Genomic DNA, 112,817 nt, shown 5'->3' with positions numbered 1-112,817 from the left:
TCGCAGTGGGCTTCAGGCCGCCATGTCCGCCCGCACCTTGGCCCTGAACTCGTCGATGGAGACCAGCTTGCCGCCGCGCTCGACGTTCCAGAAGGTCCAGCCGTTGCAGGAGGGGAAGCCTTGGGTCAGCGCGCCGATCTTGTGGATCGAGCCGACAATGGCACCCAGCGCGAGCGTGCCATCGGCCCGCACCACTGCCTTGTGGCGGCGGCGCTCGTCCACCAGGGTCTCTCCGGCCTTCACATGGCCGGCCTCGATGATGGACAGGAACGGTACGCGCACTTCCGTGCGCTTCTCGGGCGCTGGGGCAATCGAGACGTCAGAGAGAGGCTCGACCGCATCGATGCGCTTGCGCGCCGCCTTGGCATAGGTGGAGTCGCGTTCGAGGCCGATGAAGTTGCGTCCGAGCATCTTGGCGACGGCACCCGTGGTGCCGGAGCCGAAGAAAGGATCGAGCACCACGTCGCCGGGATTGGACGAGGAGAGCAGGATGCGGGCGAGCAGCGATTCAGGTTTCTGCGTCGGGTGCACCTTGCGGCCCTGCGCGTCCTTCAAACGTTCGTCGCCCGTGCAGATCGGGATGAACCAGTCCGAGCGCATCTGCACGTCTTCATTGCCGGCTTTCAGCGCATCATAATGGAAGGTGTAGCCCTTCGAATCAGCGCTCTTCGAGGCCCAGATCATGGTCTCGTGCGCGTTGGTGAAGCGGCGGCCCTTGAAGTTCGGCATCGGGTTGGCCTTGCGCCATACGATGTCGTTCAGGATCCAGAAGTTCAGATCCTGCAGGGCCGAGCCCACGCGGAAGATGTTGTGATAGGAGCCGATGACCCAGAGCGTCGCGTTCTTCTTCATCACGCGGCGCACGGCCAAAAGCCATGCACGGGTGAACGCGTCGTAATCGGCAAAGCTCGCGAACTTGTCCCAGTCGTCATCGACCGCGTCGACGAGGCTCTGGTCAGGACGCGTGAGCGCCTGTTCGAGTTGGAGATTGTAGGGTGGATCCGCGAAGACCACGTCCACGCTCTCAGGGGGAAGCTTCTCGAGATTGGCGATGCAGTCGCCGAGAAGGATCTCATTGAGAGGAAGAGAAGGCGGCAGAACGGAGAGGGGCGTTTTACGCCCCGTCCGAGGTGCCGGCGCAGACCGCCCGGTACGCGAGACATGGATCCGGGAGGCGGCGCCGGCAGCCCCGGTACGCGAGGTACCCATGGGTGATCACCGGTTACGCAACTGACACTCAGGATCATGAGGGGATAGGGTAAAGAGGAGGTTTCCAAACGCGATAAAATCCAAATATTTTGGATCGGCAAATCTTGCCTACGCTTTGAAAATATTGAGCTTTTTAGTTAATCAGCGTTAATCTCGGTTACAGGTCCAGTAACCCTTGGCGCAGAGGCGAGAAACTCATGCGATGAAACGGGCAGGGGCCCTCGCTCGCAACCGCCGTGAGATGCGCCCTGGTGCTGTAGCCCGCGTTGCTGGCAAAACCATAGGCGGGATAAGCATTCCCAAGCCGCGCCATCATGCGATCGCGCACCACTTTCGCGACAATCGAGGCGGCGGCGATGGACGCGATGCTCGAATCACCCTTGATGACCGCTTCCGTTGAGCAGGGCAGAGCCGGGGGGTCGTTGCCGTCCACGAAGGCCATGTCCGGCGCGCAGGGAAGTGCGGCCAACGCCCGGCACATGGCCAGCAGCGAGGCCTGCCGGATGTTGATGGTGTCGATCTCCTGATGCGACACGGACGCGATGCCCACCTGTGACGTCGCCAGGATCTCGACAAACAGCGCCTCGCGCTTGGCTGCCGTGAGCGCCTTCGAATCGGCAAGGCCTTGCGGCACGTTGTCGAGATCGAGCACCACGGCCGCCGAGACCACCGGCCCAGCCAGCGGCCCGCGCCCGACCTCATCGAGACCGGCAATGCAGGTATAGCCTTCCGCGCGGGCGGAAAGCTCGCGGGCAAGGCCGAGGCCGGAGGATTTGGAGGGGCGAATCACGGTGGTCATGTGGGGGATCAAAGCGGGAAGCCGGCCGCTTTGTCATCCTGGGCGAGCGTTCACGAGAGTCGCAGGCTCTGCATGGTGGTAGCGCACCACGTTCGGGACGTGGGTGTTGCGGGTTCAGGTTTGGTGCCCTCGACCACTTTAGTCATCCCGTACGGCGCAGCCGATCCGGGATCGGGTGCGAGGCAATGCACGTGTTTCCCTCCCCCTTGTGGGGAAGGGGGCCGCACCATACTCGTCCAACGATCCCGGATCTGCGCTACGCTTCGTCCGGGGTGACGCTCAAAACGAGCAATCAAAACAGGCTCAACTGCCCCGCCTCCTTCGGCGGCACCTTGAAGAGGTCCGTGCGCAGGCGCAGGTTGCGCTTGTTGAGCCCGAGCCGCTCGCACGTGGTCTCGAAGCGGCGGCCGAGCATCCAGGCATAGGGGCTGACGCCCGATTGGCGGGTGCTCCAGTTGGCATCGTAATCCTTGCCGCCGCGGGCCTCCTGCAGCAGCGTGAAGACGTGGTTGAGCTTGTCCGGGTAATGATCGACGAGCCAGTCGCGCATCAGATCCTTCAGGTCGTGCGGCAGGCGCAGGAGCACGTAACCGGCCTCCTGCGCCCCGGCTTCCGTGCAGGCCTTCAGGATGGCTTCGATCTCGTGATCGTTGATGGCCGGAATGATCGGGGCGACCAGCACCGTCACGGGAATGCCGGCTTCAGTGAGCCGGCGGATCGTCTCGAGCCGCTTGGCGGGCGTGGCTGCGCGGGGCTCCATGCGGCGGGCGAGCTTCGGGTCGAGAGTGGTGACCGAAATCGCCACCTTGGCGAGCTGCCGCTCGGCCATGTGACCTAGGATGTCGATGTCGCGGGTGACGAGAGCCGACTTGGTGACGATGGCGACCGGATGGTTCATTCGGCTCAGCACCTCAAGGATCGAACGCGTGATGCGGAAGCGCCGCTCGACCGGCTGATAGGGATCGGTGTTGGAGCCGAGCGCGATGGGGGTCGGCTGGTACTTCGAACCCCGCAACTCCTTCTCCAGAAGCTCCGCCGCGTTAGGCTTTGCGAAAATCTTGGTCTCAAAGTCGAGGCCCGAGGACAGTCCCTGGTAGGCGTGGGTGGGCCTAGCAAAACAATAGGAGCAGCCGTGCTCGCAGCCACGATAGGGATTGATCGACTTCTCGAACAGGATGTCGGGCGAGTCGTTGCGGGTGATGATGGTGCGCGCCTTCTCGACGATCACCTCGGTGGGGAGGGTCGGAAGCTCCTCCTCGACCTCCCAGCCATCATCGAAGGCCTCGCGTTGCGCCGGCTCGTAGCGCCCTGACGGGTTGGCCGAGGCGCCGCGCCCGCGACGCCGATCCACCTCGACCCGATAGGTCGGATCGTCCATGCGCCGCCGGGCCGCCTCTGCCGCCTCCAGGGGCGTGCGCTTCACAGGCCTGGAACGGGCAGGATCATGGGCTTGATCCTTGGCGCGAGCGGTCATGGCAGCCTCGGGCGAATCTGTTGTCGGAAGCCGAAAGCTTAAGAACAAAGCAGGAACAAAATCAAGATGAGTTTTGCGGAAAAGCCCTGGCGACGGGCCGTTGGAGAGGGCTATAGTGTTCAGATGATTACCGTTCTTGTCCGCGTGAACCACGGGCCCGAGGCTCTGGCCGCCACCCTCAGTGCCCTTGTCCCGGCCGTAGCCGAAGGTCTGGTCGGCGATGCTGTCATCCTGGCGGACCGGCAGGACGACATGTTGATGAAGGTGGCAGATGCCGCCGGTGCGACGCTAGTGGTGGCTGCGCCCGGCTCCTGGATTACGGGGGCGCAGGCGGCGCGGCGCGACTGGCTGCTGTGCCTCGATGATGGCGATATTCCGCAGGAGGGCTGGATCCGGGTGCTCGACCGCTTCGTCTCGTTGTCCAAACCCGAACAAGGGCTTGCAAGGATGCGGCGTCGGCGGGCCGGCGTGGCGCGTGCTCTCACCAATCTGTTCGCGGATGTGAAGGTGCGCGCCGGCGATCTGGTTCACCGCCGGGTGCTGCTGAACGAAGTGAGGGCCCGCATGCCCGTGCGCCTCTCCGCCACCATCGAGCGCGATCCGGTCTTCGACTGAGCTCTCAATGAACGATTCTTCGCCTGCATCCGTCTTTTGTCAGGATTCCGAACTTGGCTACGAGCGCAGCCGAACGCGCTTCACTTCTGGCGAAGGGCTCATCCTCGATGAGACCTACCGGCTCGCGCATCTGCCGCTTCTGGCACCGGATCATCCGCGTGTGATCAGGACACGGGAAGGCTCCTCCTATGTGATGGGCCGGCATGATCGGGTGTTCTCGCTCGTGCTGCCGATCTCCGGGGACCTGCTGCATCGCTCACCGGCCTATGGCGCGTTGAACGAGGCGCTGAAAGCGTCGCCCTTCGCTCACAAGATCGCCTGGGATCTACTGGACCGGCGCAAGGACAAGCTGCACGCAACGATCTGCGGTTCGCTTGCAAGCGGAGAGCCACCGGTGATTGATCGAATGCAGCGGCAGCAACTGGCAGGTATCGGACCGATCCATGTCGAGCTGCGCGGATTGTTCTCTGGCAACGTGAACCGCGGAAGGCTCTATCTTCGCGCCTATCCTGAAAGCCGAAATGGCGAGAACGTCTTTCGGCACATTCAGCGCGCTCTGGGCTGCCGCGAGACCGATCTTTATGTTATCGGGCTCTATAATCTCACGGACGATCTTGACGCCGACGAGACGGCGGCGCTTGCGTCCCTCATTGATCGCTGGTGGGATCGCACGATCCTGCAGTTTACGGTCGATCAGCTCTGGCTCATGGGAGCATGCGATGACCTTGTCCTCGACTCTGCAATTATGGAGACCGTCTCGCTGACGTGAGGCAGGAGGCCTCCTTGTTCAGGCCTGCACCTTGCCCCGCTTCAGGTGCTCGTCGAGGCGCGGCATGATCTCGACGAAGTTGCATGGCCGGTAGCGGTAGTCGAGCTGCGTTGACAGAATTCCGTCCCAGGCATCCTTGCAGGCGCCGGGCGAGCCCGGCAGCACGAACACGAAGGTGGTGCCGATCACGCCGGCGGTGGCCCGCGACTGGATCGTCGAGGTGCCGATCTTGTCATAGGAGATGCGGTGGAAGACGGCGGAAAAGCCTTCCATTCGTTTGTCGAACAGGGGCTCGATGGCCTCCGGTGTCACGTCGCGGCCGGTGAAGCCTGTGCCGCCGGTAGTGATCACCACATCAACCGTAGGATCGGCGGTCCAGCCCTGCACCTTGCCGCGGATCGCCTCCACGTCGTCCATCACGATAGCCCGATCGGCGAGCTTGTGCCCTGCTTTCATGAGCCGCTCCGCCAGCGTGGCGCCGGATTTGTCCTCCTCCAGCGACCGGGTATCGGAGACGGTCAGCACGGCGATGCTGAGCGGGACGAAGGGGAGGGTATCGTCGATGCCGGGCATGGAGGATTCTCGTGTGATCGACGTGTTTGTAGCGTAGAGGCGTTTGTCCTGACACCTCTTTCGTCATCACCAGCCTTGTGCCGGTGATCCCGATCGGTTGGAACGCTGAGCCTCACATGATCGAGATGGCCGGAACGAGCCCGGCTATGACGAGGAAGATGTTCGCAAGACATTCCTGGATCGGCTTGCGCCGCCCGGGATGACGCTTTTCGATCGAGCTTAAAGTTGGCTTGCCCGGAAGGTGTCGCAGGACTGAATCGTCCCGCTCTTCAAGCCGGTTGTCAGCCAGCGCATGCGCTGTTCGGAGGAACCGTGGGTGAAGCTGTCAGGCACCACGCGGCCTTGGGACTGCTTCTGCAGCCGGTCATCGCCGATGGCCTCTGCCGCGCGGATGGCCTCCTGGATATCGCCCTGCTCGAGCGACTTCCAGCGCTGGTCGGAATGGTGCGCCCAGACGCCGGCGAGGCAATCGGCCATCAGCTCGACGCGCACGGAGAGCTGGTTGCCTTCTGACCGACTGACCTGCTGCTGGCGCTCCTGCACACGGGGGAGGATGCCGAGCTGGTTTTCCACGTGATGGCCGACCTCGTGGGCGAGCACATAGGCATAGGCGAAGTCGCCGCCGGCGCGGAAGCGCTGCTGCATCTCCTGGAAGAAGGAGAGATCGATGTAAACGGTCTGATCGAGCGGGCAGTAGAACGGCCCCATGGCCGATTGCGCGCCGCCGCAGCCGGAGCGGGTCTGGCCGGAGAACAGCACGAGCTTGGGAGCCTGATATTGGCGATTGGCCTGCTGGGGCAGGACCGTGTTCCACACGTCTTCCGTGTTGCCGAGGATGGCGGAGGCAAAGCGCCCGGCTTCGTCCTGCGGCGCACCCTGGCGGCCCTGCTGTTGCTGCTGGTAGCCGGAGCCGCCCGTCATCATTTCGGCGCCCCCGATCAGGATGCGGGGATCGATGCCCAGCGCCCAGCCGACTAGGCCGAGGATCACCATCGCGCCTATTCCGAGCCCTCCGCCGCCTGCCATGCCCATGCCGCGACGGTCTTCCACATTGGATGAGGTTCGAAAGTCTTGCCAGCGCATCGTTCACCTTCCAGCCGCAGTGCGAGTCACTGCAGAAGCTTAAGGCGTAAGCATATGAACCGGTTCCGAATGGAGGCTTATTCGCGCCCGTCCAGGGCCCGCCGCAGAGCCTGGAAATCGCGCCAGCCAAGACGCTTCTGCAGCGGCTGGCGCAGGAGATAGGCCGGGTGCAGGGTCGGCAGGGCTTTGACCTCGCGCCCGTCCTCGGTCTTGTAGGTGAACCAGCGGCCGCGGGTGCGCAGGATGCCGTCCTTGATGCCGAGGAGGTTCTGGGCCGCAGGCCCGCCGAGGCAGAGCAGGAATTCAGGTGACGCCAGCTCGATCTGCCGCGCGATGAACGGCTTGCAGATCGCGATTTCCTGGGGCGTCGGCGTGCGGTTGCCCGGTGGGCGCCAGGGCACGATGTTGGCGACGTAGACCTGGCTGCGGTCGAGCCCGATGGTGGCGAGCATCCGGTCGAGCAACTGGCCAGAGCGGCCCATGAAAGGCTTGCCGATCCGGTCCTCGTCGGCCCCGGGAGCCTCGCCCACCAGCATCACCCGACCTTCCGGGTTGCCGTCCGCGAATGCGAGGTTCTTGGCCGAGAACTTCAGGGCGCAGCCGTCGAAGCCTGCCAGGATTGCCTCGAGCTCCTCCAGCGACTGCGCGTGGCGCGCCTGCTCGCGGGCCATGCCGGCAACCTCCTCGGGCGCACTGGCGGCGGCCTTCGGGAGGGCGCGGGGAGGGGCTGGGGCAGGGCTGGCCTTCGGCGCAGGAGCCTTGGCTTGAGCGGGCTCAGGCTTCGGCTCGGCGAAACGGTTATGCGGCGTCTCGTCGAGCGCAAGATCGACCCCTGCCTCGACATGGAAGTCGAGCAGCGCCTGAAGAGCGTCGCGGTCGGAGGGGAGATCCTGCATGAACCGTATGTAAGCATTCCAGGGGCTGTGGACAACTCAGGTCCGTAAAGAACCCAATGGATCTTAAGTCCCTACGAAATCAGGTCGAAGAGGGTCGGGCTCGCGTCGCGTCTGGCGTCCTCGATGGCAAGCAGGCGGCGCTTGGTCGTGGCGCCGCCATTGGCCGAAAAGCCTCCCAGCTTGCCGTCCGCCGCGACGACCCGGTGGCAGGGCACGATGACGGCAAAGGGATTGCGCCCCAGGGATTGGCCGATGGCGCGGGCGTTGTTGATGCCGAGCCGGGCGGCAACCTCACCATAGGTCAGTACGCGTCCCGGTGGGATGCTCCGGGCAACTTCGTAGACGCGGCGGTCGAAATCCGGCACGCCTTCCAGGTCCAGCGGCACGGCGGACAGATCGCGCGCTTTACCCTGCAGCAGAGCCGTCACATCGGCGATGATACCCTGGATGTGAGGAGGGGGTGGAGTTTCGACGATCCCAGGAAAGCGCTTGGCGATACGGCCACGGGTTCTGGATACATCGTCTTCGGGAAGCTGGAAGCCGATCACACCACGCTCGTGCCATGCCAGCCCGCAGAGGCCGATGGCGGTCTCGAAAAGCGTGTAGAACGCCGCTTGGTTGGCCGGATGGTCCTGCATGCTTCTTTTGTAGACCTCCCGGCATTCCCGAACAACCGCTTGGTCGATCTGGTCCCATCTGCGTAGGGCGGACGCGATTATCGGGTTTCCGCATAACCTTATGCGGAAAGAGAACTTTCAGCCTTGTTCCAATGAAGCTAGGACAATGTCTTGATGAGAATGGCTTGAGAATTCGAGCAGATTGTTCATATGTGAACCATATGTCTCTGCAATCGTTGAAGCCGCAGCCCAGGAGGAAACCCTATGGCCGATCTGCCCGCCCGTGAATCGATGGAGTTCGATGTCGTCGTCGTGGGCGCCGGTCCTGCGGGTCTCGCCACCGCCATCAGGCTCAAGCAACAGGCGATGGAGCAGGGTGCGGACATCACCGTGGTCGTGGTGGAGAAGGGCTCCGAGGTCGGCGCGCACATCCTGTCCGGTGCGGTGATCGACCCCATCGGCCTCGACGGTCTCCTGCCGGACTGGCGCTCCGATCCCGACCGGCCGCTCAAGACGGAGGTCACGGCCGACGAGTTCATGTATCTGGGCCATGCCGGCGGCGTGACGCTGCCCAACGTGTTCATGCCCAAGCTCATGAACAACCACGGCAACTACATCGGCTCGCTCGGCAACGTCGCCCGCTATCTCGGCCGCAAGGCGGAGGAACTCGGCGTCGAGATCTATCCCGGCTTCCCGGCAGCGGAAGTGCTGATCGAGGACGGCAAGGTCGTGGGCGTGGCCACCGGCGACATGGGCATCAGCCGCAATGGCGAGCCCAATGCCAACTTCACCCGCGGCATGGAGTTGCGCGCCAAGTACACGATCTTCGGCGAGGGCGCCCGCGGCTCGCTCACCAAGCAGATGGTCGAGCGCTTCGGCCTGAATGCGGGCAAGGACCACCAGAAATACGGCATCGGCATCAAGGAGCTGTGGCAGGTCAAGCCCGAGCATTTCCGGCCGGGCCTCGTGCGCCACTCCATGGGCTGGCCGCTGCCGAACAATTCCGGCGGTGGCTCCTGGCTCTACCACTTCGACGACAATCTCGTGTCCGTCGGCTTCGTGGTGCACCTCAACTACAGGAACCCGACCCTGTCGCCGTTTGACGAGTTCCAGCGCTTCAAGACCCACCCGATGGTGCGCGACGTGTTCGAGGGTGGAAAACGCATCGGCTACGGCGCCCGCGCCATCATGGAGGGCGGCTGGCAATCGGTGCCGCGGCTGTCGTTCCCGGGCGGCTGCCTCGTGGGCGACTCGGCCGGCTTCGTGAACGTGCCGCGCATCAAGGGCAGCCACAACGCGATCCTGTCGGGCATGCTCTGCGCCGACCACGTGTTCGCGGCCCTGCAGGCGGGCCGGGCGCATGACGAGGTCGCGTCTTATGAGGAGTCCTGGCGCTCCTCGCCCATCGGCTACGATCTCAAGCGCGTGCGCAACGTGAAGCCGCTCTGGTCGAAATACGGCACGACAGCCGGCGTGGCCCTCGGCGGCCTGGATATGTGGCTGACCGAGATCTTCGGCTGGTCACCCTTCGGCACCATGAGCCACGGCAAGCCGGACCACGAGTGCCTGCTGCCGCTCAGCCAGGTGAAGCCGATCAAGTACGACAGGCCCGACGGGGTGCTCACCTTCGACAAGCTGTCCTCGGTGTTCCTGTCCAATACCAATCACGAGGAGGACCAGCCGGTCCATCTCAAGGTGAAGGACATGGGCCTGCAGAAGGGCTCCGAGCACGATGTCTATGGTGGGCCTTCGCAGCGCTACTGCCCGGCCGGGGTCTATGAGTGGGTCGAAGGCGAGGGGGGCGTGCGCTACCAGATCAACGCTCAGAACTGCGTCCACTGCAAAACCTGCGACATCAAGGACCCGAACCAGAACATCAACTGGGTCACGCCAGAGGGCGGCGGCGGGCCGAACTACGTCAATATGTGAGGTCAGACCACCCTCAAGCAGTCATCCCGGACGGCAAAGCCGATCCGGGATCGCAATCAGGAAAAGGCGCCATTCTCGTCCAGCGGTCCTGGGTTCTGCCCCGCAGCCCCGGGATGACGACCTTTGGCTTCGCCTTATCTTGCCCTCTCACGAGGCTTTTACGCCCCAGCGGCAATTGTCCCCTTGCGGCGCTCTGAGGGAGACGCCATTCTCCGGCCTGATTTGGCGCACATCTCCCTCTGATGAGATGTCGCGATGATTGGAGCCGCGCTTCGTGCCCACCTTGAAAAGTCTGAAGTTTCGCAAGGGCTTGCCTGCCCTGATCCTGATGGCCGCCACCATGCTGGCCTCTCCCGTTGCCGTGGCGAACGCCGCTGGAGACGAGATTTTGGAGCCGGCCCAGAGCCTTGAGGGCAACTTCCTCTCGGCCTACGTGGCGGGTTCCGCGCGGGACACGGAGGCTGCGACACTCTTCTTCCGCCAGGCCATCCAGGAGGATCCCCGCAACCAGGAGCTTCTGGAACGTGCCTTCGTGGCCTTCCTGGCCAATGGCTCCATGCCGGATGCGATCCGGGCGGCGGAGCGCCTCTCGGGGCAGGACGGGTCGAACAACCTCGCGCAGTTTGCGCTCAGCGTTCGCGCCATCAAGACCCAGAAATTTGCCGACGCCCGCGCCCGGCTCTCCAAGAGCATGCGCGGCCGACAGGCGGACCTCACGGCAACGCTTCTCTCCGCCTGGACCTTCGCCGGCTCCAAGGACGGCAAGCAGGCGCTTGCCACCGTCGACAAGCTCAAGAATGAGCGCGCCTTCGACCAGTTCCGCGAGTACCACGCCGCTCTCATCGCCGATGTCATCGGCAACGCGGCCGAGGCGGAGAAGCGCTTCAAGGCGGCTTATGAGGGTGAGCGCAACACCCTGCAGGTGGTCGATGCCTATGGCCGCTTCCTCGCCAAGCGCGGCCGCAAGGACGAGGCCCTGAAGGTCTATAAGGCCTTCGACGAGGCGGCTCCGCGCCACCCCATCGTGCGCACCGCCATGAAGACTCTGGAAGAGGGCAAGCCCCTCATGCCGCTCGTCAACAGCGCGCAGGACGGTGCGGCGGAGCTGCTCTACGGCCTCGGTGTCGTGGGCAATTCCCAGGGCGACGAGCTGACGGCCATCATCTATCTGCGGCTTGGCCTCGATCTCAAGCCCGATCACCCGCTGGCTCTCGTCACCCTCGGCGACGTCTACGAGCGCCTGAAGCAATACGACAACGCCAACGCGATCTTCGCCCGGATCCCGAAGGATTCGCCGATCCGCACGACCGCCGACATCTCCATCGGACACAACTACGAGCTGATGGGCCGTGGCGATGATGCCATCGCGCATCTCGACAAGCTCATGAAGGAGCATCCCGAGGACGTGGATGTGGTCATGGCGCTCGGCAACGTGCAGCGCTCGCGTAAAAAATTCGCAGAAGCCGCAGAAACTTATTCCAAGGCCATCGACCTCATCGGCCAGCCCGAGCGCGGCCACTGGATCCTGTTCTTCTACCGCGGCTCGTCCTATGAGCGTTCGAAGCAATGGGACAAGGGCGAGGCCGACCTGAAGAAGGCCCTGGAACTCGTCCCGGAGACCCTGAACGCCGCCCGGGCCCAGGTGATGAACTATCTCGCCTATTCCTGGGTCGACCAGAACATGAATATCGACGAAGCCTTCAAGATGCTCACGAAGGCGGTTGAACTCGCACCCCGCGACGGCATGATCATCGACTCGCTGGGCTGGGCCTATTACCGCATGGGCCGCTATGAGGATGCCGTGCGCGAGCTTGAGAAGGCCGTCGAGCTGAAGCCGGGCGATTCCACCATCAACGACCACCTGGGCGACGCCTATTGGAAGGTCGGCCGCAAGCTCGAGGCGAAGTTCCAGTGGGACCATGCCAAGAACTCGGATCCGGAGCATGAGGAACTGGTGAAGATCCTCAAGAAGATCGACAACGGCATGGAAGAGGAGCCTCAACCGGCTGCTGCGCAAAACGTGCCCGCGCCTCCGCCGGAGGCGCCGAAGCAGAACGGCGGGTAACGCGTTCTGAAATCATAACCCACAACGTCATGGCCGGGCTCGTCCAGGCCATTCTCGTTTTTGAACTCTGCGCTCTCCACTGTCATTCCGGGGCGGCTCATAGAGCCGAGCCCGGAATGACAGCTGGCATGATGGGCCTCTCTTCCCATTCGCGCCGCTCTCGGGCATGAGGCTTCCATGCCTCAACCGCTCGCCACCCGCGCCCCTGCCAAGATTAACCTGACGCTTCACGTGCTCAAGCGCCGGGATGATGGCTATCACGACCTGGAAAGCCTCGTGGCTTTCGCCGGCACGGGCGACGACCTGCGACTCGAGCCTGCCCGAACCCTGGCCCTGAAGGTCAGTGGCCCGACAGCCCCGCTCGCCGGAAGCGATGCCAGCAACCTCGTCATGAAGGCAGCCTGCCTGCTGGCGGAGCGCGTGGATGGCCTGAAGGTCGGCACCTTTCACCTGACGAAGCGGCTGCCAGTGGCGGCCGGGATCGGTGGAGGATCTTCGGATGCTGCGGCGGCCTTGCGGCTCCTGGCGCGCCTCAACGGCTTGCCGCTGTCGCATCCCTTATTGCGGGAGGCTGCCCGCCTCACCGGAGCCGATGTGCCGGTCTGCCTGGAGCCGAGGGCCCGCATGATGCGGGGAGCCGGGGAGGATCTGGGACCGGCGCTGAACCTGCCGCGCCTCTTTGCCGTGCTGGTCAACCCGCGGGTGCCGGTGGAAACGCCCACCGTGTTCAAGGCTCTAGGGCTGCAGCCGGGGCAGGGGTTGTCCGCCCCTGCACATCCCGCTCTTGAGGAATCGTCGCCGGGCGGACTCCTCGCTCTGCTCAAGGAAACCCGCAACGATCTTGAGCCGCCCGCGCTCAAGGTTCAACCGCTGATCGGCGTGGCGCTCGGCCTGATGCGTGAGACAGACGGCTGCCGCTTGGCCCGCATGTCGGGTTCCGGCGCGACGGTGTTCGGACTCTACGACGATTGCGAGGCGGCCGCTGAGGCGGCACAGGGTATCCGCCGCCAACGGCCGGAATGGTGGGTGAAGGCAACGAGCCTTCGGTGATCCTTCTCCTCCCCGTCATCCTCGGACTTGTTCCGGGGGCCTAGGTCTTCAACCCGGCTCAAGACGTGGATGGCCAGGACAAGCCCGGCCATGACGTGGAGAAGTTATCAGTGTTTGGCTTGGATGCTTACCAAGCCGGGATGATGGCGCCCTTGAAGCGCTCGTCCAGGAATTTCGCGACCTCGGGCGATTGGTAGGCTTCCACGAAGGTCTTGATTTCCGGACGCGTGTCGCCCTGACGGGCGGCAACGAAGTTGGCGTAAGGATTGCCCTCGCGCTTTTCCACCGCGATCGTATCCTTGCGGATGTCGAGGCCGCCGTTCAGGGCGTGGTCGGTGTTGATCACGGCTGCATCGAGATCGGGCAGGGCGCGTGGCAATTGCGCGGCATCGAGTTCCGAGAACTTCACACCCTTCGGGTTCTCTGCGATGTCGAGGAGGCTTGGCGACAGGCCCTTGCCTTCCTTGATCGTGATGAGGCCCTGAGCGGCCAAGAGGTTCAGCGCGCGGCCGCCATTGCTCGGATCGTTCGGAATGCCGATCTTGGCGCCCTTGGGAAGGTCGGCGACGGACTTCACCTTGGTCGAGTACAGGCCGATCGGCTGCACGAAGGTGAGGCCGACGGGCTCGATCTTGTAGCCGCGGGCGGCGATCTGTGCGTCGAGATAGGGCTTGTGCTGGAACGCGTTGGCATCGAGGTCCTTGCGCTCCAGCGCCTCGTTGACAAGAGCGTAATCGGAGAAGGGCACGAGCTCGACGTTCAGGCCCTTCGTGGCCGCAACTTTCTTCACGACCTGCGCCACCTCTTCCTCGGCGCCCGACATGACGCCGACCTTGATGCTCTTCTGCTGGGCCACGACGGGCAGGGCGGCCGTCAAGGAAGCGCCGAGCGCAACGGCGGCCAAAAGGGTGCGGCGGGTGAAAACGGACATGCTGGGTCTCTTTCAGGCAAAGGGCGTCGCGACTTCGACAGGAGGCCGGACGGGTTGTTCGAGCTGGGGCTTGGGACTTCAGGCCGTGATGCGCCGATCCATGCAGAACGGCGCAGGCCGTTGCGGACATCGGATGAGAAAGGGGTTCATGAGCATCATGACGCGTCGATCCTCGTGAACCACGAGGCGGGTTTCGCCCGTGGCGCTTTAGCGTTTGATCACGCGGCGCAAGCTGCTCGTCTCAAATCACCGCGGCCATGAAGCAACGGAGGCCGCTCCAGGACAGGAACGTTTTTAACCCGTTTGATTTTTTCGTCAACCGTTTCGTTCTGTAAAAAGAACAAGTCTGCTATGCTCAGTGAGCACGGGCGATACAGAAGTCGACCGTGTCGAGTAGCGCCTGCTTCATGGGGCTCGACGGGAACAGCGCCAGCGCATCGCGGGCCATGGCGCCATAATGGCGGGCGCGCTCCACCGTGTCCTCGAGAGCCCGGTGACGGCGCATGATGGCGATGGCCTGTTCGAGATCCGCATCCTCGATCTCGCCCTGCTCGAGCACGCGCTTCCAGAAGGCGCGCTCCTCGTCCGTCCCACGGCGGAAGGAAAGGACCACGGGAAGGGTGATCTTGCCCTCACGGAAATCGTCGCCGACGTTCTTGCCGAGCGTCGCGGCCTTGCCGCCGTAATCGAGGGCATCGTCCACGAGCTGGAAGGCGATACCGAGGTTCATGCCGTAGGAGCGGCAGGCAGCCTGTTCGGCCTTGGGGCGCCCGGCGATGACCGGCCCGACCTCACAGGCGGCGGCAAACAGCTCGGCCGTCTTACCGCGGATGACGGCAAGGTACTCGTCTTCCGTCGTTTCGGTGTTCTTGGCGGCGGCGAGCTGCATCACCTCGCCCTCGGCGATCACGGTTGCGGCGGCGGACAGGATGTCCAGCGCCCGGAGCGAGCCCACTTCGACCATCATGCGGAAGGCCTGGCCGAGCAGGAAATCGCCGACCAGCACGCTCGCCTCGTTGCCCCATTTGATTCGGGCCGCGATCTTGCCCCGGCGCATGTCGCTCTCATCCACCACATCGTCGTGAAGGAGGGTGGCGGTGTGCATGAACTCGACGGCCGCCGCGAGCTTCACATGCCCGTCGCCCTGGTAGCCGGAGAGGCCGGCGGTCGCGAGCGTCAGCATGGGGCGCAGGCGCTTGCCGCCGGACGAGATGAGGTGGTTCGCCACCTCGGGGATCATGGTGACCTCGGAGCCCGTGCGCGACAGGATCATCGCATTGACCCGTTCCATGTCGGAGGCCACAAGGGACACGAGCTTCTCGATGCTCGCATTCTTCTCGGGATGCTTGTCTTCGAACGGAACGACGACGCCCACTGTCACGACCCGGGTTGCCGGCGGGAAAAGCCGGTAGGAATATGAACTGGCATGGCACTTTCCATGCTGCAATGCAAACGCTTACCGCAGGGGAAAGGGTCTCAGGCCGATGGTCGAAATCGTCCGCACCAACGATGTCGTTCTGGTGGGCTTCCTACAATCCCTCTTGGAAAACGCCAATATCCCAGTTCTCGTCGCAGACTCGCATATGGGCGCTCTGGAGGTCATGAACATCCTATTCCCCCGACGAATCTTGGTGCCTGACGACCATGCAAATCAGGCTCGCCGCCTGATACGCGATGCAGGGCTTGGAGCCGAGCTGCGGGATGCCTGACATCACGCAGGATTTACTGCTTGGCGGGCGCGTGCGTCTGGCACAGATGGCCAAGGGTCACCGGGCCGGCACCGATGCTGTTCTGCTCGCCGCCTCGGCTCCCATAAAGCCCGGCGATGTAGTCGTGGATGTAGGCGCCGCCACCGGGGTGGTGGGGCTGATGGCAGCGGCCCGGGAGCCGGCAGGGCGCTTCGTCTTCGTGGAACAGGATCCCGGTCTCGCCGAGCTCTGCCGCCGGAACTGCCAGGACAACGATGTTCAGGGAGAGATCGTTGTCGCCGATGTGCTGGACAAGGACTCACGTCAGGCTGCCGGTCTCATGCCGGAGAGCGCAGACCTTGTCCTGACCAATCCACCCTTTCTGGAGGAAGGGCAGGCTCGCATCTCTCCCGACCGGGGGCGGGCGGCGGCTCATGCCCTACCGGTGGGCGGGCTGGAGGCCTGGCTGAAGGCCTGCACGGGGCTGCTCAAGCCCAAGGGGCGGCTGGTGCTGATTCATCGGGCCGACCGAGTGGCCGAGTGCCTCGCGCTTTCAGGGAGGTGGCTTGGAGGGATTGAGCTTCGCTTCGTGCATCCAGTTGCCGAGAAGCCCGCGATCCGCTTCCTGCTCTCCGGGATCAAGGGCAGCCGGGCTCCTCTGGCCATCCTGCCGCCTGTGATCCTGAATGGCCCCGAGGGGCGCTTCACGCCGGAGGCCGAGGCGCTGCACCGGGGCGAGTCGGCTCTTCTATGAAAAAGGGCGCCTTTCGGCGCCCTTTGCGGATTTACCAGCGGTAGCCGGGTCTGCGAACCGTGCGGCAGACTTCTACCGGACGACGCACCCAGCCGTAACTCGTCCGGACCTGTCGCCGCTCGACCCAGCAACGGCGAGCCGTACGAACCGGGCGATAGACCGGCGCAGGACGGTAACCCCGATAAGGGCGGTACGCGCGGTAGGGGGTCCCGACCTGAACGCTGATCACCGGACGCGGACGCACATAGCGGCGCTCGACCACGGGACGATAGCCATAGCCGTAGTCCCGATAGTAGGGCTGGGCCTCCACCGGTTGCGCCGAGACTGCGCCGAGCCCAAGGGTTGCAAGGCCAAGAAGGCCGAACATCAGCTTACGCATATTTTTCTCCTCACCTCTGCCCGGCACAGGGGCAGGGCTGTTCTTCATGATGAGATTTCTAGCCCATCTTAGCTGAACGGATGCCAACGAATTCCCTAACGGGATGTTCATCTTGGGAAGCCGGGCCGTGCACCCTACATAGACGCCATGGCTCAATCATCTCTCCTCTCCATGCTCTCCGCACGCCTGCAATTCCTCCTTCCGGCCAAATACCGCACCGCTTCCAGCCCCGTCGTGCCGGTGGTGCGCCTGTCTGGTCCCATCGGGGCCGTGATGCCCCTGCGAACCGGGCTCGCCATGTCGAGCGTGGCGCCCCTGCTGGAGCGGGCCTTCTCGGTACCGGGCGCGAAGGCCGTGGCCCTCGTGATCAACTCGCCGGGCGGCTCGGCGGCGCAATCCCACCTGATCTTCCGGCGCATCCGCAGCCTCTCGGAGGAGAAGAAGCTTCCCGTCATCGCCTTCGTGGAGGATGCAGCGGCCTCCGGCGGCTACATGATCGCCTGCGCGGCCGACGAGATCTATGCCGATCCGGCCTCCATCGTGGGCTCCATCGGGGTGGTCTCCGCGAGCTTCGGCTTCCATGAACTGATCGAGCGCCTCGGCATCGAGCGGCGGGTGCACACCGCCGGCAAGAGCAAGGCCATGCTCGACCCGTTCCGGCCCGAGAACCCGGACGACGTGATCCGCCTCAAGGGCCTCCAGGTGAAGATCCACGACGTCTTCGTCGATCTCGTGCGCTCCCGCCGGGGCGAAAAGCTCAACGATTCCTATGACGACCTCTTCTCCGGCGCCTTCTGGGTCGGGGCCGAGGCGGTCGATCTCGGCCTCGTCGACGGGCTCGGCGACATCCGCTCCATCATGCGCCAGCGCTTCGGCGACAAGGTGCGGTTCCGCATGATCGAGCCCGCCCGCCGGCCGCTGCTGGGGCGCCTGCTGGGCCGCCGCGCGGTCGGCGACATCAGCCTCATTGACCCGGGTGAGGTCGCCGGCGTGTTGGAGGAGAGGGCTGCATGGGCGCGACTGGGGCTGTAAATCCTCCGCCGTCATTCCGGGTTCCGCTACGCGGCCCCGGAATGACGGCGGATATGCCCCAACGCTTGACTTGAAGCGCCCATCATCCCAAGGGTTCGCCTGAATTTTTTGGATAAAACCGGACGCTGACATGACGAGCGAACCCGCGCATATGAACCCTGCGCGCTCTTTCCAGGGCCTGATCCTTACGCTCCAGCGCTACTGGGCCGAACAGGGCTGCGTGATCCTCCAGCCCTACGACATGGAAATGGGGGCCGGTACCTTCCACCCGGCCACAACCTTAAGGGCTCTTGGTCCCAAGTCGTGGCGCGCGGCCTATGTGCAGCCCTCCCGGCGTCCCAAGGATGGTCGCTATGGCGAGAACCCTAACCGGGCCCAGCACTATTACCAGTTCCAGGTCATCCTGAAGCCGAACCCGCCGAACCTGCAGGAGCTTTATCTCGGTTCGCTCAAGGCCATCGGCATCGACACGTCCCTTCACGATATCCGCTTCGTCGAAGACGATTGGGAGAGCCCGACGCTCGGTGCCTGGGGGCTGGGCTGGGAATGCTGGTGCGACGGCATGGAAGTGTCACAGTTCACCTACTTCCAGCAGGTGGCGGGCTTCGAGTGCTCGCCGGTGGCGGGCGAGTTGACCTACGGGCTCGAGCGCCTCGCCATGTATCTGCAGGGCGTCGAGTCCATGTACGACCTCAACTTCAACGGGCTCGATGGCGTCGAAAAGGTGACCTATGGCGACATCTTCCTGCAGGCCGAGCAGGAATATTCCCGCCACAACTTCGAGCATGCTGATACCGAGATGCTGTTCCGGCACTTCCGCGATGCGGAAGCCGCCTGCCGCAAGTATCTGGAAGCCGGTGAGCCGAAGCCTGATGCCAACGACCAGCGCCACCTGATGGCCCTGCCGGCCTATGACCAGTGCATCAAGGCCAGCCACATGTTCAACCTGCTCGACGCCCGCGGCGTGATCTCCGTCACCGAGCGCCAGAGCTACATCCTGCGCGTCCGAGAACTGGCGAAAGCCTGCGGCGCCGCATGGCTGAAGACCGAGGGCGGAGGCGTGGCGGCTTGACCGCTGCATCCTCCCATCTCCCTCTTCTCTGATCAAAAAGTTCTCCCATGCCCGATCTCCTCCTCGAACTCTTTTCCGAAGAAATTCCGGCCCGCATGCAGCGTCGTGCGGCGGAGGATCTGAAGAAGCTTGTCACCGATGCGCTCGTGGAGCGCGGCTTCCTCTATGAGGGCGCCAAGGCTTTTGCCACGCCGCGGCGGCTGGCGCTGCATGTGGCGGGTCTGCCCATGAAGGGGCAGGACGTGCGCGAGGAGCGCAAAGGTCCGCGCGTCGGCTCGCCCGATGCGGCTATTCAGGGCTTCCTGAAGGGGGCGGGGCTCGCTTCCATCGAGCAGGCGAAGATCGAGAGCGATCCGAAGAAGGGCGAATTCTACGTCGCCATCATCGAGAAGCCAGGCCGCTCGACGCCGGACGTGCTGGCGGAGATTCTGCCCGGCATCGTGAAAAACTTCCCCTGGCCGAAATCCATGCGCTGGGGCGCGGCTTCGCGCGAGCCCGGCTCGCTCCGCTGGGTGCGCCCGCTCCATTCCATCGTCTGCACCTTCGGCCCCGAGACCGAGGACCCGGAGGTGGTGCGCTTCGATGTGGACGGGATCGGCTCGGGCGACGTCACGAAAGGACATCGCTTCCTCGCGCCGGACGAGATCCGCGTGAAGCGCTTCGACGATTACGCGCCGGCGCTAGAGCGGGCCAAGGTCGTGATCGACACCGACCGCCGCAAGGACATGATCCTGCACGACGCCAAGGACCTCGCCTTCGCGCAGGGGCTTGAGCTTGTCGAGGATGAAGGCCTTTTGGAAGAGGTGGCTGGCCTCGTGGAATGGCCTGTGGTGCTGATGGGCTCCTTTGATGAGGCGTTCCTCGACATTCCCCCGGAGGTGATCCGCACCACGATCCGCGCCAACCAGAAATGCTTCGTGCTGCGCGATCCCGCGACCGGCAAGCTCGCTAACAAGTTCCTGCTCACCTCGAACCTCATCGCCAGCGATGGCGGCAAGACGATTGTGGGCGGCAACGAGCGCGTGGTGCGCGCGCGTCTCTCCGACGCCAACTTCTTCTGGAAGACCGACCAGCAGGTGAAGCTGGAAGACCGGCTGGAGAAGCTGAAATCAATCGTATTCCACGAGAAGCTCGGCACGCAGTACAAGCGCGTGGAGCGCATCGCGGCGCTCGCCAAGGAAGTCGCTCCCATCGTCGGCGCCGATCCTGAACTCGCGGAGCGCGCAGCCCGTCTCGCCAAGGCGGATCTCGTTACCGAGATGGTCGGCGAGTTTCCCGAGCTGCAGGGCCTCATGGGCCGCTACTACGCGACGCTGCAGGGCGAGCATGCGTCCGTCGCAGCCGCCATCGAGGAGCATTACAAGCCCCTCGGCCCCTCCGACCGCGTGCCGACCGATCCCGCGTCTGTAGCCGTGGCGCTCGCCGACAAGATCGACACCCTCGTGGGCTTCTGGGCCATCGACGAAAAGCCGACGGGATCAAAGGATCCTTATGCGCTCCGTCGCGCAGCGTTAGGCGTGATCAGACTGGTACTAGAAAACAATCTACGTATTGGTCTGCAGCAAGTTCTCGCTCAAGGAATGGCATCGGTCTCAGGCAAAGTGATGATGAATCGAATCATCCAAACTGCCGAAATGCGGCTCCAGTTCGAAGATGCACTGGAGGAGGCTGGTTCTGAAATCAGTAAAATCGCGGCAGTTGTTGAGCGATATTCAGAACTCAAGTCGACTGACGAGAAAGGTGCCATTCGGAACCAAGTGACTAACGAGTTGAGGACGAACCTTCAGGATCTCCTCTCCTTCTTCGCTGACCGCCTAAAGGTTTATCTCCGTGACCAAGGTGCGCGTCACGATCTCATCGATGCCGTGTTCGCCCTCGAAGGTCAGGACGATCTGCTCATGATCGTCCGCCGCGTGGACGCGCTCGGCAGCTTCCTCGACACGGAGGACGGTAGGAACCTGCTCGCCGGTTATCGCCGCGCGGCCAACATCCTGCGCATCGAGGAAAAGAAGGACGGGCGGGACTATAACGAGGCGCCCGATCTCCAGATCGTCAACGACCAGGGGCTGATCGAGGAGAAGGCGCTCGCCGTGGTGCTCCACCAAGCCCGCGAGGAGGCCGCCGCTGCAATCGAGGCGGAGGACTTTGAAGGTGCCATGCGCGCCCTGTCCCGCCTGCGCCAACCCGTGGACGCGTTCTTCGACAAGGTAACCGTCAATGCTGAGGATCCGGCGCTTCGGGCGAACCGCCTGCGGCTCCTCAACAGCATCCGCGAGGCGACCCGCACGGTGGCGGACTTCTCCCGGATCGAGGGGTAACTAGGGCCTGATAAACCGCGAGGGTTGCGCCACGCGCATGGGGCAGCCCTCACAGGTTAATTCAGGTTAAGGTGTTGCCTGAGGGGCACAGCCAAGGCCGGCCTCAGGCCCTAGGTAGGCGGCAACCGTTTCAATTCAGAAGACCGATGATGATGATTCGACGCCTCCTGATCGCCGCTCTCCTGAGCGCGCCCCTGGCTGCCTGCCAGACCGCCCAACAGCCTTTCGCCACGATGGATGACGACAACTGGTATGTCGGCTCGATTCCGGATCAGCCGCACAACATCCCGCTGGTCGACCGCCGCAAGATGGACGCGAAATACGCCCGCCAGACGGTGGAGTATAAGGGCTCCGAGAAGCCGGGCTCCATCGTGGTCGATATCGACGAGCGCATGCTCTATCTCGTCCAGCCCGAGGGCAAGGCGATCCGTTACGGCGTCGGCGTGGGCAAGCAGGGCTTCTCCTGGCGCGGCGTCGCCTCGGTGGGCCGCAAGGGCGTGTGGCCTGCCTGGTCGCCCACCAAGACCATGGTCGGCATCAAGCCGGACCTCCCGCGCCACATGGAAGCCGGCCTCGACAACCCGCTCGGCGCCCGCGCCCTCTACCTGCACCAGAACGGCGCCGACACCCTGTTCCGCATCCACGGCACCAACGAGCCCTGGTCCATCGGCGAGCAGGTCTCCTCCGGCTGCGTGCGCATGCTGAACGAAGACGTCGCCGATCTTTACGAGCGCGTGCCCGTCGGCACCACGGTCTACGTGAAGCGCAACGGACGGTACCGGGTCTGAACCTGAGCTCATGAGAGATTACGAAAGGCCGGGCATGTCCCGGCCTTTTTTGTTTGATCTCTTCATAATAGTCGGGAGGGGCAGTCCCCAAGGCTACCCTAAGGGCTACCCTTCTGAAATTTCCCGGAACCGTGGCTGTTCAGCTTGCGTTTGGGCTCCACATGTTTCAAGCCAACACCTGCGCGGCAGCAGGGCGTTTCTTAAGCCAAGGGATCGAGTGATGACGCAGTGGGTCTATACCTTCGGGGATGGCAAGGCCGAAGGCCAGGCTGGGATGAAGAACCTGCTGGGTGGCAAGGGCGCCAATCTGGCCGAAATGTCCAACCTCGGCCTGCCGGTGCCGCCGGGCTTCACCATCACGACGGAAGTCTGCACCTATTACTACGACCATGGCAGCAGTTATCCGCAGGAGCTGAAAGCTCAGGTCGAGAAGGCCCTGGATTATGTCGGCAAGCTCACGGGCCGCACCTTCGGCGATGCCGCGAACCCGCTCCTGGTCTCCGTCCGCTCCGGCGCCCGGGCCTCCATGCCCGGCATGATGGACACGGTGCTCAACCTCGGCCTCAACGACGTGACTGTCGAGGCCCTGGCCAAGGGTGCGGGCGACGAGCGCTTCGCCTACGACTCGTACCGCCGCTTCATCACCATGTATTCCAATGTGGTGCTGGACATCGAGCACCATCACTTCGAGGAGATCCTCGACGAGTACAAGGACCGCAAGGGCTACACGCTCGACACGGACATGACCGCCCAGGACTGGAAGGGCATTCTCCCGCGCTACAAGGCGCTGGTCGAGAAGGAACTCGGAAAGCCCTTCCCGCAGGAGCCGCAGGAGCAGCTCTGGGGCGCCATCGGGGCCGTGTTCGGCTCCTGGATGAACAACCGCGCCATCAAGTACCGCGAGCTGCATGCCATCCCGGCGAGCTGGGGCACGGCCGTGAACGTGCAGGCCATGGTGTTCGGCAACATGGGTGAGACCTCGGCCACCGGCGTCGCCTTCACCCGCAATCCCTCCACCGGCGAGAGCGAGCTCTATGGCGAGTTCCTCATCAATGCCCAAGGTGAGGACGTGGTGGCGGGCATCCGCACCCCGCAGGACATCACCGAGAAGGCACGCGTCGCATCGGGCTCCGACAAGCCGTCCATGGAACGCGCCATGCCGGACGCCTACAACGAGCTGGTGCGCATCTACGGCATTCTGGAAAAGCACTACCGTGACATGCAGGACATGGAATTTACGGTGGAGACCGGCAAGCTCTGGATGCTCCAGACCCGCAACGGCAAGCGCACGGCAAAAGCCGCGCTCCGCATCGCCGTGGAGCTGGCGAGCGAGGGCCTGATCACGCAGGAAGAAGCCGTCACTCGCGTGGAGCCGGCGGCTCTCGACCAACTGCTGCATCCCACCATCGACCCCAAGGCCGAGCGCAAGATCCTGGCCACGGGCCTGCCGGCCTCGCCGGGCGCAGCCTCAGGCACGATCGTGTTCAATTCGGACGATGCGGAAGCCGCCAAGAAGGCCGGCCACAAGGTCATCCTGGTGCGCGTCGAGACCTCGCCTGAAGACATCCACGGCATGCATGCGGCCGAGGGCATTCTGACTACCCGTGGCGGCATGACCTCGCACGCGGCGGTGGTCGCCCGCGGCATGGGCAAGCCCTGCGTGTCGGGCGCGGGCCAGATCCGCGTGGACTATGCCACCCAGACGCTGACGGTGGCGGGGCAGGCCTTGAAGAAGGGCGAGACCATCACCATCGACGGCTCCAACGGCCAGGTGCTGCTGGGCCAGGTGGAGATGCTGCAGCCGGAGCTGTCGGGCGAGTTCGCGACCCTGATGGGCTGGGCCGACAAGGTGCGCCGCATGAAGGTGCGTGCCAATGCGGAAACGCCGCTCGATGCCAAGACCGCGCGCTCGTTTGGGGCGGAAGGCATCGGCCTCTGCCGCACGGAGCACATGTTCTTCGAGGTCGACCGCATCGTTGCCGTGCGCGAGATGATCCTCTCCGACGACGAGGCGGGCCGTCGCGCGGCGCTCTCCAAGCTGCTGCCCATGCAGCGCAAGGACTTTGCCGAGCTGTTCTCGATCATGAGCGGACTGCCGGTCACGATCCGCCTGCTCGATCCGCCGCTGCACGAGTTCCTGCCGCATTCGGAAGAAGAGATGCAGGAAGTAGCGAAGTCCATGAACGCGCCCATCGACAAGCTCAGGCACCGGGCGCGCGAACTTCACGAGTTCAACCCGATGCTGGGCTTCCGCGGCTGCCGCCTTGCGGTGGCGTATCCCGAGATCGCCGAGATGCAGGCGCGCGCCATCTTCGAGGCGGCGGTGGAAGCCGGCAAAACGACCGGTCAGCCCGTGGTGCCCGAGATCATGGTGCCGCTCGTGATGACGAAGCCGGAGCTCGATCTGGTGAAGGAGCGCATCGTCGCCATGGCGGAAGCCGTGAAGCATGAGAGCGGCGTCGCCATCGAGTATCAGGTCGGCACAATGATCGAGCTGCCCCGCGCGGCCCTTCTGGCCGGCGAGATCGCGAAATCGGCGGAGTTCTTCTCCTTCGGGACCAACGATCTCACGCAGACCACGCTCGGTATCTCGCGCGATGACGCAGCCTCGTTCCTGGGGCCTTACACCCAGAAGGGCCTGCTGCCGGCCGACCCGTTCGTCACTATCGATCAGGAAGGCGTCGGCGAGCTGGTGAAGCTCGCCGTGGAGCGCGGAAAGAAGACGCGGGCCGACATCAAGCTCGGAATCTGCGGCGAGCATGGCGGCGATCCGGCATCGATCCATTTCTGCGAAGCGACGGGCCTCGACTACGTGTCCTGCTCGCCGTACCGGGTGCCGATCGCGCGGTTGGCCGCTGCGCAGGCGGCGCTCGGGGCTAAAGCTGCGAGTCAAGCGTGAAACTGATGGCACTGTCGCGCGGGCGCCTGCTCTACATCATCACGGTGCTGATCTCCGGCATCGTGATCGGCCTCATCGTGGCGCCGCGGCCGCACCTGCAGGAACTGGCCGTGCCGCCGGCTGCATGGCCTTTCGCCGTGTCGCTGCTGCTCGATCTCATCATCGGTCAGATGGCCGCGCAGGGCAGGGCGGAGCCGCTCACCATGGGCGACCGTTTCGTGGCTGTTCTCGGCGCAGGTCTGATCGTCACGGCAATGGTGGCGATGGCGCAATAACAACGCAGAGGAGGAGAAGAATGGCGCTTCACAAGGGCTCATGCCATTGCGGCAAGGTTGCGTACGAGGTCGAGACGGATCTCGCGCAGGTGATCGAGTGCAACTGCTCGATCTGCCGGCGCCACGGCTATCTTTTGACCTTCGTGCCGCGCAGCGCGCTGAACGTGATCCGCGGCGAGGAGGACCTTGCCACCTACACGTTCAACACGCACACGATCGAGCACCGCTTCTGCTCCACCTGCGGCACGTCGACCTTCGGCGAAGGCAAACAGCCGACCGGCGAAGCGACGGCCGCGATCAACGTGCGCTGCCTGGAGACGGTGGAGTTGTCGGACATCACGACCATCCCGTTCAACGGGCGGGATGCGAGGGGGTAGTTCACGCAGTCATCTCGGACGAAGCGCAGCGGAGATCCGGGATCGTCGGACGAGTGTGGCGCCGGAAGCTCAACACTGTCATCCCCGCGAAGGCGGGGATCCATAACCACGCCTCAGGAAAATGAGAACCGCGTCGCACCTCGTTCTGCATCGTCAGTGTTTATGGATCCCGGGCTCCGCTGCGCGGCCCCGGGATGACAGTGCCAGACTGGAGTAGACGATCCCGGATCGGCTGACGCCGTCCGGGATGACGAGTCCGGCGATTAGCATTTACGCCACGACTTCCGTCGACCGCCGAAGCCCCACATACTGGAACTCCGCATACATCAGCACCACGAGCGCTTGCCCGATCACGAAGGCATAGCCCGCGCTTGTCGGCGCAACCCAGCCGCTCACCAGAAGCAGAACGCTGTCGGCCACCCAGAGCGCATTGCCCAGCACCACCGCCCAGGCGACGGGCTTGCTGATCGTCTCGCGCACCCCGAGCCAGCCGATGAAGCCCGCATAGGGTAGGAGAACGAGGCCTGCGATGCGCAGGAGCGTCTCCGGCAGCCCGAGCACGCCGCTCAAAGGCCCGGCGCCGATCAGCATCAGGAGACCGAAGGCGGCGCTTGTGGCGGCATCGGCCACGAGTGCCTGGCGAAGAAGCGGGGAGGAGTGGATATTCATCATGGCTGTCTCCTGTGGTTCATCGGCTGAAGGCTCAACCGTGATGACAGGATCGTGGAAGCTGGGAACGCGGTCGATTACCTCCGAGGTCATGGAAGATGCATTCGTCTCGCGCTAAGGTCTGCTCATGAGAACCGCGAGCCAACCCGTGAACAGCCCCCCGCCTGTGGGCGATTATCTCCGTGAATGGCGCCAGCGCCGGCGCATGAGCCAGATGGACTTGGCGCTCGAAGCCGAGATCTCCACGCGGCACCTGAGCTTTCTCGAGACGGGCCGCTCGCAGCCGAGCCGCGAGATGGTGCTGCTGCTCGCCGAAAAGCTCGACATGCCCCTGCGGGAGCGCAACATCATGCTGGTCTCGGCGGGCTTTGCGCCGGTTTATTCGGAACGTTCCCTCGATGATCCGGCCCTAGCGAGCATGCGTCAGGCGGTCGATCTCGTCCTGAAAGGGCACGATCCCTATCCGGCGCTCGCGGTCGACCGGCACTGGTCGCTTGTCTCGGCCAACGATGCGCTCGTGTCGCTGATCGGCGATGTGGATCCGGCCCTGATGAAGCCGCCGGTGAACGTGCTGCGCCTGAGCGTTCATCCGGCGGGGCTCGCGCGCCGCATCGTGAACTTCACCGAATGGCGCAGCCATCTCGTGCACCGTCTGCACCAGCAGGTCGATGCGACCGGCGATGGAACGCTCGCCGCTCTGATCGAGGAGCTGCGCTCCTATCCGACGCCCGATGCGGCTGCGCGCGCTCCCAAGGCAAGCCACGATTACGCCGGCATCGTCGTGCCCCTGCAGCTCACCACGGAGGAGGGTGTGCTGACCCTCTTCAGTACCACGACGATCTTCGGCACGCCGGTGGACGTAACCCTGTCGGAGCTCGCCATCGAGGCCTTCTTCCCCGCCGATGCGGACACCGCGACCGCCTTGCGGCATCTGGCCGAGAAGCGTCAGGCTGCCGCAGTCGCTGCCCGATAGAGCAAACCCGCCTTAACCACCCATCAACCTTAACCCGCGATAACTTTAATCCATCGGAGCCCTCCTGCTGGATGCTTCGGATGTTCACGAGTTTTTTGCAGGGTGTTGCGCGTGCGTCTTCCGTATCGTCGATCTCGGGTGAAATGGATCTGCGCCACCACCGCCCCCTGGGCGCTGGCGACCGGCCTGCTGATCTCGTTCACGGCCTCGGCCAGCAACGATCTCCATTCCGGCGTGAGCTTCGCTCCGCGCAGCGCAACTGCCCGGCTTGTCGACACGGCCCTCGTGCCACCCACCGGCGCTTCCATTGCCGGCGGCAGGCTTGGGGTCGAAGGCGACATTCTCCGCTCCCTGCCGCGTTACGACCTGCCGAGTGAAATGGCCGATTCCGAGCCTCTTAAGGCCGACCGGAAGGCCGATGCGGACGCTGACCCAATCATCGACCGCTCGATGAAGGGCACTCCACTGGTCGCGCCGCACGCGACGCTCTCCCGGCGGGCCAAGCAACTGCGCTCGGTTCTCAATCAGGACGGCAGTGCCCGCCTGATCTACAGCCAGGACGAGAACCTCCTGCCGCCCACCGTTCTCATGGAGGGGCAGCTCGAGGAATTCGACATGGAACAGGCTTTCGAGCCCTGGCAGGCGCCGGAATACACCACAACCCAGCAGGCCACCTCGGTGCAGTCGCCGGCTGCCGCAGCGGCAGGCTCGACCGGCGCCTCCGCCAGCCCGACCACCCCGATGGTCAAGCGAGCCATCGCCCTGTCGTCGACCACGCCGGCGCCCATGGATGCCACCCCCATGGAGATCGCGGCCGCTCCCGTGTCGCTGCAATCGCCGCGCCTCGACCGGGGCGAGGTGACGATCCTGCCGAAGAGCGACGATCCCGACCGTCCCCGCTATGTGGACCTGATCGATCCGGACAACATGAACAAGGAGCAGCGCTGCCTGGCCGAGGCCGTCTATTTCGAGGCGCGCAGTGAGCCCTTGGCCGGGCAGGCGGCTGTCGCACAGGTGATTCTGAACCGGGTGAAGAGCGGGCTTTATCCCTCGTCCATCTGCGGCGTGGTCTACCAGAATCGCCACCGCCATCTCGCCTGCCAGTTCACCTTCGCCTGCGAGGGCAAGTCCCTGCGCATTCGCGATACCGAATCCTGGGATCGGGCGAAGCAGGTGGCGAGCGCCGTGCTCGAGGGCAGAACCTATCTGGCCGATGTGGGCGGCGCGACGCATTATCATGCCGACTACGTCCGTCCCTCCTGGTCGCGCCGCCTGAAGAAGATGGACGTGATCGGCCGGCACATCTTCTACAAGCTCAAGCCGGGGCAAACCTGAGAGAGTCGCCCGCCTGTGCGTTTCGGCACGAGAGAAAACGTAATAGAGTAGTAGAAGCTTGAGATGCGAGGTCTCGAGACGAGGGAACGATGGCGACGATCCGAAACGCTGTGCCGGGCGCCGGCTATGGGAATGTGTTTGTCGATCCCCTTGTCTGGGGCGGTGAGGCCTGGGACACGACCGGGGAGCCGATCAAGGTCTATTTCGGCCAGAGCGGCGACTTCGCGGCAGCCAGCGTCCGCCATGGGGAAAGCGAGGTCCTGACCAGCGCGGCTCAGGTGCAAGACTGGACCCTCGCGGAAATCGGCGTCTTCGACTATGCGGCCGCTGTCTACGGCAGCGTCTGCGGCCTCAGGTTCCAACTCGTCGACTCTGTGGGCGACGCCGATATCGTCTGGTGGAAGACAGCGCTTGGCGATAACGCGCTTGGCCTCCACGAATTACCGAACAGCGATCAGGTCTGGGGATATTTCGATCCCTCCACACCCTCCTGGAGCAACATGCATTTCGGGGGCGACGGCCTCAACACCGTGCTGCATGAGCTCGGGCATGGCTTTGGCCTGGCGCATCCGCACGACGGCGGGGATGGGGGCGGAACCATTTTTCCCGGCGTGACCGACGCTTCCTCGACCGGATCCTACGGGCTGAACCAGGGAATCTGGACGGTCATGTCGTACAACACGGGCTGGGATACGGCCGGCTACGACGTGACCTACGGCAATCAGGCAGGGCTCGGGGCCTTCGACATTGCGGCCCTGCAGGCCCTCTACGGAAAGAACATGGCGACGGGTGCGGGCAAGGACGTCTACACCCTGCCGACCTGGAACCTGTTCGCGGAGGAGCGGGGATGGTTATGCATCTGGGACGCGGGCGGGACTGACACGATCACAGCCGCGAATGCATCGGCCGGCGTGCAGATCGACCTGCGGGCCGCCACCTTGAGGGCCGGGGATCGCAACGCCGGAGGGTTCATCTCGCGAGAGACGGATGTGGCCGGTGGCTTCACGATCGCGAACGGCGTGGTGATTGAGAACGCCACGGGCGGGCGCTCCAACGACAAGCTCTACGGGAATGCCGCGGGCAACACCCTGAAGGGCAATGGCGGCAAGGACAGCCTGCAAGGCAATGGCGGAAGCGACATCCTCATGGGCGGGTCGGGACACGATACCCTGGCTGGAGGCTCAGGCAGCGATGCGTTCGTGTTCAATACGAAAGCCAGCAAAACCGGCAATCTGGATCGCATCTCCGACTTCAACGCCCGATACGACGCCATCCATCTGGAGAACTCCGTCTTCAAGAAGATCGGCAAGGCCGGGACGCTGAAGAGCAAATACTTTGAAATCGGCAACAAGGCTGGCGACCGGGACGACCACCTCATCTACAACAAGGCGAAGGGTGTCCTTTATTACGACGCCGACGGTTCGGGGCAGGGGCGGGCGATCGAGATCGCCATTCTCTCGAACAAGGCCAAGATGACGTCGGCCGATATCATCGTTATCTGAAGCTGGGCTGACAGCCATGGAGCCCAAATCCATCACAAAGCCTCATACCAAAGGCGACAAACTTTCAATTCTGCTGATGCAAGACTTGGGCTAGGGTGCCGTCCTTGTTTTGCGCCTTGAGGCCGTGACCATGCACGCATCGCCCGCCCGCTCCCGCGTCTCCCCGGAAATCATTGTCGTCTGCGGCTGCCTCATCGCCCTGATCACGTTCGGGCCCCGGGCCTCCTCGGGGCTGTTCCAGTTGCCGATGATCACGGAATACGGCTGGGGCCGCGACACCTTCGGCTTTGCCATCGCGATCCAGAACCTCCTTTGGGGCGTCGGGCAGCCTTTTGCGGGCGCGGTGGCGGACCGGTTCGGGGCATTCCGCGTGCTCTGCGTGGGCGCTCTGCTCTATGCGCTCGGCCTCGTGGTCATGGCCTATGCAACCACGCCCGGCGTCCTGCATATCGGCGCCGGCGTGCTCATCGGCTTCGGGCTCTCCGGCTGCTCGTTCAACCTGGTGCTCGGTGCCTTCGGCAAGATCCTGCCCGAGAAGTGGCGCCCCATGGCTTTCGGTGCCGGCACGGCGGCGGGCTCCTTCGGCCAGTTCCTGTTCCCGCCCATCGGCAACGTGCTGATCGAGTCCTTCGGCTGGCAGCAGGCGCTGCTGGTCTTCGCCGCCAGCGTGCTCATCGTGATGCCCCTGGCGCTCGCTCTCGCGACCCGGCCGACCGGCGATGCGGCACTGTCCGGAGCGGCTGCGGCTCCGAACCAGTCGATTGCCCAGGCTCTGTCAGAGGCCTTCAAGCATCGCTCCTATGTGCTGCTCGTGCTCGGTTTCTTCACCTGCGGCTTCCAGCTCGCCTTCATCACCGTGCACCTGCCGGCCTACCTCAAGGATGCCGGCCTCTCGGCGACCGTGGGCGGCTGGACGCTTGCCGTCATCGGCCTCGCCAATGCAGTTGGCTCGCTGGGTTCGGGCTGGCTCTCCACTCGCATGTCGAAGCGGTGGCTGCTGGCCTGGATCTATCTCGGCCGCTCGGTGGCCATTGCGGCCTTCATCCTGGTTCCGGCGACCCCCGTCACGTCGATCCTGTTCGGCATCTCCATCGGGCTGCTCTGGCTCTCCACCGTGCCGCCCACGTCATCCCTGGTGATGCTGATGTTCGGCACCCGCTATATGGCCATGCTCTACGGCTTCGCGTTCTTCTCGCACCAGGTCGGCGGCTTCCTCGGCGTGTGGCTCGGCGGCCTGCTCTACGAGATCAACGGCAATTACAACATGGTCTGGTGGCTCTCGGTCCTGCTCGGCCTCGCCTCGGCCTTGATCAACCTGCCGATCAAGGAGCAGCCGGTCGATCGCGCGCCGGCGCTGCAGCCGGCGGAGTAGGCTCGCCTCCTGCTAAGGGATGAAGCTTTCGCGCTTGTCCTCATCCTCCAGCGCGCCACAAATGGGTGCGGGGAGGAATCGGCATGAGCGCATTCAAAGCCGTCGTCATCGACAAGTCTGAGGCCGGCCAGAGCGTCGAGATCCGCGCGTTCAACGATGCAGATCTCATGGACGGCGATGTCACCGTCCGCGTGTCGCACTCAACGCTCAATTACAAGGACGGGCTGGCGCTGACCGGCAAGGCCCCGGTTGTGCGGCGCTTTCCGATGATCCCCGGCGTCGATCTCGCCGGCATCGTGGAAGCCTCCTCGAACCCAGACTTCAAGCCCGGTGATGCGGTCGTCCTCAACGGCTGGGGACTCGGTGAGACGCATCTCGGCGCCTATGCGGAAAAGGTGCGCGTGAAAGGCGACTGGCTCATCCCGCTGCCACAAGGTCTCACGGCGCAGCAGGCGATGGCGGTCGGCACGGCCGGCTACACGGCGATGCTCTGCCTGATGGCGCTTGAGCGGCACGGCCTGCGCCCAGAGCGCGGCCCCGCCATCGTCACCGGCGCTGTCGGCGGTGTGGGCTCGGTGGCCGTGGCGCTGCTGGCACAAGCCGGCTGGCATGTGATCGCCTCGACGGGGCGGCCCGAGGAGGCGGATTACCTGAAGGAGCTGGGAGCGAGCGAAATTCTCGACCGCACCGAACTCGCCAGCCCTGGAAAGCCCCTTGCCAAGGAGCGCTGGGCTGCGGGCGTCGACACGGTCGGCTCCACGACGCTGGCCAATGTCCTGTCCATGACGAAGTATGGCGGTGCCGTCGCGGCCTGCGGATTGGCGGGCGGCATGGACCTGCCCACAACCGTGGCACCCTTCATCCTGCGCAACGTGTCCCTGCTCGGCGTCGATTCGGTGATGGCTCCCAAGGCGCTGCGGCTCGAGGCCTGGAACCGGATCGCCCGCGAACTCGACCACGACAAGCTTGCCGCCATGACCTCGACGATCCGCCTCGATGGGGTGATGGAAGCGGGTAAAGAGATTGTGGCCGGGCGCATCAAAGGCCGGGTGGTGGTGGAGATCGGCTAGCCAATATTGGCGCGTCATGGCCGGACTTGTTCCGGCCATCCACGTCTTAGGAACCGCGACGCATCAAAGACGTGGATCCCCGGAACAAGTCCGGGGATGACGCGAGCAGAATGCTGGAAATCAACAGCTAGCCCGCTTCGCTGAGCAGAGTGGCTTTCGCCCCGCCGCCCTCGATCCGCTTCTTCTGCTTGGCAATTTCTGTGGCCATGAAGTCCATGAAGGCCCGCACGCGGGCGGACTGGCGCAGGTCCGGATGGGTGAGGAGCCACAGGCCCGCGGCGAAATCGGCGTTGGTGTCCGACAGCCGCACGAGATTGGGGCTTGCATCCGCAATGAAGCAGGGCAGGGGACCGATGCCAGTTCCGGCCTCTACCGCTTCCGAGAGGCCGAGCACCGTGTTGACCTTGTAGACGAGGTTCTCCGGCGCCACGTGTTCGCGCACGTATCGGGCGACCTTCAGCGTCGCCAGATTGTCCCCGAGCGCCACCCAGTGCCGGTTGAAGAGATCAGCCAGGGTCACGTCTTCGGGTCCCCGGACATCAGGGAAATCCACCTTCCGGCCGTAGATCGCCCAGGCAATGGTCGCCACGCGCCGTCCGACCAGCGTCTCGGGCGGATCGTCCGTGGCACGAATCGCCACGTCGGCATCGCGCTTCGAGAGGTTGAGTGCCTGGTTGGCGAGAACCACGTCGAGCCGCATCTCCGGACAGGCCGTGATGAAGCGGGCAAAGATCGGCGTCAGCAGATGTACGAGCAGCGTGTCGTTGGTGGTGACGCGCAGTTCTCCGGCAGGCGCGACGGCCTGGCCCGCGAGCTTGCGGGTGAACGCCGTGACGTTCTCCTCCATCTGCTCGGCCAGCGCCGTCATCTCCTCGCCGGCCGTGGTGAGCACGTAGCCGGTCCGGTGTCGCTCGAAGAGCTTGACCCCGAGGTTTTCCTCCATCTGGCCGAGCCGCCGGAAGACGGTAGAATGATTGACGCCCAGCTTCTCGGCCGCGCCGGCCAATCCATTGGCTTCGGCGATGATCTTCACGAGCCGGAAGTCGTCCCATTCGAGATGCTGCTGCTTGGACATTGTTTGCATTCACGCAAGAGAGGCCCTGCATCTCTAGCACTGGTTTTGCAGGGGAGAAAGATTATCCTCTTGGATGTCCAACACCCGCAGGGCAGTGCACATCCGGCTTCTCGTGACGAGAGGCTCTGGAAGGCTGGTCTGCGTTTCAATTCAACCAATTGGAGTTCACATGACCAAGGTTCTGGTTCTGTATTATTCGTCCTGGGGTCACATCGAGCAGATGGCCTATGCCGCCGCCGAGGGCGCCCGCGAGGCTGGTGCCGAGGTCGTGGTGAAGCGCGTGCCCGAACTCGTGCCTGAGGCCGTGGCTCAGGCGGCTCACTACAAGACTGACCAGAAGGCCCCCGTCGCCACGGTCGAGGAGTTGCCGGAATACGACGCCATCATCTTCGGCACGCCGACCCGCTACGGCACCATGACGGCGCAGATGAAGAACTTCCTAGACCAGACCGGCGGTCTCTGGGCGCAGGGCAAGCTCATCGGCAAGGTGGGCTCGGTCTTCACCTCCACGGCCACGCAGCACGGCGGCCAGGAAGCCACCATTCTCACCACGCTGCCGGTGCTCCTGCACCACGGCATGGTGGTCGTGGGCCTGCCTTATTCCTTCCAGGGTCAGATGGGCGTCGACCAGATCCGCGGCGGCTCGCCCTACGGCGCATCGACAGTAGCCGGCGGCGACGGCTCCCGTCAGCCGACCGAGATCGACCTCGACGGTGCCCGCTTCCAGGGCAAGCACGTGGCCCGGATCGCCGCGAAGCTGGCGGCGAAGTAAGAAAGCTGAATTGAGCGGAGCGGGTTTACCGCTCCGCCGCAGCGCGCTTCAGACGGTCGTTGATAGCCTCACCCAGGCCGGTCTCCGGGATCGGGCCCACGGCGATAGTCGCGGCTCCCGAAGCATCGAGCTGCCTCAGATAGGAAAACAGATGAGCGGCGGCCTCCACGAGGTCGCCGTTTTTGCTGAGGTTCAATGTGGTGCGGGCTGTCACCACACCCTCAAGGGGCTGCGCACCGAATAGCAGAACGGCTTCATCGGCCCCGACGCTCGCTGCATTCAGGCGCACCCGTGCACGGGGTGCGTAGTGTGATGCGAGCATGCCGGGCGCGAGCGGGTTCTTGCCACCTTCCTCTCCGCTTTCGAGCTTCATGCCGATCAGGGTTTCAATGGCGTCCCGCGGCACCCCGCCGGGGCGCAGCAGGCGGGGCGTGCCGCCGAGGCAAGCCACGATGGTCGACTCGACGCCCACCTGAGACGCTCCGCCGTCGAGCACCGCATCGATCCGACCGTCGAGATCGCCCAGCACATGGTCCGCGTCGGTCGGGCTCACGCGGCCCGAGCGGTTGGCGGAGGGTGCAGCGACCGGGCGGCCCGTTTTCTGCAGCAGCGCATGGGCGAGGGGATGGGCCGGCACGCGCAAACCCACACTGTCGAGACCGGCGCGGGCGAGGTCGGAGATGGTGCAGGTGGGGGCCACCGGCACGACAAGGGTCAGCGGGCCGGGCCAGAAGGCCTCTGCCAAGCGCCGGGCTGTCTCGTCGAATATGCCCTGCGTCTGGGCGGCCTCGAAGCTGCCGAGGTGCGAGATCAGCGGGTTGAAGCTCGGACGCTCCTTGGCGGCGTAGATGCCGGCAACGGCCTGCGCATCTGTGGCATCGGCCCCGAGGCCGTAGACCGTTTCCGTCGGGAAGGCCACGAGGCCGCCGCGCCGCAGGATCTCCGCCGCGCGGGCAAGACCTGGTTCATCAGACGTCAGACGCTCCGTTTGGCGCATTGACCCAAGATCGTTCACGTCTAAACTATTCCTTGCCCGTGGGGAAAATCCCCTTGCCGGGCGGGTTTAACGGCGCGAGAACACGCGTCAATATGAAAAGCCCATAGCCCCGAGAGGAAGAGCCCATGACTTACCGCGCGCCCGTCCCCGACATCGTCTTTACCATGCGGCATGTGGCGGGCCTCGACCGCGCCGTGGCGGACGGCGTCTATGGCGACCTCTCGACGGATCTGGCCGAGACCATCCTGGACGAGGCGGGCCGCTTCGCCAATGATGTCATCGCGCCCCTGAATCGAGAGGGCGACAAGCACGGCGTAGTCCTCAAGGACGGCGCCGTCACCACCGCTCCCGGCTGGAAGGCGGCCTATAAGGGTTGGACCGAGGCTGGATGGAACGCATTGCCCGGCCCGGTGGAATACGGTGGTCAAGGCCTGCCCACGCTTCTGAATTCCGCCTGCGTCGAGATGTGGAACGCCGCCTCCATGGCCTTTGGTATTGGCCCTGTGCTCACCATGGGGGCCATCGAGGCTCTGGTTCAGCATGGGACCGACGATCTTAAGGTCCGCTATCTCGAAAAGCTCGTCTCCGGCGAATGGACCGCCACCATGAACCTCACGGAGCCGCACGCGGGTTCGGATCTCGCGGCCCTGCGCTCGCGCGCCGAGCCGGTGGGGGACGGTACGTACAGGGTCACAGGCCAGAAGATTTTCATCACCTACGGCGAGCACGATCTTACCGACAACATCATCCATCTCGTGCTCGCGCGCCTGCCGGATGCACCCGCCGGCACCCGCGGCATCTCGCTGTTCCTCGTGCCGAAGTTCCTGCCCGATGGCACGCGCAACGACATGCGCTGCCACTCCATCGAGCACAAGCTCGGCATCCATGCCTCGCCTACCTGCACCATGATCTTCGGCGACAACGGCGGTGCCGTCGGCTGGCTCGTCGGCGAGGAGAATCGCGGCCTCGCCTGCATGTTCACGATGATGAACAACGCCCGTCTCGCGGTGGGCCTGCAGGGTGTGGCGATTGCGGAGCGCGCCTATCAGCAGGCGCTCGGCTATGCCAACGAGCGCAGGCAGGGGCGCGCCATCGGAGCGGTTGAGGGTATGAGCCCCATCGCCGTGCATCCGGACGTGCAGCGTAACCTGCTCACCATGAAGGCGCTCACCGCTGCGGCCCGAGCCATCTGCTACATGACCGCCGAGGCCATCGACCGCGCGCATCTCGAAGAAGATCCGGCACGACGGAAGAAGGCGCATGAGCGCGCGTCGCTGCTGACGCCTGTGGCCAAGGCCTTCTCGACGGATATCGGCGTAGAGGTCGCCTCCATCGGCGTGCAGGTCCACGGCGGCATGGGCTTCATCGAGGAGACAGGCGCGGCCCAGCATTTCCGCGATGCGCGCATCGCGCCGATCTATGAGGGCACCAACGGCATCCAGGCCATCGACCTCGTCACCCGCAAGCTGCCGCTCTCCGGCGGCGAGACGGTGCGGGCACAGATCGCCGCCATGCGGGGAACAGTGGCTCGCCTTCTCAAGGAGAGCACGCCCGCTTTCGGCGCCACCGCACCACGCCTGCGCGATGCCATCGAGAGCCTCGACCGAGCCACAAGTCATCTGCAGCAGTCGCTGTCCTCCAACGCGCAGGGCGAGGCGCTTGCCGGCGCAACGCCTTACTTGAGGCTCTTCGCCCTCGCGCAGGGCGGAGCGGCGCTTGCCGAGATGGCACTGGCGGCAAACGCGCTGGCCGCTGGCGGCGACACGGACCCCGCCCATGCCGGCCGCATCGCGCTCTGCCGCTTCTTTGCCGAGAACATCACCGTCGGTGCGAAGGGGCTTGAGGAAACGGTCATGAGCGGTGCAGGCTTCCTGCAGGACGCAACCCTGGCACTCGCGAGCTGATCCCATGAGCCTCAACGGAAAAACCCTCTTCATCACCGGCGCCTCGCGGGGCATCGGCCTCGCCATCGGGCTGCGCGCGGCGAAGGGCGGCGCGAACGTGGTCATCGCGGCCAAGACCGCCGAGCCGCATCCCAAGCTCCCCGGCACGATCTACTCGGCCGCGGAAGAAATCGAGGCGGCAGGCGGCAAGGCGCTGCCGCTCGTGGTCGACGTGCGCGACGAGGAGGCGGTGAAGGGTGCGATCGCAAAAACGGTCGAGACCTTCGGCGGCCTCGACATCGTGGTCAACAATGCGAGTGCCATCAGCCTCACGCCGACGCCGCAGACCGACATGAAGCGCTTCGATCTGATGCACCAGATCAACACGCGCGGCACCTACATGGTGTCGAAATATGCCATTCCGCACCTGGAGAAGGCCGAGAACCCGCACATCCTCATGCTCTCGCCGCCGCTGGACATGAGCGAGAAGTGGTTTGCGCCGCATCTGGCCTACAGCATGGCGAAATACGGCATGAGCCTCTGCGTGCTTGGGCTTGCGGGCGAATTGCGGGGGCGGGGCATTGCCGTCAACGCGCTCTGGCCGCGCACCACCATCGCCACGGCGGCGGTCAAGAACCTGCTCGGCGGCGAGGCTCTCGTGCAGGCCAGCCGCACGCCGGAGATCCTGGCCGATGCGGCCCACGCGATCTTCCAGAAGCCCTCGAAAAGCTTCTCAGGGAACTTCCTCATCGACGATGTCTTCCTGCACGGGGAGGGCGTGAAGGACTTCGAGAAGTACCGGGTCGACCCGACGCAGCCCCTCGCGCCCGACTTCTTCGTGCCGGATGACACGCCGCCCCTCTCGCAGTTGTCATGAAAATCAGGCTAGAACATACCCGGTAATGCGGAGACGGGTATGATTGTGATCCACAGGCCAGCGCAGGCAGCGGGACCCGCCGGGGAATCCCTCGACCGTTCCGTTCTGCGGGCGGGCGAGCCCATCCCGGCCGATGCCCTCTGGATCGACCTGATCGAGCCGACCCGTGAAGAGGATAAATTCGTCGAGGCACATCTCGGCATCGAGATCCCGACCCGGGACGAGATGGCTGGCATCGAGCCTTCCGAGATCCTCTATCACGAGAACGACGTCCGCTACATGACGGCCCGTGTCATCACCCACTCCGAAACGGACAACCCGAAGCTCATCGACATCTCGTTCATCCTGACCGAACGGGCGCTCGTGACCGTCCGTTACGGCGAGCCTCGCTCCTTCAGCATGTTCATGACCCGTGCGTTGAAGCCCGGCGGCTGCAGGCACCAGCCGGAGGCCGTGCTCGACGGCCTGGTCGAGACCATCATCGACCGGGCGGCCGAGATCCTCGGTACGGTGGGAACACGCGTCGACCGCCTGTCGCAGGCGATCTTCGAGAACGAGCGGCGTGGCGCCAAGCGCGCCGCGTCCTATCGGGCCGCCTTAAGGTCTATCGGTCGCAAGGGCGATATCATCTCCAAGGTGCGCGAGAGCATGGCCTCCGTGGAGCGGCTGCTGCTGTTCCTCTCGGCCAGCATGCAACGGCCGCAGAAGACCCGCGGCTATCAGGGAGAATGGCGGACGGCCCTGCGGGATGTGCAATCCATCGAGGAATACGCCGCGTTCCTGTCCAACAAGCTCCAGTTTCTCCTCGACGCGACGCTCGGCCTCGTCAGCATCGAGCAGAACGACATCATCAAGATCTTCTCAGTCATGTCGGTGATCTTCCTGCCGCCGACGCTCGTGTCGTCGCTCTACGGCATGAACTTCAAGTTCATGCCCGAGCTGGAATGGCAGCACGGCTATCTCTGGGCCATCACCCTGATGATCCTCGCCGCTGTGCTGCCCTATCTGTTCTTTCGCTGGAAACGTTGGTTATGAACGTGCCGCTGTCATTCCGGGGCTGCGGAGCGGAGCCCGGAATCCATAAACACGACGTTTCAAGCAGTGCGAGTAGCGTTAGACCTCATTCTGCACGGTCAGCGGTTATGGATTCCGGGCTCGCCTTCGGCGCCCCGGAATGACAGAGAGAAGTGAGTAAAGGGAGAGAACGCCATGTGCGGACGCTATGCGATCACGCTCTCACCTGAAACCTACCGGGAACTCTACGGCTATTCGGAGCAGCCGAATTTTCCTCCGCGCTACAACGTGGCCCCCACCCAGCCCGTGCCCATCGTGCTGGAGGATCGGGGCGAGCGGCATTTCATGCTGGTGCGCTGGGGATTCCTGCCGTCCTGGGTGAAGGACCCGAAGGACTTTCCGCTGGTCATCAACGCCCGCGGCGAAACGCTGGAAACGAAGCCGACCTTCAGGAATGCCTTGAAGCGCCGACGCTGCATCTTTCTCGCCGATGGCTTCTATGAATGGCGGCGGGAGGGGAAAGAGAAGACGCCGTTCCTGATCCGCCCGCGCGACCGCAGGCCGATGCCGCTCGCAGGCCTATGGGAAACCTACAGCAGCCCTGACGGCGGCGAGATCGACACCGCTGCCATCGTCACCACGGATGCCAACGGCACGCTGTCGGCCGTGCATGACCGTATGCCGGTGATCCTGTCGCCCAACGACATCGGAGCCTGGCTCGACGTGCGCGACGAACGCGCCGACGTAATGCGCCTCGTGCGGCCCTGCCCGGATGAATGGCTCGACATGGTGCCGGTCTCAAGTCGCGTGAACAAGGTGGAGAATGACGATCCGGGTCTGCTGGAGCCTCTGGCGCATCCGGAACCTGCGCCAGTGGTCGAGAAGAAGCCCAAGGCCAAGAAGCCGCTCTCGAGTGACGAGGACGAGCAGGGGAGCTTGTTCTGACTTTCAGTGCGGTCATCCCGGACGGCGCAGCCGATCCGGGATCGTTTTACAAGTAGTGCACCAACTGACCCTCTCCCCCCTTGTGGGGGAGAGTTGGAGAGGGGGGTGCAACGCTAGACCGGAACCAGCATGGCGCCAGCACCCCCCTCCCGGCTGCTGCCGCGGCCACCCTCCCCCCACAAGGAGGGAGGGAATACCCGCGCCATTCTTGTCATACGATCCCGGATCTTCGCTGACGCTTCGTCCGGGATGACGCTGTTCGTCTTACCGCCGCTTCTTCACCACGTCCCGGCGCAGGATGCCAACGACTTCCAGGTGCGGCGAGTGCTTGAACTGGTCGACGGGGATCACGCGCTCCAGGCGATAGCCGCTATCCATCAGGATAGCCGCATCGCGGGCGAAGGTGGCGGGGTCGCAGGAAACGCTCACCACGAGCGGCACTTTCGACACGGCAATCTGCTTCACCTGCGCCTCCGCGCCCGCGCGGGGCGGATCGAGGACCACGGCATCGAAGGCGTTCAGTTCCGGCGTGAGCAGCGGACGGCGGAAGAGATCGCGCGCTTCGGTCGAGATCCGGCGAAGACCGGGTGTGGCGCGAAACGCCTTGTCGAGCGCTGCCATCGAACCCTTGTCGAACTCGACCGCATGCACTTCCGCCTTCTCTGCAAGCCGCAGCGAGAAGGGCCCGGATCCGGCGAAGAGATCGGCTACGCGCTTGGCCTTCGCGCAGGCTTCCGTCACCAGACCTGCGAGCACCTCCTCGCCGAGCCGCGTCGCCTGCAGGAACGAGCCCGGCGGAGGGACCACAGAGGCGCGGCCCATGAGGATCGCCGGGGGGCGGCGCTCCACAACCACATCGCCATGGATCGACAGGCGCGAGAGATCAAGCCGGCTTGCGAGATCGATGAGGCTCAGGCGCTCGGCATCCTTCATGGGACCGTGGCCGCGCACGTCCACGTCGAAGCCGGTCTGTGTCTGGGTGATCTGGATGTCGAGGGGCTTGCGCGGTCCTTTCAGGTGCTCGCCGATGGCGCGGGCGATACCCGGTGCCTGTTCCTTCAGACCGGGCTCCGCGATGGGGCAGAACGCGATCTCAACGATCTGATGGCTGCGCGGAGCCATGTAGCCCACATGCATGGCGCGGTCGGGAAAGCGCACGTGCAACGTGACGCGGCGCCGGCCCTCGCCATGGGCGTCGATGAGATGTTCGATGGGCGCCTCGATCCGCGCCTGGCTTAAGGTGTGGGCGAGGATCTCCTGCTTCCAGGCCTGATAGAAGCCGTGCTGCATGTGCTGCGTGGCGCAGCCGCCGCAGGCATCGAAATAGGGGCAGAACGGCGTCTCGCGCTCGGGCGACGGCACATCGACGCTCACAAGCCGCGCATGCGATCCGTCGCGCTCGATCGTGACGGTCTCGCCCGGCAGCACCTTCGGCACGAAGATTGAATCGGAAGCGCTCTCGGCGATGCCGTCGGCTTTCGCGCCGAGGCGCCTGATGATGACCTGTTCAGCCAATGCGGGCTCCCAACAAAAATTCCCGGTTTCCATCCCCACCTTCGATGGGGGAGGGGATGAGCCCCATGACCTCGAAGCCGAGCGAGGTCACGAATGCTCTCATATCCTCGCACACGGCGCGATGCACGGCTCCATCGCGGACGATTCCCTTTTTCACGTGATCGCGCCCGGCTTCGAATTGCGGTTTCACGAGAACGGCCAGTTCGGCTTGAGGTTTCAGCAGGGCGACGGCGGCCGGCAATACGAGCTTGAGCGAAATGAAGCTCACATCCGAGACGAGAAGATCAGCCTTCTGCGAGATCAGATCCGCATTGAGCGAGCGGGCGTCCGTTCCTTCCAGATTGGTCACGTGCGTGTGGCCGGCAATCGTGGGATGCAGCTGGCCGTGGCCTACATCCACCGCATACACATGCGCTGCGCCTCGGTTGAGCAGCACCTCCGTGAAGCCGCCCGTAGAGGCGCCGATGTCAAGGCAGATCTTGTCCTTCGGGTCGATCTGGAACACGTCGAGCGCGGCCGCAAGCTTCACGCCGCCACGGGACACGTAAGGGTGCGGCTGCTCGGCCGTGATCACAGCCTCCTCGGCCACCATGTCGGACGCCTTGCGGATGACGGCGCCGTTCACGGTCACGAGGCCGGCGGAGATCGCCTCCTGGGCCCGGGCACGGCTTGCGAAGAAGCCGCGCTCGATCAAAGCCACATCGACACGCTTGCGGGTCATCAAAGTCTCACATCCATCTGCGTTCACGATCTCTTCATGGGCAGGAACCAGGCCCGGCCCTAGAACATCTCTCGTTCACAAGTCTCTCACAGCCACCGGAGATCCCATGATCAGCCGTCGCCATCTCCTGACAGGGGCCACCCTGCTTGCCGCCAGCGCTGTCATTCCCCGCGCCTGGGCGCAAGCCCCATCGGGTCCTTTCAAGCTCGACCCCTTGCCCTATGCGCCGTCCAAGAACGAGCCGCATATCGATGCGCAGACCATGGAGCTCCACCATGGCAAGCACCATGCAGCCTATGTGACCAACCTCAATACGGCGCTGTCCCAGAATGCCGAGGCGGCCAAGATGCCGCTCCACGAGATGCTGGCGAAGCTCGGCGAGCTGCCGGAATCGATCCGCACGGCCGTGCGCAACAACGGCGGCGGCCACGCCAATCACACCATGTTCTGGCAGATCATGGGCGGCCAGGGCGGCGAACCCTCGGGCGAGCTCAAGAGCGCCATCGACCGGGATCTCGGTGGGCTGGCGAAGTTCCAGGAGGACTTCAATGCCGCCGGAACGCGGCAGTTCGGATCCGGCTGGGTATTCGTGACCGTTGCCCGCGACGGCAAACTCACCATTACGAGCAAGCCCAACCAGGACACGCCCCTCATGGACGGGCAGCGGGTCCTGATGGGCAACGACGTGTGGGAGCACGCCTATTACCTCAAATACCAGAACCGGCGTCCGGACTACCTGAAGGCATGGTGGAACGTGCTCGACTGGAACCGGATCGGCGAGCGCTATGCTGCCGCAAAGGCCGGGACACTGACGATTTAGTCAGGACCGCCACTCTTGTCGTCATCACCGGCCTTGTGCCGGTGATCTCGATGGCTTGAGGTGCTGCGCCTTACCGTATCGGGATGGCCGGGACAAGCCCGGCCATGACGAGGTTGAACTTCAAGCCCGAACCTTCCGAGTCTCTTCCTGCCCCAGCGCCTCGAAGACCTTGGTCACGATGCCCGCCGCATCGAGGCCGGCCTTGGCATACATGCGATCCGGCTTGTCCTGGTCGATATAGACATCAGGCAGCACCATGGAGCGCACCTTCAGGGTGCCGCGATCCAGGGCTCCCTTGTCAGCCAAAAGCTGCAGCACATAGGAGCCGAAGCCGCCGATGGAGCCTTCCTCGACGGTGATGAGCACCTCATGGTCGCGGGCAAGGCGCAGGATCAGCTCCTCGTCGAGGGGCTTGGCGAAGCGGGCATCGGCCACGGTGGTGGAGAGGCCGCGCGCCTCCAGCTCCTCGGCGGCTTTCAGGGCCTCGCTTAGCCGGGTGCCGAGCGACAGGATGGCGATGCGGCTGCCATCCTTCACCACGCGGCCCTTGCCGATGGCGAGCGGCACGCCCTGCTCGGGCATGTCGACCCCGACGCCTTCGCCGCGCGGATAGCGGAACGCGATAGGGCCGGAATCGTGGGCCGCGGCGGTCGCCACCATATGAACGAGTTCCGCCTCGTCGGCCGCCGCCATCACCACCATGTTCGGCAGGCAGCCGAGATAGGCGACGTCGAAGGAGCCCGCATGGGTGGGGCCGTCCGCGCCCACCAGGCCCGCCCGATCGAGGGCAAAGCGCACAGGCAGGTTCTGGATCGCCACGTCATGCACCACCTGGTCATAGGCGCGCTGCAGGAAGGTGGAATAGATGGCGCAGAATGGCTTGTAGCCCTCCGTGGCCATGCCGGCCGCGAAGGTCACTGCATGCTGCTCGGCGATGCCCACGTCGAAGGTACGGGTGGGGAATTCCTTGCCGAAGAGGTCGACGCCCGTGCCGGACGGCATGGCGGCCGTGACGGCCACAATCCTGTCGTCCTTGCGAGCTTCCTTCGCCAGGCTCTCGCCGAAGACCTTGGTGTAGGCGGGTGCATTGGCCTTGGCCTTGGTCTGGGCGCCCGTCACCACGTCGAAGGTGACCACGCCGTGATACTTGTCGGCCGCTTCCTCCGCCGGCGCGTAGCCCTTGCCCTTCTTCGTCACCACATGGACGAGGATCGGGCCGGTCTCGGAATCGCGGACATTCTTCAGGATCGGCAGCAGATGATCGAGGTTGTGGCCGTCGATGGGGCCCACATAGTAGAAGCCCAGCTCCTCGAACATGGTGCCACCGGTCCAGAAGCCGCGGGCGAATTCCTCGGCGCGCTGCGCCTTTTCGTAGATGAATTTCGGCAGCTTCCTTGCCAGCTGCTTGGCGGTCTCGCGCAGACCCCGATAGGCGCCGCCGGAGACGAGGCGGGCGAGATAGGACGACATGGCGCCGGTGGGCGGCGCGATGGACATATCGTTGTCGTTGAGAATGACGATGAGGCGCGAATGCATGGCGCCGGCATTGTTCATGGCCTCATAGGCCATGCCGGCCGACATGGCGCCGTCGCCGATGACGGCAATGACGTTGTTCCTTTTACCTTCCAGGTCCCGCGCCACGGCCATGCCGAGACCTGCCGAGATCGACGTGGAGGAATGGGCCGCCCCGAAGGGGTCATACTCGCTCTCCTGGCGCTTGGTGAAGCCGGAGAGCCCGTCCACTTGGCGCAATGTGCGGATCCGGTCACGGCGGCCCGTGAGGATTTTGTGAGGATAGGCCTGGTGGCCCACGTCCCAGATCAGCCGGTCGCGGGGGGTGTCGAAAACGTGGTGCAGCGCGACCGTCAACTCGACGACCCCTAAGCCTGCCCCGAGGTGCCCGCCCGTGACGGAGACCGCGCTGATCGTTTCCGTCCGCAGCTCATCCGCCACCTGGCGGAGCTGGCTCTCGGGCAGCTGACGCAGATCGTCTGGGGTCTTGATGGTATCGAGCAGAGGTGTGGACAACGTTTTTCTCGCCAAGCTTCGACCGGAGGCCAGACAGAGGAGATAGGGGCTTAACTGAGGAGGGTCAAATCGGAAACCCCGTTCCATTTGTCTGAAGTATCGGGACATCTCTCGCCCAAGGCGGAGGCAACCTGTCGCACCAGCCCGACTAAGTCGCAGCGTAGCCTACGAACATTAGCCGACGAAACTCCTTTGCTCGTCGCATTTTATAAGCTTCCGTCAGATCACACTTAGTTGAAAACACGGAATCGAAGTGCTAGACGGCGAACATTCCCGAAATACTATTCCAGACCCTCATGGGGCAAAGTCTGCCGGTTCTGATGACGCTCGATACCTCCCGACTGACTTCCCCCACAGCCCTGGTCCGTAAGCACCTTGCCGACCACAGGCGGCTTCATGTGCTGAGTGCAGCGGCCTTCATCCTCTTTGTCGTCGCCATCTTCTTCGCCAGAGGCGGAAAGGCCCCAGGTCTGTCCGTCGCGCCCATCTTTGCCGGGGCTCTTCTCGCTTTTGCCAGCGGGGCAGCGGCTGACACGCTCCGGAAAAACCTGTGGCTCTGGCTCTCATTCGCTTTCCTAGTGGCATGGCAGATGGCGGGTGCCCTGTTCGGCGATATGCCACGATCGATCGACGACCCTTCCAAAATCGCATTGCTGGCCGCGTTCTTTCTTTTCGCCGTGCAGACGTCCCGGGTCTTGAACACCCGGCAGATCCTCTGGATTATTGCCGGCATCGGTGCAGCAAGCGCCTTCCTATCGATCGTTGTCCACGTTGTGAGAGCCCCGGATCTCATGGGCCGCATGATCCCCCTCGGGCGCGGCGGTAATCCCATCCCGGGTGCCGGAGCGCTCGCAAGCGCCCTGATCGCCACGATGGCGCTTTGGGTGGATGAGAAGAGCAGAAGTCGGAAGACCATGGCCATCCTCCTGATGCTGGCGGTGCCGCTTGTGGCCGGTCTCGTCTGGACTCAGAGCCGAGGGCCTCTCATTGCCCTCTGCCTGGCCCTGCCGCTTGCGTTGCTGCTCGAACGGCGCGGCATGCTCATCGTGCTCATGGGCTGCTTGGGGAGTTGGCTCGTCGTGACGGGTCTCGTCATCTTCGAGCCGAATATCAAGGCCGTAATCTGCGGCGACAACGTTGACTGGTGCCGGCCCTCAAACCGCAGCCAGGTATGGGAACTCGTTCGCGCTCAGATCGCGCTTCATCCCATTCTGGGCAGCGGACCGGAATTCCGGTTTCCCTATGAGTGGTTGAGCCATGCCCATAACGGCTTTTTCGGAATCGCCCTGTATTTCGGTCTCGGGGGACTTGTCGCATCCGCCTTCATGGTTGCAGGCTATGCCCGGTGCCTGACCCGCGCGACGGACGATACCTTGCGCTTCTTCGGCCTAGCGTCGCTCATCTTCTCCTTCGGCTATATGGGGGCCGACCTGCCGAATCCGTTCGCGTTCTTCAACACGCATTACCTGTTCATGTGGTTTCCCATCCTGCTCGTCCTGGCGCGTGATAGGGTCTCCTTCAACGTCAAGGCGACATCTGCGGCCCCTGTGCCCGGCGTTGCCCAGCGGATATAACGGATCGCGATGGCCCGACACCATTCCGCCCTTCATCGGACCTTCGATCTGAAGCCCATCGCCTTCCGCTTAATGAAGGGGCTTACGGGCTCCAGTCCGGCGTTGCGGAAGGCCGTGTCGTTCTTTCCCGATTTCGGCTGGCCGGATGATGCGAAGGTCAAGCTCCTCGAGGACAGCGTGCATCCCTTGCGCCTGATGCAGAGCCGGTATGATCGGCAGCGCGCCTTCGTCAGCCAGCACAATGTCGACGTGATGAAGCCGGACTGCCGTTTCAAGGACCAGGACTCCGCCCATCGGGTGGTTGCTCTGCTGTCCGGCATCCTGGTCCCTGGCCATACTCTGACTCCCGTGGATGCGGCTACAGGCCGGCAGCTTTCCTTCGACACGAATGCGGACAGCAACTGGAACTTCGCGCATCCGGCGCCTGCGGCCTTCCACACGCGCCGGGTGGGTGGGGTCGTTGCTGCGATTCCCCCTTACTCCCATTACGGCCATCTGCTCACCGATGTGCTGATGCCGCTGTGCCATGCGCTCGACCGGGGTGTCGTGGCCTCGGGGGAAACACTTACCATCGCCACGGCGCGCTCGGTCAATTCCCTGGTCATGAGCTTCATCGAGGGCCTGCGCCGTAAAGGCTTATCCATCGATCACGTGAGGCTCGCGCCCTGGGAGCGGATCCAGGCGGATTCCTACCTTTATGCGCGCACCCATTGCAGCAATGTCGAGAGGCTTTTCGCGACGCCCGAGGCAATCGGGTTCGCCCGCTCGGTCTTCGAGGCCGCATACCAGGATCGACAGCTCCCCGAGCCTGCGTCACGCACTTATCTGACCCGGGGCGACACTCGTCTGCGCCGGGTGGACGGAGAGGACGCCCTGATGGACGGGCTGCGCCAGCGCGGGTTTCAGATCGTCCAGGCGTCCTGGTCGAACCACCACGAGCAGATGCAGTGGTTCGGCGAAGCCCAGATCGTCATGGGGGTCCATGGGGCAGGCCTTGCCAACATTCTCTGGGCGCAGCGCCAGCCTCTGCTCATTGAGCTGATGGCGCAGAACGGGCGCAAGAGCACGGGCCTGCATTGGGCCGCTGAAGTCGGTGCCGACTACGAGCCCGTGATCGGCGGAACAGAGGGACAGAAGCAGGCCTTCGCCATCGATCCCGATGCCGTGCTCCAGGATGTCGACGCGGCCATCGAGCGGAGCCGCGCCGCCTGATCTTTCAGTGACTTAAAGCATCGTGCGGAAAAGTGGATTCGGTTTTCGCTGGCGCGGCCCGCTGGGTCCGGTCACACGATGCTCTCATCAAGAAGAAAGCATCGGAATGATCTCAAAAGTGCAAGTCCACTTTTGAGTCCAATGCTTTAGTTCTCGACGTCCAGCGGAGCCGTGCCCGAGGCGGCGCCGTCGGGGCCGATGGTGATCTTCTCGATCCTGGCCTCGGCCTTCTTCAGCAATTGCTCGCAATGCTTCTTCAGGGCCTCGCCACGCTCATAGATCGCAATCGAGTCCTCGAGAGGCACGTCGCCACGCTCGAGGCGCCGCACGATCTCCTCCAATTCGGCCAGGGCCTTCTCGAAGGGCAGGGTCTTGATGGAGGCGGTGTCGGTCATGCAACTGTCCGTCAGTTATCTTGCTTAGGCAATGTCACGATGGGATTGCGGCATTGCTGGGTCGATGGGCGAGGAGTCTCTGATAGACGAGACCGATGCCGATGAGAACAAGGCCGAGGCCGATAAATGACAGGGCGCGCATGACGCCCTCCAGATTGGCCAGGTCGACGATGAACACTTTCAGCACCGCCAGCACGAGATAAGCCGCCGAGGCGAGGCGTGCAAAGCGATTGTTGCGGGCCAGTCCCAGGCCGAGAAGCAAGATTCCCGTGACCAGCAGGGCGACTGAGTAGGCCCAATGCTCGCCCTGGGTGAAGCCGCGCCAGAGCGCCAGTTCAGGCCCCGTAAAGAGCCGCCGGATCCCCAGCCCGACATAGGCTGAGAAGAGCAGCAGGCTCAAGATTGCCGAAGAGAGGCTGTAGAATCGGGGGCGGGCCCGCCGCTCGACGAGGGCCAAGCCTGCAGCGAGCAGGGACGGCAGCAGATAGGCCGGGATCAAGGCATTGAACACCGGCCCGCCCAGAATGGCATCATCGGTCAGCATCGGATTCTCGACGAGGAGCAGCCCTCCGGCGCAGAGCGCCAGGGAGGCGAACTTGAAGATCAGGGAGCCCCAGCGATAGACCGGGTCTCCTCGCCTGAGATCCAGGCGTGTCAGGAGGATCGCGAAGACGAGGCTTTCCGTTGCAACAAGTCCAACCTCAAGGAGATCGGTCGAGAGTGCCAGCGGATCTCCCGCCCGGAGGGCGTGGCGGATTTCGAAGAACACCAGGAAGGCCGCGAAGACGATCCCCAGGCTCTCGGTCAGCTGAACGATCCTGTCGCGGCCGGAGCGCTCCAGCAGTCGGCTTGCGGCGAGAAAAGCCACGGCTGGAACGCCGTAGCCCCAGAGGAGCCAGTTGATCAGGATCGGTCCGGGATCGCCTTCCACGATGGTCGGGTTGGCGATCAGCCGGCCCAGAACGATCAACCCGATGCCGCCGACCGCATAGCGCAGGGCAGGCAGGGCCGTTCTCTCGGAAACCCAGGCTGTGCCTAAGGCCGTCAGGGCGAAGGCCACGGTCAGCATGCCTTTGTCGAGGGCAAAGGTCAGGCCGAGGGCAAGCGCCGCCAAGGCGGCCGAGGCAGCAGCCCCGAGGCCGAGCCGGATCGGAGCACCTTCCTGGCGGCTGAGCCAGCGGGTGGCGGCGATGAAAGCGAGGGCGAGGAGGCCGGCGATGAGGGCAAAGGACAGGCTCCGCTCCAGGGAGGCTACCCGCCAATAGGCTGCCACGAGTGCCAGAAGCGGACCGATTGTGGCGGCTCCGGTGTACCAGGCGGCTGCGGAAAGGCGTAGGTCCGGCGAGCGCGCCAGCCTGAGGAGGGACGCGCCAGTGATGGCCGCGGGAGCCAGGAGCGCGAGGCCGAGATAAACCTCGAGGGCGTGCGGCCTCACCGCGAAGAGATCGCCGCTCTGATAGAAGAGGTTCTCGGGTGTGCCGCCGAGATCGGCCCTGATGGGCCAGACCAGGAGAGCACCGATTGCGGTCAGGGCTGCCCAGGCGGCAGCCGGGGCCGCCGGCGCGAAGCGGATGCCTGTTCCCAGCAGGACGAGCACGATGGCGGCAACGAAGACCGCACGCCCGTCGCCAGCCGCAACCGTGCCCGACACCGCAACAGCGGCAACCGCGAAAGCCAGGAGCACGATACTGGCTGCCCGGTCGATGCCGCTTTCGGCATCAGAGATCGGGCGGTAGGGCAGAGCTACCAGGAAGAAGGCGGCCAAGCCGGCTTGGAGAACCAGATGCACCATGGCCGGCAGGGCATCCTGCGCGTCCAGGATGAAGATCAGGAACGTCCAGATCAGCACGCCGGTTGCGGCCGCAAGCGCAAGCCAGCGCCACAGGCGCAGGCGCGCGACCCCATAGGCTGGCAGCACCACGAAGGCGAGATAGATCACGAGCGCCCAGGGCTGCGGCTCGTCCGACGAGACGAGGAGTGGGCTGCCCATGGCGCCGAGCACACCGAGCGCGGCCAGGATGGGGCCGTGCAGGGTGGACGCGACCATGGTGAGAACCGCGATCAGGCCTAAGGTTACGAAGGCCGCGGCGGGACCGATCAGGTCGTAAAGGGCATAGGCTGCGTACGCGGCCGCAAAAGCCCCGCAGGTTCCCGCTGCCGTCAGGATGCTGGGCACGTTGGCGCTGGGAATACCGGGCAGGGCGACACTGCTTTCGCGACGGCGCAGCCATTCACCGGCCCCGATCAGGGCAAGGGCGAACAGACCGCCAAAGGCGATGCGGGTGGCCGGGCTCAATAGGTTCTGTTCGATGGAGTAGCGGACGAGAAAGATGCCCCCGAGGGCCAGCGCCACGCCGCCAACCCAGACGGCCCAGCGGGAGCCGAGTGCTTCCTCGAAATCCCGGCCGGGAGGAGCCGGCCGCGGCGTCGGCGGTTGGATGGCTGGAACCGATCTCGCTGGCCGCAGCGCTTCGGTTACCGGATCCAAGGGCAAATCCGGTGCAGGAGCCTCCTCAATGGGAGCTTCCGGCATGGGTGCCGGTGCCTGCTGCTCCGCCGGGGAGGCGGCCGGTCCGGACTGCGCCCGAACGAGTCGCAATTCGCCCTCCAGAGCCGCAACCCGTCCCTGCAGGAGCATCAGCTTGGTGCGGGCTGAAAGGCCGAGAACCAAGCCCGCGATGGCGCAGACCGGAATGCCGAGGGCCAGCAGGACGAGAAAGGGGATCTCCAAGGGATGGCCTCAGTGTTCGTGACAGGCTGATTGTCCGAAGCGGAATCGCCTAGTTGCCGTTAAGCTGTAACATGAAGGGCGTCCCCTCCATAGCGTCGGCTCCACGCCCGATCGACCGGATCGCATCGACCATCCGGCCCCGGCGGCCGAGAATGTCGTCGGCGAGCGCGATGAACCGGCCGTTCGGGGTGGCACTGGGGGCGGCTGCACGCAGGCTAAGGGCAATGGAGGCCTCGTCTCGCTCCGGCGCCAAGGCACAGGCCGCGATGTAGGCGCCGGCGGTCGAGCGGCTGATCCCGGCCCAGCAATGGAGCACGAGGGGGCTCTCCCGCCCCCAGGCCCGGACGAAGGCGAGCAGCTGCTCCATGTGTTCCGCGCCCGCCAGCACATGGCCTTCGAGCGGCGCCACGATATCGCTGACGCCGATGAATAGATGGCGATCCGCTGCAACGCCCGTGAGGCGCGGCACCTCGGCTCCGGCTCCCATGAGGCTCACCACGTGGCTGGCGCGGGTTTCGGCCACGGTGGCGTGCAGGCGGGAAAGGGGACAGACGTGAAGGGTCGGCATGGATCTGGTTCCGGGGAGGTGAGGAGCCTTATACGATTCGGATTGGCAGTATGAATTGAACTGCGGTGTCATTCCCGGCCGGAGCGTAGCGGAGGGGAAGGGAATCCACTCGCACACGCGGGGCGATGGATCCCCTTCCCGCACTTCGTGCGCCGGGGATGACACCCTCTCGTCATGGCCGGGCCTGTCCCGGCCATCCCGATCAGATGAGGCTGCGCGTCACTTCGCCAGCGCCGCTGTGACCTTCTGATGATAGCGCTCCTCGGCCTGATTCACGGGCCAGGGCTCCAGAAGGGCCAGCACCGTGCGGGGCAGGGGCTCGGGTCGTCCGAAGAACTTGATCGCCTCCTCGCGGGCAAAGCCGGCAAGGTGCGTCGCCTCCAGGAAGGCCGCCTGCCGGTCCGCCTGCTTGATGAAGCGCTTGAGCGCGGCCGCCGGCTGCGCTGGCAGGCCGAAATGCAGGTGGATCGCTGCGAGCAGGCCCGCCTCGATAGTCTTGTACGCATCGCCGATCACCGCCTTGAACGGCGAGATGATGTCGCCGATCACGTATTCGGGCGCATCGTGCAGCAGCACCGCAAGACGCCACTCGCGCGACATCTCCGGGCTGGTATGGGCGGCAATCGCCTCAACGAGCAGCGAATGCTGCGCTACGGAGAAGATGTGCCCGCCGATCGTCTGCCCGTTCCAGCGCGCCACGCGGGCGAGCCCATGGGCGATGTCGTCGAGCTCGACATCCAGCGGCGACGGATCGAGCAGGTTGAGGCGGCGGCCGGAAAGCATCCGCTGCCAGACACGCGGTTCCTTGGCCATCAGAGAGCCTTGACGAGCGCCGCGCACTCGGCATGGCGGTAGCAGCCGGTGAGGTGATCGTTCGTCATGCCCACCGCCTGCATGAAGGCATAGACGATGGTGGGCCCGACGAAGTTGAAGCCTTCCGCCTTCAGGGCCTTCGAGATCTTGCGCGAGACCTCGTTCTCGGTCGGCACGTCCTTGCGGGTTTTAAGGTTGGTCTGAACCGGCCGGCCGTCGACGAAATCCCAGAGAAATTTCGAGAAGCCGCCGCGCTCCTGGATGACAAGCCAGGCACGGGCGCCTGCAATCGTCGCCTCGATCTTGGCGCGGTTGCGCACGATGCCGGGATCGAGCATCAGCGCCTCCACCTGGGCCTGATCGAACCGGGCGATCACGGCCGGGTCGAAGCCGGCAAAAGCGCTACGGAAGTTCTCGCGCTTGCGCAGGATCGTGATCCACGACAGGCCCGCCTGAAATCCATCGAGAATCAGCTTCTCGAACAGCGCCCGGTCGTCGACCTCGGGCACGCCCCATTCGGTGTCGTGGTATTCCACGTAGAAGGGATCGGTGCCGGGCCACCAGCAGCGGGATTTGTTGTCGGGATGCAGGATCAGTCCGTCGCTCATGCAGCCTGTGTAGCGGGAGTGCGGGGAAACGGGAAGATCCACCCCGGACCAAACGCGTCAGGAGCGGAGCTGCTTCCGAAAATACACGACCCGCTCCGTCTCCTCGAAGCCCAGGGCCTTATGCATGCTCTGCGAAGCCTCGTTGTCGAGGAGAACGTCGGAGGCGAACTCACTGCACCCGAGGCTTCGAGCCCATCGCTCCACCGCCCGGCACAGCAGCCGGGCGAGGCCTTTGCCGCGATGTTCCGGCTGCACGTAGATGCCTTCGAGAAAGGCCACCGGAGAGGTGGCGCAGCCGTTCACGTAGTCGTGGCGCAATGCCGCTTCCGCAAAGCCCGCCGGCGTGCCGTCGGGCAAGCGCACGAGAAGCGCGATGGCTTCCTTCTGCTCCCAGAGCATGGCCTGCGCTTCGGCGCGATGCTCATCCTTCGGCCCCTCGGGCCACAGGGCATGCCTTAGAACGACCCATTCCTCGAGGGTCTGCAGCATGCAGGGCTCGACGCGCGGTTCAAGATTGTCGGCCACCGGGCAAGGCTCCCCGCGCATCGACCAGATCCGCCATGTGCCGCGAGGCATCGTCCTCGGCAAGGCGCAGCCCCTCGGCCACGCCCTGGCGGTCGGCCTCCGACCGGTTCTGGCTCACCTTCCACTTGCCCTCGATCCGGGTGATCTCGATCTCGATGCCGACGATCCCCTTGAGTTGCGCGGCCACGAAGGGTGCCGGCGCATCGCTCACGGTCCAGGGCTCCGGCCGGGTGGTTTCCTGAACATCGGTCATGGCCGTGATCTGCCGGAGAAGCCAATCGGGATCGTCGATCACCCGCAGGCGGCCATAGGCCTGCACGATGGCGTAATTCCAGGTCGGCACCACCTTGCCGTGTTCGCGCTTGGCCGCATACCAGGACGGGGTGATGTATGTCTCGGGCCCCTGGAAGACGACAAGGGCCTCCAGGTCCGGGCTGAAATCCTGCCATTGTCCGTTCGCTCGCGACAGATGCGCCTTGAGCGTTCCATGGGCCGAGGCGGCGGCATCGAGCACGAAGGGAATGGGATTGGCCACGAGCCCCGCGCCGCCTAGCGTCACCAGAAGCCCGAGCGGATGGGCCCTGATGAGGGCGTGCTGAACCTCGCGATTGTCCTCGCGGAAGTGGGGTGGCTGATACATGGCATTCCCGGGGCGATTTTGGCTGGATGCTAGCGGGAAGCCTTTGCCGGCACCAATCAAAATTGCCGATACCGTCCATCACTTATGGCGATGAGCCTTCATGCTCAGGAGCGGAGTGCCCGCAGCTTGTCGGCAAGCTCGGTCCAGCGATAGGGCTTGCTGATGAAGGAGACGCCCGGACCGAGTCCCTCCGAGGGCAGGGCCGACATGGGATAGCCCGATGCCAGCAGAACCTTGAGATCCGGCCGCATCTCCCGGGCCTTGCGGGAGAGTTCGACGCCGTTCATGCCGTTGGGCATGATCACGTCGCTGAACATCACATCGATCACCGCATCGGTCTCCAAGACGGCGAGCGCCTCCTTGGCATCCGTTGCGGTCAGAACGTCGTAGCCGAGGCTGTCGAAGATATCGCTCGCCACTTCGAGCACGGCGGGCTCGTCCTCGACGATCAGCACGGTGCCGGCGCTGTCCCGGGCCGGACGGATCGTCCCGTCCTCGTCCTCCACGGCGGCCTCGTTCCCATTCTCCTGGGCCGGCAGCAGCATGGTGACCTTGGTGCTTTGGCCCAGAATACTGTCGACCTTGATGTGCCCGCCCGATTGCGTGACGAAGCCATAGACCTGGCTCAAGCCTAGGCCCGTTCCCTTGCCGATCTCCTTCGTGGTGAAGAACGGCTCGAAGACGCGGTCGAGCACCTCGGGCGTCATGCCCGTGCCGGTATCCTCCACCGTGACCGAGACATAGGGGCCGGGCTGCAGCTCGGCAGCCGCGTGCTCGTTCGCGCCCACGGTCACGTTGCCGGTCGTGATCGTCAGCGATCCGCCGTCCGGCATCGCGTCCCGCGCATTGACGATGAGGTTGAGGAGAGCCGCCTCGAATTGCGGCGCATCGACCGAGATCGAGCGAACCTGTGGGGCTAGCGCAAGCTGCAGCTTCACCAGCTCGCCGCAGGCCCGGTGCAGGATTGCCTCGAAGCCCCCGATGAGGGTGTTCGGGTTGTGCAGGGCCGGCTGGAGGGGCTGGCGGCGGGAGAAGGCCAGCAGCTGCTGCGTCAGCTTCGCGCCGCGTTCGGCCGCACGCTGAGCCCCCTCGATCAGCCGCACGTCACGGGCATCGCGGGTGTTGCGTGTGAGAAGGTCCAGGTTGTTGACGATCACCGTCAGCAGATTGTTGAAATCGTGCGCCACGCCGCCCGTAAGCTGCCCGACGGCTTCCATCTTCTGCGACTGAAACAGGGCCGCCTGGGCCTGGGCCAGGGCTTCTTGCGCCTGCCGGCGCTCGGTGATGTCGCGGGTGATCTTGGCAAAGCCGATGGTCTCGCCCAGGTCATTCCGAATCCGGTCGATGACCACGCTCGCCCAAAACCTTGTGCCATCCTTGCGCAGGCGCCAGCCTTCCGCCTCGAACCTGCCCTCGCGGGCAGCTGTCTCCAGCGCGCGCCGGGGAAGCTCGTTTGCTTGATCTTCGCCCGTATAGAACTGGGAGAAGTGCCGCCCGAGGATCTCGTCCTGCGTGTAGCCCTTGATGCGTTGCGCGCCGGCGTTCCAGTTGGTCACGCGGCCCTGCGGGTCGAGCATGTAGATGGCGTAGTCGGTGACACCCTGGACCAGCAGGCGGAAGCGCTCCTCGCTCTCCTTCAGGGCCTCCTGCGTCCTCTTCCTCTCGGTGAGGTCGCGAGTGATCTTGGCAAAACCAAGCAGCTCACCGCGAGCGTCGCGGATCGGGTCAATGACCACATGGGCCCAGAACCTCGTTCCGTCCTTGCGCAGGCGCCAGCCCTCGGCCTCGAACTTGCCCTCGCGGGCGGCTGTCTCCAGCGCCCGCCGCGGCAACTCGGTGGCCTTGTCCTCGTCCGTGTAGAACCGTGAGAAGTGCTCGCCGAGGATCTCGTCCTGCGTGTAGCCCTTGAAGCGCTGGGCTCCGGCATTCCAGCTCGAGACGATGCCCGTGGGGTCGAGCATGTAGATGGCGTAATCCGTGACCGCATCGACCAGAAGCTGGAAGCGTCCTTCCTGGGACGTCGAACCGATTCCTTGCACTGCGTTCATCAGGATCCCCCAGCAGACCGGGACGGCTCTTGCTTCGGTCCGCTCGCAGGTCGATTGCTTGTAACGTTTTTGTGAGCGCTTCGTTCCGTTGGAAGCTTGGCTTTTTGACGGCTCAGGATGCACCCTCCTGCTCTCCCGGGAAAGCGAACCTGATCCAGGAGGGCTTTTCGAGGCGCACCGGAATGCCCCCGGCCCGGATCGTCTCACCAGTTTTGAGCGCATCGTCGGCCCGGTCGAGGCGGATCATCAGAAGCCCGCGCCCCTCGGCGCTGGTGCCGGTCTTGCCCAGAAGCTTCTCGCCAGCCGTCACCTCGACGCCGAGATCGGCCGCGAATCCGCCTTCGTAGACGCCTGGCACGATGCGGGTGCGGGCCGTGCCGCGATGCTGCATGCGGGAGACCACCTCCTGGCCCACATAGCAGCCCTTGTCGAAATCGACGCCGTTCAGCTGGTCCATCAGGGCCTCGTGCGGGAAGGCGTCGCCGAACAGGAAGTCACGCCCGCCCTCGGGCACGCCGAGCCGGATGCGGTGGGCGTGAAAGGCTTCCGCCGGATCCTTGGCGAACTCCGCCGCGTCCTCAGCCGCCACCATGGCGCGCCAGCCGAGGGCGGGCAGACGCGGATCCTCGACCACGAGCCCGGCCTCGTCATCCGGCTGCGGCGCATCCCAGCCGGCTACGATGCCGAGCGAATCGGACAGGTCCTCGACGGCCACCTTTGCCCGCAGCTTGTAGAAGCCGAGGCGCTTGGCGAGGTCGGGCGCGTAGACCTTCAGGACGTCGAGATAATAGGCCCCGCCGATCTCCTCCGGCGCCTGGAAGACCAGAAAGTCGAACAGGATCTTGCCCTGGGGTGTCAGCAGGGCACCGAAGCGCGCCGTGTGCGGTGACACACGGTCCAGGTCGCAGGTGATGAGGTTGTCGAGAAAAGTCTTGGCGTCCTCGCCCGAAACCCTTACCACGCCCCGGTCGGCCAGATGGACTGACGGCATGTGCCCCGCTCCAGTTGCTCTCTACGTTCAACGTGACATATGCCCCTTCCGCAGCGGCCTCAAGGGATGAGATTGCCATGCCCCAGACCTTCGACCTGATCCTCAAAGGCGGCATCGTCGTGAATCACGACGGGCGCGTGGAGCGCGACGTCGGCGTGCGCGGTGGGCGCATCGCCGCCATCGGCGACCTGTCGCGAGCCTCCGCCGCGCGGGAGATCGACTGCCGGGGGCTGCATATCCTGCCGGGCGTCATCGACACCCAGGTGCATTTCCGCGAGCCTGGGCTCGATCACAAGGAGGATCTTGAATCGGGCTCCCGCGCGGCCGTCATGGGCGGCGTCACGACGGTGTTCGAGATGCCCAACACTGACCCGCAGACCACGACCCCGGAGGCGCTCGCCGACAAGGTGCGCCGCGGCCATCACCGCATGCATTGCGACTTCGCCTTCTGGGTCGGCGGAACGCACGAGAATGCGGCCGATGTGACGGAGTTGGAGCGCCTGCCGGGCGCTGCCGGCATCAAGGTGTTCATGGGCTCGTCCACCGGTTCTCTGCTCGTCGAGGATGACGAGGGCATCGCCAATATCCTGCGCCGCACCCGCCGCCGCGCCGCCTTCCATTCCGAGGACGAGGCGATGCTGCGTGCGCGCAAGGATCTGCGCGTCGAAGACGATCCACGCTCGCATCCCGTGTGGCGCTCGGCCGAAGTGGCGCTCGCCTGCACGCAGCGCCTCGTGCGCATCGCTCAGCAAACCGGCGCGCGCATCCACGTGCTCCACATCACCACGGCGGAAGAGATGGCGCTCCTGAAGGAGCACAAGGCGCTCGTGTCGGTGGAGGTGACGCCGCACCACCTGACGCTGGTGGGGCCGGAGGATTACGAGCGGCTCGGCACCTACATCCAGATGAACCCGCCCGTGCGCGACGAACTCCATCGCGCAGCGCTCTGGCAGGGACTCGACGAGGGCATCGCCGACATCCTCGGCTCCGACCACGCGCCGCACACCCGCGAGGAAAAGAATAAGACCTATCCCAACACGCCCTCCGGCATGACCGGTGTGCAGACGCTTGTGCCGGTCATGCTCGACCACGTGAATGCAAGCCGCCTCACGCTCGAGCGCTTCGTCGACATGACGAGCGCCGGCCCCAAGCGCCTGTTCGGCATTGCCGGCAAGGGCCGCATCGCGGTGGGATACGACGCGGATTTCACCGTAGTCGACCTCAAGCGCACCGAGACCATCGCCAACGATTGGATCGCGTCAAAATCGCAGTGGACGCCCTACGACGGCAAGAAGGTCACCGGCTGGCCCGTCGGCACCGTGGTGCGCGGCAACGTGGTGATGTGGGACGGATCGCTGGAGACGCCGTCGCAGGGCGAAGTGGTGCGGTTCGAGGAGACGCAAGGCGGAGAATAATCCATGCCGATCAGGGCCATCATGGTGGATGTCGATGGTGTGCTGATTCGTGGGAGACCGGATGATGGCTGCCATTGGTCGACGTCGCTTGAGGCAGACCTCGGAATATCTGCCGACGATCTCCACCGAGAATTTTTCGCCGTGCATTGGGATGAGATCGTAATCGGTCGGGCTATGCTTACTGATCGACTGCGACCCGTTTTGCAGAAGGTTGCCCCGCATCTCGCTGCCGAACAGCTTATCGACTACTGGTTCTCAAGGGATACGCGCTTGGACGAGAATTTACTGGCCGCTCTCACGCAACTCCGTTCCTCTGGAGTTCAGATCCATCTTGCTACGAACCAAGAACACCTGAGAGCGAAGTATCTTTTAACTGAACTCACTTTGGCCGATCACATCGATAGCATTCAATATTCCGCTCAGATCGGCGCCAAAAAGCCTGAGCCGGATTTTTTCCGCGCTGTGGCTGCGCGGACTGGCTTTAGCCCAAGCGACATTCTTCTAATCGATGATACTGCTAAGAATGTGCAGGGCGCTAAGGCGATGGGCTGGAGCGCTGTGCTTTGGACGAATGAAAGGCCATTGCACGAGATTCTGAGTGACATGGGTTGATAAAACTATTTCGCTCGGAGGCTAACGGCGCATCGCGGATGCATCACCGCCCAGCGCGAGGCGCAGGCCAAGGCCGACCATGATGATGCCGGCGAAACGCTCCTGCCAAGCGATGAGGCCAGGCCGACGCGCGAGCCAGTCGCCAATCGTGCCGGTGCCCAGCGCGACGCCCCCGAGCACGAAGAAGCCTGAAATTTTCTGCACGGCTCCCAGGAACAGCAATTGCGCCGTCACGGGCCACGTGCTCGTCGGATCGACGAATTGCGGCAGGAACGCCAGCATGAACACCATCGCCTTCGGGTTGGTCAGATTGTTGATCATACCTTGGCGCAGGGCGGCCATGTCCGAGATCGGCTGCGCCGTTTTCCGCTTCAGTTCATGGGAGCCGAAGGATCCGATGAGGAGCTTGGCTCCGATCCAGACGAGGTAGGCTGCTCCTGCCCAGCGCAGAAGATCGAAGGCCCAGGGCGATGCCTGAATGATTGATGTGACGCCCAAGGCTAGGAGCGGAAGCTGGATGATACCGGCGACCAGCGTCATGCCGATGGCCGTGAGAACAGCCGTGCGGCGCCCCTGTCCGACTCCGCGACTCAGCAGGAGAACCATGTCAGGCCCGGGCGCCAGCTGAAGCGCGAGCACAGCCATATAGAATGTCAGAAAGGTCGGAAGATCCAGCATGCCAAAGCCTTCGGTAGACGCATGTCGATTGGCAGGCGAAAAGCGCTACTTCACCCACGCCATGTTCTGCAGCACGACACGATAACCATCCGGATCCTCGAACGTCACGCCCAGGTCATCCCAGTATGGATTGAATGATCGCACCGGAGAATGCCCGTTGTCGCGCATCCGCTGCACCGCTGCTTCCCATTCGCTGCGATCCGGCAGGTAGAAGACAAGCAGGTTGTCTTCCGTTGGAGCACGGCCGGCCGTGTGCCCGCGCAGGGATGTGAACTCCAGGTGCCACATGGCCTGCGGATGCCCTAGCATCCTGCCCTCGAAGCCGCCGGTTTCGTCGAACGAGGCGATGACCTGGAAACCGAGACCATCGCGGTAGAAGCGCACGACAGCTTCAAGATCATCCGTCGGCCGCGCGACCCGAAGCTTCAGGTTGTTCATGAGCGTATCCAGCTTTGATGCTTCAGCATGGGAACTCTACTTCACCCAATCCATGTTTTGCAGCACGACACGGTAGCCGTCTGGGTCCTCGAATGTCACGCCTTGCCGATCCCAATAGGGATTGAAGGATGACACTGGAGAATGTCCGTTGATCCGCATCCGTTCGACGGCTGCTTCCCATTCGGCGCGATCAGGCAGGTAGAAGACCAGCAAGTTGTCTTGCGCCGGCGCTCGCCCGGCTTGAAGATCTCGATAATAAGTGAAGGCGAGATGCCAAGGTGCCTGCGGATGGCCTAGGATCCTGCCGGAGAAAAAGTTCTGATCATCGAAAGCGGCGATCAGTTCGAAGCCCAGCCCATCACGATAGAAGGGTATGACTTCTTCAAGCCGGTTCGTGGGCCTGACCACGCGGAGCTTGACGCCCGTCATGCGCCGGCTTCCCGCCTCAATGCTTCAGCGATAGCGCCATCGAGAATGCACCGGTGCGGATCTTGTCCGGGAGCGTAGCGGCATATTCCGCAACGGCATCCTCGCCATAGGTGGCGACGAGCTCGGTGAAGGCTGCGAAGAGGGCGGCCTGGGCCATGCAATCGCCGTCGAGCCCGTCGAGCTCGGCCTCGGCGAAGGCTTCGGTCACATAGCTCAGGGCCGCCTGCTTGAGGGCGCTGAGGTCGTGCGATTCGTCGAGAAGGACGTCGTTATCGTTCATGATCCAGGCCCCTTCGAGGGGCAGCGCGCGAGTTCGGTTGAATCATTTCTAGACATCGCGCCGACCCGCCGCCAGCATCACCTTGCAAGGAGGTTAACGCGAGGGGCAACGGGCTGAAAAATGTGGATAAGAGGCGTTGCTGCAACGCCCCTGAAGGGAGGGGCATGTCTCCCGATCAGCCGCCGTACCGCCCGGTGATGCTGCGGGCGAGCTGCTCTCCCTCGGCCAGGAAACGCACCGAGGCTTCCTGTGCGGATGGCGTGCAGACCCGGTAGGTGAGGGCATAGGCCTGATAGCCCCTGTTGTAGGCGCCGGCGAGCCGCTCCTTGCGTCCAGGCGTCGAGCCTTCAGCCTCCAGCAGAACCTGCATCCGCCGGCTCCATTCGGAGGCATCGGGTGCGCTGCAGAGGGGGCGCAGCATGGCGAGCGACCCCATGATCTCGGCGAGCCGCAGCAACTCTTTCTCGTAAGGCGCGGGCGGCGGCTCGACCGCGGGCGCGGGTTCCGCCTGCTGCTGGGGCTGCTGTTGTTGCGGCTGGGGAGCCGGCCGCTGGGATTGCGGCTGCTGCCGCCTTGGCTGCTGAGGAACGGGCTGCTGGCGGTACTGCGGTTGTGGCCGATATTGCGGCTGCGGCCGGTATTGCGGCGGAACGCCCGGCTGCTGCCCCGGTTGCTGGCCTGGAGGAGGGCCGAACAGGCGCTCGAAGAACCCTTGAGCCGAAGCCGGGGCGGGCAAAGTCAGAAGCATCGCGGGAACAGCGAGGGTCAGACCCAGGCGTTTCACGCAACGTAATCCTCGCGCGCGATCCTGAAGACCTGCTCCAGAATTCCGGCCATTCCTGCCGTCAGCGGCAGATCGGCGATGTCCCGTTCCGTGACCCAACGGATTTCCTTTGCTTCCGGACCTGTCTGGGGTTCGCCCGAAGCCCAGCGGGCCGCATGGGCGGCGATGACGACATGATGCCTTATATGGCCTTTCTCGTCCCTTTCAATGAATTCGACCGGGGCGATCAGGCCGATAAGCTTGGCCTCAACCCCGACCTCCTCGCGAAGTTCCCGCAAGGCTGCCTCAGCCAGGGTCTCTCCTACCTCAACCATGCCACCGGGAAGCGAAAAAAGCCCCTCGCTCGGCGGTTTGCCCCTGGCGGCGAGCAGAATGCGCCCGTCGCGGATCACGGCCACGGAGGCGGCGAGAACGGGGCGGGCGGGATAGAAGCGGTCGCTGGTCATGAGGAAGGCTTGTCCCCGGCGGCAACATAGCGCGCCCGAGGCCGGATGAGGGTGGCCTGGCTGCGCTGCTCGATGGCGTGAGCGAGCCACCCGGCGGTGCGCCCGATGGCAAAGAGCGTAAACGCGGCACCCATGGGCAGTCCATAGGCCCGCTCCATCATGACGAGCGCCACGTCGATGCTGGGCGCGCCGCCGGAGGCGTTCGCGATCACCCGCAGGGTCGTTGCGTCGGAGGCGAGCAGCGGCACGTTCTCCAACAGCGCCTCGCCCCGGGGATCGCCCTCGGGATACAGGCGGTGGCGGAAAGCCGGGAGGGGCGCCGCTCCGGGAGAATCGAGAAATAGCCTGACCCGCTCGGTCATGCCGCCGTGATAGGGGCCGCTCAAGGCTGCGAGGCCCGCGATGACCGCATGGCGCAGGGAGGCGCCGGTCGAGGCCGTGACCCGCACCGCGAAGGCCGAGGAGCTGAGCTCATGGTCGGCGCACAGAACCAGAGCCCGGCGGATGGCCTCTGCGGCCTGTGCCGGGGCTTTCCAGGCCGAGGCCAGATGCCTGTGGATCGGCTCGCTGCCGGGGTTGGCTCCGCTCGCGACCGCAGCGGCCATGCGCAGGATTGCCGCCACCTCGGCCGCGCGGGTCTCTCGCCCGGCAGGCTCGGACAGGAGGCGGATGGCCTGTCCCACGAAAGCGTGCGGCCCAAATGCGGGGCCGGACAGGCCGGGCGGTATTCGGGAGGGACGGTTGAACGTTTCCCTGTCGAGGGCGCCGATCAGGAGGTGCGCAACGTCCTCGAGTGTTGCGGTCCGAGCCAGGGCGATGGCGTCCTGCCCGCGATAGAACAACCGTCCATCCCTGATCTGGGTGATGCCTGTCTCCAGCACCGGCAGGCCCCAGTCGAGAGCCGTGGCGGCCGCCACTGTCGGACGGCGAAACCGCGCCTTGCGTTCTGCCAGTGCCACAACATCGTCCATGGCATAGAGGCGCTGGCGCGGATCGTGCGGCGAAGCGTAGGAGCGGATCAGCCCGCGGCTCACATAGGCATAGAGGCTCGCCCGGCTGATGCCGAGGCGGGACGAAGCCTCTTCGGCCGAGGTGAGGTCGAGGGATGCAGCATCCATATATTGATATGTTGATTCAAGATTGACGCTTCCGCAAGCCCGGCGCGATGCTCCCTGCAACACGGGAGAACTTTCATGACGATCGGACTGGACGATGTGGTGGCGGCTGAAACCGGCTTGAGCCATGTGGACGGCGAGGCGGGCCGGCTGATCATTGCCGGGCATGACCTTGAGGAACTGGCCGGCCAGATGAGCTTCGAAGACGTGGTGGCGATGCTCTGGGACGGCCTCGTTCCTAACGCCGCTTCAAACCCCAAGGCCCTTCTGAGCGAGGCTCGGCAGAGGGCCTATGCCCATCTCGCGCCGCTCAGCCCCCGGCTTGCCGGCCTGACCCCGGTGGAGGGCATGCGGCTGCTGCTCGCGAGTCTGCCCGATGCGGAGAGGGATCATCCTGCCCTCGCCGTCGGAGCGGCGGGCGTTGCAGCCGCCATGGCGGTGCGGGGCGCCCAGGGACTCGCGCCGGTCGCGCCTGATTCATTGCTGGGGCACGCAGCAGACATACTGCGCATGATGCGCGATGCGCCTGTCTCTGACAGCGAGGCGAAGGGCCTCGACACCTATCTCGTGACGGTGATCGACCACGGCCTCAACGCCTCCACCTTCACGGCCCGTGTGGTCGCCTCGACCCAGGCCGGGATCCTGTCGTCCGTGGTGGCGGGGCTCTGCGCCTTGAAGGGCCCGCTGCATGGCGGAGCCCCCGGCCCGGTGCTCGACATGCTGGATGCCATCGGCAGCATCGAGAATGCGGACGCTTGGCTCGACGACGCGATGTCCCGGGGCGAGCGCCTCATGGGCTTCGGCCACCGCATCTATAAGGTGCGCGACCCACGGGCGGATGTGCTCATGGCCGCCGTCGGACGGCTGAAGGGCAAGAGCAATCGCATCGCCTTTGCCGAGGCCGTCGAAGCGACCGCCCTACGGGTGCTGGAGCGCCGCAAGCCCGGGCGCCGGCTCGACACCAATGTGGAGTTCTACACCGCCATCCTGCTCGATGCCTTAGGGATTCCCCGCGAAGGCTTCACGCCGCTTTTCGCCGCCGGCCGCTCGGCAGGCTGGGTGGCTCACGCCATCGAACAGACGCGCACCGGCCGCATCATCCGGCCGCAATCGCGCTATGTGGGGGCTTGGCCCGCTGAGGCGGCCTGATCGGCTCTATCGCGCCGGCTCCTCGGCCGTGCGCTCGATGGCGAAGAGCGTCAAAGCAGCACCACATCGATGCTGGGCGAGTTGCGTTCAACTAACGAGCATATGGCCAAGTTTTAAGCGGCCGTGCTAGATGCGTCACAACCTTGCTGCATGGTGAGGGCCAGCATGAGGACCAACGGGGGTGGTCCTAGTGCACATCTGTCGTTTTTGACAGCAAACCCAAATAACCCCGCTTGGGGCAACGCGATGTTCGAGTTACTCGCTCGATTCTTCCTTGGTGAGCCGCCACGCGAAAAAGGCGTGCAGGTCGATCTCATCTACGGCGACCCGGATCTCCAAGCCTTCTTCCTGCTGCTCGTGATATTCGGATCGCTGCTCCTGGCTCCGTTCGTCTCGTCCTTATGGCGGATGCGGAGACAAGGGGCGGCCTTCGTGTTGGCCTTCACGGTATTCTGTGCGGTGAGCTTTGCCGCAATAGGCATCTTCGCCAGTGGCTTTGCCGGTGGACGGTATCCACAACTCCAGTGGAGCGCGGGCCAGCAGCAAGCCCTGAAGTGATCCTGCCGACTGTCCCCACCTCACGCGGGAGGCGGTCCGACGAACTCGAGGCCGTAGCGGCCTGCAATCTCCACAATCTGCGGCATATCCCGCGACGGGTGCAGACCGAGCCTCTCGACCTCGATGAAGAAGCCGTCCCCATCGCCGGGGGTCAAGGTGATCAGCAACTGTCCCTCGCCGGGGCCAATGTTCTTGAAGGTGTGCGGAGCACCCTTGGGAATCAGGACTGTGTCACCGTCCGTCAGGTCCTGAGCCTCTCCCATGCACCAGAAGCGGAATTGCCCGGCGAGGACGCGGAACAGCTCCTGCTCCTTGTGATGCACATGCATCGGCGGACCAACCCCAGCCGGGACCTTTTCAATCCAGTGGGAAAAAGCGCCCATCACCTCATCGGATCGAACCAGGAAGGTGCGGGGCAGATCGAAGGCTTGATTGCTGCTGCCTTCACCAGCCCGCCGGACGAGTGCTCTGTTTCCCGAACCCTGATCCATCATCCCGCCTTGTGGTTTTCATGGCATCCGAAGCCGACGGGCGAAGCTAACACGCGAGCTTGGCGATTTCAGAGGGGAATTCCGGGCGATGGCAGGCCGGCGAGCCCGGAGATGGCCGTGGCGTCGCGGGAGGAGGTTATGCTGCCTTTGTGATCGCGAACTGCAGCACCTCAGCGGGTTCAGGATTCTTCAGGGCCTGCAGCACCTCAAGGACCCTCATGGGCGCCGGCGGCGGGATGAAGACCGCGTTTGCAGACGGCTTGTCCGCCGGATCCAGATCCGAGAGCAGAAGTGCGGGCCGATCGGGGTGATGCTCGTGATACTCGTCAGCCAAAATCCATCCACAGACGAGACCTGGGAGGCTTAACCTACTCACGAGCCAGTCGATCTCTTCGCCTAAGTGGCAAAGGATCAGCAAGGCCCGATCTCCTGCCGGTGCAGCGATGACATCAAAGCCACCCGCGCAAAGCAGTTGCGTCAGGAGTTCGCGGGTGAGCGCATCATCTTCGACAACAAGGACCGTGGCCTTGGAACGGGAAGCGGAGACCATTCTGGTTTCCTCCAGATGATGCCCGAGTCTCCGCCTGATCCGATTAACGGCGGCTTAATCGAGGGGACCTTTTCGAGGGATCATCCGGAAGGTGGTGATGCGGGAGTAGGTCATTCCGCGAACCTCATAAACCAATCAGGCCGTGAAGCATGGGGGTACCGGTACCATCCCTCTTATGGCGTATGCATCGGTAAACTCGTCTTACGCGTTTCCTGAACTAGGCAGCTTGACACAGCGGGGGAGGGCCCGACGTCCCAACCCCCCTATGTCAGTCACAGGAAAGGTATCAAATATGAAAAGCCTTGTTCTCGTCTTGGCGCTTGCAGCGACTCCCGCATTCGCACAGGCCGAGCGCGTTACGTTGCGTAGCCTTCACGTCATTTGCTCGACAGCGGACACGGCAAACCGCCTGAACGAGTTGCGCGGCAACAACGGCGCTTGGACAGAACAGGTCAAATCAGAAACCGCCCAGAAGCGCTGTACGATCCTGCCATCAGCTACGAATGTGTGGGTGGAGAGCCGCTCTGGGGCGCTAGCCTGTGCCAAAGGCGATGACATGCCCAGCTGCGGGTGGACCGTGCTCGACGCGACCTGATAGCTCCGCAGGCAGAGAAGGGCACTCCAGCAGCCTCCTTCCATTCCAGGACAGCGGAGGCCGGCACGGCCTGCCGTCGTGATGGGTCATAGCCGGCCGCGAAGACAGAGTAAGGCTTCCTATTGCGCCGGCTCGTCCGGCCACTGCGCCAGGCACGGATCGAGGACGATGAAGTCCGGGTTCGGGCGGCTGTAGCCGCCGGCCACCGTCACGAGGTCGCCGACCTTCATGTCGTTGGTCTGGTAGGTGACGCAGAGCACCTTGGGGTCGGGCTCCGTGCCGCACAGGCCGAGATAGGCCAGCGTTCCGTCGAAATGCACGTAGGCGAGGGGACCCGTGACGCTGAAATCCACGCGGGTCGCGCCGGTCTCGCGATCCTTGGTCAGCCCCCGGACCTCGTGGCAGCGCGCCTGATAAGCTGGCTGCATGTCCGGGTCGGCGAAGGGGCTTTTCTCATCGCTTTCCTGGCCGGACGCTGCCACGGAACCGAGCATCAGCAGCGCGGTTAAGAAGCACTGCGTTCGGTGCCGGCACAGCCGCAGGGGCATGGATCACCTTTAGACGTGCTGGCCGCCATTGATGTGCAGCTCCGCGCCGGTCACGTAGGAGCTCGCATCCGTGCAGAGGAAGTAGATGGCCTTGGCCACCTCGTCCGGCGTGCCGAGACGGCGCATCGGCAATTGCTCGACGATCTTGTCCGTGCCCGGCGACAGGATGGCAGTGTCGATCTCGCCCGGCGAGATGGCGTTCACGCGCACGCCCAGCGGCCCGAAATCGGCCGCCATCTCGCGGGTCAGCGAGGCGAGCGCCGCCTTGGACGTGGCATAGGCCGCGCCTGCGAAGGGATGGACGCGCGAGCCCGCGATGGAGGTCACGTTGACCACCGAGCCCTTGGCCTTGGTGAGTTCGTCCTGCAGGCCGCGGGCCAGCATGATCGAGGCGAAGAAGTTCACCTGGAACACCCTCAGCCAATCCTCGTAGCGGGTGTCGAGTGTTCCCATCCGCGAGCCGCCTTCGCCTTTCGGCGAAATGCCCGCATTGTTGACGAGCGCATGCAGGCAGCCGCCCTCGACGGCCAGCCGCTCCTTCACCTCGGCGATGGCGCGGCGCGTGTCCTGCGCATCCGCCAGATCGACCTGCAGGTGATCCTCCGGCCCCATCTCCCACGGGCAGTTCTCAGGGAAGCCGTGCCGCGAGCAGGTGATCACCCGCCACCCGGCCGCGGAGAAACGCTTGACCGTGGCATGCCCGATGCCGCGGCTCGCACCGGTGAGCAGCATGATGCGGCGGGGAGTGTTGGATGAGGAGGACATGGGGTTCTCTCATGAGAGGGGGCAGACCTCTATCTCAGTTCAGGAGCGCGGTCCATGGGATGGCCCGGCGTCACGGATATAGCCGCACCTTCCGCCAGCCGTCGCCGTCGCGGCTGAACACCACGCGGTCGTGCAGGCGGAACGGCTTGTCCTGCCAGAACTCGATGGAAACCGGCGCGATGCGGAAGCCCGTCCAGTGGGGCGGGCGCGGGATCTCGCCCACGGCGAATTTGGCGGTGTTCACGGCCACGGCCTTCTCGAGGGCGAAGCGGCTCTCCAGCGGACGCGACTGCTGGCTCGCCCAGGCGCCGATGCGGCTGTCGCGGGGACGGCTCTGGAAATAGGCGTCGGCCTCGGCATCGCTCACCAGCGTCACAGGGCCGCGGGCGCGCACCTGCCGGCGCAGGCTCTTCCAGTGCAGCACGAGGGCGGCCTTGCCCTGGCCGAGAAGCTCGCGGCCCTTGTTGGATTCCGTGTTGGTGTAGAACACGAAGCCCTTCTCGTCGAAGCCCTTCAGCAGCACCATGCGAACGTTCGGCAGCCCGGTCTCGTCCACGGTTGCGAGCGCCATGGCGTTGGGATCGTTCGGCTCCGAGGCTTCCGCCTCCGTCAGCCAGGCCTGGAAGAGGGCGAAGGGCTCGTCCGATTCCGTGAAGTCACCAGTTATTAACCCGCTCACTGTTTTATCTCGTTCTGTGACTTTTGGTTCTGGGGGACCCAACGCGTGACGTGGATCAATCCGCGCCGTTATAGATCAGATGGCTTCGCCAGCGAAGCGCTGAAAGTGCTCGCGGCCGTGCTCATCGCTCTGTCGACGAGCGCCTGTGGCATGTCCCTGGGATTGTCGGCCCTGGACGAGGACGGGCCGAAGTCGACGGGCGCCATCGGGCCTAAGAGCGACATCACCCTCTCGGCCGATCTGGACGAGGAGGATTGGCGGCGGGCCAAGGCTGCGCTGGCCGTCGCCCTCGATCCGCAGGGGCCCGGCACCTTGGTCTCCTGGGACAATCCGGCGACCAGCCGCAAGGGCACCTTCACTCCGGTCGGTGCGCCCTTCGTGAAGAACGACGAGATCTGCCGCAGCTTCTCGGCCCATCTGAGCGGCCCATCCACGTCAGCCCTGCAGGGCACGGCCTGCCGGCCCTCCGGCGGCGAATGGGTGCTGAAAGACATCAAACCGGTGAAGGGCACGGCCAAAGTCTAGCCACTCCCGGTTCAGGCGTTGCAAAGGGGCAACACTTTGCCCATATGACCGTCAAACCCGTTGAGCTAGCGCATCGTGCGGAAAAGTTATTTCGGTTTTCCGCGCCGAACGATGCGCCAGCTCATAATTAAGCATCGGATGGATCCCAAAAGTGCAAATCCACTTTTGGGTCCGATGCTCAAGCTCATATCCCGACGGTTCAGGATTCCACCATGCGCAACCCCTACGACGTTCTCGGCGTGTCCCGCTCTGCGAGCGAAGCGGACATCAAGAAGGCGTTCCGCAAGCTCGCCAAGTCCTACCACCCGGACAGCAACAAGGACGACCCCAAGGCCAAGGACAAGTTCGCCGAGGCGAATTCCGCCTATGAGATCCTCGGCGATGCCGCCAAGCGCGCCCAGTTCGACCGGGGCGAGATCGACGCCGAGGGCAAGCCGCGTTTTACTGGCTTCGAGGGCTTCGGCGGTGGCCGGGGCGGGGCCGGGGCGGAGGGTTTCTCCGGGTTCGGCGGCGGCAATCCCTTCGGCGGGCGGCGCAGCAGGAGCGGTTTCGGGGCCGATCCGGGCGAGGACTTCTTTTCCCAGATCTTCGAGAACGCCTTCCGCCAGGGAGGCGAGAGCCCGCGCCAGCAGGCCCGTGGCCGTCCCCGGCAGCAGAAGGGCGAGGACGTGGAGGCCACGCTCACGGTTACCCTTGAGGAGGTCGCCGCCGAGGCGAAGAAGCGGGTCAGGCTTCCCACCGGCCGCGATGTCGACGTGGTCATTCCCAAGGGCGTTGCCGACGGTCAGGTGATCCGCCTGCGCGGTTTGGGGCAGGGCGCTCCGGGGATCGATCCCGGCGATGCGCTGCTCACCATCGCGTTCGCGCCCCACGAGCGTTTCACGGTCGAAGGATCGGATCTGCGCCTGCGGCTCCCGGTCGAGATCGAGGAGGCCGTCCTCGGTGGGGCGGTGCGCGTGCCCACCCTGACCGGCTCGGTGGAGATGAAGATCCCGCCTCTCACCAATTCCGGCCGCACCTTCCGCCTGCGCGGCAAGGGCCTACCGGGCAAGACCGGCCATGGCGACCTTCTCGCGACCACGGAGATCAGGCTGCCCGAGATCGTGGACGAGGACCTGATGGACTACGCCCGCAGGCGCCTCTCGGCCAAAGCCAAGTAGAGGCAAAACGATCCTCATTCGCCGGGATCGTTGCAAGCGGTTCCAAGAGGGCTTCCCCGTGGACGACGGGTCGGCTAAAGAGGCCGTTCTTATTTGACCTATCCAGCGACGATCTAGGTGAATCATGGCGGAGACAAAGGCCACCGGCATTCTGGCCGGCAAGCGTGGCTTGGTGATGGGCGTGGCGAACAACCGCTCCATCGCCTGGGGCATCGCCCAAGCAGCTCGCCAGCACGGTGCTGAGCTCGCCTTCACCTATCAGGGCGATGCCTTGAAGAAGCGCGTCGAGCCCCTGGCCAAGGAACTCGACGCCCATGTGGTCGGCCATTGCGACGTGACGGACGGCGCCACCATCGATGCGGTGTTCGACGAGGTGAAGCGCCTCTGGGGCTCCATCGACTTCGTGATCCACTGCATCGCCTTCTCGGATAAGGACGAGCTGACGGGCCGCTATGTGGAAACCTCTGAGGGCAACTTCACCAAGTCCCTGCTGATCTCCTGCTATTCCTTCACGGCCATCGCCCAGCGGGCCGAAAAGCTGATGAACGAGGGCGGATCGCTGCTCACGCTCACCTATTACGGCGCCGAGAAGTGGATGCCGCACTACAACGTCATGGGCGTGGCGAAGGCCGCGCTCGAGGCCTCCGTGCGCTATCTGGCGGCCGATCTCGGCCCCAAGAACATCCGCGTCAACGCCATCTCGGCGGGCCCGATCAAGACGCTCGCCGCCTCCGGCATCGGCGACTTCCGCTATATCCTCAAGTGGAACGAGTACAACTCGCCGCTCCGCCGCACGGTCACCATCGAGGAAGTCGGCGAGACGGCCGCCTATCTCGTGTCCGACATGTCCCGCGGCATGACCGGCGAGATCCTGCACGTGGATGCGGGCTACCACGTGGTCGGCATGAAGAACCCGGAAGCCCCGGACCTCTCCCTCGACAAAGACTGACCTTCAGTAACGCGTAACCGGATTCTCCCGTGACCCCGTCCCGCCCCACGATCTACTTCATTCGCCATGGCGAGACGGACTGGAACCTCGAGGGCCGCCTCCAGGGGCAGAAGGACATTCCGCTCAACGATGTCGGCCGCGTCCAGGCCGACGAGGCGGGCCGCAAGCTCCAGGCCCTCGCGCCTCATGTGGAGGATCTCGCCTATATCGCGAGCCCCATGACCCGAACCCGGGAGACCATGGAGATCCTGCGGGGGACCCTGGGTCTCCACCCGGAATCCTACAAGCTCGACGAGCGCCTCGTGGAGCTGACCTTCGGCATCTGGGAAGGCATGACCTGGAAGGAAGTGCGCAAGGCGGAGCCGGCCCTGGCGGCTTTGCGCGAACAGGACAAATGGCACTACGCCCCGCCCGGCGGCGGCGAGAGCTACGCCATGCTGGTCGAGCGCATCCGCCCCGTCCTCGACGACATCACCCGCGACACGGTGGTGGTGGCCCATGGCGGTGTCGCCCGAGCCTTCCTCGCCATCGCCTGCGGGGTCAACGCCCGCCAGGCCGCCAGCATGGACATCTGGCAGGGCAAGATCCTCATGATCGAGGGGCGCAGCTACCGTTGGGTTTGAGGAACGCCGCCACCGACAACCTTCAACGCCCTCTCGCGTTGAAGGATATGCAATATATCTGCGACGCTCCCGGATCGACCGCTTGGTTTCGCATCGAGACAGAAGGCGAGGCTGCGCTCGAATCCGATGCCATGCACCATGCGGTCGAAAAGCATTTCCGCCAGGCATGGGAGGCGGCCGCGCGGAGCTATCGGTCTGCGTCGAGTTCCTTTGTCGAGACGAACATCGGGCTGAAAGACCACATCCAGCGCACCATGCCGCTGTTCCTGACCCTGCGCGACGCGGAGGGACAGGCGCTCGTCACGGCCATGCTGCCGCCGGGCGGGCAGCACGATCCAGCCTTCAGGATCATCATCGTCGGTCCGGAGAATGGCGACCCCTATCGTGACCATGGGGAGGCCATTGAGGCACTGGGCGAGCGCTTCGGCCTCACCCTCGACCGCGCTCATTGCTATCCCTACCGCTGAGTGCCCCTGACGGCTCCAGCCATCGCATTCCGCCCTGCACCGGCCATGGTGGTTGTCATCCCCGGCGCACGGAGTGCGGGAAGGGGATCCATTCACACACGCAGCGCCATAGATTCCCTTCCCCTTCGCTGCGCCCCGGTCGGGAATGACACCCTCCCGCATCATCACCGGCCTTGTGCCGGTGATCCCGATGCTGAGAAGCACGGAGCATTTCTGAGCGGCTTGGCTTGGATTGATCCCAGGATCTGATCCAGAGACGGCCGTGACCTGCCCACCGGCGATCGGCCCCGGCATCTTACGGTTGAGCCTCTTCCAAGAATATGCTCTTATACGTTACTATGTTTCAATAAGGGGGTTGTCATGTCTCGCCTCATGGCCTTCGCGGCCGGTCTAATCCTGTTCGCAGGTTCCGCATCGGCCGAAACTGTCGAGCGGACCGTCAAGGCCAACACGGTCACGGCCATCGGCGGCTTCCTCGGCTACGAGGTGGAGACCTGCTACCCGTCGATCATTCCCGACGTGAAGGTGCGTCAGCAGCCTGCCAACGGTACCATTCAGATCCGTCCGCACCAGCAGGCGCTCGGGAAGGAATCGCGTTGCCCCGGCACGAAGGTGCGCGGTCTGGCCTATGTCTACACGCCCAAGAAGGGCTTCAAAGGGACCGACGAGGTCGTTCTCGACATCCCCTGGAGCTGGAATGAATCCGCCCCCCAGACGCTCATGACCTATACCTACCGGATCCGCGTGGAATAAGGTCGGACATCGACGCCAGGAAGCTGTCCCATACCCGTGGAGGTGGTGGCTTCCTCCGACCACGCAGGAGATCGCCGTGAACCAGGGGATTGCTCACATCGCCCTTGTGGTCCGGGACTACGATGAGGCGATCGACTTCTATGTGAACAAGCTCCGGTTCGAACTGGTCGAGGACACATACCAGCCGGAGCAGGACAAGCGTTGGGTTGTTGTCAGGCCGCAGGGCCAGGAGAGCGCGTCGCTGCTGCTGGCACGCGCGTCCAACGCCCATCAGGAGAGCTTCGTCGGCAACCAAGCCGGCGGCCGTGTCTTCCTGTTCCTGCGAACGGACGATTTCTGGCGCGACCACGCCGCCATGGTCGAGGCCGGCATCGCCTTCGTCCGGGAACCGAAGCAGGCGGATTACGGCATCGTTGCCGTGTTCAAGGATCTCTACGGCAACCTGTGGGACCTCGTGCAGTTCACGGATGGTCGTCCGTGATCCCCGCTGCGTCATCCTCAGCCGCCGCAGGCGGGGGAGAAGCCCATTCGCTACGCTCCATCGGCAAATGAAACACTCCCTGTCATTCCGGGGCTGCGCAGCGGAGCCCGGAATCCATAAATATGACACCTCAGGAAAGGGCGAACAGCTATACGCCTCTTCTTGGACCGTTAGCGGTTATGGATTCCGGGCTCTCGCTACGCTCACCCCGGAATGACAGCGGGTGGCGAGTTTATGTTCCTATTTTGTTCTTGACAATCGTCCTAAGCTGAGCTATAAGGTTGCTTAGATCTGTTCCTGAGAGGGGCGCGCTCGCGAGGCGTCGCAGTGTGGGAGCAGGCACGGTCCCGCCGCAGGCCTCGCACCCCTGTGATCGCGGGTGGCCGATCCTGGCATGCCTCCAGGTCCGCTGAAACAAACCGTGCGTGACGAGCAGTCTGGCTCTGACCTTTCCACAACCATCGAGCCAGGCTGCCCCAAGCGCCACCCTCGATCATCGCACAGGCTCGCAGCTCACGCTGCGGGCCCACAGGTGCTGGCTCTTTGACACTCCACCACCCGCGTCATCCCGGACGGCATAGCCGATCCGGGATCGCAAGACGAATGAAGCGCTGTCATCCCGGGGCTGCCCAGCAGAGCCCGGGATCCATAACCGCCGCCGAGGCAGAACGAGGCGCGACACTGCTCGCTCTCTTCTGAAACGTCAGCGGTTCTGGATCCCCGCCTGCGCGGGGATGACAGCGTTGAGGATCCGGCACCCGATCCTTGATCGGCTCCACGCTCCATCTCGGATGACCGGCGGCTCTGGCTGGACGTGACACTTGCATGCTTTGGTTTTATGACGCCTTGAACCCTGAAGAAGCGCCATGTCCCACAACACCTTCGGTCACCTGTTCCGCGTTACCACCTTCGGCGAGAGCCATGGGCCGGCCCTCGGCTGCGTGGTTGATGGCTGTCCGCCCATGATCCCGCTGGAGGCCGCCGAGATCCAGGCGGAGCTCGACCGGCGCCGGCCGGGCCAGTCGCGCTTCACCACCCAGCGCCAGGAGCCGGATCAGGTGAAGATCCTCTCGGGCGTGTTCACGGACGAGCGCACGGGCCGGCAGGTGACCACCGGCACGCCGATCGCGCTCATGATCGAGAACGTGGATCAGCGCTCCAAGGATTACTCCGAGATCAAGAACTCCTATCGCCCGGGGCATGCCGATTTCACCTATGACGTGAAATACGGCATCCGGGACTATCGCGGCGGCGGCCGTTCCTCGGCCCGTGAGACGGCCGCCCGCGTGGCCGCCGGGGCCGTGGCCCGCAAGGTGCTCGCCGGCATCACGATTCGCGGCGCCCTCGTGCAGATGGGGCCGCACGCCATCGACAGGGGCAACTGGGATTGGGACGAGGTTGCCCGCAACCCGTTCTTCTGCCCCGACGCCAAGGCCGCTGCCTTCTACGAGGAATACCTCGACGGCCTGCGCAAGGCTGGCTCCTCCATTGGGGCCGTCATCGAGATCGTGGCCGAGGGCGTGCCGCCGGGGCTCGGTGCTCCGATCTACGGCAAGCTCGATTCCGACCTCGCCTCCGCGCTCATGTCGATCAATGCGGTCAAGGGCGTGGAGATCGGCGACGGCTTCGCGGCAGCGGCTCTGCGCGGCGAGGAGAATGCCGATGAGATGCGTCCCGGCAACGGAGGCGTGCCCACTTTCCTGTCGAACCACGCCGGCGGCGTGCTCGGAGGCATCTCCACGGGCCAGCCGGTGGTCTGCCGCTTCGCCGTGAAGCCCACCTCCTCGATCCTGACGCCCCGCGCCAGCGTCACCCGTTCCGGCGCCGAGGCCGAGGTGATGACCAAGGGCCGCCACGACCCCTGCGTCGGCATCCGGGCCGTGCCGGTGGGCGAGGCCATGGTCGCCTGCGTGCTCGCCGACCACGTGCTTCGCCATAGAGGGCAGGTGGGGCAGAACGCGGCTTGGCCGTTCGAGGTTTGACAACCATATAGGTCAATCTCACCCTGCAGTTTTGCATGAGCAGGTATGCGGATTTTAGTTTTACTAAAATCCTGCGTTCGGCTAAGCCATCACCATGAAACTGGCTGAGTGGCTCTCCCGCAATGGCGTCTCACGCGTGGAATTCGCGCGGAGGATCGGCGTCACCCCCGGCGCCATTACCCAGATGTGCAATTCCGAACAGGCTTGGCTCTCGCGGGACACGGCGGATTTGATCGCCCGTGAAACCCGTGGCGCCGTCACGCCCAACGACTTCCTGCCCCCGGCCGCCAAGGAGGCCCTGATGCCCAATTCCGTCACCGATGCCATCGAGGCCTTCGCCCGCGGCGAGATCGTTATCGTCACGGACGACGACGACCGCGAGAACGAGGGCGATCTGATCGTCGCCGCCTCCCTCTGCACGCCGGAGAAGATGGCCTTCATCATCCGCAATACCTGCGGCATCGTCTGCGCGCCGCTCACTGCCGCGGAAGCCCGCCGCCTGCGGCTCGACCCGATGGTCGCCTCGAACGATGCGCCGCTCGGCACGGCCTTTACAGTCACTGTCGACGTGAAGCACGGGCTCACCACCGGCATCTCGGCCGAGCAGCGTTCGAACACGGTACGGGCGCTCGCCAACAACAACATGGGCGCGACCGACTTCGTGCGGCCCGGCCACGTCTTTCCGCTGATCGCCAAGGACGGCGGCGTGCTCATGCGCTCAGGCCATACGGAAGCCGCGGTCGACCTGTGCAAGCTCGCCGATCTGCCGCCGGTGGGCGTGATCTGCGAGCTGGCCAACGACGACGGCACGGTGATGAAGGGCCGGCAGATCGACGCCTTTGCCGAGACCCACAACCTCAAGCGCATCTCGGTCGCCGATCTCATCGCCTATCGCCAGGCGCGGGAAAAGCTCGTCGAGCGCATCGCCACCTTCCCGGTGGAGACGCAATGGGGCTCGTTCACCGGCTATGCCTATTCGACGCCCTTCGACAGCGTGCAGCACATCGCACTCGTGCATGGGCGCATCGGCGACGGCACCAACATTCCCGTGCGCCTGCACCGGGCCAATGCGCTCACCGACGTGTTCGAAGGCGGCAAGGCGGTGAACGCTTCCCTGCAGCGTTTCGTGAAGGAGGGCAGGGGCGTCCTCGTCTATCTGCGAGACGGCACGGCCGGCGTTCCGACCACGTCCTTCGCGGAAACCGAGGAGACGGAATCGGAGGCCATGCGCTCAAGCCAGTGGCGCGAGATCGGCCTCGGCGCGCAAATCCTGCGGGATCTCGGCGTCGCATCCATCCGCAACCTTGCCACTTCGAGCCGCTCCTATGTGGGCCTCTCCGGCTTCGGCATCGAGCTTCTGGGTCAGGAGCCGATCGAAGGGTGAGGCGAGCCCCTCCACTGTCATTCCGGGGCGAGAGTAGCGAGAGCCCGGAAACCATAAACACGACGTTTTCAGGAAACGGCGATAAGCGTCGCGCTCTATTCTACAACATTAGCGGTTATGGATTCCGGGCTCGACCTACGGTCGCCCCGGAATGACAGCGAGCAATCTTCGAGATCAGGCGCCCACCTCACGCCCCATCAACGCATCGATGTGAAACGCCGTCGATTTCGCCAAGCCCTCAAGGTCGTAGCCGCCTTCGAGCACCGAGACGATCCGCTGGCCGCAATGGCGGTCGGCGAGATCCATCAGCTTCTGGGTCGCCCAAGCGAAGTCCGATTCCGTGAGGTTCAGACTGGCGAGCGGATCGCGCCAATGAGCATCGAAGCCCGCCGAGATGATGATGAGATCGGGCGCGAAGCTGTCGATGCGCGGCGCGATGACGGTGTCCACCGCCTCGCGGAAGGCTTCGCTCCCTTCGCCGGCGGCCAAGGGAGCATTGACGATGGTGCCGTGATCCCCCGTCTCGGAGAGCGCGCCAGTGCCGGGATAGAGCGGCGCCTCGTGGGTCGAGCAATAGAGCACGGTCGCGTCCGACCAGAAGATATCCTGGGTGCCGTTGCCGTGATGAACGTCCCAGTCGAAGATCGCCACGCGCTCGGCGCCATGCTTCCTTTGAGCATGACGGGCCGCGATGGCCGCGTTGTTGAAGAAGCAGAAGCCCATGGCCCTGATGCGTTCGGCATGATGCCCTGGCGGACGCATGGCCACGAAGGCATTCCTCGCCTTGCCTGTCATCACCTCGTCGACGGCGAGCACCGCACCGCCGGCGCCCCGCAGGGCTGCCTCGTAGGTGCCGGGCGACATCACCGTATCCTCATCGATGCGGACGATGCCCTCCCGGGGGCTGATGTCGCGCAGGCGCAGGATGTGATCTTCAGGGTGGGCGAGGGCGAGGCTTTCCATTTCGGCCATCGGCGCCTGCTCGCGGATGAGCGATGTGAAGCGCTCCTTCTCGAGGGCACGCTCGATGGCGCGGATGCGGTCAGGGCGCTCGGGATGGCCGAAGGGCGTCTGATGATCGAGGCTGGCCGGGTGGGCAATGTAGAGCGTGGACATGGATTTTCTTGGCTGAGGAACGCCGCCAGTTTCGCAGCGTCAGATGGGACTGACTATGTTGTTGCGATGCAACACCTTTCGAAGCAGAGCCGTGCCATGGTGTGTTTCGATTCGCGTTGAGGACCTCTCGGTCTATAAACCCGCCCGAAACCACCCTTCACCTCAGTTCCGCTGAGTTTTCAGAGCTTCGCACGATGCGTCTTTTTAGTCTGCCCCTTCTTTTGGCAATGATGACGGTTCTCGCCGGCTGCAACTTCAAGGGCGTTCCCGACCCGCAGGTTTCATCGCGGGACGCCGAATGGATCGCGCAGGTTCCGAAGGCGGACGAGGATCCGCGTTTCGGCCGTTACATCATCGACGACCCAACCGGCGAGGCGCCGGGCACCATCGTGGTCGATACGAAGGAGCGCCAGCTCTATCTCGTTCAGGCGAACAGGAAGGCGATCCGCTACGGCGTGGCAGTCGGCGACGAGGCCTATGGCTGGACCGGCACCTCCACAATCGCCCGCAAGGCCGAGTGGCCGGACTGGAATCCGCCGGCCGAGATGAAGGCGCGCTGGCCGCATGTCCAATACACCAAGGGCGGCCCGAACAACCCGCTCGGGGCTCGCGCTCTCTATCTCTACGAGGGCAACAAGGACACCCTTTACCGCATCCACGGCACCAACGAGCCGGAGAAGATCGGCTTTGCCGTGTCGTCGGGCTGCATCCGCATGCGCAACATCGACGTGATCGACCTCTACAACCGCGTGCCGGTGAACACGAAGGTCATCGTGCGCTAAGGCTGGAAGCAGCCGGCATCTGACATGAAAAGAGCGCCCTCGGGCGCTCTTTTGTTTTGGATCGGTTGTCTGTCCTGGATCAATTGCCCAGCATGGCTTCCTTGCGCAGGAAGGCGGGAAGCTCGGAGACTTTTGGACGGTTCTGCTGCAGCTTGGCGGCCTGAACGGCGGCCGCGAGAGCCGGCAGGGCGACGTTCTTGAAGGCCGGAATGGACTGGGCGTCATTCTGTTGGCCTGAACGGGCGTCTCGGCTTGAAGCGTGCTGGGTCATGGATCCTCTCTGGAAAACACAGGCTGTCTCGGCAACCTGCCTTTATGATCTCCAGGGCTGTGACCGCTTTGGGGCAGACCGGTGATCATGTGTTGGCTTGGCTGCAGATGCATGTATCAAGGTGAATCAACACTTAACGGCACAGCATTCCAGCACCTTGTCGCATGAATACTGTCCGTCTTGTCGTTGCGTCATCTGGGAGGTTCTAAAGCGACGCTTCCTCAGAAGCTGTGCGCAGCCACACCTTTGGCAAAGCTCTCGCCATCCCTCAGTCCCATCTCGTAAGCCTTACGGATCCCGGCCGGATTGGTGATGTCGAATTGTCCGATTGGCACCCGCTGGGACGGCTGGATGTAGGTGCGGCCCTTCACCGGAGGAACGGCCCGGTAGAGCCGGGAGAGGATCACCAGGGTCTTGCCGCCCTGCTCCTCGACGGGGAGCAGGGGCTCCGTCGGCACGTTGTCGACGAGGCCGCCATCGAGGGCCGCCATGCCGCCGATGCGACCGACCGGCATGAAGGGCGGCACGCTGGCGCTCGCCATCAGGGCTGCCGAAAGTTCCGCCGGAGACGCAAGGTCCTGCACACGCACGAATTCCGGGCGAAAGCCGAGGGCGCGACCGCCTCTCGGGTGGACCGGCCCGCGCCATGTCTTCTCGATCTGATAGGTGGCTATACCCAGCGGAACAGCGAGCGACAGGGGCAGGCGGCGCGGCTTGCGGGCAAGGCCGATAAGGACATCGGGGCCCTGTTTCAGGTGCTCCAGGGCGGTCTCGTCGATGATGCTCTCGATCAGGCTGCGGTACATGAGCGAGACCGGCCAGGGCGAGCCCTCGCTGCGCCAGGCACGCCATTCGAAGTTGCGGCGCCCGAGGCTGCAGCCTTCGGCCACCATCTCGTTGACCTTCCGGCCGAGGCCAAGGAGGCTGTAGCAGGCCGACCACGCCCCTGCGCTCACGCCGACCACCATTTCCGGCTTCAATCCGAGCAGCGGCGCCGCGGCTTCCCAGAAGCCTCCTTGCCAGTAGCAGCGGTTGCCGCCGCCCGCGAATGCCACCGCGTCGAACATCGGTGTTCCTACCGCTGTTTGGCGGCCGATGAATCCTCGTCGGCCCGTGCCCGATCGCGCCAGGCCAGTACGACCCGCTCCAGCTCGACAAGATCCTGCGTCGGCAGCGTCCCGAGGGTCCGCATCACATAAGCCCGCTGAGCCGCAATCCCCTGGTTGGCGAGGTCGCGCCCCTTCGGGGTGAGATGGAGCGCATTGGAGCGTCGGTCGCCCGGGATCGCGCGTCGCTCCACGAGACCGGCCTCGACCATGCGGTCGAGCAGGCCCGAGACGTTGCCCTTGGTCACATAGAGCCGTTCCGCCAGTTCCTGCTGGCTCGAGCCCTCGCGCTCGGTGAGGGTGGACAGCAGGTCGAATTGGGGGATCGACAAGCCGAGCGCCTTCAGTTCCGCCGCGACTGCATTGGTGGCCCGCCGGTTCAGGCGGATGATCCGGAACCAGATCCGCAAGGGGTCGGCAGCGTCGATCTCGGCAGGGGCGGAGGAGGGGGACGTCAAGGGATCGGAACTCCTGGTACAAGAGGGATAGTTTACAGTGATACCATTCCCTCCGTCACCCCTTGCCTGCCGGATCGGACCTTCTCATGCACCTTTCCGGTGGAGCAAAGGGGTGAGGGCCAACGAAGCGGCATGTTCTAATATTCCATAATTATGCTAGAGCTTGAGGACCATCATCGAGCCTCGATCCATGACCGCATCCCTATCCACCCACCTGCCTCCGGCCCAGCCCATCGCACACAATGCGTCCATGTCCTTTTCAGGCAAGGGCAGGGACTTCCTCAGGCTTCTGATCACCGGAAGCCTGTTCCAAATCCCGACCTTCGGCTTCTACCGCTTCTGGCTGATCACGAAGCTGCGGCGGCACCTCTGGGCGAACACGCAGATCGACGGGGAGGCTTTCGAATATACCGGCACGGCGAAGGAGCTCCTGATCGGCTTCCTCATCGCCCTCGCGGTTCTCGTGCCCCTCTACATCGTCTATGGCATCCTGGGCATCATCCTCGAAGAACAGATCGCTTTCGCCAGCGTGCCCCTCGTGGTCATCATGTATGTGCTGGCCCATTTCGGCAGCTACCGTGCCCGCAAATACCGTGCGAGCCGGACGATCTTCCGGGGCGTACGCTTCTGGATGAAGGGCTCGGGCTGGGCCTATGCCATGCGGGCCATTTTGTGGGACCTCGCAACTCTTCTGACGATCGGCCTCGCGCTGCCATGGGCCATGGCCTCCCTCGAGCGCTACCGGATGCGCCACACCTATTTCGGCAGCATCCAGGGCGATTTTGTCGGAACTGGTTGGTCCCTGTTCAAACGAGGTTGGTGGGTTTGGGTAATGGGGCTTGCCCTTCTGGCGGGCTTCATAATTCTTGTCGCCGCGCTCAGCAAATTAGGCGACGGAGACGCAGAGACTGCCCTGCAACTCATCCCCGGGGTGATCGTCCTTATCGTCCTGGCTCTTCTGCCGCTGGCGATGGCGATCTTCACCCGCTGGCACATCGATGGCCTGCGCTTCGGTGATGTGACTGCTGCCAGCAACTTCCGGGCCGGCACCTATTACAGCCTGTTCTTCAAGCTGATCTTCTCTTCCCTCGGCTTCCTGCTCGCGTTCAGCCTTGTGGTCGGGTTGAACGTGCTACTCTTCCATTTCATTTTCGCCAATGCTGTCGCGGACATGGAGGAATTTTCCTGGACGTGGTTTGGCACTGGCGTTCTGGCGGTCTTCGCCTATCTGATCGCTCTTCTCGGATTTGGCGTTCTTCAGCGCTATTTCCTCGGACGGGGTTTGTGGGCTGCGATCGTGACCTCCACCACGGTCACCAACCTGCAGGCGGTGGACGAAGCGGTGGCCGCCGGACAGCCGGCGGGCGTTCTCGGTGAAGGATTGGCCGACGCGCTCGATTTCAACGTCGGCATATGAGGGGCAGCGATGGCGGATGCGGTGTTCTATGACGGCGAGAGCGCCCGTCGCAGAACGGTTTCGATCAAGATCTCCGCATCCTCCCTCGATATCCACGAAGGTTCCGAGCGGGTTGCCTCCTGGCCGGTTGACGCCGTCAGGAGATGCGATGCGCCTGACGGCTTTCTGCGACTGACGCGCGAAGGAGCGCCATCGCTTGTCCGGCTCGATGTCGGCGATGCGGAGACGCAGGCGGCGATCAGGCAGCATTGCAGGCATCTCGATGATACCGTCCACCGGGAGAGGACGGGCCGGATCCTGTTCTGGTCCGCGGCGGCGGCTGTCTCGATCCTGCTCTGCGTCTTTGTCCTGCTCCCCATTCTGGCCGACCGCCTGACGCCGCTCATCCCTGCGTCTTACGAGCGCCGCCTCGGCACAGCGGTCGACAACCAGATCCGCACGATCTTCAGCGGCAAGGTCTGCAAGGACCCGCAGGGCCTCGCGGCCCTTGAAGCCCTCGTCGCGCAACTGCGCGAAGCTCAGGGCTCCCAAGTCGATGTGGACGTGGCAGTGCTGGAATCGAAGGTGCCGAACGCCATCGCGTTGCCGGGAGGGCGGATCTATCTCTTCGAAGAGCTTCTCGACGAGGCGGAATCCGCCGACGAGATCGCCGGCGTCCTGGCTCACGAGATCGGCCATGCCGCTCACAGGGACGGGTTGCGCAAGCTGATCCAGGCGGGCGGCACGTCCTATCTCCTGGGCCTGCTGCTCGGCGACATCACGGGAGGCGGTGCCATCGTGGTCGTCAGCCGCTACCTCGTGGACAGTGCCCATTCCCGGGAGGCGGAGGTGGCGGCCGATGGCTTCGCAGGACGCACCATGACGGCGCTCGGGCGTCCTGCCCATTCCATGGCCCTGCTGCTCAAGCGGATCGAGGACGAACATGAGGATGACGACGGGAACGATTTCGAGGTCCCGGCTTTTCTCTCCACCCACCCCGTCACCGATCAACGGCTGAAAGCTTTGGAAAAACAGGTGCCGTCCCGCCCCGGCGCGCCTTTGCTCTCAGATGAGCAGTGGCGCGCGCTCAAAGAGATTTGTAAGACCACCTGATGCGCCGCCTCATCATCGAAGAACCTTACTCGCGGCCGGCGAAGTGGTCGCCCACGCTGGCATGGTTCGCGCTCGTCGTGACCATCCTGGCGGTGCTGCTCATCCGCTTCGGCCGGATCGACTATCAATCGGGCTTCATCGCCCTCGGGGCGGGCATTGCGATCGCGCTCGTGGCGGTTCTGTGCGCGCTCGCCGGTTTCGTCCGCATCTGGCAGGAGGGGCGGCAGGGGCTGGGAAGCGCAATCAGGGGATTGATCATCGCCACATTGGTTCTGGCCTATCCGGGCTTCATGGCGCTCAAGGCCATCACCCTGCCGGCCATCACCGATGTGACCACCGACACGGACGATCCGCCGGGGTTCTCCCGCTCCCGGGCTGCGCTCGAGGCGCGCGAAGGGCGCGTTCCTCCGGATGTGCCGCCGGAGGCGCGGGAAATGCAGCGGGCCTCCTATGTTCAGATTGCGCCGCTTACCCTCGACATCGGCCCAGATGAGGCCTTTGCCCTCGTGCGCAAGGCGGCCGACAATCTCGGATGGCGCGTGATCGAGGCGGTGCCCCCGGGCGGCCGTGCCGGGCTCGGGCGCTTGGAGGCGGTCAACCGATCGATGATTCTCAAGGTGCCCTACGACATCACGGTGCGGGTGCGTCCGCGCGTCGACGGCACGCGCATCGACATCCGCTCCGCCTCGCGCCTCGGCAACCACGATCTCGGTGGCAATGCGGATCTTATCCGCAACTTCCTTGAGGAAGCCTCGAACCTCGCGATCGCCGTACGCTGATCAGACCGGATGGTACTCGCTGTCCAGGGCGGGGAGCCCCTCGACAGCAGCCTGCCCCTTCGCGACCAGATCCTCCAGATGGGCAAAGACCGACAGGCCCGCGGCGCCGACCAGGGCCGGGTTCAGGCCCTGATAAATGGCGGCGACGATTTCCGGGATCGTCCGGTCGCCAGCCCTCAGCCGGTTGAGGATCGAAGCCTCGCGCTGACGGCGATGGTGGATCAGGGCGCGGACAAAGCGCTGCGGCTCCTGCACCGGACCACCGTGGCCCGGCCAGTAAATGGTTTCCTCGCGGCCTCTGAGCTTGTCGAGGGACGCCATGAACGCGCTCATGGAACCGTCGGGCGGCGCGACGACGGTGGTGGACCAGGCCATCACGTGATCGCCTGAAAACAGAGCCTGCTCCTCAGGCAGCGCGAAGGCGAGGTGATTGGCCATGTGGCCGGGAGTGGCGAGAGCGCCAAGCGTCCAGCCGGGGCCCGTGACGGCATCGCCCTCATGCAGTTCCTGGTCGGGCGTGTAATCCTTGTCGGAACTCGCCTCCAGGGTGTTGACCTCGCCGGTGAACAGGGGACGGGCGCTGCGATGGGGAGCGCAACCGACGACAATGGCTCCCGTGGCGGCCTTGATGGCTGATGCCGCTGGTGAGTGATCCTTGTGCGTATGGGTGACAAGGATGTGGGTTACCGTCTCGCCCCGCACGGCGTGGAGAAGCGCCTCCACATGGCCCGGCAGGTCCGGGCCCGGATCGATGATGGCGACTTTCCCGCTGCCGACGATGTAGCTGCAGGTGCCCGTGAAAGTAATGGGTCCTGGATTGCTGGCGACGGTTCGGCGAACGAGCGGGCTCACGCGCACGCATTCCTCGGCATGGGCCGGAGGGCTGGTGTCGAAGGTGAGGTCGTCTGCCATCTGAGATCCCTGCCGCTATGATCGAACCGTTCGATCCTTCGTAGCGCATCGGGCGCAAAAGTGGACCCGCTTTTCACTGACGTGGCCCTCGAGTTCGGTCTCCGCCTTGAACGAAAGGGTATCCACAACTGCGGCGAATGCTCGAGACGACGGCTTGAGGCAGGGGCGGGACCCTCCTATAAGGCTCAATGAGCCGCCGCGCGCATGGCGGAATGACCTGGAGATTGCCCGTATGACGACCAGCGCCCCTTCGCTGTCTTCTCCCTCGACCCTCGTTGGCCTGCTCTGGCCGTCGCGGGACGATGCCCGCTTCGCTGCGCTTCGCGCCATCGTGCTGATGGTTGTCGGCACGGCGCTTCTCACCGTCTCGGCCAAGGTTCAGGTTCCGCTGCCCTTCGTCCCGATGACGCTTCAAACCCTGGTGGTGCTGATGATCGGCGCAACCTATGGCTGGCGCCTCGGCGGTGCCACCGTTGCTCTCTACCTCGCCGAGGGCGCCATGGGCATGCCCGTCTTCGCTGGCCCGACGGCTGGCCTCGGCTACCTGATGGGACCGACCGGCGGCTTCCTGTTCGGCTTCGTGGCTGCTGCCCTCGTGATGGGCTTCATGGCCGAGCGCGGCTGGGACCGTTCGCTCCTGCGCGTCATCGTGATGATGAGCATCGGCCATGCGGTGATCTTCGCCTTCGGCTTAGCCCAGCTGTCCGTCGTGATGCCCTTCGCGAAGGCCTGGACGGTCGGCGCCGCCCCGTTCGTGGCTGCCACACTCGTCAAGACTGCCCTGGCCGTGGCCCTCATGCAGGCCGCCTGGTCGGTGACCCGTCGCGGCGGCAAGGCCTGACCCAGCCATCAAGCAAAGAGTCTTCTGAAGCCGCCTCCGGGCGGCTTCTTCTTTTTCGGGATGTAAGAGAGAGTCGCTAGCGACGTTCAGCCGACCGAATGCACCAGCTTGAGCTTCGGCTTGGCCTTGACGCTGCCATGAAGGAAGGTGACGTCCACCCAGTCCCCATCGCCGCTGCCTTCCTCGATGCGGTAGCCCATCTGCTTGGCGATGGCCTGAACCTGGCTGAGGTTGGAGCGGGCGATCCAGCGCGAGAACTCAGGAGAAGCCTGGTCCATCAGAACGGCGATCATGCCGATCTCGACGCCCTGGTCAAAATCTTCGCTGCGGCCGGGAAAGCGCAGCCGCAAGCCATCGTCGAGGTGGATATGTCTCATGACGGGAAGCCCCCAAATCACCCTTTTCGGGCACCTTTTGCTTGAACTTACCAGGGAGTTGAGCTGGCCGAAAGGTGTCATGGCCGCGCAGGGAACCGCTCAACCGGCCGCTCATTAGCCTCGTATAGGCAATGACCGGAGGGCTCCCATGGCCGAGCGCAGAATTACCGCCTTCTTCGACACCTATGAGGAGGCCGCACGGGCGGTGCAGCGGCTCGAGACAGCCCGGATGCGGGATTTCGAGATCAGCCTCGTGTCCAACAACTTCAACGATGCCTATACGCATCACGCATCACAGTCGTTCGGGGCTGACGGCCCCGCGCACCCCTTCACTGGCGCCACGGCGGCGGCCGGAACGGTCGCGGGAGCAGGCGCGGGCCTTCTGGCGGGGCTTGGCACGGTGGCCATTCCCGGTTTCGGGCCGGTGATCGCAGCCGGTTGGATCGTCTCAACGCTGGTCGGCGCTGGCGCCGGCGCGGCCGTGGGCGGGCTTGCGGGTGCTTTGGCCGATGCCGGCCTCACGGACGAGGAGGCTCACACTTACGCCGACGGGATTCGCCGAGGCGGGGCGCTGGTGACCGTGAAGGTGGACGAAGCTCAAATGGACAAAGTGGTGAATATTCTCGATGACGAGGGTGAGGTCGAGGCAACTGAGGAGACGGGGCGCCGCGATGAGGCCCCGGCTCCGCCCATCGGCGCCGCAGCCTCGACGACGACAGGGCTCATGACGGATCTCATGCCGATCCCGCTCGATGACGACGAGGACGAAAGCGACCACACGCTCCATGTCGAGATCGAAGACGAGCGCCTGCGTCGACCCACAGGCACGAAGCCCGAGTAGGTGAGAGGCCGCGGCCTCTCACCTATTGATGGAGGCATCAAGCCTTGCGCAAGGCGCGGTCCAGGCTCCACACACCGCCGCCGGCAGCAGCGAGGAACAGGAAAACGAAGCAATAGAGGATCGCAGCGTCGCCTCCGTTCAGGACGGGGTAGGGGCTGCGCGGCGCATGGGCGAGCCAATAGGCGAAGGCCATCAGGCCGGAGAGGACGAATGCCACGGGCCGCACAAAGAGACCTGGGATCAGCAGCGCACCGCCGACAATTTCGAGGACGCCGGCGATCCAGGGCAGGGTGAGGATCGCCGGGGCGGGATTGGGTGAAGCAGGAAAGCCAAGGAGCTTCTGCGTGCCATGCGCCATGAAGATGAGGGCTGCAACGATGCGCAGGACGCTGAGAAGGCGCGGTGCCCAAACGGTTTCAAGATGAGCTGTGTTCATCGGTTAGTCTCCGGATTGTTGGATAGGGGCGATCAGCACAGCCGATCAGCCGACGAGGGAGCAACCGCATACAGGCTCAGGCGGCATGTTCCCAGCCTTTAAGGCAAAGCTTGCGATAACGAATTGCTTACCACGTTCTCAAAGCGGTTTGATCTGTTCGGGTTCTGCGGCGTTTCTCCTACGCCAACAGAACAGGGGGCCTTCATGACCATCCTCGATCCTCGAACCGGGCAGCTCGTCACCATCGATCTCACCTCCAAGCCGCGCCGGGGCTGAGACATTTTCAGGTAACGGCTGCTGCTTCATCTCTCATGATTTTGATTGTTTCTTCTCCTGAATTCTTCCCTGTCGCCTCTATTTACTTCCATGGTTCCTCTCCGGTGCCCTGACGCACATCGTGCCTTCGACATCGGTGGTTGATAGGGAGGTGAGCCGGAACCCTTATTGCGCAAAGGCATTGGCTAAAGGAATGGATTCAACCGGGTGCCGGGCTGTAGTGCACAAGCTTGTAAGCTTAAGCAGTCGCAGCTTCGGTGTTCAGATTTTTCCGAGATCTCGAGAGAGTTGAGGAGCGTCAGATGGCTCTGACAGGTCGTTTTAATCTTCGCAAGACTTGGACCGGACGCATTGTGCTGCAGGTCGAGGAGGAGGTCGCAGGTTTCTGGGGCCGCATGACCGGCAAGGCCAAGCTGAACCGTCGCTGGCGAGATGCCAATGTGCTGGATCTGGCAGCCCCCGAGTTGCGAAGCCTCGTCGACCTGCGCTTCCGCCCGCGCTATATGCCCCAGACCAACGAGGTCCCGCAGGATTGGCCAAGGGCGCCGCGCCAGCTCGAGGCAATCCCAGCCCAGACCCTGCATTACGAGACCTACCAGGAAGACGGGCGCTTCTCGACGCATTGAACCTGTTGCAAGGGCTAGTGAGGCTCGAAGATCATAGCCGATCCTCGGGTCTAGCCCGGTGCCTTATACAGAAATGCTATCGCTGATTCTTGCGGGAAAGTTGGTCGGAGTGGCAGGATTTGAACCTGCGACCCCCACGTCCCGAACGTGGTGCGCTACCAGACTGCGCTACACTCCGACACCGGGAAATTCCCGGGAGGCCGGTCTTATAGCCGTGAGGTGGGAGCGCCGCAAGGGGAGATTTGCGTCTCTTTCATAGGATTAAGCCATCCGCAAAACGGTGTTGCCAGCCGCGTTTGAGCCGATTATGTACACGCCACACCTATTGGGGCGTCGCCAAGCGGTAAGGCAGCGGTTTTTGGTACCGCCATTCCCAGGTTCGAATCCTGGCGCCCCAGCCAATCCTGCCCTCAGGATTGCTCCCTCGAAAGCTGCTGAGCTGGAGAGAGTACTGCGTCATCTTCCCTCATAGAGCGGCATCAGCCCTCAAGCTTCTTCGCCACAACGCTGTGCTGACCACACCATGCCGCGCCTCAGGATCGTGCGCATTTCCGGCACCTCGAATTCCTTCGCCACATGCCCGAGCGAACTGTAGAAAACACGCCCTTGGCCGTGCCGGCGCTTCCAGACGACGGGCATCACCACGCCGTCGATCCAGGGCGCATGGTCTCCCGAGAAGGTGGTGGTCGCGAGAACCTCGTTCGATGGGTCGACGTGCATGTAGTACTGCTCCGACCGGTAGTCGAAGTCGTCGATGCCCTGCATGACCGGGTCGTCGGGCCGCGTTATGTTCACCCGGTAGTCGATGATGTTGCCCGGATGGGCCACCCATTGGCCGCCGCACATGAACTGATACTCGACTGCCTCACGAAACGCGTCACCCATGCCCCCATGAAAGCCGGCGAGGCCAACTCCATCGCGGACGGCTTGCGAGAGAGTGGCGACCTCGTCTTTCTCGATATTCGACATGGTGAAGATCGGCACGATGAGACTCATCGTGGAGAGATGAGGGCTGGCGAAGGCGCTGGTCGAATTCTCCAGGTGCACCCTGAAGCCCTCATCCCGCAGCATTCCGGCGACGATCCCGGCGCATTGTTCCGGCTCGTGGCCATGCCAGCCGCCCCACACGATGAGCGCTTCCCGCATCGTCTCGCTCTTTCTCGTCGAGGGGGTAGGCCTCAGGCGGCGGACGCCGTCTGAGAGGGGCCTTTCCAGAGGATGGAGGCGTCCGCATCCTCAAGAGTGGCCGGACGCTCGAGAGCGGTGGTGATCGCCCTGGGCTGACCGGTCGCCGCACCTTCCAGGATGCTGTGCATGACCTCGAGAACATGCAGGCCGAGGCGTCCGCTGGAGCGGTGCGGCGTGCCGTTCAGGACTGCGCTTGCAAGGTCGGCTAGGCCCAGCGCCCGGTAGTTGGCCTTGTTGGGCATCTCGGGAGCCCAGTTGGGTGAGCGCCAGTTGGGAACTCCCAACGGCATCTCGCTCGAGTCGACCGCGCGCCAGTCTCCACCGCGCTCGGTGACCTCCACATGGCCGCCGAAGAAGTTTGGATCCGGTACGCGCAGGGACCCTTCCGAGCCGTAAATCTCGATGGCCGGATGGCTGTGCTTCCATACGTCCCAGCTCATGCAGAAGGTGACATGCGCGCCCGAGGCGAATTCGAGCAGCGCCGTTACATGGGTGGGGGTCTCGACACTAATGCGATCACCCTTGCGGGGTGACTCCGCCGTCACGATGCGCTCCGGGTACCCGATGCTCGACATGGCGAAGACGCGTTGCACCGGGCCGATCAGGTTGACGAGTGTGCTGAGATAGTAAGGCGCCATGTCGAGGATCGGGCCACCGCCGGGCTTGAAGAAGAATTCCGGATCGGGGTGCCAGTGTTCCATGCCGTGGGACATGAGGAAGGCGGTTCCCGACAGGATGCGGCCGATGGCGCCATCGTCGACGAGCTTGCGGGCAAGCCGCCCACCGGCGCCGAGGAACGTATCCGGAGCGCAGCCGAGGTGAAGGCCCCGAGCCTCCGCCTCGTCCACGAGCCTGCGGCCCTGCTCGAAATCGACCGCTAGCGGCTTTTCCGAGAACACGTGCTTGCCGGCGCTGAGGGCTGCCAACGAGACGCCGAAATGGGCGGCCGGCACGGTGAGGTTGACCACGAGGTCGATGTCGTCGCGGGCCAGAAGCTGATCGACGGTCATGGCTTCGATGCCGTGGCGGCTTGCCTGAGCCTGCGCAACCTCGGGACGCATGTCGGCGCAGGCCCGCAGGGTGAGGCCGCGATAGGCTGGAATGTTCTGGAGATAAATGCCCGAGATGTTGCCGCATCCAATGATGCCGACATTCAGCGAATTCATGATCGTTAATCCTCGATGGTGCGCAGGAAATCGAAGCTGTTGCGGGCAGTCCGGGCCGGGTCGGCGGGCTTGTCGTGCTCGACCACCATCCACTCGGCTCCGGCCTCGCGGCACACGCGCCACAGGTCGCGCCAATTCAGTACGCCGGAGCCCACATCGGCCCAGCCATCCTGATCCTCGTTCTGGCCTGCAGGCGCGATGTCCTTCACGTGAGCGGCCGTGACCTTACTGCGGTAGCGGTTGATCCATTCCTTGGGATCCGCATCGCCGCGCACGAGCCAGGCCACGTCAACCTGCCAGGCGAGGGGGCTCGAACCGGCAGCCTCGAAGATCAGTTCGAGCGCCGTCTTGGCGCCGTCCTTCGGCTTCAGCTCCCAATGGTGATTGTGGTAGCCGAGGCGGATGCCTTGAGCCTGGAAGCGCTCAGCGATCTGGCCAAGTTCCTTGCCGAGCGCCCGCCAGCCTTCTGCGCCCATATCGCGCTCTTCAGGCGGCACGGCCGGCATGTAGAGGTGCGTGAGACTCAAAGTGCGGCAGGCGTCGACGATGGCATCCGGCTTCTCGCGCAGCGCCGCCATGCTGACATGGCTAGAGGATGCTTTCAGGCCGCGTGCATCAAGCTTGGTGCGGACCTCGCCGGCTTTGTCGAGATGCGATCCGACAGTCTCCACGTAGCGATAGCCGGCGTCGGCGACCGTATCGAGGATCAGGTCGAGATCCTCCAGGGTTCGCAAGGTGTAGAGTTGAATGGACAATCTATCCGTGACGGTCATGGGAACCTCAAAAGTTCAGGAAAGCGGGCGCGGCAGGCTGTGCGCGAGACCTGCCGGAATCTTGGTGTCGTCAGAGCCGTTCGCCGGAATCGGCGGCGAACAGCGAGACTTGAGTTGGATCGACGTGGAGCGTCACGCTCTCACCCGGCGTGGCCCGGCGAGAGCCGGAGGTGCGAACCTGAACGGAGCCGACCGCATCGCTGCACCAGATCACCGTATCGGCGCCCATAGGTTCGACGATGTCGACGGTAAATCCAGGCCAGATCCCGGTGCTTGCGATCTCAAGGTGCTCGGGGCGTACGCCGAGCACGACGTCCTGACCAGCCGAGGGAGCCGTGATGAACGGGTAGCCGGACAGCGACAGGCGGCGGTCGCCGGCAAGGAAGCTCAAGCCCTCTCCGGTGTTCTCAAGGCGGCCCTTGATGAAGTTCATCTGCGGCGAGCCCACGAATCCAGCTACGAACAGATTGGCCGGCCGGTGATAGATTTCATCCGGCGTGCCGATCTGCTGGATCTTCTGTTCCTTCATCACCACGATGCGGTCGGCCAGCGTCATGGCCTCGATCTGGTCGTGCGTGACGTAGACCATGGTGGTCTTGCCGAGGCGGGCGTGCAGCCGCTTGATCTCGACGCGCAGCTCGTTGCGCAGCTTCGCGTCGAGGTTGGAGAGGGGCTCATCGAAGAGGAACACGGCGGCATCACGCACCAGGGCCCGTCCGATGGCCACGCGCTGGCGTTGGCCGCCGGAGAGTTGGTCCGGCCGCCGGTCGAGGAGGGGGGTGATCTGCAGGAGTTCGGCAGCCCGAGTGACGCGCTTTTCGATCTCGGGCTTCGGTGTCTTCGCCATCTTCAAGCCGAAGGACATGTTCTCACGCACGTTCATGCGCGGATAGAGAGCATAGGATTGGAACACCATGGCGATACCGCGATCCTTCGGCTCCTCCCAGGTGACGTTCTTCCCGTTGATCCAGATCTGCCCCTCAGCCACGTCGAGCAGACCCGCGATTGCATTGAGCAGGGTGGACTTGCCACAGCCGGAAGGGCCGAGGAGGACGATGAACTCGCCTTCCTGAATGTCGAGAGACAAGCCGTCGAAGACCTGAACGGCTTCGAAAGCGACGGTCACATCACGAACGGAAACGGTCGACATTCCTTACCCTTTCACAGCGCCGGCGGCGATGCCGCGGACGAACCAGCGGCCGGACACGAAGTAGACGACGAGCGGAATGAGCGCCGCCAGCATGGTGGCAGCCATGTCGACGTTGTAAGCGCGCTCGCCCTGCGTTGAATTGACGATGTTGTTGAGCTGCACGGTCATGGGCAGGTTTTCGCGGCCTGCGAAGGTCAGCCCGAAGATGAAGTCGTTCCAGATGCCCGTGACCTGCAGGATGGTCGCCACCACCACGATCGGCGTCGACATGGGCAGGATCACCCTGAAGAAGATCGACCAGAACCCGCCGCCGTCGATGCGCGCAGCCTTGAACAGTTCGATCGGCAATCCCGCGTAGTAGTTGCGGAACAGGAGCGTCATGGTCGGCAGGCCGAAGATCACGTGCACCAGCACGATGCAGGTGAGCGAGTTGTAGATTCCGGTCAGCGAGAAGATGCGCACCAGCGGGTAGAGAAACACCTGATAGGGGATGAAAGCCCCGAGCAACAGGATGCCGAACATGACATTAGCGCCTTTGACCCGCCAGAACGACAGGGCGTAGCCGTTGATGGCCCCGGCCATGATCGAGAGGATCAGGGACGGGATCAGGATTCGCACTGAGTTCCAGAAGCCGACGCTGATGCCGTTGCATTCGAGCCCGGTGCAGGCGGAAGACCATGCCTTGGACCAAGCTTCGATGGTCATGGCAGCGGGCAGGGCGAGAATGTTGCCGAGCCGGATCTCCTCCATGGGTTTGAGGGAAGTCACGACCATGATCCAGAGCGGCAGCAGGAAGAAAAGGGCCGCGGTCACCAGGAACGCGTAGACCCCGATACGACCGACGGTGAGGCGACCAGGGCGGCGGCCCTGCGGCACGGCGGCGCTCATGCATGCCTCCCTTGCGGACGGACGTAGCGGACATAGACCCAGGGAGCCAGAACGGTCACCACGGTGATCAGCATGATCGTCGCGGCAGCCGTTCCGAGACCGATGTTGTTGCGCTCGAAGAGGTGGTCCATGACGAACTTGGCAGGCACCTCGGTGGCAATGCCCGGACCACCCAGGGTCATGGCGACGACGAGATCGTAGAGCTTCACGACGCCGGTCGTGAGAAGCACGACGGCTGTGACGACCATGGGCCGGAGGAGGGGCAGAACCACGGAGGTGTAGACCCGCCAGGTCGGGATCCCGTCGACCTTGGCGGCCTTCCACAGATCCTTGTCCACGCCGCGCAGGCCCGCGAGCATGATGGCCATGGTGAGGCCAGCTCCATGCCAGAGCCCTGCGATCACGATAGTGTAGATTGCCATTCGCTGGTTCACGATCCAGTCGAAGGTGAAACTCTCGAAGCCCATGTCCCGGACGAGCTTCTGCAGGCCAAGTCCCGGATTGAGGAACCATTGCCAGGCAACGCCCGTCACCACGAAGGACATGGAGTAGGGGTAGAGAAAGAGGGTGCGAAAAAGGCCTTCTCCGCGCACATTCTGGTCAATGAAGACGGCGAGAAGAAATCCGATGATGAGGCAGCCCGAGATGAACAGGGTGCCGAAGATGATGATGTTGGAAGCCGACGTCAGAAAGCGATCATTGGCAAAGAGGCGGCTGTATTGCGCAAGGCCGACCCAATCGAGCTTGGGCAGGAGGGTGGAACTCGTAAACGAGAGCCGCACGGTCCAGAGCATGCAGCCGATATAGACGATAAGGACGACAAGCGCGGTCGGCAAGAGGGCCAGGGCCGCAGGCAGGCGCACTTTCATCCGACGCCGGGTTTTCGCGCCGCCTGAAGGCACGCTGGGGGCGTGGATCGAAATGGTATCCATTCGGAAGATCCAGTCGAGAGAAGTCGAGCGTCAGGAGTGAACGGCTCGCCCCAGCCCCATAAGGGGCGAGCCGGATGGTTTTTACCCTGCGTCGCGCATGGCGCTGGTGATCTTCTCAATGAAGGCATCCGCCGTCATGTTCGGGTTGTTCCAATACTGGGTCACAGCGTCCTGCATGGCGCCCGAGAAGTTAGGCGGGCTCAGCAGCTCCATGGCTTCCACCTGATTAGCCGGATCCTTCAGGACCGCGCTGGACCGCTGGGCGCAGACATCCATGGAAGAGACGTCCACGTCCAGGCGAGCGGGAATGGAGCCCTTCTTCTTGTTGAACTCCAGCTGGCTGGTGGGATCGAGCAGGACTTCCACCAGCTTGTCCTGTGTGACTAGGGCTGCCTTGTCCTTGGTAGCAGGCAAGACGAATACGTCGCCGCCGATCACGAGCTTGCCGCCGCCTTCACCTACGAGGGTGCAGCCATATTCCTTACCGGCGGTCTGGCCTGCGGCGGTGAACTCACCCTTGGCCCAGTCGCCGTTGAAGTGCATGGCGGCCTTGTTGGTGATGACGAGGGCCGTGGCGTCGTTCCAGTTGCGGCCCGGGCTCCCAGGATCGACGAGGCCGCGCAGCTTGCCGAAGATCTCTACGGTTTCCTTGAACTTTGGGTTCTTCAACATGTCGGGTTTGCGGGTGCCGTAGAGCTGGCGGAACATGTCGGCGCCGCCATGGCCGACGACGACCGCCCGGAAGAGGTTGTGCTCCCAGTTCGGCTGGCCGCCGAGGGCAATCGGAATAATACCCTTGGCCTTGAGCTTTTCACCGGATTCGATCAACTCGGGGAAGGTCTTCGGAGGCTGAAGGCCGGCGTCGGCAAAGACCTTGGTGTTGTAGAAGAGCCAGTTCTGGCCGTGAATGTTGACGGGAACGGCGTAGAACTTCCCGTTGCGGACCGAAGCATCGACGATCGGCTTGGGCATGATGTCGCGCCATTTACCGGCTTTGGCCTGTGCATCGACGTCGCGCACCAGATCGTTGCTGACCAGTTCGTCGAACTGCTTGCCGGTGTTGAACTGCATCATGGTCGGGGGATTGCCGCCCACCATGCGGTTGATGCCGGCCGTCCGGGCATTTGCGCCGCCCGCTATGGCGTTGTCGACCCAGGTGCCGCCGGCCTTGGTGAACTGATCCGCGAAGACCTTCACGGATGCAGACTCACCGGCGGACGTCCACCAATGGAGGACTTCCGCCTTCTGCTGCGCGAGCGCGCCGGAACTCCAGATCAGGGCAACAGAAAGGGTATACGCGGAAACGCGTGTCTTCATGCTCATGGCTTCCTCCCAGAAGCGTTTTATCGATTTTTGTAATCGATTACATCTTGTGATATAGGTTGTAGGTGCTTTTGAGATTAGTCAAGACACAAGTTGACGTAAGTTGTATACCCTGAAAGAGGGTAACGTATCTTGTCTGAAGCCGGGAGGTAACCTGCATGAGCCGGAAAAGATGGCGGGCGGTGAAGGAGATACGCATCGCCGACGTCGCTCAACTTGCAGGAGTCTCAACGGCAACCGTCAGTCGTGTCCTGTCCGATCCGGACAAAGTGCGCCAGAAAACTCACGACCTCGTGATGGAGGCGGTCAAGCGCAGCGGATACATCCCGAACAGCACGGCGCAGAAGCTGCGCACCCGCCGCACCATGAACGTGCTGGTGATTGCCCCAAGGCTCACCAATCCGGTCTTCGCTGAGATTCTCCGCGGCGTCGACGATGAGCTGACCCAATCGGGATACGGCATCATCATCGGCAATCTGGACAACCGCAGGGAGCGCGAGGCCCGCTATGTCGACCTTGCCTTGTCGCGCCAGGTGGACGGCATTCTCCTGCTGACGGGATACATTCCGCAAAACGGCACCCGCAGTATGCGGGATTCAGGCCTTCCCATCGTTGCCATGTGCGCGGCCATTCCTGAAGAGGGCATCCCCCACGTCGTCGTTCAGGACCGTGAGGCCACCCGGCAGGCGGTGGAATACCTCGCGCGCCTCGGACACCGCAGGTTCGGCTATATCTCAGGCACGCTCAGCTCCATCATCGAGGTCGAGCGCTTCGCCGGCTTTCAGGAGGGGATTGCAGCAGCCGGCTTCAGCCAGAACGACTTCGTGCGCTGGGAAGGACCATTCGTCTTCTCCACGGGTGTGTCGGCGGCCGAGTCATTCCTGCAGATGAGGGATCGCCCCACCGGGATTTTCGCGGCCTGTGACGAGAGCGCGATCGGCTTCATCAAGAGCGTTCGCGCGAAACGAGTCCGGGTTCCGCAGGATGTATCGGTCATCGGCTTCGACGGCATCGAATATGCGGATTACACGGAGCCCACCCTGACCACGTGTCGGCAGCCACTGCACGAACTGGGGTGTGTCGGGGCCGACGTTCTCCTGAAGCTGATGCACAACCAGATGAAACCCGAAGACTGGAGCGTTCGGTTGCCCGTGATGCTTCTGGAGCGCGAAACGACAGGGCCTGTTCTGCACAAGGACTATCAATCCCTTCGGCGCTCGACGGTTTGAAAACACCCAATCCAATTGAAACTGACAGAACCTGAGGAGAGAGCCATGCAGCCGGTCCGTTGGGGTATCCTGAGCACGGCCAAAATCGGCCGGACGAAAGTCGTTCCCGGCATGATGAAGAGCCCGCTCTGCCACGTGGTTGCCGTCGCCTCGCGAAACGAGGAAGCCGCGCGAAAGATGTCATCGGAACTCGGAATCGTGAAGGCATATGGCTCTTACGAGGCGCTGCTGGCTGATCCCGACATCGAGGCGATCTACAATCCATTGCCCAACCATCTGCACGTTCCGATGACCCTGGCGGCGGCTGCCGCCAGAAAGCACGTGCTGTGCGAGAAGCCAATCGCCATCACGGCCGATGAGGCGGAGCAGTTGAGGCAGGCCTCATCGCAGGTGCTGATCGCCGAGGCCTTCATGGTGCGTCACCATCCGCAATGGCAGCGCGCCCGCGAGATCATTCGATCCGAGGGCATCGGGGACCTGTGGTCCATCCAGGTCATCTTCTCCTACTTCAACGTCGAGCCGGACAACATCCGCAACAGGCCGGACATCGGCGGGGGAGGGCTCCTCGACATCGGCTGCTATGCGGTCGTGGCCGGTCGTTATTTCTTCGACGCCGAGCCGACCCGCACGATTGCGCTCGTGGATCGTGATCCGACCTATGGCGTGGACCGCACTACAAGCGCTCTTCTGGACTTCGGCAATGGCCGGCAGCTGACCTTCACTGTCTTGACGCAGTCCGTGCCCTTCCAGCGGATCCAGCTGCTTGGCACCAGAGGGCGCATCGAGATCGAAATCCCCTTCAACGCCCCTCCGGACAGGCGGACACGGATCTTCGTGGATGACGGCAGCGCACACGGGGGATTGTCGGCGAAAGCCATCGATTTCCCGGTGATCGACCAGTATGCGCAGCAGGGCGCTGCCTTCAGTCGCGCCATCCGGGGGGAGGGGGCGCTCGCCTATGGTTTGGAGGATGCGCTCATGAATATGCGAATCCTGGATGCTATCCGGCGATCCGCGGAAACTGCGGCATGGGAGCCGATCTCCGCCATACGATGAAGCCTTTTGTGGTAATCCAAATTGACAGCCACCTCATGAGGGTGACCTGCGTGCGCCGTGTGGATGCGTTGACTTCAGGTCTAGTGAGCCGACACTCATGCCAACATGGTCTTCCTGCGAGAACTCGTCCGTGAGACGGCAAGGCGCGGAAGAAAACGCAAAGGCATTTGGCATGGACTTCATTCCGACAGCGATCTCCTCTTCCCTGAAGTTCGGGACGAGCGGCCTGCGAGGCCTTGTGGTGGAGTTGGACGGCGTGCCTGCCTTCGCCTACACCCGCGCCTTCGCCGAGATCTTGAAGGAAGACGGCTCTGCCGCAGCCTCCGGATACCGGGTTCTGGTCGGGCGGGACCTGCGGGAGAGCAGCCCCAGCATCGCTCGGCTCTGTTGTGCCGCCCTGAAGGATGCCGGCCTCACGCCGCTCGATTGCGGAGCCCTTCCGACGCCTGCGCTCGCCTACCACGGCATGCGCTCTAGCATCCCGGCGATCATGGTCACCGGCAGCCACATCCCTGAGGATCGCAACGGGCTGAAGTTCTACCGGGCAGAAGGCGAGATCGACAAAAAGGATGAAGCCGCCATTCTGGATTGGCATGCCGGTCTGAGAATCACATCCGTCCCAGAGGGTGCTCGCGGGTTTCAGGCGCCGACTCCTGATGTCGACCTCATCGCAGCCTACCAGAATCGCTACCGAGACTTTTTCGGAGCAGGGGCTCTCTCGGGGCTGACGGTGGGCGTATACCAGCACTCCTCCGTAGCCCGGGACGTGATCGTCCAGATGCTTGAGAGCCTGGGGGCGCGGGCGGTGCCGCTGGGCCGCGCCACGAGCTTCATTCCGGTCGACACCGAGGCTCTGCGCGAGGAGGATGAGGTGCTGGCCCGGCAATGGGCAGGCGAGCAGCGGCTCGATGCCATCGTGTCCACTGATGGAGACGCGGACCGTCCTCTGATTTCTGATGCGGCCGGTTCCTTCCTGCGCGGCGATCTGGTCGGCGCGATCACGGCCCGGTATCTGGGCGCAGACGCGATTGTCACGCCTGTGACCTCAAACTCCGCTCTGGAGGCTGCCGGCGCCTTTGAACAGGTGATTCGCACCCGAGTCGGATCACCTTACGTCATCGAGGGGATGACGGAGGCTGCCCGTGCCGGGGCGGAGGCTGTCGTCGGGTTTGAGGCAAACGGCGGCGTTCTCCTCGGCTCTGACATCGTTCGGGAGGAGCGCAGACTTGCAGCCCTTCCGACCCGGGATGCCATGCTACCGATCTTGTGTGCACTTGGTGAGGCCAAGGAGCAGGGAAGGGCACTTGCGGAGATTGGGGCCGATTTCGCCTTTAAGGCTGCGGCGAGCAATCGCCTTAAGAATGTGCCGAGCGAGAGGAGTGCCGCTTTCCTGAAGCGGCTTGAGCAGGATCAGACTTTCCGAGAGGACCTGACGGGATCACTGGGCGGTGTTGCGGCACTCGACGGGCAGGACGGCGTGCGTCTGACGGCCAACAATGGCGAGGTCATTCATTTCCGCGCCTCGGGCAATGCCCCGGAATTGCGCGTCTATGTCGAGGCGGAGACGCAGGAGCGTACCGAGACCCTTCTGGAATGGGGATTGGCCCAAGCCGAACGGCAGGTGGGCTAAGCTTCAGCTTTAGGGGTCGAGGGGTCCGAGGCGGCCTGTCAGTCCGTCGCGGAGTCCGCGGGTCATCAGACCCAGCCTCTGTGCCTTTTTGTCAGCAAGGGCCGTATAGGTTCCAAGAAAGGCCAAGCAGCGGCTGATGTAGTAAAGCCGCCAGGCCGGGGGCGTATAGGATTGGCGGGCGAGCCAGAGAGCGTTCCTGACCCAGTAATAGTTCCGTATCGGAACATGGACGGCAACCTGGCGGGGTCCAAGCTTGACCGTCCCACTTCCCAATCGGTGCTCCACTCTTGCGGTAGGGGACAGGTAGCTCCGGTATCCTGCCACGCGCGCCCTGAAGCACCATTCAACATCGACGAGGTCAATGAAGAGGTCCTCTCTGAACCCGCCGACTTTTTCCAGGACGGTCAAGGGGATCAGAGACCCGGAGGCGATGATGAAATCGCTTGCCACGGGACGAGACTCGCTCGCTAAGGAGATCCGCGATAAACGAAGGCCCTTGGCCCGATAGGCTTTTGTCTGTCGTTGGCTGTTAAGCTCGTAATAGGCTGGTCCGATGGCCGCCACACCGCCTTGGCCGGCTTCAAGCGCTTTCAGGTTCTCCGCCAGATCCGCGACCATCCCGGGCGCGAGAACTGTATCCTGGTCGAGAAGCAGGACATGGGTAAAATCTCCGTTCCGGGCTAGAGCAATGCCTTGATTCTGTGCTGCAGCGATGCCTAGATTATAAGTATTATCAATGAATTGCGCAGATGCGTCTGAAGTCAGGCGCCTCACCTCCTCGGCATTTGCCGAGGCATTATCGACCACGACCAAGTCTTGGACTTGCGGAGCAACGGATGCCAGCACCTGGGTCAGCAGGTCGATATTGGGATTGTACGTTACTGCGACAGCTAAGACATGCATCCCTGGTCTCCGGGGTCCGAGCCGTCCTAGTAAAGAGATCCCCTGGGCGCGGCAAGCGAGGGCTAAGAAGGCCAAGCCGGATTTCGGGTTAGGGTTGCTGGGGATGGGCCAAAGCGGTATAGCGGCGCCGAAGTGCTCCGGTCAGGCTTGTGGGTCGGAGGAAGCTTCCCTTTCGGCAGGCGCGGCACTATGGCGCCTTCTGGAGGTATGCGGTCTGGGTCAATGCCCTTATAGAAGGACCGCTCCACCCTACGAGCTTGAAGCCGAGATGCCCGATGCACAAAGACACGTTGCTGAAAAAACTGAACGATAAAACCGCTGTGATCGGTATCGTCGGCTTGGGCTATGTCGGTCTGCCGCTTTCCCTCCGTTATTCGGAAGTCGGTTATAGGGTCGTCGGCTTCGATATCGACCAGGAGAAAGTCGACACCCTCATGCGGGGTGAGACCTATATCGAGCATATTGCCTCCGAGGGCATCGCGAAGGCCATCAAGAGCGGGTTCGAGCCGACTGCCGATCTCACCCGCGCTCGCGATGTGGATGCCTTGATCCTGTGCGTGCCGACCCCTCTGAACAAGTACCGCGAGCCGGACCTCAGCTTCGTGCTGAACACGGTGGATGCTCTCGTGCCGCATATGCGGGGGGGGCAGGTCATGTCCCTGGAGAGCACCACCTATCCCGGCACGACCGAGGAGGAGCTGCGGCCACGCCTGGAGAAGGCTGGCTTCAAGATTGGCGAGGATGCGTTCCTCGTCTTCTCGCCGGAACGTGAGGACCCCGGCAACGCGAAGTTCACTACCCATACGATTCCGAAGGTCTGCGGCGGCAGCACGCCATCCTGCCTTGAAGTAGGCCTTGCCCTCTACGGGCAGGTGATCAACACGGTGGTGCCCGTCAGTTCCACGCAGGCTGCTGAGTTGACGAAGCTCCTTGAGAACATTCACCGCGCCGTCAACATCGGCCTCGTCAACGAGATGAAGATCATCGCGGACCGGATGGGCATCGACATTCACGAAGTCATCCGGGCAGCCGCAACCAAGCCGTTCGGCTTCGTCCCTTATTATCCAGGCCCCGGTCTCGGCGGGCACTGCATTCCCATCGATCCGTTCTACCTCACCTGGAAGGCGCGCGAGTATGGCCTCCATACACGTTTCATCGAGCTCGCCGGCGAGATCAATAGCACGATGCCTGAATGGGTCGTGGAGAAGATCGCCGATGCTTTAAACGAGCGAGAGAAGCCGATCCGTGGCAGCAAGATTCTTGTGCTCGGCATCGCCTACAAGAAGAATGTCGACGACATGCGGGAATCGCCTTCTGTCGAGCTGATGAGTCTTCTCCAGGAAAAGGGTGCGCAGATTGACTACAGCGATCCGCACGTGCCGAGCTTTCCGAAGATGCGCCGCTACTCGTTCGATCTTCAAAGCGTGGACCTGACCCCGGAGACGCTGGCCGACTACGACCTGGTGCTTCTGGCCACGGACCATGACAAGTTTGATTACGAGACCATCGAAAGGCATGCGAGGCTTATCGTCGATACGCGTGGGCGGTATCTCGGCAAGCGCAGTAACGTGGTGAAGGCATAAGCCTGCCGTCGTCTTGTATAGGCTGTCGGTTGGTGTCTTGTGACATCAGAATTCAGCCGTCATGCATAGCCAGTCGCATGTCAAGTTGACCGCTCAACACCGAGAATGGATCAGGGAAGAGAAGTTGAGAACCGTCGGTCTGAATATGCTGGACGTGCTGCTCGAGATTCGCGACGGCTGGCGCTGGCGTGAATTGTGGATGACGCTCGGATGGCGCGATGTGCAGACGCGCCATCGTCGTTCGCGCATTGGACCCTTCTGGAATACTCTCAGTCTTGCTTTCGTCGCGACTTGTATCGGCACCCTGTACGGCGGGATCATGGCACGTCCCATGTCCGACTACATACCCCATCTTGTCACGGGCTACATGATCTGGGGCTTCCTGCAGGCGCTGGTGGTCGAGGGCAAGGACTCCTTCGCAAGCAATGCCGCCGCCATTCGGGAAATCCCCGTTCCGAGGACGGTGTATATCTATAAGCTCCTCTGGAAGAATATTGTCATTCTGGGCTTTAATTCCATCGTCTATCTCGCGGTCCTTGCGCTCTTCCGAGTATGGCCGTTCCCGAACATCGTCCTGGTTCTGCCGGCCCTAGCGATCGTATTGCTAAACGGAATTTGGGTCGGTCTTCTGCTGGGCCTCATCAACGTCCGCTATCGCGACCTGGGGCAACTGGTCCCGAATGCAATGCGCCTTGCATTCTTCGTGACGCCAATCCTCTGGTATCCGGAGGATGCCACCGGGTTTCGCACGGTCTTCGTTGATTTCAATCCGTTCTATTATTTTATTGAGATACTGCGGGCACCACTGCTGGGGCAGAGTCCAAGCACCCTGGTCTGGGGTGTGACCCTGGCGATCACTCTTATCGGTTGGGGGATCATGGTGCCGGTCTATGCCCATTGGCGTCGACGGATCGCATTTTGGGTTTGAGGTCAGACGATGGCGCTGATTAAGCTTGAAAACATAACGCTGGAATTTCCAGTCCACGCCTTGAAATCGGATCGGCGTCGGTCGTCCGATGAGAGGCCCATTGGCGGGCAGCTGTCATCAGGGCAGTCCGGCCAATTGATCGTGCGTGCATTGGATCAGTTGTCGCTCACGCTAGGGCCAGGGGATCGCCTAGCACTGCTCGGGCACAATGGTGCTGGCAAAACCACGCTTCTGCGCGTCATGGCCAAACTTTATACGCCGACGCATGGACGCGTCACGGTCCAAGGACGTGTTGCGCCATTGCTGAACCTCAGCTTTGGCATGGACATGGACTCGACCGGCTATGACAATATCTTCATTCGCGGCCTGTTTCTCGGGATGAGCAAGGCTGAACTGAAGAAGAAAGCCGATGTGATCGCTGAATTCAGTGAACTCGGCGACTTCCTTGATCTGCCCATGCGTACCTACTCCTCGGGCATGCGCGCGCGGTTGGCGTTTGCCATCTCCACCCATGTCGAGACTGATATCCTGTTGCTGGATGAAGTCGTAGCGACGGGTGATGCCCGCTTCCTCAAGAAGGCGAACGAAAAGCTAGAAGGCTTTGCACGAGACTCTAAGCTTCTCGTTCTGGCCTCGCACTCGAACAAGGTGCTGCGGGATCTTTGCAACAAGGCACTTCTTTTGGAGCATGGCCGCGTAAAGGCATTGGGGCCCATCGAAGAGGTTATTGAAACCTACGCGGCGTCTACGGGGACAGACACCAAGTAGCAAGAGTTAATGTCATTCCTACAGAAATGGTCGAAGGAGCGGCATGGACACGATGCAGGTGTGGTGCGGGCCCTGAGCTGGAAGGTTGTTGACGTATGACTCAGGATGCTCAGTGCTCATGCACGAACAAGGCAGATCTCGGCGCTGAAAGGGATGCCGCCGCCCTCCAAGAGCAGCTTCGGCGGCAAAAGGAAGAGATTGCTGAGCTGCGAGCCACCATTCGTGGGTTGCAGACGGAGATCAAAGGGATTCGGGGCTCCCTGTCCTGGACTGTGACGCGCCCCTTGCGCGTCTTGGCGCAGGCGCTTCCAGGCGTAGCTGGGGGAGTGCAGCGCACCCTAGACCGAACGAAGGATGGACTTGCGACAACGCTGCCGAAGCAGATGGCACAGGCCTTGTTTGACAATCGGTGGGATGTTCGCAGCGAGCTTGAGGAGCAGATCTCCGCCTACCGCGTTACTGCCCCGCCACAGCGCAGGATCGTCTTCTATACGGCCATCTTTGGCGAGTACGACAACTTGCTTCTCCCAGAACGCATCGATCCGGCAGTCGATTACGTGTGCTTCACGGATCGGCCACGAAATGACTACGGTATCTGGCAGATGCGCTCGGCGCCGTACTACCATCCTGATCCGACCAGAATCGCACGGTGGATCAAGACGCACCCCCATGAACTGTTTCCGGGCCATGAGGTTGCTGTTTGGCTGGATGCCAACATCATCCTGAAGGGCGACATTCATAGCTATATCGAAATGGTGGAGAGCCGGAGTGCCAATCTCGGCCTGATCTCGCATCCGCATCGCGCCTGCTTTTATGACGAGGCTGAGGCTTGCAAGCGACTGAAGAAAGATTCCTCAAAGCTCATTGACAAGCAGGTCGAGGACTACAGGAGGGCTGGCCTGCCCCAGAAACAGCCATTGTTCGAAACCGGCTTCATGGTCGTTCCACTGAAGAGGCACGGAACAGCCAACGCCCTGCACCTGTGGTGGCAGCAGATCGAGCGTTTCAGCCGCCGTGATCAGCTTGGACTTGCATGGGTGAGCTACCGCTGTAACGACCTGCACATTGCGCCGCTCCTACCGGAGGGCACCTCTGTGAGGGACCATGAGGATTTTCTTTATTTCCGGCATAGCTTCGCACGGGCTCTGGTGATCCCGGAGGCTCTCCTGAGGCTTGGACGTCATGCTGATCCTTCTAGGGGCACACCCTTCGCCGAAATCAGGAACCGGCAGTTAGAACCCGTGGCCGATGTTGCCATCGATATTGTGGTCTGCGTCCACAATGCCTTGGAGGATGTGCGCCTCTGCTTGGAGGCCGCTTGGGCGGCATTGCGGCCAAATCACACGATCATTGTCGTCAATGACCGCTCAGACGAGGAGACGACCTCCTACCTCCGCGATTTCGCGGCCAACCGGGATCAGGTCACGTTGCTCGAGAACGAGCAAAACCTGGGCTATACGCGTTCGGCGAACCGAGGCCTTGCTGCTGGAACTGCGGCTTTTCGCATCCTTCTGAACAGCGACACGATTGTGAGCGCGGACTGGGCCGTGAAGCTTCTCGATGCCGCCAACCGGAGCGAACGGATCGGCATCGTGGGGCCCCTGTCGAACGCGGCAGGAGCGCAATCGATTCCCAATATCAGAAGCACCGGTAAGAACACGGCAATCAATGCTTTGCCGAAGGGGGTCACAGCTGCAGACCTCGACCGAGCCTGCGAAACCTGGAGCGATGCGGATCCCGTGCCCCGTGTGCCACTCGTTCACGGCTTCTGCTTCGGCATCAAGAAGAAGGTGATCGACAGCATCGGCTACTTCGACGAGGAGAACTTCAAGCTCTTCTATGGGGAGGAGAACGACTATTGTTTCAGGGCTGTCGCGGCCGGATTTGAACTCGCCGTGGCCACGAACACGTTCGTCTATCACCGTAAGTCGAGAAGCATTGACGAGGAGAAGCGCGTGGTTCACATGGCCGAGGCCTGGAAGCGCTTGAGGGAGCTCTATGGTGCAGACACGATCTTGGGAGCGTACCGGCAGGTCGAGGAGCATCCGGTCCTGGAGCGGATCCGAAAAGCAGCGGCGCACTATTTCCAGTCTGCGCGGTAAGCAGGGTCTCGATCCTGTTTTTCTACCTAAAGTTTAATAATGGGCTCAATGTGCCTTATTGACCTTTAGATCGCGGCACCCCGAAGTCGTGGACGATATTACCATTTTACGCTAGTAGCCTGCCCGAGATACAGAAAGCAGGTCGCCTAAGCTAAGCAGTAGGGCATGCTCAGCGGTTCGGAACAAAGAAGAGCGTGGGTCATGGCAAAGAGATTTTTGGTCACCGGAGGCGCCGGATTTATCGGATCGGCTGTAGTCCGCAAGCTGATTTCCAGCACACCACATCAGCTTCTCGTTGTCGACAAGCTCACCTATGCGGGAAATCTTGATTCCCTCAATTCCGTTGCGAACAGTGACCGCTATCGCTTCGTGCGAGCCGATATTGCAGACGCCCGACAGATGCAAACGCTGATCGATGAGTACAAGCCAGATGTGATCATGCATCTTGCGGCCGAAAGCCATGTTGATCGCTCAATCGATGGCCCAGGAGAGTTCGTGCAGACAAATGTCGTCGGCACCTTTACACTACTCCAGGCGGCTCTGGCTTACTGGAATAGGCTTGATGCCGCGCATCGCGATACATTCCGCTTCCATCACATCTCGACTGACGAAGTTTTCGGATCCCTTGGCCAGGAAGGCTTCTTCCATGAGGAGTATCCGTATCAGCCCAACTCGCCATATTCGGCGTCGAAGGCGGCCTCGGACCATTTCGTTCGCGCCTGGCACCACACCTATGGCCTGCCGACACTGATCACGAACTGCTCGAACAACTACGGCCCCTATCATTTTCCCGAGAAACTCATTCCACTCATGATCCTCAACGCCTTGGAGGGAAAGCCGTTGCCGGTTTACGGCAAGGGCGAGAACGTGCGAGACTGGCTCTATGTGGACGATCACGCTGAGGCTCTGATCCTCGTGGCAGAAAAGGGCAGGGTGGGCGAGAACTATAATATCGGTGGCTGGAACGAGAGGACGAACATCGATGTCGTCAGGTCCATCTGCCAACTCGTCGACGAGCTGTCGCCCAGTCACGGCATCGATGCGCGGGAGAAGCTCATCACGTACGTGACCGACCGGCCTGGGCATGACCTCCGCTATGCCATCAATGCCCGCAAGATTGAGCGTGAGCTGGGCTGGCGCCCGGCTGAAACATTCGAGACGGGTCTGCGGAAAACAGTCTCGTGGTATATCAACAATCGGGCTTGGTGGGAGCGCGTCCGCTCAGGCATATATCGCGGCGAGCGGCTCGGTGTGGCCGTCTAACGTGGCCGAGGTTAGCCACGCAGGTTGAAGAGAGACAAAACGTGCTGAGTGTGGAACCGACTGCGATCCCGGAGGTGAAAATCGTGACGCCAAAGCGCCTGGGTGATCGCCGAGGCTTCTTTTCCGAAACCTATCACCGGCAGCGTTACACCGAGGCTGGTATCGACACAGAATTTGTCCAAGACAATCACTCCATGTCCACTGCTGTCGGCACGATCCGAGGCCTGCATTTCCAGAGCGAACCATTTGCTCAGGCAAAGCTCATTCGCGTCATACGCGGCGCAATCCAGGATATCGTGGTCGATCTCCGACACACATCCCCAACCTATGGTCGGCATGTGGCGGTTGAGCTTTCGGCAGAAAACGGCCGTCAGCTGTTTGTGCCTATTGGCTTCGCTCACGGTTTTTGCACGCTCGAGCCGAACACCGAAATTTATTACAAGGTTTCTGCCTATTACTCGGCTGCCCATGACCATGGTTTGGCTTGGGACGATCCAACCCTGGGCATTGCTTGGCCCGTTGAGCCAGCGAGGGCAGTTCTTTCTGACAAGGACCGCAAGCATCCAAGCCTGGCGGAACTCCCGGTCTATTTTGCATAGTGGCGCAACCTGAACACGCCCTGATACGGCGGGGTGCCAAGGAGATACAGCGATGAAGGGCATCATTCTGGCCGGAGGAAGCGGAACGCGGCTGCATCCGATGACGTATGTCACGTCGAAGCAGTTGCTTCCGATCTACGACAAGCCGATGATCTACTACCCCTTGACCACACTCATGCTGGCGGGGGTTCGAGACATTCTCATCATCTCCACTCCGGACGACCTGCCGCGTTTCCGCCAATTGTTGGGAGACGGGGGGCAGTGGGGTATCCGCCTGTCCTATGCAGAGCAGCCGCGACCTGAAGGGCTTGCCCAAGCATATATAATCGGCGCCGAGTTCATCTCAGGCGGGCCATCGGTTCTCATCCTAGGCGATAACGTCTATTATGGACATGGGTTGACGGATCTCTTGCGTTCAGCCGCCGCCCGTACGTCCGGTGCATCGGTGTTCGCCTACCATGTCACCGATCCCGAGCGCTACGGGGTAGTTGAGTTTGACCAAAGAGGACGAGCAATCTCAATCGAGGAAAAGCCCGTGGTTCCTCGTTCGAGTTGGGCCGTGACCGGACTGTATTTCTACGATCACCAAGTGGTCGATATTGCGGCTCACCTGAAGCCATCTGCTCGAGGTGAACTCGAGATCACCGATGTCAATCGGGCATATCTCGAACAAGGTCAGCTCCACGTCGAACTCATGGGGCGCGGTTATGCATGGCTAGACACAGGAACGCCTGATAGCCTCGTCGAGGCTGCAGAATTCGTGCGTGCTTTGGAGAGACGCCAGGGTTTCCGGATCGCCTGTCCGGAGGAGATCGCCTACAATGCCGGCTGGATCGACCGTGATCAGCTTTTGGCTCTAGGTCACAAACTGTCTAAGAGCTCTTATGGCCATTACTTGCTAAGGATAGCTGAAGGAGCCGATCAATTGCCGCTCAGGAGCTCGTGACGCGGAATCCGATCGGGCCCACATTTCTGACAGGTCGTCCCGCTCAATGCAAAAGCTGCTCAGGAGAGTTCGCTCTCACTTAAGAACCATAGGCTTTGTCCGGGAGACCGTGTCCCGGATTAGAGCAATCGATTTTTCCGGGCAGAGCCTGGTCCTGGAGCGGGCGCGCAAGCACATTGATCAAGGCAACTTCAATGCTTCCGCTGTGCTACTCGAGGCAATTAAGCGCAAGAGGCTTCGAGCGTGGAGGATGCTGCTCAACAGCTACTTTGCAGCTCATCGTTTTGATGATGTCGTCTCCGCCTACGGGACAATGCCGATAAAGTTCAGGGGAGATTATCTCTGTCGTCACATGAATCTGATCGCGTCTGCCAATCTCAGGCAAGTTGAGGTGATTGCCGAGACCATCAAGGAAGTGCTGAGTGAAAGAGAGAGCATCGCCGCGTCCGAGTTTCTGAGCAAGGCTCTGCCTTTTGCCGAGAAGCTGGGCTCGGAGATCCACTCCGCAGCTGTCCAGCGCGTTGTCAAGCATGCATCACATTTGGCAGTCGATCACTTTGACACAATTCTGAAGTGTGCCCATGATCTTCGTGAGAAAGGGTGGGAGGCCGGCGCCCTCGGATTGGAACGTGCGCTCCGCCATGGGGCGGGAAGCGCACGCAACAGGATGAAGCTCGATCTTCTGGATGCACAGATCCACTTCTGGAATCGACGGTTTGACCTGCAGCTGGCAGCGGTCAACGGCCTCCTTGAAAGGCAAGGCGTTTTACCCATCGGCCTCAAGAACATGAGCCAGCCCGTCGCATGCGAGAACCTGCAGGCGACACCGGAGCCGCGTCCGACCATCAGCGGACCTCTCGTGTCAATTTTGATGCCAGCCTTCAACAGCGCATCAACCGTCGGATATGCGCTGGAATCCTTGCGGCGCCAGACATACCAGAATATCGAGGTGATCGTCGTCGACGATTTCAGCGATGATGCAACCGCAGACATCGTGATGCGAATCTGTGCTGCCGATCAGCGCCTCCGCCTGATTTCTCTGGAAAAGAATTCAGGTGTGTTTGTTGCCCGGAATACGGGTCTCGCGGCGGCCAGAGGTGAACTCGTCACCAACCAAGATGCTGATGACTGGGCGCACCCGCAGAAGATTGAAGTAGCCGTGTCCGAGTTGCAGCGGCAGCCCTCCATTGTCGCAACCTGGGTGGAGCATATTCGATGTTCAGATCAGCGTGGGTTCCGGGCATTGAGCGGATACTTCAGGCCAGATGCATCATCTCTGATGTACAGGCGAGTGCCGGTCATGAGCACTATCGGTTGGTATGACTCTGTCCGAGCAGCCGGGGATGGGGAGTTTCATCTGAGAATGGAGCGCGCCTTCGGGCACAACAGCATCCAGAGGATCAACAAACTTCTCTCTTTCGTCAGTTGGTCTGATGCAAGTCTGTCGGGCGGAGGGCTATTCCAGATAGACAACGACCTTGGGATCTTCAGTCCTGCTCGAAGTGAATATCGTAGAGCGTTCGGACTGTGGCACGAGACGACAGACCGTCTATACATGCCGTTTCCCCTCAACGACCGCCCTTTCCCGATCCCTGAGAGCCTGCTCTCTACTTAGGCAAGTTGGCAGAAAGCGCTGCTGACTGGCGACCGCTGACTGCATCATTGAGATTATAAGCCGTCTATCCTGAAGTTTGTTGGGATGGAACTCTCAAGCTGCTCTAACACGGGAGCTACATAATCATTAGCGATAACAAGAGGGTCACAGCCAAAGTGATCCCGCGCTGCCTCCCTCTGTTCGTCTGATACAGTCGATTTGCCAGCGATGTAGAGATGCTGCGTCGATATCAATGGGAGCGCGTAGGGAGGTTCGGTGAGTAGGTCTGCGCTTGAAAGGATCACCGCCGCACATGAAATCGTCTCGCCGGGGACCATATTCTCGACGAGACCCGATGAAATTGCGGCGCGGATCGACGATGCTATGTCGGTTTCTGCATGTTTGTATGCCGGCCAATGGGCGATTCCCAGTTTCAGACCGGCATCCGTAAGTTTCTCCCATTGTATGACGTCTTGTGCGTATGAGTACGCCGCATCAGCAAAGTCACCGACAATAACAACGTCAATGTCTGTTATTGTTGCCCTCTGGCCAAGGATGATACGCGGGGCAGGGAACCGGCGTGAATCGGTCATCCGGAAATCCGGAGCAGCTTTGGCACGCTCCTCGGCGTGCCAGAGGCGGTAAGCCTCCTTATACTGACGGCGAGCGCCGTAATAGATGGATGTAAGGCCGGTCGCGGACGTCTGAGTTAGGGATGATTGACTGAAACGAATGAGGGTTAATGGTACTTCTTTGAAGAGGGTATTCGTTCTAAGTTCATATCTTGCCTTCACACGTTCATAGAATTCCGAGTCCGCTGCGACGCGTGTCCTATCCCACCCGCCGAGATCCATGAGAATCTGCCTTTTCAAAAGGATAGAGGAGAGATTCTGCACCAGTAAAATCGCTGCGCCGGTGTGAGGCCTGAAACGGAAATCGCCTGATGTTCTGACTCCAACCGTTGTGCTGATGCCGTCTGGGTGTGACAAGGCATATGTCATTTGGGCCGCAAACTTCTCCGGGTGGGACCAGTCGTCAGAGTCGTGAACACTGACGAACTCTCCTGTGGCGTGCGCGAGTGCAGTGTTCCTCGCGAAATAAGCACCGCCATTTCTTTCATGCCGGATCGGAATTACTCTGCTGTCACGACGCGCAAAATCCTGGATGATGGCCCATGTGTCGTCTTGGCTTTGATCATCGACAACGATCACCTCAAGATTGCGCCACGTTTGGCTCAAGACGCTCGTCAAAGCTGTCGGCAGCGTATGCTCGCAATTATAGGCGGGCATCAGAATGCTCAGCTTGACCGGCGCATCCACTGGGTAGGCGTCCGGAGTAGAGATGTTGTCGAGAGTGAGTGGTGCAGCCTCGTTCTTCTTGCAAATTCTCGAGAAGCCTGCCTGCTGATAAATCCCGTTCAGCCATGCAAGGCGCATAGCGTCAGCAGCGGCACTATCGCCTTCTCGCGTTGAAAGCGCATGATGAATGTTCGCAGCCGACAGGCAGAATTCTGCACTTTTGCGCTTCGCGTGCCTCGCTGACCACTCCAGCCAGTCCAGGGCCTCATCGGGTCGATCTAACTGAAGGAGACACTCCACCATCAAAAGCTGAACATAGGGGTGCTTATGGAGCTTAGGTCTGGCTGCGGCTACCAGAATGGTGTTGCTCAGTGCGCTGCTGTAATCACCTTTGGTCGCATACCATTTCGCGAGGCTCCAAGCACTGGAGGCAAGGGTCTTTCGTTGGTTTCGCGCAAAAAGCTTGAGGTGCTCGAGATCTCTTGCAGATCTATCTCCGAACCCTGACCACATTTTTTTGGAAAGCTGGCGCGTTTCCGTAACGTAAGAGTTTGGCCCCGCCTTCCATGCCTCCGGCTTCAGGAGGAGGGGAACAGAGTCCAGCCCGGTTGCTACCCGCTCGATGAGTTCAGGATAATGCTTCTTTAGGAGCACACGTGCGGCGGATGGTACATATCGTCTGATCTTTTCTGCAATGGTCATGCTTTTGAGGCGAACTCCAAAGTATTCGCAACTAGGCAACGCTTCTTCAACGAGTGCTGCGTCAGGGTTAGGACCTATAGGGGGTTTGTGTGTATATGCAAGAGCCTGGAGGTAGGGTCCAAGGGGCTGCACGCGAAGTCAACCCAACTGAGCAAAGCGGTTTCTAACAGCCAGGCTTATCTGATCGGCGATATGAGCGCGGGTGATGCCACTTTGGACACTGAGCGATGCTGCGCCTCCTCAAAGGACCTCACTACGCGAGAACCGCTGACCTGCCACTGAAGTTTCATCCAGCCGCCGTTAGAGCCCCGGCAGGTGATACGCCGTGTGGCGCGACGTGAGCAA

General features: G+C 63.2%; 112 protein-coding genes and 2 tRNA genes. 60 read left to right on the top strand and 54 right to left on the bottom strand.

What is annotated here, in order from left to right; translation table 11 throughout:
- Positions 1–12: 12 nt before the first annotated feature.
- The 3 genes from JKL45_RS10695 to JKL45_RS10685 all read right to left on the bottom strand — a co-directional run bounded on the left by JKL45_RS10695 (position 13) and on the right by JKL45_RS10685 (position 3,482).
- Entirely contained in the window at positions 13–1,209 is a 1,197-nt protein-coding gene (locus JKL45_RS10695) for a site-specific DNA-methyltransferase (protein ID WP_246498463.1), read from the bottom strand.
- Positions 1,210–1,366: 157 nt separating this feature from the next.
- Positions 1,367–2,008, bottom strand: a complete 642-nt coding sequence (gene rnhB / locus JKL45_RS10690) for a ribonuclease HII (protein ID WP_201861116.1) — start codon at positions 2,006–2,008, stop codon at positions 1,367–1,369.
- Positions 2,009–2,300: 292 nt separating this feature from the next.
- Positions 2,301–3,482 carry a PA0069 family radical SAM protein gene (locus tag JKL45_RS10685; RefSeq protein ID WP_201861115.1) on the bottom strand — a complete coding sequence of 394 codons (1,182 nt, stop codon included), beginning with the start codon at positions 3,480–3,482 and terminating at the stop codon, positions 2,301–2,303.
- A 66-nt stretch (positions 3,483–3,548) separates the two neighbouring features.
- On the opposite strand from JKL45_RS10685, the gene JKL45_RS10680 reads away from it, so the two are divergent.
- Together JKL45_RS10680 and JKL45_RS10675 are read left to right on the top strand one after the other, a co-directional pair.
- The gene (locus JKL45_RS10680) at positions 3,549–4,097 is read left to right on the top strand and encodes a hypothetical protein (protein ID WP_246498462.1); all 549 of its coding nucleotides are present in this window, start codon (positions 3,549–3,551) and stop codon (positions 4,095–4,097) included.
- A gap of 7 nt (positions 4,098–4,104) precedes the next feature.
- Positions 4,105–4,866 carry a hypothetical protein gene (locus JKL45_RS10675; RefSeq protein ID WP_201861114.1) on the top strand — a complete coding sequence of 254 codons (762 nt, stop codon included), beginning with the start codon at positions 4,105–4,107 and terminating at the stop codon, positions 4,864–4,866.
- 18 nt (positions 4,867–4,884) lie between these two features.
- Here the strand turns inward: JKL45_RS10675 and moaB are convergent, their stop codons facing one another.
- The 4 genes from moaB to JKL45_RS10655 form a co-directional block, all read right to left on the bottom strand.
- On the bottom strand, positions 4,885–5,439 hold the full coding sequence (gene moaB, locus JKL45_RS10670) for a molybdenum cofactor biosynthesis protein B (RefSeq protein ID WP_201861113.1): 555 nt from the start codon (positions 5,437–5,439) through the stop codon (positions 4,885–4,887).
- 219 nt (positions 5,440–5,658) lie between these two features.
- Positions 5,659–6,522 (bottom strand): KPN_02809 family neutral zinc metallopeptidase, encoded by an 864-nt coding sequence (gene ypfJ, locus JKL45_RS10665; protein WP_201861112.1) that lies wholly within the window; start codon positions 6,520–6,522, stop codon positions 5,659–5,661.
- A 77-nt stretch (positions 6,523–6,599) separates the two neighbouring features.
- Entirely contained in the window at positions 6,600–7,418 is an 819-nt protein-coding gene (locus tag JKL45_RS10660; protein WP_201861111.1) for a uracil-DNA glycosylase, read from the bottom strand.
- A gap of 71 nt (positions 7,419–7,489) precedes the next feature.
- Entirely contained in the window at positions 7,490–8,056 is a 567-nt protein-coding gene (locus tag JKL45_RS10655) for a methylated-DNA--[protein]-cysteine S-methyltransferase (RefSeq protein WP_201861110.1), read from the bottom strand.
- A 243-nt stretch (positions 8,057–8,299) separates the two neighbouring features.
- Here JKL45_RS10655 and JKL45_RS10650 point away from each other — a divergent pair, with 243 nt between their 5' ends.
- From JKL45_RS10650 to JKL45_RS10640, 3 genes are all read left to right on the top strand, one after another.
- Positions 8,300–9,964: an electron transfer flavoprotein-ubiquinone oxidoreductase gene (locus tag JKL45_RS10650; RefSeq protein ID WP_201861109.1), complete on the top strand. Its 1,665-nt coding sequence runs from the start codon at positions 8,300–8,302 to the stop codon at positions 9,962–9,964.
- A gap of 274 nt (positions 9,965–10,238) precedes the next feature.
- Positions 10,239–12,029, top strand: coding sequence for a tetratricopeptide repeat protein (locus JKL45_RS10645; protein ID WP_312896945.1), 1,791 nt, complete (start codon positions 10,239–10,241; stop codon positions 12,027–12,029).
- Between the two features lie 177 nt (positions 12,030–12,206).
- Entirely contained in the window at positions 12,207–13,079 is an 873-nt protein-coding gene (locus JKL45_RS10640) for a 4-(cytidine 5'-diphospho)-2-C-methyl-D-erythritol kinase (protein WP_201861108.1), read from the top strand.
- 127 nt (positions 13,080–13,206) lie between these two features.
- On the opposite strand, the gene JKL45_RS10635 is transcribed toward JKL45_RS10640, so the two are convergent.
- Both JKL45_RS10635 and JKL45_RS10630 read right to left on the bottom strand, forming a co-directional pair.
- Complete coding sequence (locus JKL45_RS10635; RefSeq protein ID WP_201861107.1) at positions 13,207–14,010, bottom strand: MetQ/NlpA family ABC transporter substrate-binding protein; 804 nt, start codon at positions 14,008–14,010, stop codon at positions 13,207–13,209.
- Between the two features lie 355 nt (positions 14,011–14,365).
- A complete protein-coding gene (locus tag JKL45_RS10630) occupies positions 14,366–15,385 on the bottom strand; it encodes a polyprenyl synthetase family protein (protein ID WP_201861171.1) in 1,020 nt (339 codons plus the stop codon).
- 109 nt (positions 15,386–15,494) lie between these two features.
- On the opposite strand from JKL45_RS10630, the gene JKL45_RS10625 reads away from it, so the two are divergent.
- Together JKL45_RS10625 and JKL45_RS10620 are read left to right on the top strand one after the other, a co-directional pair.
- Positions 15,495–15,719: a putative signal transducing protein gene (locus tag JKL45_RS10625; protein WP_201861106.1), complete on the top strand. Its 225-nt coding sequence runs from the start codon at positions 15,495–15,497 to the stop codon at positions 15,717–15,719.
- Positions 15,712–16,452, top strand: coding sequence for a tRNA1(Val) (adenine(37)-N6)-methyltransferase (locus JKL45_RS10620; RefSeq protein ID WP_201861105.1), 741 nt, complete (start codon positions 15,712–15,714; stop codon positions 16,450–16,452). Before JKL45_RS10625 ends, JKL45_RS10620 begins: the two co-directional genes overlap by 8 nt.
- Before the next feature lie 31 nt (positions 16,453–16,483).
- Here the strand turns inward: JKL45_RS10620 and JKL45_RS10615 are convergent, their stop codons facing one another.
- A complete protein-coding gene (locus JKL45_RS10615; RefSeq protein WP_201861104.1) occupies positions 16,484–16,831 on the bottom strand; it encodes a hypothetical protein in 348 nt (115 codons plus the stop codon).
- A 147-nt stretch (positions 16,832–16,978) separates the two neighbouring features.
- Here JKL45_RS10615 and JKL45_RS10610 point away from each other — a divergent pair, with 147 nt between their 5' ends.
- The 7 genes from JKL45_RS10610 (at position 16,979) to JKL45_RS10580 (ending at position 25,592) form a co-directional block, all read left to right on the top strand.
- Positions 16,979–17,863, top strand: coding sequence for a S49 family peptidase (locus JKL45_RS10610; RefSeq protein ID WP_246498461.1), 885 nt, complete (start codon positions 16,979–16,981; stop codon positions 17,861–17,863).
- A 130-nt stretch (positions 17,864–17,993) separates the two neighbouring features.
- Positions 17,994–18,935, top strand: a complete 942-nt coding sequence (locus JKL45_RS10605) for a glycine--tRNA ligase subunit alpha (protein ID WP_201861103.1) — start codon at positions 17,994–17,996, stop codon at positions 18,933–18,935.
- Positions 18,936–18,982: 47 nt separating this feature from the next.
- A complete protein-coding gene (gene glyS, locus JKL45_RS10600; protein ID WP_201861102.1) occupies positions 18,983–21,253 on the top strand; it encodes a glycine--tRNA ligase subunit beta in 2,271 nt (756 codons plus the stop codon).
- A gap of 149 nt (positions 21,254–21,402) precedes the next feature.
- A complete protein-coding gene (locus JKL45_RS10595; protein ID WP_201861169.1) occupies positions 21,403–22,041 on the top strand; it encodes a L,D-transpeptidase in 639 nt (212 codons plus the stop codon).
- Between the two features lie 220 nt (positions 22,042–22,261).
- On the top strand, positions 22,262–24,940 hold the full coding sequence (gene ppdK / locus JKL45_RS10590) for a pyruvate, phosphate dikinase (RefSeq protein ID WP_201861101.1): 2,679 nt from the start codon (positions 22,262–22,264) through the stop codon (positions 24,938–24,940).
- Positions 24,937–25,215 carry a hypothetical protein gene (locus tag JKL45_RS10585; protein WP_201861100.1) on the top strand — a complete coding sequence of 93 codons (279 nt, stop codon included), beginning with the start codon at positions 24,937–24,939 and terminating at the stop codon, positions 25,213–25,215. Before ppdK ends, JKL45_RS10585 begins: the two co-directional genes overlap by 4 nt.
- A gap of 20 nt (positions 25,216–25,235) precedes the next feature.
- On the top strand, positions 25,236–25,592 hold the full coding sequence (locus JKL45_RS10580; protein WP_201861099.1) for a GFA family protein: 357 nt from the start codon (positions 25,236–25,238) through the stop codon (positions 25,590–25,592).
- A gap of 270 nt (positions 25,593–25,862) precedes the next feature.
- Here the strand turns inward: JKL45_RS10580 and JKL45_RS10575 are convergent, their stop codons facing one another.
- A complete protein-coding gene (locus JKL45_RS10575; RefSeq protein WP_201861098.1) occupies positions 25,863–26,264 on the bottom strand; it encodes a hypothetical protein in 402 nt (133 codons plus the stop codon).
- A gap of 202 nt (positions 26,265–26,466) precedes the next feature.
- Here JKL45_RS10575 and JKL45_RS10570 point away from each other — a divergent pair, with 202 nt between their 5' ends.
- The 5 genes from JKL45_RS10570 to acuI all read left to right on the top strand — a co-directional run bounded on the left by JKL45_RS10570 (position 26,467) and on the right by acuI (position 32,513).
- Positions 26,467–27,234 (top strand): MmyB family transcriptional regulator, encoded by a 768-nt coding sequence (locus JKL45_RS10570; RefSeq protein ID WP_246498468.1) that lies wholly within the window; start codon positions 26,467–26,469, stop codon positions 27,232–27,234.
- A 111-nt stretch (positions 27,235–27,345) separates the two neighbouring features.
- The gene (locus JKL45_RS10565) at positions 27,346–28,569 is read left to right on the top strand and encodes a cell wall hydrolase (RefSeq protein WP_312896943.1); all 1,224 of its coding nucleotides are present in this window, start codon (positions 27,346–27,348) and stop codon (positions 28,567–28,569) included.
- Between the two features lie 89 nt (positions 28,570–28,658).
- Positions 28,659–30,071: a M10 family metallopeptidase C-terminal domain-containing protein gene (locus JKL45_RS10560; RefSeq protein ID WP_201861096.1), complete on the top strand. Its 1,413-nt coding sequence runs from the start codon at positions 28,659–28,661 to the stop codon at positions 30,069–30,071.
- Positions 30,072–30,201: 130 nt separating this feature from the next.
- Positions 30,202–31,443, top strand: a complete 1,242-nt coding sequence (locus JKL45_RS10555; RefSeq protein WP_201861095.1) for an MFS transporter — start codon at positions 30,202–30,204, stop codon at positions 31,441–31,443.
- Positions 31,444–31,526: 83 nt separating this feature from the next.
- Entirely contained in the window at positions 31,527–32,513 is a 987-nt protein-coding gene (gene acuI, locus JKL45_RS10550; RefSeq protein WP_201861094.1) for an acrylyl-CoA reductase (NADPH), read from the top strand.
- 127 nt (positions 32,514–32,640) lie between these two features.
- Here the strand turns inward: acuI and JKL45_RS10545 are convergent, their stop codons facing one another.
- Positions 32,641–33,588, bottom strand: coding sequence for a LysR family transcriptional regulator (locus JKL45_RS10545; protein WP_201861093.1), 948 nt, complete (start codon positions 33,586–33,588; stop codon positions 32,641–32,643).
- Between the two features lie 169 nt (positions 33,589–33,757).
- Here JKL45_RS10545 and wrbA point away from each other — a divergent pair, with 169 nt between their 5' ends.
- The gene (gene wrbA, locus JKL45_RS10540) at positions 33,758–34,360 is read left to right on the top strand and encodes an NAD(P)H:quinone oxidoreductase (RefSeq protein WP_201861092.1); all 603 of its coding nucleotides are present in this window, start codon (positions 33,758–33,760) and stop codon (positions 34,358–34,360) included.
- A 25-nt stretch (positions 34,361–34,385) separates the two neighbouring features.
- Here wrbA and JKL45_RS10535 read toward each other — a convergent pair whose 3' ends face one another.
- Complete coding sequence (locus tag JKL45_RS10535; protein WP_376771021.1) at positions 34,386–35,375, bottom strand: L-threonylcarbamoyladenylate synthase; 990 nt, start codon at positions 35,373–35,375, stop codon at positions 34,386–34,388.
- Between the two features lie 107 nt (positions 35,376–35,482).
- Here JKL45_RS10535 and JKL45_RS10530 point away from each other — a divergent pair, with 107 nt between their 5' ends.
- From JKL45_RS10530 to JKL45_RS10515, 4 genes are all read left to right on the top strand, one after another.
- Positions 35,483–37,261 (top strand): acyl-CoA dehydrogenase family protein, encoded by a 1,779-nt coding sequence (locus tag JKL45_RS10530; protein WP_201861091.1) that lies wholly within the window; start codon positions 35,483–35,485, stop codon positions 37,259–37,261.
- 4 nt (positions 37,262–37,265) lie between these two features.
- Positions 37,266–38,117, top strand: a complete 852-nt coding sequence (locus JKL45_RS10525; protein WP_201861090.1) for an SDR family oxidoreductase — start codon at positions 37,266–37,268, stop codon at positions 38,115–38,117.
- A 39-nt stretch (positions 38,118–38,156) separates the two neighbouring features.
- Positions 38,157–39,152: a magnesium transporter CorA family protein gene (locus tag JKL45_RS10520; protein ID WP_201861089.1), complete on the top strand. Its 996-nt coding sequence runs from the start codon at positions 38,157–38,159 to the stop codon at positions 39,150–39,152.
- Between the two features lie 174 nt (positions 39,153–39,326).
- Positions 39,327–40,076 (top strand): SOS response-associated peptidase, encoded by a 750-nt coding sequence (locus JKL45_RS10515; protein ID WP_201861088.1) that lies wholly within the window; start codon positions 39,327–39,329, stop codon positions 40,074–40,076.
- 264 nt (positions 40,077–40,340) lie between these two features.
- Here JKL45_RS10515 and JKL45_RS10510 read toward each other — a convergent pair whose 3' ends face one another.
- Together JKL45_RS10510 and JKL45_RS10505 are read right to left on the bottom strand one after the other, a co-directional pair.
- On the bottom strand, positions 40,341–41,624 hold the full coding sequence (locus JKL45_RS10510; protein ID WP_201861087.1) for a class I SAM-dependent RNA methyltransferase: 1,284 nt from the start codon (positions 41,622–41,624) through the stop codon (positions 40,341–40,343).
- Positions 41,584–42,312, bottom strand: a complete 729-nt coding sequence (locus JKL45_RS10505; RefSeq protein WP_201861086.1) for a TlyA family RNA methyltransferase — start codon at positions 42,310–42,312, stop codon at positions 41,584–41,586. The genes JKL45_RS10510 and JKL45_RS10505 overlap by 41 nt, the downstream gene beginning before the upstream one ends.
- A gap of 106 nt (positions 42,313–42,418) precedes the next feature.
- Between JKL45_RS10505 and JKL45_RS10500 the strand changes: the two genes are divergently transcribed.
- Positions 42,419–43,132, top strand: a complete 714-nt coding sequence (locus JKL45_RS10500) for a superoxide dismutase (RefSeq protein ID WP_201861085.1) — start codon at positions 42,419–42,421, stop codon at positions 43,130–43,132.
- Between the two features lie 120 nt (positions 43,133–43,252).
- On the opposite strand, the gene dxs is transcribed toward JKL45_RS10500, so the two are convergent.
- Positions 43,253–45,160, bottom strand: a complete 1,908-nt coding sequence (dxs, locus tag JKL45_RS10495; protein ID WP_201861084.1) for a 1-deoxy-D-xylulose-5-phosphate synthase — start codon at positions 45,158–45,160, stop codon at positions 43,253–43,255.
- Positions 45,161–45,456: 296 nt separating this feature from the next.
- Between dxs and JKL45_RS10490 the strand changes: the two genes are divergently transcribed.
- Together JKL45_RS10490 and JKL45_RS10485 are read left to right on the top strand one after the other, a co-directional pair.
- Positions 45,457–46,734: an O-antigen ligase family protein gene (locus JKL45_RS10490; protein WP_201861083.1), complete on the top strand. Its 1,278-nt coding sequence runs from the start codon at positions 45,457–45,459 to the stop codon at positions 46,732–46,734.
- Positions 46,735–46,743: 9 nt separating this feature from the next.
- Entirely contained in the window at positions 46,744–47,946 is a 1,203-nt protein-coding gene (locus tag JKL45_RS10485; protein ID WP_201861082.1) for a glycosyltransferase family 61 protein, read from the top strand.
- A 146-nt stretch (positions 47,947–48,092) separates the two neighbouring features.
- Here the strand turns inward: JKL45_RS10485 and JKL45_RS10480 are convergent, their stop codons facing one another.
- From JKL45_RS10480 to ygfZ, 9 genes are all read right to left on the bottom strand, one after another.
- The gene (locus JKL45_RS10480) at positions 48,093–48,341 is read right to left on the bottom strand and encodes an exodeoxyribonuclease VII small subunit (protein ID WP_201861081.1); all 249 of its coding nucleotides are present in this window, start codon (positions 48,339–48,341) and stop codon (positions 48,093–48,095) included.
- A gap of 34 nt (positions 48,342–48,375) precedes the next feature.
- Positions 48,376–51,072, bottom strand: coding sequence for a DUF2339 domain-containing protein (locus JKL45_RS10475; protein ID WP_201861080.1), 2,697 nt, complete (start codon positions 51,070–51,072; stop codon positions 48,376–48,378).
- Between the two features lie 49 nt (positions 51,073–51,121).
- The gene (locus tag JKL45_RS10470) at positions 51,122–51,640 is read right to left on the bottom strand and encodes a tyrosine phosphatase family protein (protein ID WP_201861079.1); all 519 of its coding nucleotides are present in this window, start codon (positions 51,638–51,640) and stop codon (positions 51,122–51,124) included.
- A gap of 219 nt (positions 51,641–51,859) precedes the next feature.
- Positions 51,860–52,453 carry a YfbR-like 5'-deoxynucleotidase gene (locus JKL45_RS10465; protein ID WP_201861078.1) on the bottom strand — a complete coding sequence of 198 codons (594 nt, stop codon included), beginning with the start codon at positions 52,451–52,453 and terminating at the stop codon, positions 51,860–51,862.
- Complete coding sequence (locus tag JKL45_RS10460) at positions 52,453–53,061, bottom strand: DNA-3-methyladenine glycosylase I (RefSeq protein ID WP_201861077.1); 609 nt, start codon at positions 53,059–53,061, stop codon at positions 52,453–52,455. Before JKL45_RS10460 ends, JKL45_RS10465 begins: the two co-directional genes overlap by 1 nt.
- A 57-nt stretch (positions 53,062–53,118) precedes the next feature.
- The gene (gene aac(6'), locus JKL45_RS10455; protein ID WP_201861076.1) at positions 53,119–53,607 is read right to left on the bottom strand and encodes an aminoglycoside 6'-N-acetyltransferase; all 489 of its coding nucleotides are present in this window, start codon (positions 53,605–53,607) and stop codon (positions 53,119–53,121) included.
- Positions 53,570–54,226 (bottom strand): FMN-binding negative transcriptional regulator, encoded by a 657-nt coding sequence (locus JKL45_RS10450; protein ID WP_201861075.1) that lies wholly within the window; start codon positions 54,224–54,226, stop codon positions 53,570–53,572. Before JKL45_RS10450 ends, aac(6') begins: the two co-directional genes overlap by 38 nt.
- A 104-nt stretch (positions 54,227–54,330) precedes the next feature.
- The gene (locus tag JKL45_RS10445) at positions 54,331–56,274 is read right to left on the bottom strand and encodes a hybrid sensor histidine kinase/response regulator (protein WP_201861074.1); all 1,944 of its coding nucleotides are present in this window, start codon (positions 56,272–56,274) and stop codon (positions 54,331–54,333) included.
- Positions 56,275–56,386: 112 nt separating this feature from the next.
- Positions 56,387–57,265 carry a CAF17-like 4Fe-4S cluster assembly/insertion protein YgfZ gene (gene ygfZ, locus JKL45_RS10440; protein ID WP_201861073.1) on the bottom strand — a complete coding sequence of 293 codons (879 nt, stop codon included), beginning with the start codon at positions 57,263–57,265 and terminating at the stop codon, positions 56,387–56,389.
- A gap of 77 nt (positions 57,266–57,342) precedes the next feature.
- Between ygfZ and JKL45_RS10435 the strand changes: the two genes are divergently transcribed.
- Entirely contained in the window at positions 57,343–58,680 is a 1,338-nt protein-coding gene (locus JKL45_RS10435) for a dihydroorotase (RefSeq protein WP_201861072.1), read from the top strand.
- A gap of 9 nt (positions 58,681–58,689) precedes the next feature.
- Positions 58,690–59,292 (top strand): HAD family hydrolase, encoded by a 603-nt coding sequence (locus JKL45_RS10430; RefSeq protein ID WP_201861166.1) that lies wholly within the window; start codon positions 58,690–58,692, stop codon positions 59,290–59,292.
- A gap of 21 nt (positions 59,293–59,313) precedes the next feature.
- On the opposite strand, the gene JKL45_RS10425 is transcribed toward JKL45_RS10430, so the two are convergent.
- The 7 genes from JKL45_RS10425 to JKL45_RS10395 form a co-directional block, all read right to left on the bottom strand.
- Positions 59,314–59,970, bottom strand: a complete 657-nt coding sequence (locus JKL45_RS10425; RefSeq protein ID WP_201861071.1) for a LysE family translocator — start codon at positions 59,968–59,970, stop codon at positions 59,314–59,316.
- Positions 59,971–60,015: 45 nt separating this feature from the next.
- Positions 60,016–60,408 (bottom strand): VOC family protein, encoded by a 393-nt coding sequence (locus tag JKL45_RS10420; protein ID WP_201861070.1) that lies wholly within the window; start codon positions 60,406–60,408, stop codon positions 60,016–60,018.
- 36 nt (positions 60,409–60,444) lie between these two features.
- Positions 60,445–60,837, bottom strand: coding sequence for a VOC family protein (locus tag JKL45_RS10415; protein ID WP_201861069.1), 393 nt, complete (start codon positions 60,835–60,837; stop codon positions 60,445–60,447).
- 16 nt (positions 60,838–60,853) lie between these two features.
- Complete coding sequence (locus tag JKL45_RS10410; protein WP_201861068.1) at positions 60,854–61,117, bottom strand: hypothetical protein; 264 nt, start codon at positions 61,115–61,117, stop codon at positions 60,854–60,856.
- Positions 61,118–61,292: 175 nt separating this feature from the next.
- Positions 61,293–61,901, bottom strand: coding sequence for a TIGR02301 family protein (locus JKL45_RS10405; protein ID WP_312896942.1), 609 nt, complete (start codon positions 61,899–61,901; stop codon positions 61,293–61,295).
- On the bottom strand, positions 61,898–62,347 hold the full coding sequence (locus tag JKL45_RS10400) for an NUDIX hydrolase (RefSeq protein WP_201861067.1): 450 nt from the start codon (positions 62,345–62,347) through the stop codon (positions 61,898–61,900). Before JKL45_RS10400 ends, JKL45_RS10405 begins: the two co-directional genes overlap by 4 nt.
- Positions 62,344–63,465, bottom strand: a complete 1,122-nt coding sequence (locus tag JKL45_RS10395) for a citrate synthase family protein (RefSeq protein WP_201861066.1) — start codon at positions 63,463–63,465, stop codon at positions 62,344–62,346. The genes JKL45_RS10400 and JKL45_RS10395 overlap by 4 nt, the downstream gene beginning before the upstream one ends.
- A 75-nt stretch (positions 63,466–63,540) precedes the next feature.
- Between JKL45_RS10395 and JKL45_RS10390 the strand changes: the two genes are divergently transcribed.
- Entirely contained in the window at positions 63,541–64,611 is a 1,071-nt protein-coding gene (locus JKL45_RS10390; RefSeq protein ID WP_201861065.1) for a citrate synthase/methylcitrate synthase, read from the top strand.
- 246 nt (positions 64,612–64,857) lie between these two features.
- Positions 64,858–65,169: a hypothetical protein gene (locus JKL45_RS10385; protein WP_201861064.1), complete on the top strand. Its 312-nt coding sequence runs from the start codon at positions 64,858–64,860 to the stop codon at positions 65,167–65,169.
- Positions 65,170–65,189: 20 nt separating this feature from the next.
- Here the strand turns inward: JKL45_RS10385 and JKL45_RS10380 are convergent, their stop codons facing one another.
- Positions 65,190–65,663, bottom strand: a complete 474-nt coding sequence (locus JKL45_RS10380) for a cupin domain-containing protein (protein ID WP_201861063.1) — start codon at positions 65,661–65,663, stop codon at positions 65,190–65,192.
- A gap of 133 nt (positions 65,664–65,796) precedes the next feature.
- Entirely contained in the window at positions 65,797–66,210 is a 414-nt protein-coding gene (locus JKL45_RS10375) for a response regulator (RefSeq protein WP_201861062.1), read from the bottom strand.
- A 292-nt stretch (positions 66,211–66,502) separates the two neighbouring features.
- Between JKL45_RS10375 and JKL45_RS10370 the strand changes: the two genes are divergently transcribed.
- Complete coding sequence (locus JKL45_RS10370) at positions 66,503–66,805, top strand: hypothetical protein (RefSeq protein ID WP_201861061.1); 303 nt, start codon at positions 66,503–66,505, stop codon at positions 66,803–66,805.
- 119 nt (positions 66,806–66,924) lie between these two features.
- Here the strand turns inward: JKL45_RS10370 and JKL45_RS10365 are convergent, their stop codons facing one another.
- From JKL45_RS10365 to pdxH, 3 genes are all read right to left on the bottom strand, one after another.
- Complete coding sequence (locus JKL45_RS10365) at positions 66,925–67,299, bottom strand: hypothetical protein (protein WP_201861060.1); 375 nt, start codon at positions 67,297–67,299, stop codon at positions 66,925–66,927.
- Positions 67,300–67,362: 63 nt separating this feature from the next.
- The gene (locus tag JKL45_RS10360; protein WP_201861165.1) at positions 67,363–68,085 is read right to left on the bottom strand and encodes an SDR family NAD(P)-dependent oxidoreductase; all 723 of its coding nucleotides are present in this window, start codon (positions 68,083–68,085) and stop codon (positions 67,363–67,365) included.
- Positions 68,086–68,188: 103 nt separating this feature from the next.
- On the bottom strand, positions 68,189–68,797 hold the full coding sequence (gene pdxH / locus JKL45_RS10355; RefSeq protein WP_312896941.1) for a pyridoxamine 5'-phosphate oxidase: 609 nt from the start codon (positions 68,795–68,797) through the stop codon (positions 68,189–68,191).
- 45 nt (positions 68,798–68,842) lie between these two features.
- On the opposite strand from pdxH, the gene JKL45_RS10350 reads away from it, so the two are divergent.
- From JKL45_RS10350 to ribB, 9 genes are all read left to right on the top strand, one after another.
- Entirely contained in the window at positions 68,843–69,322 is a 480-nt protein-coding gene (locus JKL45_RS10350) for an RT0821/Lpp0805 family surface protein (RefSeq protein WP_312896940.1), read from the top strand.
- 212 nt (positions 69,323–69,534) lie between these two features.
- Positions 69,535–70,482, top strand: a complete 948-nt coding sequence (locus JKL45_RS10345) for a DnaJ C-terminal domain-containing protein (RefSeq protein WP_201861058.1) — start codon at positions 69,535–69,537, stop codon at positions 70,480–70,482.
- 124 nt (positions 70,483–70,606) lie between these two features.
- Positions 70,607–71,431, top strand: coding sequence for an enoyl-ACP reductase FabI (gene fabI / locus JKL45_RS10340; RefSeq protein WP_183449366.1), 825 nt, complete (start codon positions 70,607–70,609; stop codon positions 71,429–71,431).
- Positions 71,432–71,460: 29 nt separating this feature from the next.
- Positions 71,461–72,054, top strand: a complete 594-nt coding sequence (locus JKL45_RS10335) for a histidine phosphatase family protein (protein ID WP_201861057.1) — start codon at positions 71,461–71,463, stop codon at positions 72,052–72,054.
- On the top strand, positions 72,045–72,521 hold the full coding sequence (locus tag JKL45_RS10330) for a hypothetical protein (protein ID WP_246498458.1): 477 nt from the start codon (positions 72,045–72,047) through the stop codon (positions 72,519–72,521). The genes JKL45_RS10335 and JKL45_RS10330 overlap by 10 nt, the downstream gene beginning before the upstream one ends.
- Positions 72,522–72,881: 360 nt before the next feature.
- Complete coding sequence (locus tag JKL45_RS10325; RefSeq protein ID WP_201861056.1) at positions 72,882–73,274, top strand: hypothetical protein; 393 nt, start codon at positions 72,882–72,884, stop codon at positions 73,272–73,274.
- 76 nt (positions 73,275–73,350) lie between these two features.
- Positions 73,351–73,755 (top strand): VOC family protein, encoded by a 405-nt coding sequence (locus JKL45_RS10320; RefSeq protein WP_201861055.1) that lies wholly within the window; start codon positions 73,351–73,353, stop codon positions 73,753–73,755.
- Positions 73,756–74,621: 866 nt separating this feature from the next.
- On the top strand, positions 74,622–75,737 hold the full coding sequence (aroC, locus tag JKL45_RS10315; protein ID WP_201861054.1) for a chorismate synthase: 1,116 nt from the start codon (positions 74,622–74,624) through the stop codon (positions 75,735–75,737).
- A gap of 94 nt (positions 75,738–75,831) precedes the next feature.
- A complete protein-coding gene (gene ribB / locus JKL45_RS10310) occupies positions 75,832–77,121 on the top strand; it encodes a 3,4-dihydroxy-2-butanone-4-phosphate synthase (RefSeq protein WP_201861053.1) in 1,290 nt (429 codons plus the stop codon).
- Between the two features lie 174 nt (positions 77,122–77,295).
- Here ribB and JKL45_RS10305 read toward each other — a convergent pair whose 3' ends face one another.
- Positions 77,296–78,237 carry a histone deacetylase family protein gene (locus tag JKL45_RS10305; RefSeq protein WP_201861052.1) on the bottom strand — a complete coding sequence of 314 codons (942 nt, stop codon included), beginning with the start codon at positions 78,235–78,237 and terminating at the stop codon, positions 77,296–77,298.
- Positions 78,238–78,431: 194 nt separating this feature from the next.
- Between JKL45_RS10305 and JKL45_RS10300 the strand changes: the two genes are divergently transcribed.
- Positions 78,432–79,019 carry a L,D-transpeptidase gene (locus JKL45_RS10300; protein WP_201861051.1) on the top strand — a complete coding sequence of 196 codons (588 nt, stop codon included), beginning with the start codon at positions 78,432–78,434 and terminating at the stop codon, positions 79,017–79,019.
- Positions 79,020–79,098: 79 nt separating this feature from the next.
- Here the strand turns inward: JKL45_RS10300 and JKL45_RS10295 are convergent, their stop codons facing one another.
- From JKL45_RS10295 to JKL45_RS10285, 3 genes are all read right to left on the bottom strand, one after another.
- A complete protein-coding gene (locus tag JKL45_RS10295; protein WP_201861050.1) occupies positions 79,099–79,290 on the bottom strand; it encodes a hypothetical protein in 192 nt (63 codons plus the stop codon).
- A 221-nt stretch (positions 79,291–79,511) separates the two neighbouring features.
- The gene (locus tag JKL45_RS10290) at positions 79,512–80,357 is read right to left on the bottom strand and encodes a patatin-like phospholipase family protein (RefSeq protein ID WP_201861049.1); all 846 of its coding nucleotides are present in this window, start codon (positions 80,355–80,357) and stop codon (positions 79,512–79,514) included.
- Positions 80,358–80,365: 8 nt separating this feature from the next.
- Entirely contained in the window at positions 80,366–80,854 is a 489-nt protein-coding gene (locus JKL45_RS10285) for a MarR family winged helix-turn-helix transcriptional regulator (RefSeq protein ID WP_201861048.1), read from the bottom strand.
- A gap of 190 nt (positions 80,855–81,044) precedes the next feature.
- On the opposite strand from JKL45_RS10285, the gene JKL45_RS10280 reads away from it, so the two are divergent.
- The 3 genes from JKL45_RS10280 to JKL45_RS10270 are packed head-to-tail and all read left to right on the top strand — an operon-like array spanning position 81,045 to position 84,142.
- Positions 81,045–82,271, top strand: a complete 1,227-nt coding sequence (locus JKL45_RS10280) for a YjgN family protein (RefSeq protein ID WP_246498457.1) — start codon at positions 81,045–81,047, stop codon at positions 82,269–82,271.
- A gap of 9 nt (positions 82,272–82,280) precedes the next feature.
- A complete protein-coding gene (locus JKL45_RS10275; RefSeq protein WP_201861047.1) occupies positions 82,281–83,363 on the top strand; it encodes a M48 family metallopeptidase in 1,083 nt (360 codons plus the stop codon).
- The gene (locus JKL45_RS10270; protein WP_201861046.1) at positions 83,363–84,142 is read left to right on the top strand and encodes a DUF1499 domain-containing protein; all 780 of its coding nucleotides are present in this window, start codon (positions 83,363–83,365) and stop codon (positions 84,140–84,142) included. Before JKL45_RS10275 ends, JKL45_RS10270 begins: the two co-directional genes overlap by 1 nt.
- Here JKL45_RS10270 and JKL45_RS10265 read toward each other — a convergent pair whose 3' ends face one another.
- Positions 84,143–85,054, bottom strand: coding sequence for an MBL fold metallo-hydrolase (locus JKL45_RS10265; RefSeq protein WP_201861045.1), 912 nt, complete (start codon positions 85,052–85,054; stop codon positions 84,143–84,145). It abuts the gene before it with no gap.
- A 232-nt stretch (positions 85,055–85,286) separates the two neighbouring features.
- Between JKL45_RS10265 and JKL45_RS10260 the strand changes: the two genes are divergently transcribed.
- Positions 85,287–85,895, top strand: a complete 609-nt coding sequence (locus tag JKL45_RS10260; protein ID WP_201861044.1) for a biotin transporter BioY — start codon at positions 85,287–85,289, stop codon at positions 85,893–85,895.
- Positions 85,896–85,981: 86 nt separating this feature from the next.
- Here the strand turns inward: JKL45_RS10260 and JKL45_RS10255 are convergent, their stop codons facing one another.
- Complete coding sequence (locus JKL45_RS10255; protein ID WP_201861043.1) at positions 85,982–86,272, bottom strand: hypothetical protein; 291 nt, start codon at positions 86,270–86,272, stop codon at positions 85,982–85,984.
- Positions 86,273–86,420: 148 nt separating this feature from the next.
- On the opposite strand from JKL45_RS10255, the gene JKL45_RS10250 reads away from it, so the two are divergent.
- A complete protein-coding gene (locus tag JKL45_RS10250; protein ID WP_201861042.1) occupies positions 86,421–87,113 on the top strand; it encodes a hypothetical protein in 693 nt (230 codons plus the stop codon).
- Positions 87,114–87,150: 37 nt separating this feature from the next.
- On the opposite strand, the gene JKL45_RS10245 is transcribed toward JKL45_RS10250, so the two are convergent.
- Positions 87,151–87,549, bottom strand: a complete 399-nt coding sequence (locus tag JKL45_RS10245) for a DoxX family protein (protein ID WP_201861041.1) — start codon at positions 87,547–87,549, stop codon at positions 87,151–87,153.
- 578 nt (positions 87,550–88,127) lie between these two features.
- Here JKL45_RS10245 and JKL45_RS10240 point away from each other — a divergent pair.
- Positions 88,128–88,451 carry a hypothetical protein gene (locus JKL45_RS10240; protein WP_201861040.1) on the top strand — a complete coding sequence of 108 codons (324 nt, stop codon included), beginning with the start codon at positions 88,128–88,130 and terminating at the stop codon, positions 88,449–88,451.
- Positions 88,452–88,552: 101 nt separating this feature from the next.
- Here JKL45_RS10240 and JKL45_RS10235 read toward each other — a convergent pair.
- A tRNA-Pro gene (locus JKL45_RS10235) sits at positions 88,553–88,629 on the bottom strand.
- A 148-nt stretch (positions 88,630–88,777) separates the two neighbouring features.
- On the opposite strand from JKL45_RS10235, the gene JKL45_RS10230 reads away from it, so the two are divergent.
- Positions 88,778–88,852 (top strand) — tRNA-Gln (locus JKL45_RS10230).
- Between the two features lie 85 nt (positions 88,853–88,937).
- On the opposite strand, the gene JKL45_RS10225 is transcribed toward JKL45_RS10230, so the two are convergent.
- From JKL45_RS10225 to JKL45_RS10195, 7 genes are all read right to left on the bottom strand, one after another.
- Positions 88,938–89,597 carry a ThuA domain-containing protein gene (locus JKL45_RS10225; RefSeq protein ID WP_201861039.1) on the bottom strand — a complete coding sequence of 220 codons (660 nt, stop codon included), beginning with the start codon at positions 89,595–89,597 and terminating at the stop codon, positions 88,938–88,940.
- Positions 89,598–89,629: 32 nt separating this feature from the next.
- Entirely contained in the window at positions 89,630–90,805 is a 1,176-nt protein-coding gene (locus JKL45_RS10220) for a Gfo/Idh/MocA family protein (protein WP_201861038.1), read from the bottom strand.
- A 5-nt stretch (positions 90,806–90,810) separates the two neighbouring features.
- Positions 90,811–91,578, bottom strand: a complete 768-nt coding sequence (locus tag JKL45_RS10215; RefSeq protein ID WP_201861037.1) for a sugar phosphate isomerase/epimerase family protein — start codon at positions 91,576–91,578, stop codon at positions 90,811–90,813.
- Between the two features lie 70 nt (positions 91,579–91,648).
- Positions 91,649–92,728 carry an ABC transporter ATP-binding protein gene (locus tag JKL45_RS10210; protein WP_201861036.1) on the bottom strand — a complete coding sequence of 360 codons (1,080 nt, stop codon included), beginning with the start codon at positions 92,726–92,728 and terminating at the stop codon, positions 91,649–91,651.
- 3 nt (positions 92,729–92,731) lie between these two features.
- Positions 92,732–93,616 (bottom strand): carbohydrate ABC transporter permease, encoded by an 885-nt coding sequence (locus JKL45_RS10205; protein ID WP_201861035.1) that lies wholly within the window; start codon positions 93,614–93,616, stop codon positions 92,732–92,734.
- On the bottom strand, positions 93,613–94,548 hold the full coding sequence (locus tag JKL45_RS10200) for a carbohydrate ABC transporter permease (RefSeq protein ID WP_201861034.1): 936 nt from the start codon (positions 94,546–94,548) through the stop codon (positions 93,613–93,615). Before JKL45_RS10200 ends, JKL45_RS10205 begins: the two co-directional genes overlap by 4 nt.
- 81 nt (positions 94,549–94,629) lie before the next feature.
- Positions 94,630–95,871 carry an ABC transporter substrate-binding protein gene (locus JKL45_RS10195; RefSeq protein WP_201861033.1) on the bottom strand — a complete coding sequence of 414 codons (1,242 nt, stop codon included), beginning with the start codon at positions 95,869–95,871 and terminating at the stop codon, positions 94,630–94,632.
- A 158-nt stretch (positions 95,872–96,029) separates the two neighbouring features.
- On the opposite strand from JKL45_RS10195, the gene JKL45_RS10190 reads away from it, so the two are divergent.
- The 3 genes from JKL45_RS10190 (at position 96,030) to JKL45_RS10180 (ending at position 99,786) form a co-directional block, all read left to right on the top strand.
- Positions 96,030–97,100, top strand: coding sequence for a LacI family DNA-binding transcriptional regulator (locus tag JKL45_RS10190; protein WP_201861032.1), 1,071 nt, complete (start codon positions 96,030–96,032; stop codon positions 97,098–97,100).
- A gap of 45 nt (positions 97,101–97,145) precedes the next feature.
- The gene (locus JKL45_RS10185; protein ID WP_201861031.1) at positions 97,146–98,156 is read left to right on the top strand and encodes a Gfo/Idh/MocA family protein; all 1,011 of its coding nucleotides are present in this window, start codon (positions 97,146–97,148) and stop codon (positions 98,154–98,156) included.
- 172 nt (positions 98,157–98,328) lie between these two features.
- Complete coding sequence (locus tag JKL45_RS10180; protein WP_201861030.1) at positions 98,329–99,786, top strand: phosphomannomutase; 1,458 nt, start codon at positions 98,329–98,331, stop codon at positions 99,784–99,786.
- Between the two features lie 9 nt (positions 99,787–99,795).
- Here the strand turns inward: JKL45_RS10180 and JKL45_RS10175 are convergent, their stop codons facing one another.
- Positions 99,796–100,689 carry a glycosyltransferase family 2 protein gene (locus tag JKL45_RS10175; protein ID WP_201861029.1) on the bottom strand — a complete coding sequence of 298 codons (894 nt, stop codon included), beginning with the start codon at positions 100,687–100,689 and terminating at the stop codon, positions 99,796–99,798.
- 275 nt (positions 100,690–100,964) lie between these two features.
- Between JKL45_RS10175 and JKL45_RS10170 the strand changes: the two genes are divergently transcribed.
- The 8 genes from JKL45_RS10170 to JKL45_RS10135 all read left to right on the top strand — a co-directional run bounded on the left by JKL45_RS10170 (position 100,965) and on the right by JKL45_RS10135 (position 110,493).
- Positions 100,965–102,272 (top strand): nucleotide sugar dehydrogenase, encoded by a 1,308-nt coding sequence (locus tag JKL45_RS10170; RefSeq protein WP_201861028.1) that lies wholly within the window; start codon positions 100,965–100,967, stop codon positions 102,270–102,272.
- 124 nt (positions 102,273–102,396) lie between these two features.
- Positions 102,397–103,200 (top strand): ABC transporter permease, encoded by an 804-nt coding sequence (locus JKL45_RS10165; protein ID WP_201861027.1) that lies wholly within the window; start codon positions 102,397–102,399, stop codon positions 103,198–103,200.
- A 9-nt stretch (positions 103,201–103,209) separates the two neighbouring features.
- Entirely contained in the window at positions 103,210–103,968 is a 759-nt protein-coding gene (locus JKL45_RS10160; RefSeq protein WP_201861026.1) for an ABC transporter ATP-binding protein, read from the top strand.
- Positions 103,969–104,294: 326 nt separating this feature from the next.
- The gene (locus tag JKL45_RS10155) at positions 104,295–106,070 is read left to right on the top strand and encodes a glycosyltransferase domain-containing protein (RefSeq protein ID WP_201861025.1); all 1,776 of its coding nucleotides are present in this window, start codon (positions 104,295–104,297) and stop codon (positions 106,068–106,070) included.
- Between the two features lie 201 nt (positions 106,071–106,271).
- Positions 106,272–107,333, top strand: coding sequence for a dTDP-glucose 4,6-dehydratase (rfbB, locus tag JKL45_RS10150; protein ID WP_201861024.1), 1,062 nt, complete (start codon positions 106,272–106,274; stop codon positions 107,331–107,333).
- Positions 107,334–107,374: 41 nt separating this feature from the next.
- A complete protein-coding gene (gene rfbC / locus JKL45_RS10145; RefSeq protein WP_201861023.1) occupies positions 107,375–107,932 on the top strand; it encodes a dTDP-4-dehydrorhamnose 3,5-epimerase in 558 nt (185 codons plus the stop codon).
- 52 nt (positions 107,933–107,984) lie between these two features.
- On the top strand, positions 107,985–108,878 hold the full coding sequence (gene rfbA / locus JKL45_RS10140) for a glucose-1-phosphate thymidylyltransferase RfbA (protein ID WP_201861022.1): 894 nt from the start codon (positions 107,985–107,987) through the stop codon (positions 108,876–108,878).
- 250 nt (positions 108,879–109,128) lie between these two features.
- On the top strand, positions 109,129–110,493 hold the full coding sequence (locus tag JKL45_RS10135) for a glycosyltransferase family 2 protein (RefSeq protein WP_201861021.1): 1,365 nt from the start codon (positions 109,129–109,131) through the stop codon (positions 110,491–110,493).
- A gap of 53 nt (positions 110,494–110,546) precedes the next feature.
- On the opposite strand, the gene JKL45_RS10130 is transcribed toward JKL45_RS10135, so the two are convergent.
- Positions 110,547–112,472 carry a glycosyltransferase family 2 protein gene (locus JKL45_RS10130; protein WP_201861020.1) on the bottom strand — a complete coding sequence of 642 codons (1,926 nt, stop codon included), beginning with the start codon at positions 112,470–112,472 and terminating at the stop codon, positions 110,547–110,549.
- Positions 112,473–112,817: the final 345 nt, after the last annotated feature.

The sequence above is a fragment of the Microvirga soli genome, assembly GCF_016734765.1.
GTDB lineage: Bacteria > Pseudomonadota > Alphaproteobacteria > Rhizobiales > Beijerinckiaceae > Microvirga > Microvirga soli.
Note: the sequence above shows the minus strand (reverse complement) of the source record. Positions and strands in the feature narration are given on the sequence as shown.

Coding starts and splice junctions, on each gene's coding strand:
- JKL45_RS10450 (WP_201861075.1), bottom strand. CDS start 54,226: ATGTATCAGCCACCCCACTTCCGCGAGGACAATCGCGAGGTTCAGCAC.
- JKL45_RS10420 (WP_201861070.1), bottom strand. CDS start 60,408: ATGAACAACCTGAAGCTTCGGGTCGCGCGGCCGACGGATGATCTTGAA.
- JKL45_RS10210 (WP_201861036.1), bottom strand. CDS start 92,728: ATGTCGACCGTTTCCGTTCGTGATGTGACCGTCGCTTTCGAAGCCGTT.
- glyS (WP_201861102.1), top strand. CDS start 18,983: ATGCCCGATCTCCTCCTCGAACTCTTTTCCGAAGAAATTCCGGCCCGC.
- JKL45_RS10620 (WP_201861105.1), top strand. CDS start 15,712: ATGCCTGACATCACGCAGGATTTACTGCTTGGCGGGCGCGTGCGTCTG.
- ypfJ (WP_201861112.1), bottom strand. CDS start 6,522: ATGCGCTGGCAAGACTTTCGAACCTCATCCAATGTGGAAGACCGTCGC.
- JKL45_RS10580 (WP_201861099.1), top strand. CDS start 25,236: ATGGCGCTTCACAAGGGCTCATGCCATTGCGGCAAGGTTGCGTACGAG.
- JKL45_RS10370 (WP_201861061.1), top strand. CDS start 66,503: ATGAAAAGCCTTGTTCTCGTCTTGGCGCTTGCAGCGACTCCCGCATTC.
- JKL45_RS10655 (WP_201861110.1), bottom strand. CDS start 8,056: ATGCAGGACCATCCGGCCAACCAAGCGGCGTTCTACACGCTTTTCGAG.
- JKL45_RS10595 (WP_201861169.1), top strand. CDS start 21,403: ATGATGATTCGACGCCTCCTGATCGCCGCTCTCCTGAGCGCGCCCCTG.
- JKL45_RS10650 (WP_201861109.1), top strand. CDS start 8,300: ATGGCCGATCTGCCCGCCCGTGAATCGATGGAGTTCGATGTCGTCGTC.
- JKL45_RS10225 (WP_201861039.1), bottom strand. CDS start 89,597: ATGCGGGAAGCGCTCATCGTGTGGGGCGGCTGGCATGGCCACGAGCCG.
- JKL45_RS10270 (WP_201861046.1), top strand. CDS start 83,363: ATGCGCCGCCTCATCATCGAAGAACCTTACTCGCGGCCGGCGAAGTGG.
- JKL45_RS10130 (WP_201861020.1), bottom strand. CDS start 112,472: ATGACCATTGCAGAAAAGATCAGACGATATGTACCATCCGCCGCACGT.
- JKL45_RS10660 (WP_201861111.1), bottom strand. CDS start 7,418: ATGCAGGATCTCCCCTCCGACCGCGACGCTCTTCAGGCGCTGCTCGAC.
- JKL45_RS10425 (WP_201861071.1), bottom strand. CDS start 59,970: ATGCTGGATCTTCCGACCTTTCTGACATTCTATATGGCTGTGCTCGCG.
- JKL45_RS10240 (WP_201861040.1), top strand. CDS start 88,128: ATGGCTCTGACAGGTCGTTTTAATCTTCGCAAGACTTGGACCGGACGC.
- JKL45_RS10290 (WP_201861049.1), bottom strand. CDS start 80,357: ATGTTCGACGCGGTGGCATTCGCGGGCGGCGGCAACCGCTGCTACTGG.
- JKL45_RS10325 (WP_201861056.1), top strand. CDS start 72,882: ATGTCTCGCCTCATGGCCTTCGCGGCCGGTCTAATCCTGTTCGCAGGT.
- ribB (WP_201861053.1), top strand. CDS start 75,832: ATGAAACTGGCTGAGTGGCTCTCCCGCAATGGCGTCTCACGCGTGGAA.
- JKL45_RS10555 (WP_201861095.1), top strand. CDS start 30,202: ATGCACGCATCGCCCGCCCGCTCCCGCGTCTCCCCGGAAATCATTGTC.
- JKL45_RS10170 (WP_201861028.1), top strand. CDS start 100,965: ATGCACAAAGACACGTTGCTGAAAAAACTGAACGATAAAACCGCTGTG.
- JKL45_RS10345 (WP_201861058.1), top strand. CDS start 69,535: ATGCGCAACCCCTACGACGTTCTCGGCGTGTCCCGCTCTGCGAGCGAA.
- JKL45_RS10640 (WP_201861108.1), top strand. CDS start 12,207: ATGCCTCAACCGCTCGCCACCCGCGCCCCTGCCAAGATTAACCTGACG.
- JKL45_RS10160 (WP_201861026.1), top strand. CDS start 103,210: ATGGCGCTGATTAAGCTTGAAAACATAACGCTGGAATTTCCAGTCCAC.
- JKL45_RS10305 (WP_201861052.1), bottom strand. CDS start 78,237: ATGTCCACGCTCTACATTGCCCACCCGGCCAGCCTCGATCATCAGACG.
- JKL45_RS10380 (WP_201861063.1), bottom strand. CDS start 65,663: ATGATGGATCAGGGTTCGGGAAACAGAGCACTCGTCCGGCGGGCTGGT.
- JKL45_RS10265 (WP_201861045.1), bottom strand. CDS start 85,054: ATGGCAGACGACCTCACCTTCGACACCAGCCCTCCGGCCCATGCCGAG.
- JKL45_RS10280 (WP_246498457.1), top strand. CDS start 81,045: ATGACCGCATCCCTATCCACCCACCTGCCTCCGGCCCAGCCCATCGCA.
- moaB (WP_201861113.1), bottom strand. CDS start 5,439: ATGCCCGGCATCGACGATACCCTCCCCTTCGTCCCGCTCAGCATCGCC.
- fabI (WP_183449366.1), top strand. CDS start 70,607: ATGGCGGAGACAAAGGCCACCGGCATTCTGGCCGGCAAGCGTGGCTTG.
- JKL45_RS10515 (WP_201861088.1), top strand. CDS start 39,327: ATGTGCGGACGCTATGCGATCACGCTCTCACCTGAAACCTACCGGGAA.
- JKL45_RS10490 (WP_201861083.1), top strand. CDS start 45,457: ATGGGGCAAAGTCTGCCGGTTCTGATGACGCTCGATACCTCCCGACTG.
- JKL45_RS10200 (WP_201861034.1), bottom strand. CDS start 94,548: ATGGATACCATTTCGATCCACGCCCCCAGCGTGCCTTCAGGCGGCGCG.
- JKL45_RS10385 (WP_201861064.1), top strand. CDS start 64,858: ATGTTCGAGTTACTCGCTCGATTCTTCCTTGGTGAGCCGCCACGCGAA.
- JKL45_RS10460 (WP_201861077.1), bottom strand. CDS start 53,061: ATGAGCGACGGACTGATCCTGCATCCCGACAACAAATCCCGCTGCTGG.
- JKL45_RS10570 (WP_246498468.1), top strand. CDS start 26,467: ATGAGCCAGATGGACTTGGCGCTCGAAGCCGAGATCTCCACGCGGCAC.
- acuI (WP_201861094.1), top strand. CDS start 31,527: ATGAGCGCATTCAAAGCCGTCGTCATCGACAAGTCTGAGGCCGGCCAG.
- JKL45_RS10135 (WP_201861021.1), top strand. CDS start 109,129: ATGCTGCTCAACAGCTACTTTGCAGCTCATCGTTTTGATGATGTCGTC.
- JKL45_RS10245 (WP_201861041.1), bottom strand. CDS start 87,549: ATGAACACAGCTCATCTTGAAACCGTTTGGGCACCGCGCCTTCTCAGC.
- ygfZ (WP_201861073.1), bottom strand. CDS start 57,265: ATGCCGTCAGTCCATCTGGCCGACCGGGGCGTGGTAAGGGTTTCGGGC.
- JKL45_RS10365 (WP_201861060.1), bottom strand. CDS start 67,299: ATGCTCGGTTCCGTGGCAGCGTCCGGCCAGGAAAGCGATGAGAAAAGC.
- JKL45_RS10695 (WP_246498463.1), bottom strand. CDS start 1,209: ATGGGTACCTCGCGTACCGGGGCTGCCGGCGCCGCCTCCCGGATCCAT.
- JKL45_RS10220 (WP_201861038.1), bottom strand. CDS start 90,805: ATGAATTCGCTGAATGTCGGCATCATTGGATGCGGCAACATCTCGGGC.
- JKL45_RS10530 (WP_201861091.1), top strand. CDS start 35,483: ATGACTTACCGCGCGCCCGTCCCCGACATCGTCTTTACCATGCGGCAT.
- JKL45_RS10485 (WP_201861082.1), top strand. CDS start 46,744: ATGGCCCGACACCATTCCGCCCTTCATCGGACCTTCGATCTGAAGCCC.
- JKL45_RS10610 (WP_246498461.1), top strand. CDS start 16,979: ATGGCTCAATCATCTCTCCTCTCCATGCTCTCCGCACGCCTGCAATTC.
- JKL45_RS10575 (WP_201861098.1), bottom strand. CDS start 26,264: ATGATGAATATCCACTCCTCCCCGCTTCTTCGCCAGGCACTCGTGGCC.
- JKL45_RS10435 (WP_201861072.1), top strand. CDS start 57,343: ATGCCCCAGACCTTCGACCTGATCCTCAAAGGCGGCATCGTCGTGAAT.
- JKL45_RS10625 (WP_201861106.1), top strand. CDS start 15,495: ATGGTCGAAATCGTCCGCACCAACGATGTCGTTCTGGTGGGCTTCCTA.
- JKL45_RS10500 (WP_201861085.1), top strand. CDS start 42,419: ATGATCAGCCGTCGCCATCTCCTGACAGGGGCCACCCTGCTTGCCGCC.
- JKL45_RS10445 (WP_201861074.1), bottom strand. CDS start 56,274: ATGAACGCAGTGCAAGGAATCGGTTCGACGTCCCAGGAAGGACGCTTC.
- JKL45_RS10360 (WP_201861165.1), bottom strand. CDS start 68,085: ATGCTGCTCACCGGTGCGAGCCGCGGCATCGGGCATGCCACGGTCAAG.
- rfbB (WP_201861024.1), top strand. CDS start 106,272: ATGGCAAAGAGATTTTTGGTCACCGGAGGCGCCGGATTTATCGGATCG.
- JKL45_RS10190 (WP_201861032.1), top strand. CDS start 96,030: ATGAGCCGGAAAAGATGGCGGGCGGTGAAGGAGATACGCATCGCCGAC.
- JKL45_RS10505 (WP_201861086.1), bottom strand. CDS start 42,312: ATGACCCGCAAGCGTGTCGATGTGGCTTTGATCGAGCGCGGCTTCTTC.
- JKL45_RS10520 (WP_201861089.1), top strand. CDS start 38,157: ATGATTGTGATCCACAGGCCAGCGCAGGCAGCGGGACCCGCCGGGGAA.
- JKL45_RS10480 (WP_201861081.1), bottom strand. CDS start 48,341: ATGACCGACACCGCCTCCATCAAGACCCTGCCCTTCGAGAAGGCCCTG.
- JKL45_RS10300 (WP_201861051.1), top strand. CDS start 78,432: ATGCGTCTTTTTAGTCTGCCCCTTCTTTTGGCAATGATGACGGTTCTC.
- aroC (WP_201861054.1), top strand. CDS start 74,622: ATGTCCCACAACACCTTCGGTCACCTGTTCCGCGTTACCACCTTCGGC.
- JKL45_RS10175 (WP_201861029.1), bottom strand. CDS start 100,689: ATGCATGTCTTAGCTGTCGCAGTAACGTACAATCCCAATATCGACCTG.
- JKL45_RS10635 (WP_201861107.1), bottom strand. CDS start 14,010: ATGTCCGTTTTCACCCGCCGCACCCTTTTGGCCGCCGTTGCGCTCGGC.
- JKL45_RS10195 (WP_201861033.1), bottom strand. CDS start 95,871: ATGAGCATGAAGACACGCGTTTCCGCGTATACCCTTTCTGTTGCCCTG.
- JKL45_RS10185 (WP_201861031.1), top strand. CDS start 97,146: ATGCAGCCGGTCCGTTGGGGTATCCTGAGCACGGCCAAAATCGGCCGG.
- JKL45_RS10260 (WP_201861044.1), top strand. CDS start 85,287: ATGACGACCAGCGCCCCTTCGCTGTCTTCTCCCTCGACCCTCGTTGGC.
- JKL45_RS10255 (WP_201861043.1), bottom strand. CDS start 86,272: ATGAGACATATCCACCTCGACGATGGCTTGCGGCTGCGCTTTCCCGGC.
- JKL45_RS10375 (WP_201861062.1), bottom strand. CDS start 66,210: ATGGTCTCCGCTTCCCGTTCCAAGGCCACGGTCCTTGTTGTCGAAGAT.
- JKL45_RS10545 (WP_201861093.1), bottom strand. CDS start 33,588: ATGTCCAAGCAGCAGCATCTCGAATGGGACGACTTCCGGCTCGTGAAG.
- JKL45_RS10275 (WP_201861047.1), top strand. CDS start 82,281: ATGGCGGATGCGGTGTTCTATGACGGCGAGAGCGCCCGTCGCAGAACG.
- wrbA (WP_201861092.1), top strand. CDS start 33,758: ATGACCAAGGTTCTGGTTCTGTATTATTCGTCCTGGGGTCACATCGAG.
- rfbA (WP_201861022.1), top strand. CDS start 107,985: ATGAAGGGCATCATTCTGGCCGGAGGAAGCGGAACGCGGCTGCATCCG.
- JKL45_RS10400 (WP_201861067.1), bottom strand. CDS start 62,347: ATGACCAGCGACCGCTTCTATCCCGCCCGCCCCGTTCTCGCCGCCTCC.
- JKL45_RS10605 (WP_201861103.1), top strand. CDS start 17,994: ATGACGAGCGAACCCGCGCATATGAACCCTGCGCGCTCTTTCCAGGGC.
- JKL45_RS10390 (WP_201861065.1), top strand. CDS start 63,541: ATGACGATCGGACTGGACGATGTGGTGGCGGCTGAAACCGGCTTGAGC.
- JKL45_RS10510 (WP_201861087.1), bottom strand. CDS start 41,624: ATGGAAACCGGGAATTTTTGTTGGGAGCCCGCATTGGCTGAACAGGTC.
- JKL45_RS10675 (WP_201861114.1), top strand. CDS start 4,105: ATGAACGATTCTTCGCCTGCATCCGTCTTTTGTCAGGATTCCGAACTT.
- JKL45_RS10250 (WP_201861042.1), top strand. CDS start 86,421: ATGGCCGAGCGCAGAATTACCGCCTTCTTCGACACCTATGAGGAGGCC.
- JKL45_RS10180 (WP_201861030.1), top strand. CDS start 98,329: ATGGACTTCATTCCGACAGCGATCTCCTCTTCCCTGAAGTTCGGGACG.
- JKL45_RS10525 (WP_201861090.1), top strand. CDS start 37,266: ATGAGCCTCAACGGAAAAACCCTCTTCATCACCGGCGCCTCGCGGGGC.
- JKL45_RS10205 (WP_201861035.1), bottom strand. CDS start 93,616: ATGAGCGCCGCCGTGCCGCAGGGCCGCCGCCCTGGTCGCCTCACCGTC.
- JKL45_RS10215 (WP_201861037.1), bottom strand. CDS start 91,578: ATGACCGTCACGGATAGATTGTCCATTCAACTCTACACCTTGCGAACC.
- JKL45_RS10395 (WP_201861066.1), bottom strand. CDS start 63,465: ATGGATGCTGCATCCCTCGACCTCACCTCGGCCGAAGAGGCTTCGTCC.
- ppdK (WP_201861101.1), top strand. CDS start 22,262: ATGACGCAGTGGGTCTATACCTTCGGGGATGGCAAGGCCGAAGGCCAG.
- JKL45_RS10560 (WP_201861096.1), top strand. CDS start 28,659: ATGGCGACGATCCGAAACGCTGTGCCGGGCGCCGGCTATGGGAATGTG.
- JKL45_RS10415 (WP_201861069.1), bottom strand. CDS start 60,837: ATGACGGGCGTCAAGCTCCGCGTGGTCAGGCCCACGAACCGGCTTGAA.
- JKL45_RS10680 (WP_246498462.1), top strand. CDS start 3,549: ATGAGTTTTGCGGAAAAGCCCTGGCGACGGGCCGTTGGAGAGGGCTAT.
- rnhB (WP_201861116.1), bottom strand. CDS start 2,008: ATGACCACCGTGATTCGCCCCTCCAAATCCTCCGGCCTCGGCCTTGCC.
- JKL45_RS10295 (WP_201861050.1), bottom strand. CDS start 79,290: ATGACCCAGCACGCTTCAAGCCGAGACGCCCGTTCAGGCCAACAGAAT.
- JKL45_RS10685 (WP_201861115.1), bottom strand. CDS start 3,482: ATGACCGCTCGCGCCAAGGATCAAGCCCATGATCCTGCCCGTTCCAGG.
- JKL45_RS10615 (WP_201861104.1), bottom strand. CDS start 16,831: ATGCGTAAGCTGATGTTCGGCCTTCTTGGCCTTGCAACCCTTGGGCTC.
- JKL45_RS10470 (WP_201861079.1), bottom strand. CDS start 51,640: ATGCCGACCCTTCACGTCTGTCCCCTTTCCCGCCTGCACGCCACCGTG.
- JKL45_RS10410 (WP_201861068.1), bottom strand. CDS start 61,117: ATGAACGATAACGACGTCCTTCTCGACGAATCGCACGACCTCAGCGCC.
- JKL45_RS10465 (WP_201861078.1), bottom strand. CDS start 52,453: ATGGCCAAGGAACCGCGTGTCTGGCAGCGGATGCTTTCCGGCCGCCGC.